Here is a 115,343-nt window from a genome sequence, read left to right as displayed (position 1 = left end):
CGGCTGGACGTGAAGGACTTCATCACGGCCTGTGAGCCCTGGCTGAAGGCCCCGCACGCCAACTGGGAGCCCGCGGACTTCGACGAGGCCGCCTGGCAGGCCATCGCCCCGCACGCCCAGACCCGCCTGACCGTCCTCTCCGACATCACCGCCAATGTCGACTTCCTCTTCCGCAAGGAGCCGGTCGAGGACGAGGCGTCCTGGACGAAGGCGATGAAGGGCGACCCGGTCGCGCTGCTCACCACGGCCCGCGCCAAGCTCGAAGCCGCCGAATGGACGTCCGGCCCCGAGCCCCTGAAGGAGGCCGTCCTGGCCGCCGGCGAGGAGCACGGCCTCAAGCTCGGCAAGGCACAGGCCCCCGTCCGGGTGGCGGTCACCGGCCGCACGGTCGGCCTGCCCCTCTTCGAGTCCCTGGAGATCCTGGGCAAGGAGCGCACCCTCCAGCGCATCGACGCGGCCCTGGCCAAGCTGGCCGGCTGACCCGGCAGCACTGCCCACGGGCCCGGACGCCGCACGGCGTCCGGGCCCGTCGCCTGTCCGCGGCGCTCGGTACATTGCCCCTATGCCCGTGCGCGCTGTCCTCTGGGACCTCGACGACACCCTCTTCGACTACACCGGCTCGGACCGGGCGGGTGCGCTGCGCCACCTCCGGGCCGAAGGGCTCCTCGCCGCCCACGGTGGCGAGGAGGCGGCCCTGGAGCGCTGGCGGACGGTCATGGAGACCGAGTTCGCCCGTTTCCTCGCCGGCGAGGTGGGCTTCCTCGATCACCGCAGGGCCCGCGCCCGGACGTTTCTGGGCACCCCGCTCCTCTCCGACGCCGAGGCCGACGCCTGGTTCGGCCGGTACATCGCCCACTACGAGGCGTCCTGGGTCCTCTTCCCGGACTCCGCGCCCGTACTGGAGGCGCTGACGCCGCTGGTACGGCAGGCGGTGCTGTCCAATGCCGCCACCGCGGGCCAGGAGCGCAAACTGGCCGTCCTCGGGATCCGTGAATCCTTCGAGGCGGTGCTCTGCGCCGATGAGCTGGGGTACGCCAAGCCGGCCGCGGAGGCATTCCACGGCGCCTGTAAGGCGCTTGGCCTAACCCCCGGCGACGTGGTCCACGTGGGCGACAAGCTCGGCATCGACGCGCTCGGTGCCCGGGATGCCGGGCTGAGCGCCGTATGGCTGGACCGTGCGGGCACTGGGGAGGAGGCTGGGGAGGAGCCGCCTCCGGGGGTGCGGCGGATCATGAGTCTGGCGGAGCTCCCCGAGCTGTTGCGCGGAACTATCGGTTTTGGTGCGCCGTCCACGATCAGGTAATGTTCTTCCTGCGCCGCCCGAGAGGGCCGAAAGGCCCGGCCGGAAAGCGCAGATCAAATCAAGCCCCCCACAGGGGGTTGCGCTTTGATGGCCTATGGTGTAATTGGCAGCACGACTGATTCTGGTTCAGTTAGTCTAGGTTCGAGTCCTGGTAGGCCAGCTCGCAGAGCTCATCTGCAAGGCCCCCGTTGTGTAGCGGCCTAGCACGCCGCCCTCTCAAGGCGGTAGCGCCGGTTCGAATCCGGTCGGGGGTACAGATCCTTCCCAGGGGGACAGTCCGGGTCGCACCCACTGTCGTTCATGCAGGATCGCTAGGGCCCCCGTTGTGTAGCGGCCTAGCACGCCGCCCTCTCAAGGCGGTAGCGCCGGTTCGAATCCGGTCGGGGGTACTGGTCTAAACCACCATGGGCTATGGTGTAATTGGCAGCACGAGTGATTCTGGTTCATTTAGTCTAGGTTCGAGTCCTGGTAGCCCAGCGCGGTGTGTCCTCGGGACACGTCAACTGCAGGAAAACTTGCCCCCGTTGTGTAGCGGCCTAGCACGCCGCCCTCTCAAGGCGGTAGCGCCGGTTCGAATCCGGTCGGGGGTACAACACGAAGAAGCCCCCCGCATCATGCGGGGGGCTTCTTCGCGTCAACTGCCGCTGCTGAAGCGCCGGTTGGACTCCTCCGACTCGGCCAGCCGGCGCAGGCTCAGCAGCACCGGCTCGTAGAGCACGGTCAGGGCCACCGCCGCCTCCACCTGCTCCTCCGGCGTCCCGAACTCCTCCAGCAGGTCCAGGTCCGCGACGGCGAGGTGTTCCGCCTGGCGTGCGTACGGCAGCAGATGCGCGGTGTCGCAGACGTAGCCGAGGCGGTGCAGCGCCGTGAGGGCGGTGACGAGCATGCCGAAGGCGGGCGAGGTGGCGAGGCCGGCGCGCCAGTCGAGGCGTTCCAGCAGTTCGGTGGCGGTACTCCGGGCGACGGTCGTCGCGGGGTCCGATTCGTCGGGCTCCGGGCCGCAGCGGTGCGGAGTTGGCTGCTGGTGTTCCGGGCGATGCCGCGCATGATCAAGGAGCTGGCCCGTGACCGGGGCCGCGGCCTGCTGGGCTTCCGCCCGCTCCTCGGGCTCCCCAGGAACCTCGGCGTCATCCAGTACTGGGAGTCGAAGGAGAAGCTGCCGGCGTACGCCGCGGACCAGGACGGCGAGCACCGGCCGGCCTGGGCGGCGTTCAACCGGCGGGTGCGCGAGGGGCACGGCAAGGTGGGCCTCTGCACGAGACCTTCGTCGTCCCGGCGGGCTCGTACGAGAGCGTCTACGTCAATATGCCGCCGTTCGGGCTGGGGGAGGCCCGGGGGACGGTGGCGGTCGGCCGCCGCGGGGAGCGGGCCGCGGACCGGATGGCGGCCTGAGCTTCCGGGGCGGCCCCGCGCGGATGGTCCGCGCGGGGCCGCGGTCGACAGGGGCGCCTGGCCCGGCCCGGCCCGTCGCGGGGTACTCGGTCCGTGGGTGGTTTTGCGGTGTCGTGACCGCAGCCGGCAGCGGCCCCTGCCCCGGCCCACCCCGTCGCGGGGCACTCAGCCGTTGCGCCGCAGGCCCTCGGAGAGGCGGGCTGCCGCGTCGATGACTGCCTGGGCGTGCATCCGGCCGGGGTGGCGGGTGAGCCGTTCGATCGGGCCGGAGACCGAGACGGAGGCCACCACGCGGTTGGAGGGGCCGCGTACGGGGGCGGAGACCGAGGCCACGCCCGGCTCGCGCTCGCCGATCGACTGGGCCCAGCCGCGGCGCCGGACGCCGGAGAGGGCGGTGGCCGTGAAGCGTGCGCCCTGCAGTCCGCGGTGCAGCCGCTCGGGCTCTTCCCAGGCCATCAGGATCTGGGCGGCCGAGCCCGCCTTCATGGGGAGCGTGGAGCCGACCGGGACGGTGTCCCGCAATCCGGACAGCCGTTCCGCCGCCGCCACGCAGATCCGCATATCGCCCTGCCGGCGGTAGAGCTGGGCGCTTTCGCCCGTCACATCGCGCAGATGCGTGAGCACCGGGCCGGCCGTGGCCAGCAGGCGGTCCTCGCCGGCCGCCGCGGCCAGCTCGGACAGGCGGGGGCCCAGGATGAACCGGCCCTGCATGTCCCTCGCCACCATCCGGTGGTGTTCCAGAGCCACGGCCAGCCGGTGGGCCGTGGGTCGTGCGAGCCCTGTCGCCGCGACCAGCCCGGCGAGGGTGGCCGGACCGGACTCCAGAGCGCTCAATACCAGAGCTGCCTTGTCGAGAACGCCGACGCCGCTAGAGTTGTCCATGCAACGATACTCGCGTCTCACACTGTGAAACGCAAGTTCAATTTTCCGGGGAAGTCGTCAATCTGTAGGTGTGGCCCTGGACCAGGGCCCGGCGTAAGGCCCGGCAGGGGGATTTCTGCGGGCATCGCGCACGGACGAGAAAGGCCGGCGATGCGGCCGGCCGGAGGGAAAGCGATGGGACGGACACTCGCGGAGAAGGTCTGGGACGACCATGTCGTCCGGCGCGCGGAAGGCGAGCCCGACCTTCTCTTCATCGATCTGCACCTGCTGCACGAGGTCACCAGCCCGCAGGCGTTCGACGGCCTCCGCAAGGCCGGCCGCCCGGTGCGCCGCACGGACCTGACCATCGCCACCGAAGACCACAACACCCCCACCCTCGACATCGACAAGCCGATCGCCGACCCGGTCTCGCGCACCCAGCTGGAGACGCTGCGCAAGAACTGTGCGGAGTTCGGCGTCCGGCTGCACCCGCTGGGCGATGTCGAGCAGGGCGTTGTCCACGTCGTGGGACCGCAGTTGGGACTGACCCAGCCCGGCACCACGGTGGTCTGCGGTGACAGCCACACCTCCACCCACGGAGCCTTCGGCGCGCTGGCGTTCGGCATCGGCACCAGCCAGGTCGAGCACGTCCTGGCCACCCAGACGCTGCCGCTGGCGCCCTTCAAGACCATGGCGATCACCGTCGACGGTGAGCTGCCCGAGGGCGTGACCGCCAAGGACCTCATCCTGGCGATCATCGCCAGGATCGGCACCGGCGGCGGCCAGGGCTACGTCCTGGAATACCGCGGCCCGGCCATCGAGAAGCTGTCGATGGAAGCCCGGATGACCATCTGCAACATGTCGATCGAGGCGGGCGCGCGGGCGGGCATGATCGCCCCCGACCGGACCACCTTCGACTACCTGCAGGGCCGCGACCACTCGCCCCGGGGTGAGGACTGGGACGCCGCCGTCGCCTACTGGAAGACGCTGCGCACCGACGACGACGCGGTCTTCGACGCCGAGGTGCGCATCGACGCCTCCACGCTGGCCCCGTTCGTCACCTGGGGCACCAACCCCGGCCAGGGCGCACCGCTTTCGGCGAGCGTCCCCGACCCCGCTTCGTACGAGGACGCCTCGGAGCGCTACGCCGCCGAAAAGGCCCTGGAATACATGGGGTTGACGGCGGGTCAGCCGCTGCGGGACATCAAGGTGGACACCGTCTTCGTAGGTTCGTGCACCAACGGCCGTATCGAGGACCTGCGCTCGGCCGCCGCGATCCTGGAGGGGCGCAAGGTCGCCGACGACGTCCGCATGCTGATCGTGCCCGGCTCGGTCCGGGTCTCGCTGGAGGCCGTCGCCGAGGGCCTGGACAAGGTCTTCACCGCGGCGGGCGCCGAATGGCGGCACGCGGGCTGTTCGATGTGCCTGGGCATGAACCCCGACCAGCTGGCGCCCGGCGAGCGCTCCGCGTCGACCTCCAACCGCAACTTCGAGGGCCGGCAGGGCAAGGGCGGGCGCACGCACCTGGTCTCGCCGCAGGTTGCCGCCGCAACGGCGGTTCTCGGCCATCTGGCCTCACCGGCCGACCTGTCCGATGTCGCCGTCGCCACGCCCGCGGGAGTCTGAGAACCATGGAAGCCTTCACCACCCACACCGGCCGGGCCGTCCCGCTGCGCCGCAGCAATGTCGACACCGACCAGATCATCCCTGCTCACTGGCTGAAGAAGGTCACCCGCGACGGCTTCGAGGACGGGCTGTTCGAGGCCTGGCGCAAGGACCCGCAGTTCGTCCTCAACCAGGAGCGGTACCAGGGCGCCACGGTGCTGGTGGCCGGCCCCGACTTCGGTACCGGCTCCTCGCGTGAGCACGCCGTCTGGGCGCTGCAGAACTACGGCTTCAAGGCCGTCATCTCCTCGCGGTTCGCGGACATCTTCCGGGGCAACTCCCTCAAGAACGGGCTGCTGACGGTGGTCCTGCCGCAGGAGACCGTGGACCGGCTGCAGCAGCTGCTGGAGGCCGACCCGGCCGCCGAGGTGACCGTTGACCTGGTCGGCAGGCAGGTACGCGCCGAGGGCATCAGCGCCGACTTCGAGCTGGACGAGAACGCCCGTTGGCGCCTGCTGGAGGGGCTGGACGACATCAGCCTCACCCTTCGGGAGGAGCCGGCCATCGTGGAGTACGAGGCGAACAGGCCGTCGTTCAAGCCGCGTACCCTCGAGGTCTGACCTCGGGGTTTATGGCTCAAAGCTATATTGCGTACGATGCGCCCCCTGTGCAGTTGGCAGGGGGCGCTTCTGCTTGCCGAGGCCGCTGTTGAGGCCCCGTGAAGCGACAACTCGCCGCAGATGGCACAATTAGCGCATGGAACGCGACGACCAACTCGAGCTCTACGGTCTCGTCGCCGACCGGCTCAAGGACGCGCATACAAGAGTGCGCACACTGCAAGTCCCGGAGGGCGTACGGATGGCGCTGACCCGGAAGCTGCTCGTCATCACGGCCGCGGCTAAACACGATCTTGCGGACGCGGCAAGGCGTCTGGAGTGGTTCATGGAAGACCTCGACGAAGGTCGTTATCCCGAAGATGTGCGCGCCGACGGAAGTCCGTGAAGGTCGAGTTCGTTGCGGCACAAGGGTGATTAGCCCGTTTCGTGTTTGATTTGCGGTATATATCTGCCTAACGTGCGAAAAAGCTTGGAAACTTTCGTTCCAGCAATGTCTCCGAAGGGGAAGACGTGAACAAGGCGCAGCTCGTAGAAGCCATTGCCGACAAGCTCGGCGGCCGCCAGAACGCCGCGGACGCGGTGGACGCCGTACTGGACGCAATCGTCCGTTCAGTTGTCTCCGGCGACCGCGTTTCGGTCACCGGATTCGGCTCGTTCGAGAAGGTCGACCGCCCCGCCCGCTACGCCCGCAACCCGCAGACGGGTGAGCGCGTGCGGGTCAAGAAGACCTCCGTGCCGCGCTTCCGCGCCGGTCAGGGCTTCAAGGACCTGGTCAGCGGCTCGAAGAAGCTCCCCAAGGGCGGAGAGGTCTCGGTCAAGAAGGCCCCCAAGGGCAGCCTCACCGGCGGTACGGCCATCAAGAAGGCCGCCGCCAAGAAGGCCACCGCCAAGAAGACCGCCGCGAAGAAGGCGACGGCGAAGAAGACGACGGCGAAGAAGACCACCGCGGCGAAGAAGACCACGGCGAAGAAGACGACGGCGAAGAAGGCCGCCACGAAGGCCACCGCCAAGAAGGCGGCCCCGGCCAAGAAGACCACCGCGAAGAAGGCCACCGCGAAGAAGACCGCCCCCGCCAAGAAGGCGACGGCGAAGAAGGCCCCCGCGAAGAAGGCCACCGCACGCAAGACCACCGCCAAGAAGACCACCGCGCGCAAGCGGTAATGCAGCAGCGGCGACGCCACGCGTCGGGCCGGTCTCCCTTCGGGGAGCCCGGCCCGCGGTGCGTTCGGGGCCCTTCACGGGCGGCCACCTGCCCGGCCCTTTGCGGGTTCTCCCGGTCCACGGGCGGGAGGAGGGGGCCGGGGCCGCTCGTCTAGGCTTTCTCCCATGCAGGCCACCGCGTATACGTACGACTCCCAGACCCGCTCCGGCAGCGTGCTGCTCGACGACGGCACCCCGCTGCCCTTCGACGCGGCGGCCTTCGACGCCGGCGGTCTGTTGCTGCTGCGGCCCGGTCAGCGCGTCCGTATCGACGTCACCGGCGAAGGGGACGACCGGCATATCGCCCTGATCACGCTCCAGACGCTCTGACCGGTCCCGCTGCGGGGGCCTTGACCGATCGACTCCGGACGCGTTGGCCGATCGCACCCCGGACGCGTTGAGCGATCACGCCCCGGACGCTCTGACCTGCGGCGGCAGCAGCCGCGAGGAGCCGTCCGGCGCCTCGGTGACCGTGGCGGACCGGCCCGCCACGCCCGCCAGATGCGGCGCCTGGAGCGCCGTGTGCGGGCCCACGCCCAGTGCCAGCGCGGCCAGCAGATCCTCGCCGGTGTCCACGTCCCGGCGTACCGAGGGCACCGTGGACGTGATGATCTCCCGGGCGCCGGATGCCAGGTGACGGGCCCGGGACGCACCTCCGAATGCCGGTTCCAATTCCACGCCGGAAGTCGCGGTCAGAAGTGTTGTCCCGATATCCGCCGCATCCGCGAGAAATGCACGGGGAAATAGCGAAGCGGAATGGAGCACCTGTTCCAGCTCGGCGGGGCGCAGCGCCGGAAGATCGGCGTTCAGCGCGGCGACCGCCGCGCCCGGGCGACGCGCCCGGACCGCGCCCGCGCCATGGGCCAGCGCCGCGTTGAGCCCGCCGGCCGGTGTGTCGGGCACGATGCGCGCGCCCAGCGCCGCCAGTCGCTCACCGGCCACCCGGTCGTCCGTGACAACCGCCACATCCCGGACGTCCTTGCAGGCCAGCGCCGCTGTCACGGTGTCCAGGGCGAACGCGAGGGCCAGACGTGGCCGAAACTCCTCCCCAGCGGCCCGGGAGAGCCTGCTCTTGGCCCGCAGCAGCGGTTTCAGCGGTACCACCAGGCTCCAGCCCACATCCGCTCCGTCTCGTCGCATCGGCGCCATTGTCACCTGCTGCCGCCGCTCTCCGGGAGCGGCGGGGTTACGGTGTCCTCGACATAGCGGGTACCTGGGGCGACACTTGTGCGGCTGCCGGCCCGCAGCAGCTTTGCAGGTCCCACAAGGAGGGTGTCCCAGTGTCCCGCCGCAGAATCGGCTTCTGGTACCGCTTGGCCGCGGTCATCTGCAAACCGCCGCTCTTGGTTCTGTTCAAGCGGGACTGGCAGGGAATGGAGCACATTCCGGCCGACGGCGGATTTATCACCGCGGTCAACCACAACTCGTATCTTGATCCGCTCTCCTATGCGCACTATCAGTACAACACCGGGCGGGTCCCCCGATTCCTCGCCAAGGCCGGGCTCTTCAAGAGCGGCTTTGTCGGCCTGATGATGCGCGGCACCGGGCAGATCCCCGTCTACCGGGAAACCACCGACGCCGCCACCGCCTTCCGCGCCGCAGTCAGCGCCATCGAGAAGGGCGAATGCGTCGCCTTCTACCCCGAGGGCACCCTCACCCGCGACCCCGAGCTGTGGCCCATGCAGGGCAAGACCGGTGCGGCCCGGGTGGCATTGCTGACCAAGGCGCCGGTCATTCCCGTCGCGCAGTGGGGCGCCAACGACGCGATGCCGCCGTACGCCAAGGAGAAGAAGCTCCGCCTCCTGCCGCGCAAGACGCTGCGGGTGCAGGCCGGGCCGCCGGTCGACCTGAGCGCGTTCTACGACCAGGAGCCGACCGCCGAGGTGCTGCGGGCCGCCACCGAGGTCATCATGGCCGCGATCACCGAGCAGCTGGCCGTCGTGCGCGGCGAGCCCGCGCCGGCCGAACCGTACGACTGGCGCAAGGCGATCGCCCGGGAGCGCCGCGCCGCCCGGGAAGCCGCCAAGGCGGTTCAGGGCGCCGCTGCGGACCGGGCTCCCGCCGAGCGGGCCGCCGCCCCGGAACCGGCCGTCGGCCCGCAGCAGGCCCGAAGCACCCAGCAGGCACAGGAGGATGAAAGCAAGTGACGCGCTGCGCCGTCTACGGCACGGGGTCCTGGGGTACCGCCTTCGCGATGGTGCTCGCCGACGCGGGATGCGAGGTGACCCTGTGGGGACGCCGTACGGCCCTGGTCGACGCCATCAACAACGGCCGTACCAACCCCGACTACCTGCCGGGGGTCGAGCTGCCCGCGTCCGTACGGGCCACCACCGACCCGGCACAGGCGGCGCGCGGCGCGGAGTTCGCGGTGCTGGCGGTGCCCGCCCAGACGCTGCGCGGCAATCTCGCCGAATGGGCGCCGCTGCTGCCCGACGGGACGGTCCTGGTCTCCCTGATGAAGGGCGTCGAACTGGGCACGGCCAAGCGCATGAGCGAGGTCATCGAGGAGGTGGCCAAGGTCCCCGCGGAGCGCGTCGCGGTGCTGACCGGGCCCAACCTCGCCAAGGAGATCGCCGCCCGGCAGCCCGCCGCCGCCGTGGTGGCCTGCGCCGACGAGGCGGTCGCCCGGCGCTTCCAGACCGCCTGCCACACCTCGTACTTCCGCCCGTACACCAACACCGACGTGGTGGGCTGTGAACTGGGCGGCGCGGTCAAGAACGTCATCGCACTCGCCGTCGGCATCGCCACCGGCATGGGCCTGGGCGACAACGCCAAGGCGTCCCTGATCACCCGCGGTCTGGCCGAGACCACCCGGCTCGGCCTGGCCATGGGCGCCGACGCGCACACCTTCGCCGGGCTGGCCGGCATGGGCGACCTCGTCGCCACCTGCTCCTCGCCGCTGTCGCGCAACAACACCTTCGGCACCAACCTCGGCCGCGGGATGACGCTGCAGGAGACCATCGCGGTCACCAAGCAGACCGCCGAGGGTGTCAAGTCCTGCGAATCCGTACGGGATCTGGCCCGCAGGCACGGCGTGGACATGCCGCTCACCGAGACGGTCGTGGAGATCGTCCACGAGGGCAAGCCGCCGATGGTCGCCCTCAAGGAACTGATGTCGCGCAGCGCCAAGTCCGAACGGCACTGAAACCGGAGCCGAAACGTCCGGTCCGGTCCCGTTCCGTCCGGGTGCCCGGCCCCCGGCCCCTGTGGCGGCCGTCGGCGCGACGCCACCAACGGCCGCCACAGCACTGACTCCGCGCCGGTCAGCAGGTACCCTCAACCCGATATGAGCAGCGAGACCTCCCCACACAAGCCCCGCGTCGCCGTCGTGTTCGGCGGCCGCAGCTCCGAGCACGCGATCTCCGTGCTCACGGCCGGCGCCGTGCTGCGCGCCATCGACCGCGAGAAGTACGACGTGCTGCCCATCGGCATCACCACCGACGGCCGCTGGGCGCTGACCGCCGACGACCCCGAGCGGATGGCCATCGCGGACCGGCAGCTGCCCTCGGTGGCCGCGCTCGCCGAGTCCACCGAGGGCGCCGTGGTGCTCCCCGTCGACCCCACCAACCGTGAGGTCGTCTACAGCGAGCCGGGCTCGGTCCCCAAGGCGCTGGGCGAGGTCGACGTCGTCTTCCCCGTGCTGCACGGCCCCTACGGCGAGGACGGCACCCTGCAGGGCCTGCTGGAGCTCTCCGGTGTGCCCTACGTCGGCTCGGGCGTGCTCGCCTCCGCCGTCGGCCAGGACAAGGACTACATGAAGCGGGTGTTCACCTCCTTCGGGCTGCCGGTCGGCCCGTACGAGGTCATCCGCCCCCGCGAGTGGGACAAGGATCCCGCGGCCGCCCGCAGGAAGATCGTGGACTTCGCCGGCGAGCACGGCTGGCCGCTCTTCGTGAAGCCCGCCCGGGCCGGCTCGTCCATGGGCATCACCAAGGTCGACGACCTCGGCGGCCTGGACGAGGCGATCGAGGAGGCCCGCCGGCACGACCCCAAGATCCTCGTGGAGTCGCTGCTGCGCGGCCGCGAGATCGAGTGCGGGGTGCTGGAGTTCGAGGACGGCCCGCGGGCCAGCGTGCCGGCCGAGATTCCGCCGGTCACCGCGCACGACTTCTACGACTTCGAGGCCAAGTACATCGACTCGGCGGACGGGATCGTGCCGGCCCCGCTGAGCGAGGAGCAGACCGCGAAGGTCCAGGAGCTGGCCGTCGCGGCCTTCGAGGCGGCGTCCTGCGAAGGCCTGGTGCGGGCGGACTTCTTCCTGCAGGACAACGGCGAGTTCGTGATCAACGAGATCAACACGCTCCCCGGCTTCACGCCCATCTCGATGTACCCGCGGATGTGGCAGGAGAGCGGTGTGAGCTACCCGGAGCTGATCGACCGGCTCCTGCAGGCCGCACTGCAGCGCTCCACGGGACTGCGCTGAGCCGACTGCCCGTGCCGGGCCGCCGGTCCGCCCTTCCGGGGGAGTGGCCCCAGGGCCCTACACCCCGGTGGGAACCGTCTTCTTCACGGCGCTCCCGAGATCGGTGAGCACATCGACCTCGGGGGCGTACTTCCCGGGAACGGTCACCTCGACGTAGGCCTTGCGCAGCACCGTCGTGAAGCGGTAACCGTCGTCCTGCTTCTCAAAGAGCCATTCGACCCCGTTGACTTCCGCCGCGTCGGCACGGGGGTTGTAATGTTCACTCCCGTACGTCAGGACGTCGGGCTTCGGTACCCCGCAGCGCAGTTTCACGGCAGGATCGCCCCATATGGCAGTGAAGTCGGATACGGGCTCGGGGGTACCCCGCTTCAGCCCGTCCACGGTCGACGGCAACTCCTTGTGCAGCGCCTTGCAGTACCGCGCCGCCGCACCCTTGGGAGAGGGCACGGCCACCTCCTCGGAAGAGGAACAGCTCACCGCGGCGAAGAGCACGGTGAGCACCGGAAGAGCCAGGTACCGGCGGCGCGTAGAGATCACCCGGCCGAGGATACGGGGGTGCTAGAGATGGACGACCGGGCAGGTAAGGGTGCGCGTGATGCCTTCCACTTGCTGGACCTTCGCGACCACCATGCGGCCCAGCTCATCGACCGTGCCGGCCTGAGCGCGCACGATGACGTCGTAGGGACCGGTCACATCCTCGGCCTGCAGCACACCATGGATCGTGGAGATCGTCTCAGCTACCGCCGAGGCCTTGCCGACCTCGGTCTGGATCAGGATGTAGGCCTGTACCACGGAACCTCCAGGGCGGCTACGAGGATCATGTGGGAAGAAGGGACGCCACGGTACCGCGTCACCGGGCGGAGCGGGGAGACCCGCGCGGTGAACACGGCAAGTACGGCACAGTCGTCAGCCACGTACGGACCGTCCGTACACATGGGAAGGGCAACAGCATGAAGGGCACCGTGGGCGAGCTGGGGGAGTTCGGGCTGATCAGGGAGCTCACCTCCCGGCTCACCACCACTCCGGCCGTACGGATCGGGCCGGGTGACGACGCCGCGGTGGTCACCGCGCCGGACCGGAGGGTGGTCGCCAGCACCGACATCCTCCTGGAGGGCCGGCACTTCAGGCGCGACTGGTCCACCGCCTACGACGTCGGCCGCAAGGCCGCCGCGCAGAACCTCGCCGACATCGCGGCGATGGGCGCGGTGCCCACGGCGATCCTCCTCGGCCTGGTGGTGCCCGCGGAACTCCCCGCCACCTGGCCGACCGAGCTGATGGACGGGCTGCGCGACGAGTGCCAGGTGGCCGGCGCCGCGGTCGTCGGCGGGGACGTGGTGCGCGGCGACACCATCACCGTCTCCATCACCGCGCTCGGCGATCTGCGCAACCAGGAGCCGGTCACCCGGGCCGGCGCCCAGCCCGGCGATGTGGTCGCGGTGACCGGCTGGCTCGGCTGGTCCGCCGCCGGGCATGCCGTCCTCTCCCGCGGCTTCCGCTCGCCGCGCGCCTTCGTGGAGGCCCACCGCCGCCCCGAGCCGCCGTACCACGCGGGCCCGGCCGCCGCCGGACTCGGCGCCACCGCCATGACGGACGTCAGCGACGGCCTGGTCGCCGACCTCGGGCACATCGCCGAGGCCAGCAAGGTCCGGATCGACCTGCGGTCCGCCGGTATCGACATCCCCTCGCAGATGTCCGACATCGGCACGGCCGTCGGCGTGGACCCGATGCAGTGGGTGCTCAACGGCGGCGAGGACCACGCGATCGTCGCCACCTTCCCGCCCGACGTGAAGCTGCCCGCCCGGTGGAAGGTCATCGGCGAAGTGCTCCACCCCTCCGCGCTGCCCCAGGTGACGGTGGACGGCGCCCCCTGGGTGAAGGCCGGCTGGGACCACTTCGGCGACAACGGGGATGCCGAATAGGCCGCGTACGGCCACGGGCGGCGATGCCACGGGCGGTGGCACCACGGGCGCCCGCGGGACCGCGGGGCGCCGCCGAGTAGATTCGGCGGTATGCACATACCTCCACGCGTCCTGACCGTCGCCGGGTCCGACTCCGGCGGCGGCGCGGGCATCCAGGCCGACCTCAAGACGATGCTGGCACTCGGCACCCACGGAATGAGCGTGGTCACCGCCGTCACCGCCCAGAACTCCCTGGGCGTACAGGGCGCGTGGGAGCTGCCGGCCGAGGCCGTACGGGCCCAGTTCCGCAGCGTCGTCGACGACATCGGCGTCCAGGCGGTGAAGACCGGGATGCTCTCCTCGGCCGAACTCGTCGAGACCGTCGCCGACCTGCTCGCCGGGCTGCGGGCCCCCGTCGTCATCGACCCGGTGGGGGTCTCCAAGCACGGCGACGCCCTGCTCGCCGCCACAGCCCTGGACGCGGTCCGCGGCGCGCTGCTGCCGACGGCGACCGTCGCCACCCCCAACCTGGACGAGGTCGCCCAGCTGACCGGTATCCGCGTCGAGGAGGAGGCCGATATGCGCCGGGCGGCCGCCGCGATCCTGGACTTCGGTCCGCGCTGGGCGCTCATCAAGGGCGGCCATCTCCCCGCCGGCCGCGGCGAGAGCGCCGTCGACCTGCTCACCGACGGCACCGAGGAGCACTGGCTGCGCGCCCCGCGGCACGACAACCGGCACACCCACGGCACCGGCTGCACCCTCGCCGGCGCGCTCGCCGCGCAGCTCGCCAAGGGGGATACGGTCCCGCAGGCCGCCGCGGCCGCGAAGGACTACGTCACCGGCGCCCTCGCGGCCGGCTTCCGGCTGGGCGCGGGCATCGGCCCCGTGGACCACGGCTGGCGATGGAACCGGCGCGACGCGCACTGAGGGGGCGCACCGCGGCCGGGCGCGGGGCCGCGGTGCCCTGTCCCGGAAAAGGAAGAAGCCGGTCCACCACGAAGGTGGACCGGCTTCCCAAGCAACCGGCTGGGCTGCGCTACGGCTAAGACGTCAGCGCGAGACCTTGCCGGCCTTGATGCACGAGGTGCAAGCGTTCAGCCGCTTCGGCGTGCGCCCGATCACTGCACGCACCGTCTGGATGTTGGGGTTCCAACGACGGTTGGTACGGCGATGCGAGTGCGAGACACTCTTGCCGAAGCCCGGCCCCTTGCCGCAGACGTCGCAGTTGGCAGCCACGGGTCACTCCAAAGACTTCAGATGCACTTACGGTGAAATCCCGACGAGCCGAGTGCATTGCCCGAACGACACCGTCAGGAGAGGAATGGCCCGATTCGCATCGGGCAACCGGAGCAGCATACAACGGCCGCTCCCGTAGAGCGAAACTACCACGCACCCACCGGCCCCCGCCCCGGCCCCGACCCCGCAGCGCGGCTACTGTGCGGTGGCATCCCGCGACTCAGGAGGACGACGTGCCGTACCCGCTCGACGCCGCCGCGGTCCGCTCCTGGTGCGGACTGGCACTGGAGGCGCTGGGACGGGAACGCGAGCGGATCGACGCGATCAACGTCTACCCGGTGGCCGACGGCGACACCGGCACGAACCTCTATCTGACCCTCGAATCGGCGGCCCGCGCGGTCGAGGCCGCCTTCGACGGGCACGCCTCGGCCGGCACCGCCCCCCGTCTCGCCGATGCCATCGGCGCCATGGCGCACGGCGCCCTCATCGGGGCACGCGGCAACTCCGGCACGATCGTGGCGCAGCTGCTGCGCGGGATGACCGAGGTGCTGGCCGCCACCGACGGCTCCGCCGACGCCCTGCGGCGGGCGCTGCGCCGGGCCGCCGCATCGACCTACGAGGCCGTCGCCCACCCCGTGGAGGGCACCGTGCTGACGGTGGCGACCGCCGCCGCCGATGCCGCGGAGCGGGCCGCGGGCAACGATGCCGGGGCCGCCGGGGTCGCCCGCGCCGCCCACGAAGGCGCCCGCAGCGCCCTGCAGCAGACCCCCGGGCAGCTCGCGGTGCTGGGCAGGGCGGGTGTCGTGGACGCCGGCGGCTGCGGACTGGTCGCGCTGCTGGGCGCGCTCGCCGATGTGCTGTCCGGAGAGGTTTCGGCGGTGCCGGTCGCGGTACGCGCCGATGCCCCGCTCCCGGAGCCGGCCGGCTGCGAGGTCGCGGGCCGGGTGGCGGTGGCGGACGGCCGGGGCGACCCGGCGGGGCCCGCCTTCGAGGTGATCTATCTGCTGGAGGCCGACGACGACGCCGTGGCGGGGCTGCGGGCCCGGCTCGACGGGCTCGGCGACTCCCTGGTGGTGGTCGGCGGGGACGGCCTGTGGAACGTCCACGTCCATGTCGACGACGCGGGCGCCGCCGTGGAGGCCGGCATCGAGGCGGGCCGCCCGTACCGGATCCGGATCACGCACTTCGGCGGCGCCCGCACCAAGGAACCGGAGATGACGGCGCGGGCCGTGGTCGCGGTGGTGCCGGGTGCCGGGCTCGCCGGACTGTGCGCCCAGGCCGGCGCGACCCCCGTCCCGGTACGCCCCGGGGAGCCGCCCGCCAGCGGCGAACTGGTGCAGGCGATCCGGCAGGCGCACGCCCGGGAGGTGATGCTGCTGGCGAACGACGCCGAGCTGCGGCACACCGCGGCGGCCGCCGCCGAGGAGGCCCGCGCCGAAGGCGTACGGGTCGCGCTCATCCCCACCCGCTCCGCCGTCCAGGGCCTCGCGGCGCTGGCCGTGCACGAACCGGGCCGCAGCTTCGACGAGGACGTGGTCGCGATGACCGCGGCCGCGGGTGCCACCCGTTACGCCGAGCTGGCCCTCGCCGAGCGGCAGTCGTGGACGATGGCCGGCGTCTGCCAGGCCGGGGACGTCCTCGGCCTGATCGACGGCGATGTCGCGGTGATCGGCTCCGACCTCACCGGCACCGCGATGACGGTGCTCGACCGGATGTTGTCGGCGGGCGGGGAGATGGTGACCCTGGTCCTCGGCGCGAAGGCGCCCGACGGGCTCGCCGGGCGGCTGGAGGAGTACGTCCGCGAGCGTCATCTCGCCGTGGACACGGTCGTCTACGACGGGGGCCAGCACGCCGCGCCGTTGCTCATCGGCGTGGAGTGAGCGCGCGGGCGGGCCGGGGTGAGCGTGCGGCCGGGGTGAGTGCCGGGGCCGCGCGAGCGTGCGGGGCCGGTGGGAGCGCGCCGGGCGGGTGAGCCGGCCGCGATTGTCACAGGCGTGGTGTGCAATAGAGGCGTGGCAGCGCTCGACGAACCTCTCAAGAAAATCCTCGGTGGCACCACCGCAAAGGTGCTGGCCGAGCATCTCGACCTGCATACGGTCGGCGACCTGTTGCACCACTACCCGCGCCGCTATGCCGAGCGCGGCGAACTGACCCGCCTCTCGGACCTCCCGCTGGACGAACACGTCACGGTCGTCGCCCAGGTCGCGGACTCCCGGGTACTGAAGTTCAACGGCGGCAGGGGACAGCGCCTCGAAGTGACGCTCACCGACGGCAGCGGCCGGCTCCGGCTGGTCTTCTTCGGCAAGGGCATCCACAAGCCGCACAAGGATCTGCTGCCCGGACGCCGGGCGATGTTCGCCGGCAAGGTGTCGGTCTTCAACCACAAACTCCAGCTCGCCCACCCCGATTACGAGCTCCTCGACGGCGACGCCGAGGGCGGGGCGGATGCGGTGAGCGCCTTCGCCGGCCAGCTCCTGCCGATCTACCCGGCCTGCCAGCAGATGGCGTCCTGGAAGATCTCCAAAGCGGTCGACGCGGTGCTGCCCAGCGCGCGCGACGCCGTCGACCCGCTGCCCGGAGCGCTCCGGGACGGCCGGGAGCTGGTCCCGCTCACCGAGGCACTGCTCAAGATCCACCGCCCGGCGAGCAAGGCCGATGTCGCCGCCGCGCGGGACCGGCTGAAGTGGGACGAGGCGTTCGTCCTGCAGGTCGCCCTCGCCCGGCGCCGCCTCGCCGAGACCCAACTCCCCGCGGTGGCGAGGACGTCGACCGCCGGCGGCATCCTCGACGCCTTCGACGCGAAGCTGCCCTTCACGCTCACCGACGGCCAGCGGAAGGTCAGCCGGGAGATCTTCGACGACCTGGCGACCGAACACCCCATGCACCGCCTCCTCCAGGGCGAGGTGGGCTCCGGCAAGGCCCAGCCGCTGGACGCGCTGGTGCTGACACCGCGCGGCTTTCGTCCCATGGGCGAGATGACCGTCGGCACCGAAGTGGTGGTGCCCAGCGGTGAGCTCGCCGTGGTGGACGGCGTCTTCCCGCAGGGCGAGCGCGAGGTGTGGCGGCTGGTGCTCTCGGACGGCAGCGCCGTCGAGTGCGACGACGAGCATCTGTGGATCGTCGGGGACGGCGACACCGAGGAGAAGGTGCTGACCACCCACGAGCTGCGCCAGGACCTGAACGGCTCCGACGGCCGCCCCCGGTGGACCGTCGCCGCGGCCGTAGCGGTGGACCTCGACGACGGCGGGGACCGGCCGCTCGACCCGTATCTGCTGGGCCGGGGGCTGGCCGCGGACCGCGACCCGGCGGCCCGGGTGCCGGACGCCTACCGCAATGCGCCGCTCAAGGACCGGCTGGCCGTGCTGCGGGGCCTGCTGGAGGCCGGAAACGGACCCGCCGGTGCCGCCGCGGTGTTCCGTGCCGCGCACCGCCCGCTGGCCGACGACCTCGCATGGCTGGTGCGCTCGCTGGGCGGACGGGCGCTGCTGAGCGCCGTGGGGGAGGGGGCGTACGACGTCGACGTGGCGCTGCCGGAGGAGGGCGGGGCGGGCTTCGGGCGCGCGATCCGGGCCATCGAGTACGTCGGCCGCAAACCCGTCCAGTGCATCAGCGTCCGGCACCCGGACCACGCCTATGTGACCGACCACTTCACCGTCACCCACAACACCATGGTCGCGCTGCGCGCCATGCTCGGTGTGGTCGACAGCGGCGGCCAGGCCGCGATGCTGGCGCCGACCGAGGTCCTTGCCCAGCAGCACCACCGCTCGATCACCGAGATGATGGGGGAGCTGGCCGAGGGCGGGATGCTCGGCGGCGCGGAGCAGGGCACCAAGGTGGTGCTGCTGACCGGGTCCATGGGCGCCGCCGCCCGCCGGCAGGCGCTGCTCGACCTGGTCACCGGCGAGGCCGGCATCGTCGTCGGCACCCATGCCCTGATCGAGGACAAGGTGCAGTTCCACGACCTGGGCCTGGTCGTGGTCGACGAACAGCACCGCTTCGGCGTCGAGCAGCGGGACGCGCTGCGCGGCAAGGGCAAGCAACCGCCGCACCTCCTGGTCATGACGGCGACCCCCATTCCGCGCACGGTCGCCATGACCGTCTTCGGCGATCTGGAGACCTCCGTCCTGGACCAACTCCCCGCCGGACGCTCGCCGATCGCCACCCATGTGGTGCCCGCCAAGGACAAGCCGCACTTCCTCGCCCGCGCCTGGGAGCGGGTCCGCGAAGAGGTGGCGGCCGGACACCAGGGCTATGTGGTGTGCCCCCGGATCGGCGACGAGGAGGACGCGCCCAAGGGGGCGAAGAAGGCGGCCGGCTCCAAGGGGGCCGCGGACCAGGCGGGTTCACCGGAGGACGCGGAGGAGAAGCGGCCTCCGCTCGCGGTGCTCGACATCGCCGGGCAGCTCGCCGAGGGGCCGCTCGCCGGGCTGCGGGTGGCGGTCCTCCACGGCCGGATGGCACCCGACGACAAGGACGACGTGATGCGCCGGTTCGCCGCCGGTGAGCTGGATGTGCTGGTGGCGACGACCGTCATCGAGGTCGGGGTGAACGTCCCGAACGCCACCGCCATGGTGATCATGGACGCCGACCGTTTCGGCGTCTCCCAGCTGCACCAGCTCCGCGGCCGGGTCGGCCGTGGCGCCGCGCCCGGCCTGTGCCTGCTGGTCAGCGAGATGCCCGAGGCCAGCCCGGCCCGCGCCCGGCTCGCCGCGGTGGCCGCCACCCTCGACGGCTTCGAACTCTCCCGTATCGACCTGGAACAGCGACGCGAGGGCGATGTCCTGGGCCAGGCCCAGTCCGGCGTCCGCTCGTCGCTGCGGATGCTCGCCGTCATCGAGGACGAGGAGGTGATCGCGGCCGCCCGCGAGGAGGCCACCGCGCTGGTCACCGCCGACCCCGGGCTGACCGGATATCCGGAGCTGCGGATCGCCCTGTCCGCCCTGCTGGACGAGGACCGGGAGCAGTATCTGGACAAGGGGTGAGCCGGGTCCGCGGCCCGTGCCGGGTGAGATCGATCACCACCGGGTGCGCCTCCGGGAAGCCCCGGCCGGACGCCGGGCCCCGGCCGACGGAATATCGTGGAGGAGCGGAGCCCGCCCGGCTCCTCCTCACCGACCACGCGCAACGTAAGGACGGGCCCATGACCCGCGTGATCGCCGGTACGGCCGGCGGCCGCCGCCTGGCCGTACCCCCGGGAAACGGCACCCGCCCGACGTCCGACCGTGCGCGCGAGGGCATGTTCTCCACCTGGGAATCCCTCGACGGGCCGCTCGGCGGCGCCCGGGTGCTCGACCTGTACGGCGGCTCCGGCGCGGTCGGCCTGGAAGCGCTCTCCCGCGGCGCCGCACACGTCCTGCTGGTCGAGGCCGATGCCCGCGCCGTGCGCACCATCCGGGACAACGTCCGTGCGGTCGGCCTCCCGGGCGCCGACGTCCGGGCCGGCAAGGCCGAGCAGACCGCCGCCGCACCGCCCCCGGGCGAGCCGTACGACATCGTCTTCCTGGACCCGCCTTATGTGGTGACCGACGCGGAACTGTGCGAGATCCTGCTCACACTCCGTGGTCAGGGCTGGCTTGCCGACGACGCACTCGTCACCGTGGAACGCAGTACCCGAGGCGGCGCGTTCCCCTGGCCGGACGGTTTCGCAGCGATCAAGGCCCGTCGTTACGGCGAGGGGACGCTTTGGTACGGTCGCGCCGCTTCGACGTCCGCCGAATCGACGTCAGTAAGCGTGTCATGACCGGATCGGAGAGCGAGGAACCCGAGTTGCGCCGCGCCGTCTGTCCGGGGTCATTCGACCCCATCACCAACGGGCACCTGGACATCATCGCCCGTGCCTCCAAGCTGTACGACGTCGTCCACGTCGCCGTGATGATCAACCAGTCCAAGCAGGGGCTGTTCACGGTCGACGAGCGGATCGACCTGATCCGCCGGGCCACCGCCGAGTACGGCAACGTGGAGGTCGAGTCCTTCCACGGCCTGCTCGTCGACTTCTGCAAGCAGCGCGACATCCCCGCGATCGTCAAGGGGCTGCGCGCCGTCAGCGACTTCGACTACGAGCTGCAGATGGCCCAGATGAACAACGGCCTGTCGGGGGTGGAGACGCTGTTCGTCCCCACCAACCCCACCTACAGCTTCCTCTCCTCCAGCCTCGTCAAGGAGGTCGCCGCCTGGGGCGGTGATGTCTCCCATCTGGTGCCGTCGTTCGTCCTGGAGGCGCTGACCGAGCGCCTGCGGAACAAGGGCTGACGCCCGCCGGGCGCACCGGCCCGAGGCCCGGCTGATGGGGCGTCAGTTGGTGTCGGGGATAGGGGCCGTGGACGTACAGTCGTCCCGTTCCGTCGTTCCAACCCCTTCAGAGAGTGGCGAGTCCAAGGTGGACGTGCAGAAGAAGCTCGACGACATCGTCGCGACCGTCGGCGGTGCCCGGTCCATGCCCATGTCGGCCTCGTGCGTGGTCAACCGCGCCGAGCTGCTCGCCATGCTGGAGGAGGTGCGGGCGGCGCTCCCGGGCTCCCTCGCGCAGGCGCAGGAGCTGCTGGGCGGGCGGGAGCAGATGGTCGAGCAGGCGCGGGCGGAGGCGGAGCGGATCATCGAGACCGCGCACGCCCAGCGCGGATCGCTGATCTCCGACACCGAGGTCGCCCGGCAGTCCCAGGACGAGGCGGACCGGATCCTCGCGGAGGCCCGCCGGGAGGCGGAGGAGATCCGTGCCGAGGCCGACGACTACGTCGACAGCAAGCTCGCCAACTTCGAGGTCGTGCTGACCAAGACCATCGGCTCCGTCGACCGTGGCCGCGAGAAGCTGCTCGGCCGCGACCCGGCGTCGGAGGGGCAGGCCTTCCCGGACGAGGACGGCACCCAGCCCCCGGAGCGCAGCGCCGACCCGGAGACCCTGCGGCAGCGCGCCGACGCCTATGTGGACGCCAAGTTCGGGGCGTTCCAGGCCGTACTGACCAAGACGCTGGAGGCGGTCGGCCGGGGCCGCGACAAGCTCCAGGGGGCCCGTGCGATCGATGAGCTGGGCCTCCACCTGGCCGCGCAGGGCGACCCGCAGGCCGGGCACCAGGCCGACGCCGACTATCTCGCCGGCCTGGCGGGCATCGGCGCCGAGCAGGAGCAGCAGCCGCCCCAGGCACCCCCGATGCCCCAGGCGCCTCCCATGCCCCAGGCACAACCCCAGCCCCAGGAGCACCAGCAGCCCCTCCAGCCCCAGCTCCAGCAGCAGGGCTACTACACCGACCCGGCGGCCTACCCGCAGCAGGACGTCTACGGCTATCAGCAGCCGCAGGAGGTCCCGTACGCCCAGCACCAGGACCCGTACGGCTACGACTGGCAGCAAGCCCAGCAGCAGGCCCAGCAGCAGGGTTACGACCCGAACGCCTACCTCCAGCAGCAGGTGCCCCCGCAGCCCCAGCAGCCCCCGCACGGCCACCCCGCGCAGCCCGGCGCCCTGGACGAGACCAGCCTCTTCGACACCAGCATGATCGACCTGGACCAGCTCAGGGCGTACGAAGAGGGACGCCAGTAGGCGGCCCCGCCCGGGGACCGGGGAGGGGACCGGGAGCGGATTGGGCCTATCGGGGCCCGTCCAGTATCCTGGCTCTTCGGTCGCGCGTATCTCCGCGATCTCTGCTGCCTGGATCCTGTCCCGCAGGAATACGGACGGCACGGAAACCCCACAGAAAGCAGGAAGCCATCAACGCCCGCCTCGACCACCGTTCCCCTCTCGTGTTCGACACACGCGAGCTGGGCCGGCGTCCCGGTGCGCTCAAGAGGGCTTCCCGCTCCGTCGAGGCCCCCCGGGACCTCGGCAATGAGGTCATCGGCGTGCCCGAGGGCGCACCGATCGAGCTCGACCTCCGCCTGGAATCGGTCATGGACGGGGTGCTTGTCACAGGCACCGGCCGTGCAACCGTCAAGGGGGAGTGCGTAAGGTGTCTGGAGCCGCTGGAGCGAGAGCTCGACGCGGATTTCCAGGAGATGTTCGCCTACCCCGACGCCGACGCCAGGGTCCATGAGGACGCCGGCGACGACGCCGAGGACGAGGAGGACACCCTCTTCCTCGAGGACGACCTGTTCGACCTCGAACCCGTGCTGCGTGACGCGGTGGTGCTTGCACTGCCGATGCAGCCGGTGTGCCAGGACGACTGCCCCGGCCTGTGCTCCGAGTGCGGAGTGCGGCTGGCGGACGACCCGGACCACCACCACGACGCCGTCGACATCCGTTGGGCGGCACTGCAGGGACTCGCCGGGACCGTCAAGGACGGCGAGAAGGACAACATGGGCGGCGCCGAAGCGGGCGTCGACGAGAAGCAGGAGAAGTAGCCGTGGCTGTTCCGAAGCGGAAGATGTCGCGCAGCAACACGCGCCACCGCCGGTCGCAGTGGAAGGCTGCGGTCCCCACCCTGGTGGCGTGCGAGCGCTGCCACGAGCCGAAGCAGCAGCACATCGCGTGCCCGAGCTGCGGCACCTACAACAAGCGCCAGGTCCTCGAGGTCTGAGCGGCTGGTGACAGGCTTCATGTCAGACGCCAATTCGACTTCCCGCAAACGCGGGGATGAACCGACTCCGGCGGACACGGCCTCGTCTCACACGCTTCTGGAAGGGCGGCTCGGGTACAAGCTCGAGTCCGCCCTTCTGGTGCGTGCGCTGACGCACCGCTCGTACGCATACGAGAACGGCGGTCTGCCCACCAACGAGCGGCTGGAATTCCTCGGGGATTCGGTGCTCGGCCTGGTGGTCACGGACACGCTGTACCGCATCCACCCCGATCTGCCCGAGGGCCAGCTGGCCAAGCTCCGGGCCGCGGTGGTCAACTCGCGTGCACTCGCCGAGGTGGGCCGCGGCCTCGACCTCGGTGCCTTCATCCGCCTCGGACGGGGCGAAGAGGGCACGGGCGGCCGGGACAAGGCATCCATCCTCGCCGACACCCTGGAAGCGGTGATCGGCGCGGTCTATCTCGACCAGGGCCTCGACGCGGCCGGCGAGCTGGTGCACCGGCTCTTCGACCCGCTCATCGAGAAGTCCTCCAGCCTGGGCGCGGGCCTGGACTGGAAGACCAGCCTCCAGGAGCTCACCGCGACCGAAGGCCTCGGGGTTCCGGAGTACCTGGTCACGGAGACCGGACCGGACCACGAGAAGACCTTTACTGCTGCCGCCCGCGTCGGTGGTGTCTCGTACGGCACCGGCACCGGCCGCAGCAAGAAGGAAGCCGAGCAGCAGGCGGCCGAATCCGCATGGCGCGAGATCCGCGCCGCGGCGGACGAGGCGGCCAAGGTGGCCGAGGCGGCCAAGGCGGCAGAGCCCGCCGAGACCGTCCCGGAGGACACCGCCGGCTAGCCGTACGGCGCACGCCTCCGCGGCGCGGCACCCCACCCCCGTTGCGCTTCGGCGCACCGGGGGTCCTTCTTGTCCCGAGCCCCGTGCGCGCGGTGCCGGGCGGGCGCCTGGGCCCCGGAGGCGAGAGGTACGCTGCGGCTGTCGTCCCCCAGTTGCCCCGAGGAGTCCTGTGCCCGAGCTGCCCGAGGTCGAGGTCGTACGCCGCGGACTGGAGCGCTGGGTCAGCGGCCGCACGATCGACGAGGTCGAGGTGCGGCATCCGCGCGCGATCCGCCGGCACACCGCCGGTGCGGCCGATTTCGCGGCCCGGCTCATGGGGCTGCGGCTCGGCGCGGCACGTCGGCGCGGCAAGTACCTCTGGCTCCCGGTGACCGGTGGGGGCCCGGCCGCACAGACCGCCGCCGAAGGCCTTCCCCCGCGGGTCACGCCGTCCGTCACCCACGGCCTGGCGATCCTCGCCCACCTCGGGATGAGCGGCCAGTTGCTCGTCCAGCCGCAGGACGCCCCGGACGAGAAGCATCTGCGGATCCGGCTCCGCTTCGCCGACGACCTCGGCACCGAACTCCGCTTCGTCGACCAGCGCACCTTCGGCGGCCTCTCGCTGCACGACACCGTCCCCGGCGACGCCGACCACCTCCCCGACGTGATCGCGCACATCGCCCGCGACCCGCTCGACGACGCCTTCGACGACACCGCCTTCCACGACGCGCTGCGCCGCCGCCGCACCACCATCAAACGGGCGCTGCTCGACCAGACACTGATCAGCGGCGTCGGCAACATCTACGCGGACGAGGCGCTGTGGCGCAGCAAGCTCCACTACGAGCGGCCGACCGCGACCTTCACCCGCCCGCGCACCGCCGAACTGCTCGGCCACGTACGGGAGGTGATGGATGCCGCGCTCGCCGTCGGCGGCACCAGCTTCGACAGCCTCTATGTCAACGTCAACGAGGAGGCCGGCTACTTCGACCGCTCCCTGGACGCCTACGGCCGCGAGGACGAACCCTGCCGCCGCTGCGGTACCCCGATCCGCCGCCGTCCCTGGATGAACCGGTCCAGCTATTTCTGCCCCCGCTGCCAGCGGCCGCCGCGCGGCTGAACCCGGCAGGCCGGCGCGGTCGCCGGCTCAGCCCGTGGGGTGCCGGGCGTCATAGCGCTCCCGGGCCTCGATCACCTGCGGCATCCGGTCCTCCACCAGGGCGATCAGCAGCTGCAGCTGGCGGGCGACCTGGTGGCCCAGTGGTGTCAGCGCGTAATCCACCCGGGGCGGGTTGGTCTGCTGCGCCTCGCGGTGGACGAGTCCGTCCCGCTCCAGTGCGTGCAGGGTCTGGGCCAGCATCTTCTCGCTCACCCCTTGCACCCGGCGCCGCAGTTCGTTGAAGCGGAAGGTGCCGTCGAGCAGCGCGCCCAGTGTCAGGCTGCCCCATCGGTCGGTGACGTGCTTGAGCGCGTCACGGGAGGGACAGTCGCGCGCGAAAACGTCATAGGCCAGGTCGTCCGCACAGTCGGTGGGCGGCTCCTCGGCCGTTCCGGCAGGGTTCTCGGTCGCCATACCGACACCTTACCCCCGCACAGCGCTAACCAATGGATTGCGCTTTCTAAAAGTTAGTGCTTTTCTTCTCTCATCACACCCCGACACCCCGGGCGCCGACCGTCCCGGGGTGTCGTTGACCCTGAGGAGAAACCGCCGTGACCAGCTCCGCCCTGCCCGCCCCCGTTGTCTCCGTCGCCTACCACTCCGGCTTCGGCCACACCGCCGTACTGGCCGAGGCCGTCCGCGCCGCTGCCGCCGGGGCGGGGGCCACCGTCCACCTGATCAAGGTCGACGAGATCACCGAGGCCCAGTGGGATCAGCTCGATGCCTCCGACGCGATCGTCTTCGGTTCGCCGACCTACATGGGGACGGCCTCCGGGGCGTTCCACACCTTCGCCGAGGCGACCGCCAAGCGCTGGGCGACCCGCGCCTGGCAGGACAAGTTCGCGGCCGGCTTCACCAACTCCGCCTCCAAGAGCGGGGACAAGCTGCACACCCTGCAGTTCTTCACGGTGCTCGCCGCCCAGCACGGCATGAGCTGGGTCAGCCTCAACCTGCTCCCCGGCTGGAACTCCTCCACCGCCTCGGAGAACGACCTCAACCGGCTCGGGTTCTTCCTGGGAGCGGGCGCGCAGTCCGACAACGACCAGGGCGCGGAGGCGGTCCACAAGGCCGATATCGCCACCGCTGAACACCTCGGACGCCGTATCGCCGAGCAGGCCCGCATCTTCGCCGCGGGCCGCGCCGCCGTCGCCGCCTGACCGGCGCGCGCGGGGACCCAGACCCGCGGTTCCGGTACGCGGGACACCCGCGAGGCCCGCACGCTCGCGGCCCCCGCACAGCGAGACGCCCGCGCCGCCCCGTGATCACGGGGCGGCGCGGGCGTCTCCTGCCGTCGGGGTTGCCTCGCCCCGGCCGGGCGCCGTCCGTCCGGGCCTCAGAAGCCGAAGTCCTGCGTCCACCACGGGCCGCCCGGCCCGGTATGGGCGCCGACGCCGAGGGTCTTGTACTCGCAGTTGAGGATGTTGGCGCGGTGGCCGGGGCTGTTCATCCAGGAGTCCATCACGGCCTGGGCGGTGGCCTGGCCGCGGGCTATGTTCTCGCCGCCCAGATCGTCGATACCCGCGTCACGGGCGCGGTCCCAGGGCGTGTCGCCGTCCGGGTCGGTGTGGTCGAAGAAGCCACGCCGGGCCATGTCGTCACTGAACTGCTGTGCGAGCCCCGCCAGTTCCCTGTCCGCCGTGACGGGGGAGCAGCCGGCCCGGGCGCGCTCCTGGTTGACCAGGGACAGGACCTGGGCCTCGGCGGACGACGGGGTATCGGTGGCCTTCGACGGAGCCGCGCCGCGTGCGGGCGTGGCCGACGACGGCCGCTCGGCGCGCCCGGCGGACCGGCGGGCCCCGGACTTCCCGGGGGAGGTGGCCGTCCGGTGCGGAGAGGGGGACGCCGAGGGGGTGGTGGGGGAGGAGGGACGGCCGGTGCCGGGGGCCGTGGCGCGGGCGCTGCCGCGGCTGGCCTGTTCCGTGGCACGGTCGGACGGGTTCGCCGACCCGCCGCCCAGCGGCCCGGTGGCCTCCGGCAGCGCGCCGGCCCGTACCCGGTCCCCCTGGTCGCCGCCCGTCCCCCCGTCGAACTGGCCGTGGCCCGGGACCAGTCCGGAGGCGACCGCGACGGCTCCCATCGCCATCACCGCACAGGCGCCGAGCAGTCCGGTGCGTACGGGGGCCCGCCCGCGACGCGGGGCCGCGCGACGTCCACTGCGCAGACCCTGGGCCGCCGGGCCCGGGTGTCCGGCCGGCGGTGCGTCAACAGGCCCCGCACCAGGGGCGTCGGAGGCTGCGGGAGCAGAGCGTCGATGGCGGCCCATCCACTGTCTTCCTTCCACCGGTACAAGCACCGGCTCCACTGGAGCGGCTGCCGCCGCAGAGCCTCTTGGGCGTCAAGATGGCTCACCCGTAAGAGTGAGCCTCGCTTGTCGGGGGACTGTACGCCATGACGGAGGGGCAGAAGTGACTGCTGAGCAATTGGCCAGTTAACGTGCACACATGAACGAAGATGTCCGTGTGACCGCCTGGGTGCGTGGTCAGGTCCAAGGCGTCGGGTTCCGTTGGTTCACCCGGGCCAACGCCCTTCGCATCGGCGAACTCTCCGGATTCGCGGTCAATCTCGGTGACGGCCGCGTCCAGGTGGTCGCCGAGGGACCGAAGGATCACTGCGACGCGCTGCTGGACTGGCTCCGCACCGGAGACACGCCCGGGCGGGTCGACGGAGTCACTGAGATATGGGACACGCCCCGCGGCGGTTACGACGGCTTCGAAATCCGCTGAGCGGGTCCGCAGGAACCGTCCCCGCGGCCGTCACAGGCGATCTTGCGCAGGCGTCTTTGTCGCCTGCTCACAGGAGATAAGGCCTGGTGGTTGCCAATCCGGCCGACCCGTGCAAGGCTGCCGCTGTACGGATGATCTCTACGCCCCCGCGGGACCTTTCTGGGGAGTCGGCGCAGCGCCCTCGCGGCCGCGCACTCTCAGGTGCCCGAGGATACGGGGCGTGATCGTGTTGACCGTCAAACCGTTTGGTGAGACTCTGGAATCCCCGCGCACCTTAGCTGTTTGGCATTGAGTACACGCAGAGAATGACAAGCACCGCGGGTGCGAATCCCTCACGACCCACACCGCTTCGGTCGGTCACTCATTGTGGAGGACCATCCATCATGGCAAAGGCGCTTCTCGGTTACGTCGGCGGCTCCGACCCCCGAGTCCTCTCCGAGATGCGACGGCTTCAGCAGCGCGTCCAAGACCTTGAATCCGAACTTATTCGGATGCAGGCCGAAAACGACATGCTGTCCGCTGCCGCACGTCGCGACGACTCGATGCTCGACATCGACGTACCCCAGGCGGAGCCCGCGCTCACCTGACCCCAACCTCAGGGCCGGTAGGGCTGCTCGCCAGCCGCTTGAGGCACCGCTCTCTTCAAGATCTGCAAGGGACGCTTCGGCGTCCCTTCGTCGTTTCCGGCTCTTTCGATTTCCGGCCTATTCGGACCTTCCGGCCACTTCAGCCGTGCCGCCCCTCCCTTACCGCATGATGTGCCCTGCGCTTTCGGCAATGAAACCGAAAATGAACGGTGCGGTATACCCGGGGGCCGTACGGGTGGGTGATCGGCGCCGGAATGTTGGGGGTCGTCCCCTGATGGGCGGCCGGTAGAGTCCCACGGCGTGCATCTCAAGAGTCTGACCCTGCGAGGTTTCAAGTCCTTCGCCTCCGCCACGACGCTCCGGTTCGAACCGGGCATCACCTGCGTCGTGGGCCCGAACGGCTCCGGTAAGTCCAATGTGGTGGACGCGCTGTCCTGGGTCATGGGCGAGCAGGGAGCCAAGTCGCTGCGCGGCGGGAAGATGGAGGACGTCATCTTCGCCGGGACGACCGGGCGGCCGCCGCTCGGCCGTGCCGAGGTCTCGCTCACCATCGACAACGCCGACGGTGCACTGCCGATCGAATACGCCGAAGTCACCCTGACCCGGATCATGTTCCGCAACGGCGGCAGCGAATATCAGATCAACGGCGACACCTGCCGGCTGCTGGACATCCAGGAATTGCTCTCCGATTCCGGCATCGGCCGGGAGATGCACGTCATCGTCGGACAGGGCCAGCTCGACTCCGTCCTGCACGCCGACCCGATGGGGCGCCGGGCCTTCATCGAGGAAGCGGCCGGTGTCCTCAAGCACCGCAAGCGCAAGGAGAAGGCGCTGCGGAAGCTGGACGCGATGAAGGCCAACCTCGCCCGCGTCCAGGACCTGACCGATGAGCTGCGGCGCCAGCTCAAGCCACTGGGGCGGCAGGCCGCGGTCGCCCGGCGCGCCGCCGTCATCCAGGCGGACCTGCGGGACGCCCGGCTGCGGCTGCTCGCCGACGACCTCGTCAGCCTGCGCCGGGCGCTGCGCGCCGAGATCGCGGACGAGGCGGCGCTCAAGGAACGCAAGGAGGCCGCCGAGGCCCGGCTGCGCACCGCCCAGCAGCACGAGGCGGCGCTGGAGGAGGAGGTGCGCACCCTGACCCCTCGGGTGCGGCGCGCCCAGCAGACCTGGCATGAGCTCTCCCAGCTCGCGGAGCGGGTGCGCGGCACGATCTCGCTGGCCGAGGCGCGGGTCAAGAGCGCTTCGGCGGCCCCGCCGGAGGAGCGGCACGGGCGCGACCCCGAGGACATGGAGCGCGAGGCGGCCCGGATCCGCGAGCAGGAGGCGGAGTTGACGGCCGCGCTGGAGGCGGCGAGCCGGGCGCTGGAGGACACCGTCGAACACCGTGCCGAACTGGAGCGGCAATTGGCGGACGAGGAGCGCCGGCTGCGGGACGCCGCCCGGGCCCTCGCCGACCGCCGCGAGGGCCTGGCCCGGCTGAGCGGACAGGTCACCGCCGCCCGTGGCCGGGCCGCCTCGGCGCAGGCGGAGATCGGCCGGCTGGCCGAGGCCAGGGACGACGCCCGGCGCCGGGCGGCCACCGCCCAGGAAGCGTACGAACAGCTCAAGGCCGAGGTCGACGGGCTGGACGCGGACGATCAGGAGATCGCCGAGCGGCACGAGGCGGCCCGCCACGACCTGGCGGAGGCGGAGTCCGCGCTCTCCGCCGCGCGTGAGGCGCTGAGCACGGCCGAGCGCGAACGGGCCGCGACCGCCGCACGGCACGACGCACTGGCGCTGGGACTGCGCCGCAAGGACGGCACCGGTGCGCTGCTGGCCGCCGCCGGCCGGCTCACCGGCCTGCTCGGTCCGGCGGCGGAACTGCTGACCGTCACCCCTGGTTTCGAGATCCCGGTGGCGGCCGCCCTCGGCGTGGCTGCGGACGCCCTCGCCGTCACCGGCCCGGACACCGCCGCCGAGGCCATCCGGCTGCTGCGCGCCCAGGACGCGGGGCGGGCGGCGATGGTGCTGGGGGGAAGCGGGGACCTGCGGGGCGCGGGGCGGGTACCTGCGCCCGCGCGGGCGGCGGAGGACGGGGAGATCACCGGGGCCCCGGAGGCCACCGCGGCCGCCGTTCGGGTGCCGGCGGGGGGCGTGGCCGCGGGACCGGACGCCGCCGAGCCCGCCGAGCCCGCCGGGCACCGCGTTCCCGGGCCCCGTTCCGGGCCCGTACCGGCCGAGGAACTGGTGCGGGGGCCCGCGGAGTTGACGGCCGCCGTGGCCCGGCTGCTGCGGGACGTCGTGGTGGTCGGGACGCTGGAGGACGCCGAGGAGCTGGTGGCCGCGCGGCCGGAGCTGACGGCGGTGACCGGTGAGGGCGATCTGCTCGGGGCGCATTTCGCACACGGCGGCTCCGCCGGTGCGCCGAGCCTGCTGGAGGTGCAGGCCTCCGTCGACGAGGCGGCCGCCGAGCTGGAGGAGCTGGCGGGGCGCTGCGAGGAGCTGGCGCGAGCGCAGCGGGCCGCGGCGGAACGCCGTACGGCGGGTGCCGCGCTGGTGGAGGAGCTGGCCGAGCAGTGGCGGGCGGCGGACCGGGAGAAGTCGAAGGTCGCCGGGGACCTCGGCCGGCTCGGCGGGCAGGCGCGGGCGGCCGCGGGGGAGGCCGAGCGGGCCGGCGCGGCGGCGGCCAAGGCCGAGGAGGCGCTGGCGCGGGCCACCGAGGAGGCCGAGGAGCTGGCCGAGCGCCTTGCGGTGGCCGAGGAGGAGCCGGGCGTCGGCGACGAGGAGCCCGATACGTCCGTGCGGGACCGGCTCGCCGCCGACGGTGCCAATGCGCGGCAGACCGAGATGGAGGCCCGGCTCCAGGCGCGGACGCACGAGGAGCGGGTCAAGGCGCTCGCCGGGCGGGCGGACGCGCTGGACCGGGGGGCGCGCGCCGAACGCGAGGCGCGGCTGCGGGCCGAGCGGCGGCGCGCACGGCTGCGGCACGAGGCGCAGGTGGCCGGGGCGGTAGCCGCCGGTGCCCGGCAGCTGCTGGCCCATGTCGAGGTATCGGCCGTACGGGCCGAGGAGGAGCGGGGCGCGGCGGAGCGGGCCAAGGCCGAGCGGGAGCAGGCACTGGTGGCCGAGCGCAACCAGGGCCGGGAACTGAAGTCCGAGCTGGACAAGCTGACGGACTCGATGCACCGCGGCGAGGTACTGGGCGCGGAGAAGCGGCTGCGGATCGAGCAGCTGGAGACCAAGGCGCTGGAGGAGCTGGGGGTGGAGCCGGCCGGGCTGGTGGCCGAGTACGGCCCCGGGCAGCTGGTTCCGCCGTCGCCGGCCGCCGACGGCGAGGTGCTTCCGGAGGATCCGGAGCATCCCCGCCACCAGCCGGTGCCCTACGTACGGGCCGAGCAGGAAAAACGGCTCAAGGCGGCCGAGCGGGCGTATCAGCAGCTCGGGAAGGTGAATCCGCTGGCACTGGAGGAGTTCGCCGCATTGGAGGAGCGGCACAAGTTCCTCAGCGAGCAGCTTGAAGACTTGAAGAAGACCCGCGCCGATCTGATGCAGGTGGTCAAGGAGGTCGACGAGCGGGTGGAGCAGGTCTTCACCGAGGCCTACCACGACACCGCACGCGAGTTCGAGGGCGTCTTCGCACGGCTCTTCCCGGGTGGCGAGGGGCGGTTGGTGCTGACCGATCCGGACGACATGCTGGCGACCGGGGTGGATGTGGAGGCGCGCCCGCCGGGGAAGAAGGTCAAGCGGCTGTCGCTGCTGTCCGGTGGGGAGCGGTCGCTGACCGCGGTGGCGCTGCTGGTGTCGATCTTCAAGGCGCGGCCCAGCCCGTTCTACGTCATGGATGAGGTGGAGGCCGCCCTGGACGACACCAATCTGCAGCGGCTGATCGGGATCATGGAGGAGTTGCAGGAGAGCTCCCAGCTGATCGTGATCACGCATCAGAAGCGGACGATGGAGGTCGCGGACGCCCTTTACGGGGTATCGATGCAGGGGGACGGCGTCACCAAGGTCATCAGCCAGCGGCTGCACTGAGCGCGGGAGCGGCGGACCGGGCCCGCGTCGGTCAGGGGCGATATCGACCGGAATCGGCGTCTGCCGGGGCTCATCTCGGAGCCGCCTTTGATCGCCCGGAGTGTCCGACACCGCATCAGTTCAGAACTTGAACGAACTGCCTCTCGAGTGGCCGAGAAACAAATTCATCTCGGCCTATTGACTTCGAAACTTGAAGGCATAGTCTCTGCAACGTCGCTTTTACCTTCAAGTGGTGGGTGCCCCCAACCTATGCACCACTTGTAGGGCCAGCCCCCTAACCCGGCAGCGCAGCCGGGCCACTGGAGTTCACGTTGACCAGCACCGCGCAGCCGACGGGTTCGGAAGGCCGCAAGGCCCATCCCGAACATCTCGGCCATGTCATCTTCATCACCGCGGCTGCCGCGATGGGCGGCTTTCTCTTCGGCTATGACAGCTCTGTCATCAATGGTGCCGTCGAGGCGATCCGGGGCCGCTATGAGGTCGGTTCCGCCGTACTTGCCCAGGTGATCGCCATCGCGCTGATCGGCTGTGCCATCGGCGCCGCCACCGCGGGCCGGATCGCGGACCGCATAGGCCGTATCCGCGTGATGCAGATCGCCTCGGTGCTGTTCACCATCAGCGCCGTCGGCTCCGCTCTTCCGTTCGCCCTCTGGGACCTCGCCTTCTGGCGGATCATCGGCGGCTTCGCCATCGGTATGGCCTCGGTCATCGGCCCGGCCTATATCGCCGAGGTCTCGCCGTCCGCCTACCGCGGCCGACTCGGCTCGTTCCAGCAGGCCGCGATCGTCATCGGCATCGCCGTCTCCCAGCTCGTCAACTGGGGCATCCTCAACCTCGCCGACGGCAAGCAGCGCGGCGTCATCGCCGGCCTGGAGGCCTGGCAGTGGATGCTCGGTGTGATGGTCATCCCGGCCGTGCTCTACGGTCTGCTCTCCTTCGCGATCCCCGAGTCGCCGCGGTACCTGATCTCCGTCGAGAAGGTCTCCAAGGCCAAGGAGGTGCTTGCCGAGGTCGAGGGCAAGACCGTGGACCTCGACAAGCGGGTCGCGGAGATCAAGGAGGCGATGCGCCGCGAGCACAAGGCGTCGTTCAAGGACCTGCTCGGCAGCAAGTTCGGCTTCCTGCCGATCGTCTGGGTCGGCATCGGACTGTCGGTCTTCCAGCAGCTGGTCGGCATCAACGTCGCGTTCTACTACTCCTCGGCGCTGTGGCAGTCCGTCGGCATCGACCCGAGTGCGTCGTTCTTCTACAGCTTCACGACGTCGATCATCAACATCATCGGCACCGTGATCGCGATGATCTTCGTCGACAGGATCGGCCGCCGCCCGCTGGCGCTGGTCGGCTCGGCCGGTATGGCCCTCGCGCTCGGCCTGGAGGCCTGGGCCTTCTCCGCCAAGACCGCGGCCGGCACCCTGCCGACCACCGAAGGCACCGTGGCCCTGATCGCCGCCCATGTCTTCGTGCTCTTCTTCGCCCTCTCCTGGGGCGTCGTGGTCTGGGTCTTCCTCGGCGAGATGTTCCCGAACAAGATCCGCGCCGCCGCGCTGGGCGTCGCCGCCTCCGCGCAGTGGATCGCCAACTGGGCCATCACGGCCAGCTTCCCGAGCCTTTCGGACTGGAACCTCTCGGGTACGTACGTCATCTACATGGTCTTCGCTCTGCTCTCGATCCCCTTCGTGCTGAAGTACGTCAAGGAGACGAAGGGCAAGGCGTTGGAGGAGATGGGCTAACCCCCCCCGCCAGTCCTTCTCCTCAGTACTGGGTACTGCCCCGGGTCAACAGGGACCCCGGGCAGTACCCGTTTTTTGTGCCGGCCGCGCCGCTTCTCCGTGCCGGTGCTCTGCTTGTTCGTTCCGGTGCGCCGCGGCGCCTCAGGCGTCCTCGCCGGCCCGGAGCGCGCCGCCCGCCGCGCGCAACGCCCGCCGGTACGCGGACGGCGTGGTGTGCAGCGCGCGCTGGAAGCGCCGACGGAAGTTGACCGCCGACGACAGGCCGACGCGCAGCGCGACCGCTTCGACGGGCAGATCGCTCTGAACCCGCCCCCGGCCGTCAGTCCTTGAGGTGCGGCTGCACCTCCTCGGCGAACAGGTGCAGCGAGCGCCACCCCTCGTCGACAGGCATCCCGCCGCACAGCGGATGCAGGATCAGTGAGCCCTGGGCGCCCGCCTGCCGGGCGAGCCGCAGGCACTCGTCCGGGGTGACGATGCGGTAGACCCCCTCCTCGCGCAGCGCCGCCACGTCCCGGGCCGACGAGCGCACCGCGGAGCGGGTGCCGGCCGACTGCCAGGACGCGTACATCCGGGCCTCGTGCAGCAGATGGCTCCCGTAATCGGCCCAGGTGCGGTCCGGGTCCTCGGAGAGGTGGAGGAGCGAGGTGTGTGCGGGCGGCTGCATCACCCAGCCTTCGGTGCCGAAGGCGGTGCGCTGCTCGTGGTAGTAGGCCTCCAGCTCCGGGAGGTGGGCACTGGGGAAGAGGGGGAGCCCCAGGCGGGCCGCGCGCCGGGCGGCGGCCCGGGAGCTGCCGCCGATCAGCAGCAGGGGGTGTGGCCGGGTGTACGGGCGGGGGGTCACCTGGACCGTGCGCCCCCGGTAGGCGAACGGTTCGCCGGTCCAGGCGGACAGCACGGTCTCCAGCACCTCGTCCTGGAGCGCGCCACGGCCCTGCCAGTCCTTCCCGTGCGCCGCGTACTCCTCGGGCCGGTAGCCGAGGCCGGCGACGGTGACCAGCCGGCCGCCGCTGAGGAGGTCGAGCGAGGCGAGGTCTTCGGCCAGCCGCAGCGGGTCGTGCAGCGGGGTGATCAGCGCGGAGACGGTGACGCCGATGCGGCGGGTGGCGCCGAAGACGGCGCCCGCGAAGGTGAGCGGGGAGGGCATCCACCCGTTGGTGGTGGCGTGGTGCTCCTCGGTCTGGACCATGGTCAGGCCGCGGTCGTCGGCGAACGCGGCCATCTCGACGGCGGCCCGGTAGCGGGCGGACAGTGCGTCGGGTGTGGGCGCGGGGTCGACGAGGTTGACGCGCAGGACCGTGACCGGCCGGGCAGGCAGGGCGGGCTGGTCAGGCAGGGAGGGCAGGGCAGACATGGCAAACGTCCCCTTCGCCAGGGCGGTTGGCGAGGGGGACGCTAGCTGACGTTGCGTCAGATCACTAGGGGCGGTTCCGGTCCGCGGCGGCCGGGTCAGCCCACCTCGGCCGGCTGCCGGGCCCCGGCCGCGTCGCCGGCCCCGGCCGCCGGGACGGACTCCCGTGGCGTTGGCAGTACGGCGAAGACGAGCGCGGCGAGCGCGATCGTGGCCGCCCAGCCCAGGCCGTTCTCGCCGATCCAGGTGGTGGCCAGCGGGCCGGTGAACCACTGGACCTTGGTGAAGCACAGGCCCGCGCCGAGCGCGACCGCCCAGGCCGTCATGGCCTGCCAGCAGAAGCCGCCGGTGTACCAGTAGCGGCTGGTGCGGCCGGTGTTCATCAGGCTGTCGGCGTCATAGCGCACCGCCAGCTTGCGCCGCCGGGCCATGTCGACGCCGTAGACGCCGATCCAGGCGGAGAAGGAGACCGCGAGCAGCGTCAGGAAGGCGATGAACTGGCCGATGAAGTCCTTGGCCACCAGCATCATGAACAGGCCGCCGACCAGGCTGATGACGGCGTTGATGCTGACCGCGAGGGCCCGCGGCAGCTTGACGCCCATGGTCTGGGCGGTGAAGCCCGCGGAGTACATCGACAGGCTGTTGATCAGCACCATGCCGACCAGCGCGGTGACCAGGTAGGGCACCGCGAGCCAGGACGGCAGGATGGTGCCGAGGAAGGACATCGGGTCGGTGTTCTGGCCGGCCAGCTTCGGGTTGGAGACGGCCATCACGCCGCCCATCAGCACCATCGGCAGCAGCACCAGGGCCGCGCCGGAGACGGTGGTGCCGACGATCTTCTTGCCGGACGTGGAGTGCGGGAGGTAGCGCGCGAAGTCGGGACCGGTGGGCACCCAGCTGATCCCGCCGGCCGCGATGGTGCCGATGCCCGCGATCACCATGGCGGTGGTGCCGGCCTTCTTGGCGAAGATGGCGTCCCAGTTCATCGTGGCGACCAGGTAGACCAGCACCATGATGCTGAACAGGCCGAACAGGTACGTCGAGTACGTGTTGCAGATGTTGAGCGCCTTGCGGCCCAGGCCGCTCACCAGGTAGGTGACGGCCACGAACGCGAGCAGGGTGACGACGACGAGGACGTTGTTGCTCTCGATCCCCAGCAGCAGATGCAGCACGGTCAGCACCGCGTAGGCGCCGGTGACCGCGTTGATCGTTTCCCAGCCGAAGCGGGCGACCCACAGGATCGCACCGGGGAAGTAGTTGCCGCGGACGCCGAACGCGGCCCGGGAGAGCATCGCACCGGGGGCACCGCCCCACTTGCCCGAGACCGACAGCACGCCCACCATGCCGAACGCGACGGCGGCGGCGATCGCGGCCACCAGCAGGACCTGCCAGAAGTTCAGCCCGTTGCTGACCACGAGCGAGGCGCCCATGGTGAGCAACAACACGCTGATGTTGGCGGCGACCCAGGTCGGGAAGAGCTCGCGGACGCGGCCCTGGCGTTCGTGGTCGGGGACGGGCTCGATGCCGCGGGTCTCGACGGCGCCTTCGGATGCGGGAGCGGAAGCGGACGTGGTGGTGCCCATTGGTGCAGGTATCTCCGTGCGGGGATCTGGAGGCACCCCCGGGGGGAGGAGGTGCAGGCAGCGGCTGTGGTGCCTTGGCCAGAATTGGTTGCCAGGACTCTACGCGCGTTGCGCGGCCGCTCACCATCGTACTTTGATCCAACTTCTGCCGATTGGTTCCGTTGGACCCCACGACGAGAACGAGTGTCGCCCACCTTCGTCGAACGGTCCAGTCGAGCGCTTGTGAGCAGGGCGGAGGCGGCACGGGCCGTCGCCGGACCGGTACGTTCCGTCGCCCCGCCCGCCGGGTCGCCCACCCGTCGCGGCAGCTCCTGCGGGGCATCGGCCGGCGAGGAGATCCGCATCTCACCACTGGCTCGAACCGAGCCCCTGGGCGCCTCTTTCCGGCCCCTTTGCCGTGTCCGGTTCCCGCCCGCGGGGGCTTCGGCGCGTGCGGTCCCCACGGGCGGGGCGTGGCTGATACTGGAGGGGTTATGGAAACCGTCATCCTTGCCGTCATCATCGCCGTGGTCGTGCTCGGCGCGATCAGCGGGCTCGTCGTCAGCGGCCGCAAGAAGAAGCAGCTGCCGCCGTCCCCGCCGGCCGCCCCGAAGCCCTCCGTCACCGCGCCCCCCGCCGAACCGCAGGTCGGCGAGGAGGCCGAGACCCCCAGCGACGAAGAACGTCGCACCATCGAAGAAGTCACGCTGCCCACCGCCGAGGCCCCCGTGGCCGAGGCGCCGGCCGCCGAGCCCGAGGCGCCCGCCGCGCCCGCGATCGAGGTCCCCGAGCCCACCGCGGGACGGCTGGTCCGGCTGCGCGCCCGGCTCTCCCGCTCCCAGAACACCCTGGGCAAGGGCCTGCTGACCCTGCTGTCCCGGGAACACCTCGACGACGAGACCTGGGAGGAGATCGAGGACACCCTGCTGACCGCCGACGTCGGCGTCGCTCCCACCCAGGAGCTCGTCGAGCGGCTGCGCGAGCGGGTCAAGGTCCTCGGCACCCGTACCCCCGAGGGGCTGCGCGCCCTGCTGCGAGAGGAACTGCTCACCCTCATCGGCACGGACGCCGACCGCACCGTGCACACCGCCAACGGCATCGGCAACGGCGGGGACGAGATCCCCGGCGTCGTCATGGTCGTCGGCGTCAACGGCACCGGCAAGACCACCACCACCGGCAAGCTCGCCCGAGTCCTGGTCGCCGACGGCAAGTCCGTGGTCCTCGGCGCCGCCGACACCTTCCGCGCCGCGGCCGCCGACCAGCTGCAGACGTGGGGCGAGCGGGTCGGTGCTCGTACGGTCCGCGGACCCGAGGGCGGCGACCCCGCCTCGATCGCCTTCGACGCGGTGAAGGAAGGCATCACCGAGGCCGCCGATGTCGTACTGATCGACACCGCGGGCCGGCTGCACACCAAGACCGGGCTGATGGACGAGCTCGGCAAGGTCAAGCGGGTCGTCGAGAAGCACGGCCCGGTCGGCGAGGTACTGCTCGTCCTGGACGCCACCACCGGCCAGAACGGCCTGGTCCAGGCCCGGGTGTTCGCCGAGGTCGTGGACATCACCGGGGTGGTGCTCACCAAGCTCGACGGCACCGCCAAGGGCGGCATCATCGTCGCTGTCCAGCGCGAGCTCGGCGTCCCCGTCAAGCTCGTCGGCCTGGGCGAGGGCGCGGACGACCTGGCGCCGTTCGAGCCGGAGGCCTTCGTCGACGCCCTGATCGACTGACGCCGCCGGACACCACGCCCCGGACAGTCATCGGCCCCCGGACCCGCACACGGCGGGTACCGGGGGCCGGCGTCGTGTGCTCCGGACCCCGGCTCACACCGCCGCGCGGTGGCACACGTACGCCAGGGTGCCCAGCACCAGCCGCGCCTGCGGCGGCCGGTCCGTGGTGGCCGGCGTCGGCGGGCGCAGCCAGCGCACCGGGCCGTGGCCGCCGAGGTCGGAGGGCGGCGCGGTGATGTGGTCGCCGGGGCCCAGGGAGCGCAGATCGAGCGTGGCGTCGTCCCAGCCCATCCGGTAGAGCAGGTCGGGGAGTTCCTTGGCCGCGCCGGGGGCGACGAAGAACAGCGCCCGGCCGGTCGGGGTCACCGCGGCCGGGCCGAGCGGCAGTCCCATCCGCTCCAGGCGCGCCAGGGCGTTGCGCCCCGCGGCCTCCGGCACGTCGAGGATGTCGAACGTCCGGCCCACCGGGAGTAAGAGCGCGGCGCCCGGTGTCTCCGCCCAGGCCGCGGCGGCCGTCTCCCAGCTCGCCCCGGCCGTCAGCTCCGCGGCGAAGGCCAGCGGATGGGCGCCGGGAGCGGGGCAGTCCGCGGCGCCGCACGAGCAGTCCGTGCCGCCGCTGCCCGTGCGCACCGCCCGGGCGCCGGGGACGACGTCCCAGCCCCACAGCCCGGTGTACTCCGCCGCCGCCGTGATGTCGGTCGAGCGGGCGCGGCGCCGGGAGCTGGAACGCATCTCTCGGATGCCGCCGATCGTGAAGCCCATGCCCCCTCCAACGGGTGGTGCGTGCCAGTGGTTACGAGTCGGCGGGTTGACGGCGTCGCGCCCTTCACGCTCCGTCGCCGGCCCGTGGTGCCGGTGGTGTGCCGTGGTGTGCCGGGTGGTGCGGTGTGCCGTGCGAGCCCTGGCGCGCTTCGCTCCGCCCGGCCTTGCTCGACCTGTGTCAAGTCAATCGCGAGAGCTTGTCGGGGAGTTCATACGAAGGGGTGGCGAATGGTGGCGTTTCCGCAATCGCCCTCGCGTGAGGGGTGATCGTAGGATTACTTTCGGTGCACGAACCCCGGAGAGGCATCATTCGCACGGGTATGCCGGTGGCAACGACCGGTGGGGCACAGGCCAAAAGGTGTGGCCGGAATCCGTGGTCGGGTAGATGTACCCCGGACAGGCGTCGCAACAGGCGGCAGGCTGTGGCGGGTTCGCGGCACGCACCGGGCACCGGGCACAGACATCAAGGCAGCAATCGGGATGGGGGCTTCCAGTGGGAGGCAACGGCGGCAGTGGCGGCACCGACGCCGCCAAACAACCCAACGCACAGCTGGGTTCGTGGTTCATGCGCAGCGGCTGGTCCAAGGGGGAGCTGGCACGGCAGGTCAACCGCCGGGCACGCCAGATGGGCGCGCACCACATCAGCACGGACACCTCCCGGGTCCGCCGCTGGCTCGACGGCGAGCAGCCGCGCGAGCCCATCCCGCGGATCCTGTCCGAGCTGTTCTCCGAGCGCTTCGGCTGTGTGGTCGGCATCGAGGAGCTGGGGCTGCGCTCCGCGCACCAGTCCCCGTCCGTCTCCGGCGTGGACCTGCCCTGGGCCGGAGCCCAAACGGTCAGCCTCATCAGTGAGTTCTCGCGCAGCGACCTGATGCTGGCCCGCCGCGGCTTCCTCGGCACCTCCCTCGCCCTCGCCGCGGGACCCAGCCTCATCGAGCCGATGCAGCGCTGGCTGGTCCCGGTGCCCGCGGGCCAGGGCGAGGTGGCGGAGCCCGACCGCGGCCGGCGGCACGCGCGGCTGTCCAAGCCGGAGCTGGACCTCCTGGAGTCGACGACCGCGATGTTCCGGCAGTGGGACGCGCAGTGCGGCGGCGGGCTGCGGCGCAAGGCCGTGGTCGGCCAGCTTCACGAGGTCACCGACCTCCTCCAGGAGCCCCAGCCCGCGGCGGTGTCCCGGCGGCTGTTCAAGGTCGCCGCCGAACTCGCCGAACTCGCCGGCTGGATGAGTTACGACATCGGGCTGCAGCCCACCGCCCAGAAATACTTCGTGCTGGCCCTGCACGCGTCCAAGGAGGCCGGCGACCGGCCCCTGGGCTCGTACATCCTCTCCAGCATGAGCCGGCAGATGATCCACCTCGGCCGGCCCGACGACGCACTGGAGCTCATCCATCTGGCCCAGTACGGCAGCCGCGAAACGGCCACCCCGCGCACCCAGGCCATGTTGTATGCGATGGAGGCCCGCGCCTACGCCGGAATGGGCCAGCCCAGCAAGGTCAAGCGGGCCGTCCGGATGGCCGAGGACACCTTCTCCGACGTGCTGCCCGGCGAACCCGACCCGGACTGGATCCGCTTCTTCTCCGAGGCCGAGCTGAACGCCGAGAACGCCCACTCCTACCGCGATCTCGCCTATGTCGCCGGTCGCAGCCCCACCTACGCCTCGCTCGCCGAGCCCGTCATGCAGCGCGCCGTGGAGCTGTTCGGCCAGGACCCCGAGCACCAGCGGTCGTATGCGCTCAACCTGATCGGGATGGCCACCGTGCATCTGCTGCAGAAGGAGCCGGAAGCCTGCGCGGCGATGGCGCAGCAGGCGATCCCGTTCGCCCGGCAGGTCCGCTCGGAGCGCGTCAACACCCGGCTGCGCAAGACCGTGGACACCGCGGCGCGGGAATTCGGCGGTGTCGCCGAGGTGATCCGGCTCAGCGACGAGCTCACCCGCCAGCTTCCCGAATCAGCGGCGGCCGTCTGACGGCACGCCCTCCCCACTCCGGCCGCGGCCGCCGCCCCGTACAGCCCGACTCGGCTCCCCCATGCCAGGTCACGCGGGCGGCAGCCGCGGCCGGGCTGTTTCTTGCGCCTAAGCCGGCGCCGCTTTCGCGGAGGTGGTTGCTCGCCGTGGGGGTTGCTCAAGCGGTGGTTTCGGTGGGGTGGACGGGGGATGTGCGGGCTGATCTGCGGGTGGTCCGGGCCGGGGTCGGGGCTGATCTGGGAGTTCACCGGGGTGTAACACGGGGGCCTTCTTCGTCACTGCGGTGAAACACCGGCAAGGTTTGGCCGAAACCGTGCTGCGACAACCTCATCGCGAAGTCGGCCCACCAGAAACACGCCCGCACGGGCCGCATCGACGACGAGGAGACGCCGATGCCCCCAGGCATCCTGACGCTTGCAGCAGACAAGGTGACGCTCAGCCCGGCGAACACCGGGTTCATGCTGATCTGCTCCGCCCTGGTGATGATCATGACCCCCGGGCTCGCCTTCTTCTACGGCGGCATGGTCCGGGTCAAGAGCGTGCTCAACATGCTGATGATGAGCTTCATCAGCCTGGGCATCGTCACGATCCTGTGGGTCCTGTACGGCTTCGGGCTCGCGTTCGGCACCGACAAGGGCGGCTTCATCGGCTGGAACGGCGACTTCGCCGGCCTCGCCCACATCGGCCTGACCGAGCTGTGGGGGACCAGCACCATCCCGGTCTATGTCTTCGCGGTCTTCCAGCTGATGTTCGCGGTCATCACGCCCGCGCTGATCAGCGGTGCGCTCGCCGACCGGGTGAAGTTCACCGCCTGGGCGCTGTTCATCGCCCTGTGGGTCACCGTGGTCTACTTCCCCGTCGCCCACTGGGTCTGGGGCGACGGCGGCTGGCTCTTCGAGCTGAAGGTCATCGACTTCGCGGGCGGCACCGCGGTGCACATCAACGCCGGCGCCGCGGCGCTCGGCGTGCTCCTCGTCGTCGGCAAGCGCATCGGCTTCAAGAAGGACCCGATGCGGCCGCACAGCCTGCCCCTGGTGATGCTCGGCGCCGGACTGCTGTGGTTCGGCTGGTTCGGCTTCAACGCCGGCTCCTGGCTCGGCAACGACGACGGCATCGGCGCGGTCGCCTTCGTCAACACCCAGGTCGCCACCGCCGCCGCGATGCTCGGCTGGCTGGCGTACGAAAAGCTCCGGCACGGCTCGTTCACCACGCTCGGCGCGGCCTCCGGCGCGGTCGCCGGACTCGTCGCGATCACCCCGGCCTGCGGCGCGGTCAGCCCGCTGGGCGCCATCGCGGTCGGTGCGATCGCCGGTGTGCTGTGCGCCATGGCGGTCAACCTCAAGTACAAGTTCGGCTACGACGACTCCCTGGACGTCATCGGCGTCCACCTCGTCGGCGGTGTCGTCGGCTCGCTGCTGATCGGCTTCTTCGCCACCGGCGGGGTGCAGAGCAAGGCCAAGGGCCTCTTCTACGGCGGCGGCCTCGACCAGCTCGGCCGGCAGACCGTCGGTGTGGTCTGCGTCCTGCTGTACTCCCTGGTCGTCTCCTACGTCCTTGCCAAGGCCATCGACCTGGTGATGGGCTTCCGGGTCGGCGAGGACGAGGAGGTCGCCGGCATCGACCAGGCCGCACACGCGGAAACCGCGTACGACTTCGCCGGCGCGGGCGGCGGCACGGTCGGCCGCAAGGGACCGGCACTCGGCGAGGCTCTGACGAAGAAGGTGGACGCGTGAAGCTCATCACGGCAGTAATCAAGCCGCACCGGCTGGACGAGGTGAAGGACGCCCTGCAGGCCTTCGGCGTGCACGGTCTGACGCTCACCGAGGCCAGCGGCTACGGCAGGCAGCGCGGGCACACGGAGGTGTACCGCGGCGCCGAGTACACCGTCGACCTGGTGCCCAAGATCCGCGTCGAGGTGCTGGTCGAGGACGCCGACGCCGAGGAGCTGATGGACGTCGTCGTCAAGGCGGCGCGCACCGGCAAGATCGGCGACGGGAAGGTCTGGAGCATCCCGGTGGACGACGCGGTACGGGTGCGGACCGGGGAGCGGGGGCCGGACGCGCTGTGACGCTCCTGTGCCGCCGTGGCGCGGCTCCGGCACCGGCGGCACCCGCCGCCGTGCCGGAGCGGACGCCAGGGCGGCGGATGGCAGCCCGCCCCGCGGCGCCCCAGACTGGAGGTGCCCCGGGGCCGTACGGGGAAGACGTGACCGCGGGGGACCGGACGACCGAGGAGCGCGCGAGGTGACGGAGAGCATCGAGGAGACGGCAGGACCGGACGGAACACCGGGACCCGCGCGCGAGCCCGCGCCCGCCCCGGACGGCGGCTACCCGGCGGCCCGGCTGCGGCTCCTCCAGGACGAGGCGGCCATCGGACCCGACCGCCGCGCCACCCTGGCCCGGCTGACCGACGACTGGCTGGCCGGCCTGCTGCACCGGCACGCCACCGAAGCCGGCCTGTCCGGGACCGCCCTGGTCGCCGTCGGCGGCTACGGCCGCGGCGAACTCTCCCCGCGCAGCGATCTCGACCTGCTCCTGCTGCACGACGGCCGCGCCGACCGCAGCGACCTCGCCGCGCTCGCCGACCGCCTCTGGTACCCCGTCTGGGACCTCGGCCTGGCACTCGACCACTCCGTACGCACCCCCGCCGAGGCCCGTAAAGCGGCCCGCGACGACCTGAAGGTGCAGCTGGGCCTGCTCGACGCCCGCCACCTGGCCGGCGACGCGGAACTGACCGGCGCGCTGCGCACCACCGCCTACGCCGACTGGCGGGAGAGCGCCCCCAAGCGGCTGCCGGAACTCCACGACCTGTGCCAGGAGCGGGCCGAGCGGCAGGGCGAACTGCAGTACCTGCTCGAACCCGACCTCAAGGAGGCCAGGGGCGGGCTGCGGGACGCCACCGCGCTGCGTGCGGTCGCCGCCTCCTGGCTCGCCGACGCCCCGCGCGGCGGTCTGGAAGCCGCCCGCACCCGCCTGCTGGACACCCGCGACGCGCTCCACCTGACGACCGGCCGCGCCACCGACCGGCTCTCCCTCCAGGAACAGGACCAGGTCGCCGGCGCCCTCGGCATGCTCGACGCGGACGCCCTGCTGCGGCAGACCTACGAATCCGCCCGCACCATCTCCTACGCCGCCGATGTCACCTGGCGCGAGGTCGGCCGGGTCCTGCGCGCCCGCTCCGTCAAGCCCATGCTGCGCGGCCTGCTGCACGGCCGTACCGCGGGCAAGGGCGAGCGCTCACCGCTCGCCGAAGGCGTCGTCGAACTCGACGGCGAGGCGGTGCTGGCCCGTACCGCACGCCCCGAGCGGGACCCGGTGCTGGTCCTGCGAGCCGCGGCCGCCGCCGCCCAGGCCGGGCTGCCGCTGGCCACCCACTCCATCCGCCGGTGCAGCGCGGCCACCGCCACCCGGCCGCTGCCCGTGCCCTGGCCCGCCGAGGCCCGCGAACAACTGGTGACGCTGCTGGGCGCCGGCAGCCACACCGTCCCCGTATGGGAGGCACTGGAGGCCGAGGGCATCATCACCCGGCTGCTGCCCGACTGGGAACGCGTCCGCTGCCGCCCCCAGCGCAACCCCGTCCACACCTGGACCGTGGACCGCCACCTCATCGAGACCGCGGTACGCGCCAGTGCCCTGACCCGCCGGGTGCACCGCCCCGACCTGCTGCTGATCGCCGCCCTGCTGCACGACATCGGCAAGGGCTGGCCCGGTGACCACTCGGTGGCCGGTGAGACCATCGCCCGCGACGTGGCGGCCCGGCTCGGCTTCGGTGCCCGCGACACCGAGGTGATCGCCACCCTCGTACGGCACCATCTGCTGCTCGTCGAGACCGCCACCCGGCGCGATCTGGACGATCCGGCGACCGTGGGCGCGGTCGCCGAGGCGGTCGGCGGCACCGGCACCCTGGAGCTGCTGCACGCCCTGACCGAGGCCGACGCCCTGGCCACCGGGCCCGCCGCCTGGAGCGCCTGGCGCGGTGGACTCGTCGCCGACCTGGTCAAACGGGTCACCGCGCGGCTCGCGGGGGAGCGCCGTACGGAGGTACGCGACGCCGACGAGCCGACCGCGGAGCAGGAGCGGCTGGCGGCCGAGGCCCGGCGCACCGGCGGCCCGGCCCTGGCGCTGCACGCCCGCTCCGAACCCGCCGCCGGAACCGGGGACGGGTCCGCGCCGCCCGACCGCGAGCCGGTCGGTGTGGAACTGCTCATCGCCGTGCCCGCCCACCGGTCACCCGGCCGCCGCCCCTCGACGAGCCCGGCCGGCACACCGGGCGTCCTGCCCGCCGCAGCAGGCGTGCTGGCCCTGCACCGGCTCACCGTCCGCGCCGCCGACCTGCTGCTGCTCGACCCCGTCGACGACGGCCCGGTCCTGCTGCTGCGCTGGCGGGTGGCCGCCGAATACGGCTCGCTGCCGCGCGCTGACCGGCTGCGCGCCGACCTGGCCCGCGCCCTCGACGGCTCGCTCGACATCCCCGCCCGCCTCGCCGAGCGCGAACGCGCCTACGCCCGCCGGGCCCGTGCCGTGCTCGCCCCGCCGCCCCGGGTCACCGTGGTCTCCGGCAGCTCCCGCACCGCGACCGTCATCGAGGTCCGCGCCCAGGACGCACACGGCCTGCTGCACCGCATCGGCCGCGCCCTGGAGCAGGCCGGCGTCGCCGTCCGCAGCGCCCACATCAGCACCCTGGGCGCGAACGCGGTGGATGCGTTCTATGTCACGGGGGCGGACGGGGAGCCGCTGTCCGACGGCGCGGCCCATGAGGTGGCGGCGGCCGTGGAGCGCGCTCTGCAGTAGTGACCGGGGCGCGGGGACGGACCGGCGGGGAGCGGGGCAGGACCGGTTCGCTTGCGCAGCCCGATACCCTGGAACCCGACTGAACCCCGCCCCCGACCCCGAGGATCGACGACCGCCGTGTTCGATACGCTTTCCGACCGCTTGGCGAGTACTTTCAAAAACCTCCGGGGCAAGGGCCGCCTGAGCGAGGCGGACATCGACGCCACGGCGCGCGAGATCCGTATCGCGCTGCTCGAAGCCGATGTCGCCCTCCCGGTCGTCCGCGCCTTCATCAAGCAGGTCAAGGAGCGTGCCACCGGCTCCGAGGTCTCCCAGGCGCTGAACCCCGCCCAGCAGGTCATCAAGATCGTCAACGAGGAGCTCATCGGCATCCTCGGCGGCGAGACCCGCCGGCTGCGGTTCGCCAAGACGCCCCCGACCGTGATCATGCTGGCCGGTCTGCAGGGTGCCGGTAAGACCACCCTCGCCGGAAAGCTCGGCCGCTGGCTCAAGGCGCAGGGCCACGCCCCGCTGCTGGTCGCCTGTGACCTCCAGCGCCCCAACGCCGTCAACCAGCTCCAGGTCGTCTCGGAGCGCGCCGAGGTCGCCTTCTACGGCCCCCAGCCGGGTAACGGCGTCGGCGACCCGGTCCAGGTGGCCAAGGACTCGATCGAGTACGCGCGCACCAAGCAGCACGACGTCGTCATCGTCGACACCGCCGGCCGTCTGGGCATCGACCAGGAGCTGATGCAGCAGGCCGCGGACATCCGCGACGCGGTCAGCCCCGACGAGGTCCTGTTCGTCGTCGACGCGATGATCGGTCAGGACGCGGTCAACACCGCCGAGGCGTTCCGCGACGGCGTCGGCTTCGACGGCGTGGTGCTCTCCAAGCTCGACGGTGACGCCCGCGGTGGTGCCGCGCTGTCCGTCGCGCACGTCACCGGCAAGCAGATCATGTTCGCCTCCAACGGCGAGAAGCTGGACGACTTCGACGCGTTCCACCCGGATCGCATGGCGTCCCGCATCCTCGGCATGGGCGACATGCTCAGCCTGATCGAGAAGGCCGAGCAGACCTTCAGCCAGGCCGAGGCCGAGAAGATGGCGGCCAAGCTGGCGAAGGGCCCCAAGGAGTTCACCCTCGACGACTTCCTGGCCCAGATGGAGCAGGTCCGCAAGATGGGCTCCATCTCCAAGCTGCTCGGCATGCTGCCCGGCATGGGGCAGATGAAGGACCAGATCAACAACCTCGACGAGCGCGAGGTCGACCGCACGGCCGCCATCATCAAGTCGATGACCCCGGCCGAGCGCCAGGAGCCGACGATCATCAACGGCTCGCGCCGGGCCCGTATCGCCAAGGGCTCCGGTGTCGACGTCAGCGCGGTCAAGGGCCTGGTCGAGCGGTTCTTCGAGGCCCGCAAGATGATGTCCAAGATGGCCCAGGGCGGCGGCATGCCCGGGATGCCCGGCATGCCGGGGATGCCTGGCATGGGTGGTGGAGCCCGCAAGAAGAAGCAGGTCAAGCAGGCCAAGGGCAAGCGCAAGAGCGGTAACCCGATGAAGCGCAAGGCCGAGGAAGAGGCCGCGGCGGCGCGCCGGGAGGCCGCCCAGGCCGGGAACCCGCTGGGCCTGCCGCAGGGCGGCCAGGACCCGCAGAACTTCGAACTCCCCGAGGAGTTCAAGAAGTTCATGGGCTGAGCCCGTCCGCGCCTTCCCGCGCCCTCCCGCGGCTCCGGCTGACGAGCCCCCGGCCCCCATGGGTGGTCGGGGGCTCTGCCGTGCCGGGCGGATACGGGGCGGGAACGCGGCACGGGGCACGGGGTGGGCGTCGGCCCCCGCCTCATCGCCCCCGGACCGGCCCGCCGCCGTCCGCCGGGCCCTCGTCCGCCCCGTCCCGCCCCGTGAGAAACCGCAGCGGATTGCGCCGCGTCAGCCGGTCGACCAGCTCCTCGTCCACGCCCGCCGCCCGCAGCCGCGGCAGGAAGGACCGGAACAGGTGCCCGTAGCCCGTCCCGCCCTCGCTGAGCAGGTAGCCGTGGCGGGAGACATCGCAGCTCAGCAGCACCCGGTCGGCGTATCCGGACTCCAGGAGAGCCAGCAGCAGGCGCAGTCGCACCCCGTCGCTCCGGTAGCTCTCCTTGCCGACGGTGTCGAACGCGAGGTACGCACCGGCCGCCGCCAGCTCCCGGTGCACCGCCGGCTCGTCGAGCAGGTCCTGATGGCCGATGCTGACCCGGTGCGGCGGCAGCCCGGCCGCCGTCAGCAGCTCCAGCTGGGCGAGGCCGCCCCGGCCGAACCGGGCATGGGTGGCCACCGACAGCCCGGTCGCCGCGGCGGCGAGCGCCGCCGCGGTCAGCGTCCGCGCCTCCGGCTCGCTCGGCGCATCGCCGTGGCTGCCGACCTCGCCGATCACCCCCGGACGGATCCCGGAGCCACCGCAGCCGCGCTCGATCTCCCCGACCAGCGTGCCGGCCAGCCGCTCGGCGCTGGTGCGGATCGGCTCTCCGGGACGGAACGGCTCGTAGTACCAGCCGGTCGCCGCGATGACCGCCACCCCCGAATCCGCGGCGATCCGGGCCATCGAGACCACATCGCGCCCCATGCCCCGGCAGGTGAGCTCGACGAGCAGACCGAGCCCGAACTCGGTGCGCAGCGACGCCAGTTCCTCGGTGATCGCGGCACGGTGCCCGGGGGTCAGGGTCGCCGCGCTGTCGGCGCCCCGGGTCGGATCGAGCGCCAGATGCTCATGGGCGAGCACCGGCCCGCGCACGGCGGAAGCGGGCAAGGGGCCCGAGACCGTTTGCAGCAGATCGCTCATCAGTGCCTTCCCGGCCGCCCGGCGCGGCCGAACCCCGCGGGAGCGGACGCCGGCCGGAGACCTGGATACCGCCAACCGCCGCCAACCGTCCGCCGAGAGCCCGTCCGCAACGCCCGTCGCGGCACGGCCGCAGGGCCCGCGTTACCTCGTCCGCGCGATCAGATAGCGGAAGACATTCGGCATCCACACCGTCCCGTCGGCCCGCTGATGCGGATGCAGCGCCTCCGCCAGCTCCTTCTCCACCTGACGCTGCTCGGCCGCCTCCAGCGCCGTGTCGAACAGCCCCGTCGACAGCAGCCCCCGCACCGCACTCGCCAGATCCGCGTACCCGAACGGGCAGGCCACCCGGCCCGAACCATCGGGCCGCAGCCCGGCCCGCTCCGCCAGCTCCTCCAGATCGTCCCGTCCGCTGGGCCACCACCCGGCCGAGCCGGTGGCGTCCTCGCCCGCCGGGCCGGCCGGCGGCTGCGCCACCCGCAGCACCCCGGCCGTGGCACACCGCTCCACCGGGCCCCAGCCGCCCAGCACCACCGCACTGCCGCGCTCCGCCAGCCCCGCCGCCGCGGTGAGCGACGCCGTCAGCCCCTCGACCGTGCTCACACAGCCCACGGGATGGAACGCCGTGACCACGTTGAAGGCGGCGTCCCCGGGCGCCGCGTCCTCCAGGCCGCCGCTGACCAGCCGGGTGTGCTCCGGCATACCGTCCGGCGTGAGCCGTTCACGCGCCAGCTCCAGCCGGGACTCGTCCGCATCCACCCCGCTGACCTGCGCGCCCCGCGCCGCCGCCAGCAGCAGCGCCAGCCCGGAGCCACACCCCAGCCCCAGCAGACGGGTGCCGGGCCCGACCCCCAGACGGTCGTACGCGGCCTCGTAGAGCGGCACCAGCATCCGCTCCTGGATCTCGGCCCAGTCACGGGTGCGCGCCCGTGACCCGGCCGGAACGGGAGGGCCGTCGCAGCGCATGGATCCGGAGTGCGGAAGCTGGTGCCGCACGAGCGTCGGTGACATCGATAGCGCCCCTATTCGCCGAGAACCCGAAGCTGTTCCGTACCGATCGCCCCCGTGTTCGCGCGTCGTGCGCCCCCGCGATCCAGACAACTGCGCATTCGTCCGGGCGTCCAGGGGGTGCGCCGGGGTTGTCTCCCGCGCGCCCCCGTGTGCGCCGGGCCCGCTCCCTGGAGCGCCGTTCCAGGGTGCCCCGGCCGGCGCCGTTCCGCCACGGCAGCCGCCGCCGCCCGGACGCTCCCCGCGCCCCGGGGTGCCGTCCGGGCACCCGCCCCACCGGCGCCCCTAGGGTGGGTACGAGCCGGTACCGACCGGGCGCAGGTGCCCGCCGTACCATCGCCGCGGTGATCGTTGCCCCGGGATACGACCGGCTACGCCATGCGGCGTACGCGGGGATACGTACCGGCTTGAGGTCCCCTGGGCGTCTTCTGCGCAGATCTGCGCACCCCGCCCTCGGCACGCCTCATGACCGTAAACTGACTGGTACGTGCAAATTATTTGAGATGCCCCGGAATCGGAACACCGGGCGTCCCCGGCTCGTTGTCACGACGTGAGCACGACACCGCCTGTCCTCGCCGCCGAACTGGCGCTCGCCTGGGCCGATATTCAACGGCACCACCCCGAGCTGCCGGACCTGGCCGCGCCCGAGTCCCTGATCGGAGAGTCCTCGTCCGCCTGCGGCGCCGAACTCTCTTTCGAACGGCTGCTCCATGAGGCAGTCCACGGCATCGCCGCCACCCGCGGCATCCGCGACACCTCCCGCGCAGGCCGCTACCACAACCGCCGCTTCCTGGCGATCGCCGAGGAGCTGGGCCTGGACCATGCCGACGAGCCGCACCCCAGCAGCGGCTTCTCCCTGGTCACGCTCAACCCCGAAGCCAGAAGGCGCTACCGCTCCACCATCGAACGACTGGCCAGAGCCCTCAAGGCGCACACCGCCGCCACCGCCACCGACACCTCCCGCAGCTTCCGGGGGCCGGCCGCCCGGCACGGCTCCTCCGGAGGGGGCGTCCGTGTCAAGGCCGTCTGCGACTGCGGGCGCAACGTCCGCGTGGTGCCCTCCGTGCTGGCCCAGGCGCCGATCGTCTGCGGCGGCTGCGGCAAGCCCTTCCGGATCCCCGAGGTGGCCGCGGTCGGCTGACCCACGGGCGTGTGGCACAATGGCTAGCTGTACTCGACAGTCGCACAGGACCCCTCTCTCCTCCGGCTGACGCGTCCATCGGGCACCCCGAGTACCGCAACCCCACGTGGCATCCCGTTGTGCCCCACCACGTCAAGACCAGGAGACACCACTCCCGTGGCAGTCAAGATCAAGCTGAAGCGTCTGGGCAAGATCCGCGCGCCTCACTACCGCATCGTCATCGCCGACTCCCGTACCCGCCGTGACGGCCGGGCCATCGAGGAGATCGGTCTGTACCACCCGGTGCAGAACCCCTCGCGCATCGAGGTCGACTCCGAGCGTGTCCAGTACTGGCTGGGTGTCGGCGCGCAGCCGACCGAGCCCGTCATGGCCATCCTCAAGGTCACCGGCGACTGGCAGAAGTTCAAGGGCCTGCCGGCCCCGGCGCCGATGAAGGTCGCCGAGCCGAAGGCCGACAAGCGCGCCCTCTTCGAGGCCGCGGCCAAGGACTCCGGCAACGAGCCCAAGGGTGAGGCCATCACCCCGAAGGCGAAGAAGGCTGACAAGAAGGCGGACGAGGCTGCGGCCGAGTCCACCTCCGAGTCGACCGAGGCCTGAGCATGCTCGAGGAAGCCCTCGAGCACCTCGTCAAGGGCATCGTCGACAACCCCGATGACGTGCAGGTAGCCTCGCGCACCCTGCGCCGCGGGCGCGTGCTGGAGGTCCGGGTCCACCCCGACGACCTCGGCAAGGTGATCGGCCGCAACGGCCGTACCGCCCGCGCCCTGCGGACCGTCGTGGGCGCCATCGGCGGTCGTGGCATCCGCGTCGACCTCGTCGACGTGGACCAGGTCCGCTGACAAGTTGAACACCGGCTCGGGCCGGGGAGGGCCCTCGGGCCGTCCCCGGCCCGAGTTCGTTGGTGCGGGTGCAGCCACCCGCACCGCCCTCCATGGAGAACCGCGACGGTCCTCGGCCGCCTCCGCGAGAGCGGCGGTGGCTCAGCCGCAAGAAAACGGGAGAGAACAGCGTGCAGTTGGTAGTGGCACGGATCGGCCGCGCCCACGGCATCAAGGGCGAGGTCACGGTAGAGGTGCGCACCGACGAGCCCGAACTGCGGCTCGCCCCGGGCGCCGTCCTCGCCACCGAACCGTCCTCCGTCGGACCGCTGACCATCACGGCCGGCCGGGTGCACAGCGGCCGGCTGCTGCTGCGCTTCGAGGGCGTCGCGGACCGCACGGCCGCCGAGGCGCTGCGCAACACCCTGCTGATCGCGGAGGTCGACCCCGAGGAAGTCCCCGAGGACCCCGAGGAGTTCTACGACCACCAGCTGATGGACCTCGATGTCGTCACCCGCGACGGCACCGTCGTCGGCCGGATCTCCGAGATCTCCCATCTGCCCTACCAGGACCTGCTGGTCGTCCAGCGGCCCGACGGCAGTGAGGTGCTGGTCCCGTTCGTCTCCGAGATCGTGCCGGAGATCGACCTGGAGGAGCAGCGCGCGGTCATCGACCCGCCGCCCGGCCTCCTCGACGACAGCCAGGCGGAGATCGCCACCGGCCGCGCCGGCACCGACGAGGACCGCTGATGCGGCTCGACGTCGTCACGATCTTCCCGGAGTACCTCGAGCCGCTGAACGTCTCCCTCGTCGGCAAGGCCCGCGCCCGCGGACAGCTCGACGTGCGCATCCACGACCTGCGCGCATGGGCCCACGACAAGCACAACACCGTCGACGACACCCCCTACGGCGGCGGGCCCGGCATGGTCATGAAGCCCGAGCCGTGGGGCGAGGCGCTGGATGAGATCCTCGCGTCCGGTGAGGGCGAACCGGTGATCGTCGTCCCCACCCCGAGCGGCGCCCCCTTCACCCAGCAGCTCGCCGTCGAGCTCTCGGCCAAGCCCTGGCTGGTGTTCACCCCGGCCCGCTACGAAGGCATCGACCGCCGTGTCATCGAGGAGTACGGCGACCGCGTCGACGTCCGTGAGGTCTCCATCGGCGACTACGTCCTGGCCGGCGGAGAGGCGCCGGTGCTGGTCATGGTCGAGGCGGTGGCCCGGCTGCTGCCCGGCGTCCTCGGCAACGCCGCCTCCCACCAGGACGACTCCTTCGCCCCCGGCGCGATGGCCGACCTCCTGGAGGGTCCCGTCTACACCAAGCCTCCCGAGTGGCGCGGCCGCGGAATTCCCGAGGTGCTGCTCAGCGGACACCACGGCAAGATCGCCCGCTGGCGCCGTGACGAGGCTTTCCGCCGCACCGACCTCAACCGCCCCGATCTGATCGAGCGCGCCGACCCCGCCGCGTTCGACAAACACGACCGCGCGATCCTGGCCGCTCTGGGCTGGTCGGCGGGCGAGGACGGCCGATTTGGGCGGACGAGCGGGGCCGTGGAAGAATAGGCCGCTGCCGTGTGCGTCCGCCGCGCGCCCCTGCCACAGGGGGAACGACGCCCGTCCGACACAGCGGCATCCGACACATCATTTCCGATATCCCGTTGATGACCTGTGGCATCAGCGAAGAAAGCAGTAGGTCATGCACCTTCTCGACTCCGTCGACGCCGCGTCGAAGCGCAGCGACATCCCGGCCTTCCGCCCGGGTGACACCGTCAACGTTCACGTCCGCGTCATCGAGGGCAACCGCTCCCGTGTGCAGCAGTTCAAGGGCGTTGTCATCCGCCGTCAGGGCGCCGGCGTGCGCGAGACCTTCACGGTCCGCAAGGTCAGCTTCTCCGTCGGCGTCGAGCGCACCTTCCCGGTGCACACCCCGATCGTCGAGAAGATCGAGGTCGTGACCCGCGGTGACGTCCGTCGCGCCAAGCTGTACTTCCTGCGCGAGCTCCGCGGCAAGGCCGCGAAGATCAAGGAGAAGCGCGACAACTGAGCCGGGCCGTCCCGGAGCACGATTTTTTGCGCCGGGGCAACGCAAACCCACGCTCGCGTACGGGGTTTGGATCCGGCCGGATAGGCTCAGGGCCCGATGGACACCGACGCACAGCTCACGGAGCGCGACCCCTCTCCCACCCCCGAACAGGGGCCGGAGCAGGGGTCGCGCTCCGCGCGTTTGCTCGCCCGTGCGGCCGGTCTGCGCCACCGGCCGGCCACCCTGTTCGTGCTCTGCCTGGCCTTCGTCCTGCTGCTCAGCGCGTGTGTGGCGCAGCCTTTTCTGATTCCCAGTTCCTCCATGGAGAACACCCTGCGGATCGGGGACCGGGTGCTGGTCAACAAGCTGGCGTACCGTTTCGGCAGCGAGCCGGCGCGGGGCGACGTGGTGGTGTTCGACGGCACCGGCTCCTTCGTTCACAGGGAGCAGGAGGAGAATCCCGTCACGGGGCTGCTGCGCGGAGCCGGCGCGGCGCTGGGCGTGGCCCCTCCCGCCGAGACCGACTACGTCAAGCGCGTGATCGGCGTCGGCGGTGACCACGTGACCTGCTGCGACGAACGGGGGCGGATCGAAGTGAACGGTGAGTCCGTGAATGAGGCGTATCTCCACCCCGGGGACGCGCCGTCCTCGGTGGATTTCGACATCGTGGTGCCGGAGGGCAGGTTGTGGGTCATGGGGGACCACCGCGCCAGATCAAGCGACTCCCGCGACCACCTCGGTGACCCCGGAGGCGGCACGGTCCCGGTGGAGAAGGTCATCGGCCGCGCGGACCTGATCACCTGGCCGGCGAGCCGCTGGCGCACCTTCGAGCACCCACGGTCCTTCGACCGGATACCCGCAGCGGCAGGCCCCCATGGGTAACCGCGGACGCCCCCGCCACGGGGGCAAGGGCACACCTCGGCCCGGAAGGGGCGCCGACAGGCCCCGGCGCGGCCGCGGCGCCGACGCCCCGTACAGCGGCAGCGGCGCGTACGGCGACTACCAGGAGACCGGGGGGAACGACGGCTCCGGGGCGGGCGGGGCCGCGACCGGCAGGCGGGCGGGGCGGACCGGGACCGGTGGCCGGGCCGAGCGGCGGCGCATGGCGCGGCGCATCAAACGCCGCAGACAACGCTCCTACCTCAAGGAAATCCCCATCCTCGTCGGTGTGGCGCTGGCCATCGCCCTCGTCCTGAAGACGTTCCTCGTCCAGGCCTTCGTCATCCCGTCCGGCTCCATGGAGCAGACGATCAAGATCGGCGACCGGGTGCTGGTCGACAAGCTGACGCCGTGGTTCGGCTCCAAGCCGCAGCGCGGCGATGTGGTGGTCTTCAAGGACCCCGGAGGCTGGCTCAAGGGCGAACAGACCAAGCCCCCCGCCGACGGCGGCGCCTTCCAGCCGGTCAAGGACGCCATGACCTTCATCGGGCTGCTGCCGTCGGCCGACGAGCAGGACCTGATCAAGCGCGTCGTGGCGGTCGGCGGCGACACCGTCAAATGCTGCGACGAACAGGGCAAGGTCACGGTCAACGGCACCCCGCTGACCGAGCCGTACATCCATCCGGGCAACCCGCCCTCCACGCTGAAATTCACGGTGACCGTCCCCACCGGCCGGATCTTCGTGATGGGCGACCACCGTTCCAACTCCGCGGATTCGCGCTTCCACCTGGACGAGCCGTACCGTGGCACGGTCTCGGAGGACGGTGTCGTGGGCCGGGCGGTGGTGATCGGCTGGCCGTTCAGCCACTGGCGGCGCCTGGAAGAGCCGGACACCTTCACGACCGTGCACGACGCGCCGGGCGCCAAGGCGTCGGCGGCAGGCGCTCCGCATAGGCTGTCCCCCGACAGTTTGACCGTACTCCCGACCCCTGCGGAACTCCCGCTCGTTATGGGAGTGGTGGGCCTGCGCCGGTTGACGGGCAGGCGAGTGCGTGGAGTGAGGAGCAGATGTGGGGGACTTGGCGGTCGGCGCGCGGTCCGGAACCGAAGAGCCCGAAGAGCCGGCAGGACGTGGTGAGCCCACGCGGCCGGCGGCGAGTTCCGTGCATCAGTCACCAGCTCGGTCAGGGGCGCAGGCCCAGAGTTCACCTTCGGCGGACTCGCCGGACAGGTCCGATACGTTGGACATGTCCGCGGGCAAGGAGGTGAGCGGTGGCATGAAGAAGGCCAAGAAGCCGCGTGCCTTCTGGAAGGAGCTGCCGATCCTCATCGGGATCGCGCTGCTCCTCGCGCTGCTGATCAAGACGTTCCTGGTGCAGGCGTTCTCGATCCCGTCCGATTCGATGCAGGACACCCTGCAGCGCGGGGACCGGGTCCTGGTCGACAAGCTGACGCCGTGGTTCGGCTCCAAGCCGCAGCGCGGCGAAGTCGTCGTCTTCCACGACCCGGGCGGCTGGCTGAACGAGACGCCGACCCCTGAGCCCAACCCCGTCCAGAAGGTCCTCAGCTTCATCGGCCTGATGCCCTCGGCCGAGGAGAAGGACCTGATCAAGCGGGTGATCGCGGTCGGCGGCGACACCGTCGAGTGCCATGGCACCGGCCCCGTCAAGGTCAACGGCAAGCCGCTCGACGAAGACTCCTACGTCTTCCCCGGGGCCACGCCCTGCGGCGACCGGGCGTTCGGCCCGATCCACGTCCCCAAGGGCCGGATCTGGGTGATGGGCGACCACCGCGACGACTCCCTGGACTCCCGCTACCACCAGAACCTCAAGGGCAACGGCACGGTCTCGGAGAACGAGGTCGTCGGCCGGGCGTTCACCATTGCCTGGCCCGTCAACCGCTGGGCGACGCTGCCCGTGCCGGGCACCTTCGACCAGCCCGGTATCAACAAGGCCATGGCGGCGACGCCGGCGGCCCTCGGCCTCGCCGGTGCGGTGCCGATCGTGATCTGGCGCCGCCGAAGGCTGACCGGAACACGTAACCCCAGGTAAGGTGCCGTCCCGGATCTTCGACGCGGGCGCGGTCCGCGGGGTGGGAGCGCTGGGATGAGCAGCAGTACGGAACGCGGGACCGACGGCCGCGGCCGGACGACGGGCAGCGTGCTGTCCGGTCTGGCCGTGGCCCTCGGCTGTGTGCTGTTCCTGGGCGGCTTCGTATGGGCGGCGCTGATCTACCGCCCCTATACGGTGCCGACCGACTCGATGACGCCGACGATCGCGGTCGGGGCGCGGGTCCTGGCGGAGAAGGTCGACGGCTCCGAGATACGCCGCGGCGACATCGTCGTCTTCAAGGACTCCACCTGGGGCGACCTGCCGATGGTCAAGCGCGTCGTCGGCGTCGGCGGTGACAAGATCGCCTGCTGCACGAAGCAGGGCCGGCTGACCATCAACGGAACCCCCGTCGAGGAACCGTATCTGCAGGGCAGCGGCCCCGCCTCACCCATCGGCTTCAAGGCAAAGGTCCCCACCGGCCAGCTCTTCCTGCTCGGTGACCACCGCAGCGATTCCATGGACTCCCGCGTCCACCTCACCGACGGCGACCACGGCTCCGTACCGCGCAGCGCCGTCAATGCCCGGGTCGACGCGCGCGCCTGGCCGCTCGGCAGCGTCGGCGTGATGCAGCGCCCGGCGGCCTTCTCCGCCTTGCCCGGCGGCACCTCGCAGCCCGGTCCGGTGCGGCCCATCACCCTCGCGGTGGTCGCCGGCGCGGTCCTCATCCTCGCCGGTGCGGCCTACGGGCCCCTGGCCCGGCGCAAGGCGCGCAAGGGTGCCTGAGGGGCCACGACGGGGCGCGGAGGGCCCGGCCGCGGCCCAGGGGACGGCGGCCGGTGACACACCTGGCGCGCCCCTGGTGCGCCAGGTCTCCCGCATCGTGCTGCTCGACCCCGACGACCGGATCCTGCTGCTCCACGGCTTCGAACCGGCCCGCCCCGCCGAGAAGTGGTGGTTCACCCCCGGTGGCGGCCTGGAAGGCACGGAGACCCGTGAAGAGGCGGCCCGCCGCGAGCTCGCCGAGGAGACCGGCATCACCGACGCGGTCCTCGGCCCCGTCCTGTGGAAGCGCCGCTGTGCCTTCCCCTTCGACGGGCGGCGCTGGGAGCAGGACGAGTGGTATTACCTGGGAAGGACCGACCGGACTGTCACCGACACCGGCGGGCAGACTGACCTGGAACGACGCAGCGTCTCGGGACTGAGGTGGTGGACTTCGGAGGAACTGTCCGCCTCGCATGAGACGGTGTATCCAAGCAGACTCGCCGAGCTGCTGCGCACGCTGCTCGACGAAGGGCCCCCCGAGGCGCCGGTGCTCCTGGAGACCGAGCGGGTCTGACGCACAATGGGGGGACGCACGGCTGAAGGGGATCTGCCATGAGCGCCGAGGACCTCGAGAAGTACGAGACCGAGATGGAGCTGAAGCTCTACCGGGAGTACCGCGACGTCGTCGGACTGTTCAAATATGTGATCGAGACCGAGCGGCGTTTCTACCTCACCAATGATTACGAGATGCAGGTGCATTCGGTCCAGGGAGAGGTGTTCTTCGAGGTGTCGATGGCCGACGCCTGGGTCTGGGACATGTACCGCCCGGCCCGCTTCGTCAAGCAGGTACGCGTCCTCACCTTCAAGGACGTGAACATCGAAGAGCTCAACAAGAGCGACCTGGACCTTCCGGGGAGCTGAGGCGGCCGGAAGCGGCGGAGGGAACGGGCCCCGGGCGCGTCCCGGACCCGCCCGGCACCACCCGGACGGGTGAGCGGGTTATCCACAACCGGCTCACTGTCCACCAAGATCCAACAAATCGGGGCGGGAGCGTCACAGTCGGTGCCGGAGGTGGTACCGCATGAACGCCATGCAGGCCGGCCGCAGGGCCGGGGACGACGCACAGACCGCGGAGCCCGCGCGGAGCGCACACGCAGAAGCACCGCCCACGCCACACAAGCCACCCGCGGGCAGGCGGCCGGCCATCCAGCCGCCCGCCCCCGGGCCAGCGGTCGCCGAACGGGCAGCAGCCATGCCACCGGCGGCCGAACGGGGCGCCGCCACACCGCCGGCGCCCGGTCCGGGGAATGCCACATCGACGAAGCCCGGCCCGACGGCGGCCAAGCCGGCCGACACCCGGCGGCGCGCCCTCGGCCGCTACGGCGAAGACCTGGCCGCCCGGCGGCTCGTCGAAGCCGGCATGCGCATCCTGGACCGCAACTGGCGCTGCCGCGACGGAGAGATCGACATCGTCGCCGCCGACGGTGACGCCCTGGTGGTCTGCGAGGTCAAGACCCGCCGCGCCGGCTGGTACGAGCACCCCATGGCAGCCGTACGCCCCGGGAAGACCGCCCGCCTGCGGCTGCTGGCGGAATGCTGGCTGGAGCGGCACGGCGGCCCGCCACCCGGAGGCGTACGCATCGATGTGATCGGCGTCCTCCTGCCGGCCCGCGGTGCCCCGGTCGTCCAGCACGCCCGCGGGGTGGCCTGATGGGATTCGCCCGGACCTGCTCCGTCGCGCTGGTGGGCGTCGAAGGGGTCGTCGTCGAGGTTCAGGCCGACCTGGAACCCGGCGTCGCGGCCTTCACCCTCGTCGGCCTGCCCGACAAGAGCCTCATCGAGTCCCGCGAGCGGGTGCGGGCGGCGGTCGTGAACTCCGGCACCGAGTGGCCGCAGAGGAAGCTCACCGTCGGCCTCAGCCCGGCCTCCGTACCCAAAGGCGGCAGCGGCTTCGACCTGGCCGTGGCCTGCGCGGTCCTCGGCGCCGCCGAACGCCTCGACCCCCGCGGACTCACCGACCTGATGATGATCGGCGAACTGGGCCTCGACGGCCGGGTCCGGCCCGTACGCGGCGTGCTGCCCGCCGTATTGGCCGCCGCCGACGCCGGATACCGCCAGGTCGTCGTCCCGGAACAGACCGCGGCCGAGGCCTCGCTGGTCCCCGGCATCTCCGTCCTCGGCGTCCGCAGCCTGCGCCAGCTCATCGCCGTCCTCGCCGACGAACCGGTACCCGACGAGGAGGACCCCCGCGACGAAGGCCGCCCCGACCCGCTGCTCGCCGGCCTGGTGATGCCCGGCACCGGCGTCGGCGCGGGCCTGCCGGCCGGCGACCACGCGCCCGATCTCGCGGACGTCGCCGGCCAGCACAGCGCCCGCCGCGCCCTGGAGGTGGCCGCCGCCGGACGCCACCACATCTTCTTCAAAGGCCCGCCCGGCGCCGGCAAAACCATGCTCGCCGAACGCCTCCCCGGGCTGCTGCCACGACTGTCCCCCAAGGAATCCCTGGAGGTCACCGCCGTCCACTCGGTGGCCGGCACCCTCCCACCGGGACAGCCGCTCCTCCACCGGCCGCCCTACTGCGCCCCGCACCACTCCGCGACGATGGCATCCCTCGTGGGCGGCGGCACCGGACTGCCGCGCCCCGGAGCGGTATCCCTGGCCCATCACGGCGTGCTGTTCGTGGACGAGGCCGCCGAATGCAGCCCACGCGTCCTGGACGCGCTGCGCCAGCCACTGGAATCCGGCCAGGTCGTCGTCGCCCGAGCGGCAGGCATGATGCGCATGCCCGCCCGCTTCCTCCTCGCCCTGGCCGCCAACCCCTGCCCGTGCGGACGGCACGGCACCCCCGGCGGCGGCTGCGAATGCCGGCCGTCATCCATCCGCCGCTACCGAGCCCGGCTCTCCGGGCCCCTGATGGACCGGATGGACCTCCGGATCGCCGTTCAACCGGTCGCCCGCTCCGAACTGGTCGCCCTCGGCCGCGGCGCCGAATCCACCGCGGCCGTGGCCGAACGCGTCCGAGTCGCCCGCGAGCGCGCCGCGGCCCGTCTCGCCGGCACCCCGTGGCGGACCAACAGTGAGGTACCAGGCCATGAACTGCGCACCCGCTGGCAGGTCGAACCGGGCGCCCTGGCCCCGGCCGAACGTGACCTTGAATGCGGTCTGCTCACGGCCCGCGGACTCGACCGAGTCCTCCGCGTCGCCTGGACCGCCGCCGACCTGTCCGGCCGCGACCGCCCCACCGGCGAAGACGTCAACTGGGCCCTGGAACTCCGCACGGGGGTACGCCGCGGCGCGCCGACAGCAGCGAGCGGACGCGGGGACAAGCGCACGACCACGAAGACCGCCGCGCAGCCACAGGGACAGGTGTGAGCGATGACCAGCACCGACGCATGGGGCTTCGCCACCGGTGAACCCGTCACGACCACACCGGGCCGGAGCCAGGTACCCGCGCCGGCCGCCGAGCCGGGCCCCGCTCCGGCCGCCGAGCAGGGTCCCGCCCCGCACACGACGACCGGGCCGCCTCCTGCACGGCCGGTGGCCGCCGGCCGGCGGCCCGCCCGCCGCGAGGGACCCGATCCGCAGCGCACCGCCCGCGCCGCCCTCACCCGCATCCTCGAACCGGGTGACGAAACCGCCGGCCGCTGGCTGCGCGAGATGGGCCCGGTGGCTCTCTGGCGCGCCCTCAACGACGACGCGGCGGACCCGCCCACGGGTGCCACCCCGGCCAAGATCGCGGGCCTGCGGTTACGCGCCGCCCGGGCTCGCCCCACCGCGGACCTCGATGCCATGACCGCGCTCGGCGGCCGGTTCCTCTGCCCCGGGGACGACGAATGGCCCGGCCAGCTCGACGACCTCAAAGACGCCCGCCCCATCGGCCTGTGGGTGCGCGGGACGGCCAACCTCAGGCTGTGGGCGCTGCGCTCCGTCGCCGTCGTCGGTGCCCGGGCCTGTACCGACTACGGCGCGCACCTCGCCGCCACCCTCAGCGCCGGACTCGCCGACCGCGGCTGGGCCGTGGTCTCCGGAGCCGCATACGGGGTCGACGGCGCGGCTCACCGCGGCGCGCTGGCCGCGGACGGCGCGACCATCGCCGTCCTGGCCTGCGGCGTCGACCACGCCTACCCCCGGGGCCACACCGAGTTGATCGGCCGGATCGCCGAACAGGGCTTGGTGGTGGCCGAGTTACCCCCCGGCGATCACCCCACCCGCAGCCGCTTCATCCAGCGCAACCGCGTCATCGCCGCACTCACCCGAGGCACCGTCGTCGTGGAGGCCGAGCTGCGCAGCGGCTCACTTGTCACCGCCCGGCAAGCGCTGGCCCTCGGACGCTTCACGATGGGCGTGCCGGGCCCGGTCACCAGCAGCCTGTCCGCCGGGGTGCACCAACTGCTGCGCGGCGAGGCCACGGTGGTCACCGGCGCCGACGAGGTCATCGAACTCGTCGGCAGCATCGGCGACCTCGCTCCCGAGCAACAGGGCCCGACCCGCATCCGCGACCTCCTCGACCCCGTCGCGACCCGCGTACTGGAGGCGCTGCCCGCGCGCGGCGGCACGGACACCGGCCGTCTGGCGGAGGAAGCCGCCACGCCCCGAGAGGTCACGCAGCGCAAACTCTTCGAGCTGTTGTCCCTCGGATTCGTGCAAAGGTGCGGTGATCGCTGGGAGTTGGCGCGACGCGCCGAGAGGACTGAGGGTTCCCGGCGAGGCGGTACTTGACCTGGGGCGAACGGGTGAAAGGGTGAGGGGAATGACCGCAGAATCCAGGTTTGCCGTGCTTCGGGGCGCGGGTCCGATCCGTGGGGAGACGGCAATGTGGCGCAGGGGATGGACGGGGTCGTGTACACCGTGTCACCGCGTCCGCCCGCACGGCCCTCCGGAGGCCCGCGTCCGGCCCCCTGTCCGGGTGTCGCCACGCCGTACGAGGTAACCCTGAGGTGCGGGCAGCGGAACGTATCTGCGCACGCCCGAACCTGCCGTCATCGCGCACCGCGACGCTTCGGTCACGCTACGCTCACAGGCAATTCAACCCTCATACATCCATCCACCCGCGTCTCGGCAGAACGGCTCAAGGCGACGAATGCCCCAGCACACCTCCGGGTCTGATCGTGCGGCTGTACCACCCGCCGCGCGCGGCAGCGTGCGCCCCGCCCCGCCCACCTCGCTCGACGAGCTGTGGCGCTCCTACAAGGCATCGGGCGACGGGCGGCTGCGAGAACAGCTGATCCTGCACTACTCGCCGCTGGTCAAGTACGTCGCCGGCCGCGTCAGCGTCGGCCTGCCCCCCAACGTCGAGCAGGCCGACTTTGTCTCCTCCGGAGTCTTCGGACTGATCGACGCCATCGAGAAGTTCGAACCCGAACGCGCCATCAAGTTCGAGACCTACGCCATCACCCGCATCCGCGGCGCAATGATCGACGAGCTGCGTGCTCTGGACTGGATTCCGCGCTCCGTACGGCAGAAGGCCCGTGCCGTCGAACGGGCCTACGCCACCCTCGAAGCGCAGCTGCGCCGCACCCCGTCCGAGGCGGAGGTCGCCGAGGAGATGGGCATTGCGCTGGAGGAACTCCACGGTGTGTTCAGCCAGCTGTCCCTGGCGAACGTCGTCGCCCTGGAAGAGCTCCTGCACGTCGGCGGCGAAGGGGGCGAACGGCTGAGCCTGATGGACACCCTGGAGGACACGGCCGCCGAGAACCCCGTCGAGATCGCTGAGGACCGCGAGCTGCGGCGGCTGCTCGCGCGCGCCATCAACACCCTCCCCGAGCGCGAGAAGACCGTGGTCACGCTCTACTACTACGAAGGGCTCACGCTCGCCGAGATCGGCAACGTCCTCGGCGTCACGGAGAGCAGGGTCAGTCAGATCCACACCAAGTCCGTACTCCAGCTCAGAGCTAAGCTCGCTGACGTCGGACACTGAGTCACCCTCCGGGCGCCCGGGCATTCCGCGCGCCGTGTCGCCATGCGGAGTGCCACGCGGGGCGTGCCATCCGTAGAGTGGTGACGTGCCCAGGATTCGAGCGGCCTCCGTGGCCGAGCACCGGACGATGCAGCGCGGCGCCCTCTTGGACGCTGCCCGCACCCTGCTGTCCGAAGGCGGAACGGAAGCACTGACCTTCCCTGCCCTCGCCGAGCGCACGGGCCTCGCGCGCTCTTCCGTGTATGAGTACTTCCGTTCGCGCGCCGCTGTCGTGGAAGAGCTGTGCGCCGTCGACTTCCCCGTCTGGGCCGCTGAGGTGGAAGCGGCGATGGAGCGCGTCGACACACCCGAGGGGAAGATCGAGGCATATGTGCGACGGCAGCTCGCGCTGGTCGGTGACCGGCGCCACCGCGCCGTCGTCGCCATTTCGGCCGGTGAGCTGGACGCCGGCGCACGGGAGAAGATCCGCGCGGCCCACGGCGGACTGATCGCCATGATCGTCGAGGCGCTGGCCGCCCTCGGCCATGCACAGCCCCGACTCGCGGCCATGCTCCTCCAAGGAGTCGTCGACGCCGCGGTCCGCCGCATCGAACTCGGTGCCGCAGAAGACCCGGACGAGATCACGGAGGCGGCGGTGGCGATGGCGCTCCGGGGGGTTCGCGGTTGACTTGGGGGGCTTCTCCCCTTTCCCCCCGGGCCCCCGGCCCACCCACCCACCTCCACCACCTCCACGCTCGTTGGCCCCGCAGCCCGCAGCCCGCAGCCCGCAGCCCGCAGCCCGCAGCCCGCAGCCCGCAGCCCGCAGCCCGCAGCCCGCAGCCCGCAGCCCGCAGCCCGCAGCGGCCGGTCGGTCCGTCGTCGGCCTCCACGTGCAGCGATGGGCGCCCCGCTGTACGGGGGGTGCCTCTGCGGCAGACCGGCGCTATGGCCGAAGCGTCACCGCTCCCGATGCTCTGCCTCTTCGGCTCCCGCTCCCGGTTGTCAGGGATGCCCCGTGATCACCCACCGTCCTGCCGAAGAGCGTGCCACTCGCCATCCGGCTGCCTCGGCATAGCCTTCTCGGCCTCAGCCGGCCCAGCCCCCCGATGGAGCCGGCCCAGAGCCCAGACGGCCGCTGCCACGAGCCCGGCTGCTTCCATGAGGGCAGCTCCTGTCGGCACCGGCGTTCGCTGCTGAGCTGCTGGCTTCGCCGGTACTGCTGAACGCGCCGGCCCTGCTGCTCCCGGATGCCGGGGGGCCGTGCCGTCGCCCGCGGGTACCGGAATCCCGAAGATCGGCAGCAGTCGCGAGGGGCCGCCGCGGAGCATGCTGTCGGGCAGCAGGGACAACGGATCAAGGTAGCTCTTGCCGCGGCGCAGGCCCCAGTGGAGGCAGGGTGCCCGACAGTGGAATGGGCCGTGCTGTACGACGGCGACCGGCTGACCTGCGGTGACGCGTTGCCCCTTGCGGACCGTGGGCCGCACGGGCTCGAAGGTGGTGCGTAGCGGGGGACGGCCCGAGCGGGATACCTCGATCGTCAGGACGCCACGGCCTGCGACGGTTCCGGCATACGCGACCCGGCCCGGTGCCGCTGCCCGTACCGGTGCGCCGGCGGGCGCGGCCAGGTCCACACCCCGGTGCCCGGCCGCCCAGGGGACAGGAGGCGGCTCCCATCCGCGTACCACCGTGGGTCCTACGCCTCCTCCGGTCTCTCCCACCGGCCACGCTCTGTCTCCACCAGAGGGGTCGGCCCGCGCCACTGCCTCGCGGCGTGCCGTTGCTCCGCGGCGTCTCACCGGCATGTCACGGCGCATTTCCGGTACTTCCTGGGCGCGTGCTCCGCTCTCCGGAGCCCTTGCCCCGTTGTCACGTGCCGCAGCGCCCGCAGGCCCATCCGCCCCCCTCTGCACCCTGTGCTCCATCCCGTGCTCCGCCCTCACTGCCAAGGACGGAGCGGCGGCGGCGCTCGCCGGTACGGGCAACAGAGCGGTGAGCACCGCAGCCGCGGCGGGGGCCAGGAGCGCACCCAGAGCACGGGCCGGAAAGAAGCAGCTCGGCCCGTATCCGGCCGGTTCTGCGCGCGGCGTCGGCGGTAAGGGCGGCGACGGCCGGAAGGGCGGCCGGGGAGGGAGAGCCAGGGGAGGGAGAGGAGAGCGCGGCGGAGAAGGTGAAAGAGGAAGGAAAGGCGGAAGAGGAGAGGGAGGAGACAGGGGCGGGGAGACGGGCAAGGACTGGGACCGGAACGGGGATACGGACGGTGGGCACGGGACGAGACCCGCCCGGCGCTGCAGTCGGCCGCGGCCCGGCTCGTGCCACCTGCTGCGGCCCGGCTTGTTCCACCTGCCGCGGCCCGGCTCGTGCCGCCCGCCGCGGTCCCGCTCGTGCCACCTGTCGTGAACCCGCTCCTGCCGCCCGTTGCGGGCCCGCCCGAGCCAGTGGCCGCGGGCCGTGCCGCGCCGCCGGCCGTAGGCCGGTCCGGGCCGGTGCCCGCGGAAGCGGCTGACGGCGTGGCGGATCGTGGTCGAGCCGGAGTGTGGTCCAGGGCTTCGCCGAGTGTCCGGTCGTGGGGTGCGTTGCGGTTTCGGCTGTGTGTTCCGTCGCATGTCCCGACCGTGGCGCAGTCCGCGGCGGCGTGGGGATCTTGGTCTGAAGCTGTGGATGAGCGGGTGGCTGTGGACAACGGTGTCACCCGCGCGGGGATCGAAATGGTGTGTGTCGCCCGGTGCATCGGCCGTCCCGTACACTTCTGATGGCGATCCGGGTCACCGGGTCGACTTCGCACGCCCCGCCGTCAGTGCACCAGTCCCTTTCGGGCAGCACGACGGCCGCGCTCCTCGGTCCTCGGACGGCCCCGCAAGGTGCTTTCCCCGGCAGGCGCGTCGGGGCGTCAGGCACCGCGGCCGACCGGCCGCAGTGGAACCGAGTACAACAAGGAGTACGGCCATGGCCGTCGTCACGATGCGGGAGCTGCTGGAGAGCGGCGTCCACTTCGGGCACCAGACCCGCCGCTGGAACCCGAAGATGAAGCGCTTCATCTTCACCGAGCGCAACGGCATCTACATCATCGACCTGCTCCAGTCGCTGTCGTACATCGACCGCGCCTACGAGTTCGTCAAGGAGACCGTCGCCCACGGCGGCTCGGTCATGTTCGTCGGCACGAAGAAGCAGGCCCAGGAGGCCATTGCCGAGCAGGCCACCCGCGTGGGCATGCCCTACGTGAACCAGCGCTGGCTCGGCGGCATGCTGACCAACTTCTCGACCGTCTACAAGCGCCTGCAGCGCCTGAAGGAGCTCGAGCAGATCGACTTCGAGGATGTGGCCGCCTCCGGCCTCACCAAGAAGGAGCTCCTGGTCCTCTCCCGCGAGAAGGCCAAGCTGGAGAAGACCCTCGGCGGTATCCGCGAGATGCAGAAGGTGCCCAGCGCCGTCTGGATCGTGGACACCAAGAAGGAGCACATTGCCGTCGGTGAGGCGCGCAAGCTCAACATCCCGGTCGTCGCGATCCTCGACACCAACTGCGACCCGGACGAGGTCGACTACAAGATCCCGGGCAACGACGACGCGATCCGCTCCGTCACCCTGCTCACCCGCGTGATCGCCGACGCCGTCGCCGAGGGCCTCATCGCCCGTTCCGGTGCCGCCACCGGCGACCAGAAGCCCGGCGAGAAGGCCGCTGCCGCCGAGCCGCTGGCCGAGTGGGAGCGCGACCTGCTCGAGGGCGAGAAGAAGGCTGACGACGAGGCCCCCAAGGCCGAGGAGAAGCCCGCCGAGGCCCCCGCCGCCGAGGCCCCTGCCGCCGAGGCCGAGAAGCCGGCCGCGGACGCCGAGCAGGCCTGACCCGCAGCATCCGGCTGATGACGGCGGGGGAGGGCGCCACAAGCGCCGCCCCCGCCGTCCACCCGTAGATCTTTCGACTTCGAGATTTCGAGAAGAGATTCACAGACCATGGCGAACTACACCGCCGCTGACGTCAAGAAGCTCCGCGAGCTCACCGGCGCCGGCATGATGGACTGCAAGAAGGCCCTGGACGAGGCCGAGGGCAACGTCGACAAGGCCGTCGAGGCGCTGCGCATCAAGGGCCAGAAGGGCGTCGCCAAGCGCGAGGGCCGCTCCGCCGAGAACGGCGCCGTGGTCTCCCTGGTCGGCGACGACAACGCCTCCGGTGTCATCGTCGAGCTGAAGTGCGAGACGGACTTCGTCGCCAAGGGCGAGAAGTTCCAGGCCGTCGCCAACGAGATCGCCGCGCACATCGCGAAGACCTCTCCGGCCGACATCGAGGCCCTGCTCGCCTCCGAGATCGAGGCCGGCAAGACCGTCCAGGCGTTCGTCGACGAGGCCAACGCCACCCTGGGCGAGAAGATCGTCCTGGACCGCTTCGCGCAGTTCTCCGACGGCTTCGTGTCGGTCTACATGCACCGCACCATGCCTGACCTGCCGCCGCAGATCGGTGTCCTCGTCGAGCTCGACAAGGAGAACGCCGAGGTCGCCAAGGGCGTCGCGCAGCACATCGCCGCCTTCGCCCCGAAGTACCTCTCCAAGGACGACGTCCCGGCCGAGGTCGTCGAGGCCGAGCGCCGCGTCGCCGAGGAGACCACGCGTGCGGAGGGCAAGCCCGAGGCTGCCCTGCCGAAGATCGTCGAGGGTCGCCTCAACGGCTTCTTCAAGGACGCGACGCTGCTCGGCCAGCCGTACGCGCTCGACAACAAGAAGTCCGTCGAGAAGGTCCTGCAGGAGGCCGGTGTCACCCTGAAGCGCTTCGCGCGCATCAAGGTCGGCATCTGAGCCTGTCGCGAAGACAGCGAATGACCTACGACCCCGCTAGGGTCGTAGGCAGTCGGCCGCTCAACGGCCGGCCGCAGATGTGACGAGGAGGCCATTGCCGCACCGGGATCTCAACCAGACCCACGGCAATGGCCTTCTTCGTATGTGCACGAGGAGAGCTCAATGATTCACGGTGCCGACGGCGCGCACGCAGACCATGCCGGCCACGGCGGCAGGCGACGCTTCCTGCTGAAGCTGTCGGGCGAAGCATTCGCCGGCGGCGGCGGACTGGGTGTCGACCCCGACGTCGTGCACGCGATGGCCCGCGAGATCGCCGCCGTGGTGCGCGACGGCTACGAGATCGCCATCGTGATCGGCGGCGGCAACTTCTTCCGTGGCGCGGAGCTCCAGCAGCGCGGCATGGACCGCGCCCGCTCCGACTACATGGGCATGCTGGGCACGGTCATGAACTGTCTGGCCCTCCAGGACTTCCTGGAGAAGGAGGGCATCGACTCCCGCGTCCAGACGGCGATCACCATGGGCCAGGTCGCGGAGCCGTACATTCCGCTGCGCGCGGTGCGCCATCTGGAGAAGGGCCGGGTCGTGATCTTCGGCGCCGGCATGGGCATGCCGTACTTCTCCACCGACACCACCGCCGCACAGCGTGCCCTGGAGATCGACGCCGAGGCCATGCTGATGGGCAAGAACGGGGTGGACGGGGTCTACGACTCCGACCCCAAGAAGAACCCCGACGCGGTGAAGTTCGACGCCCTCGAATACGGCGAGGTCATCACCCGGGACCTGAAGGTCGCCGATGCCACCGCCATCACGCTCTGCCGGGACAACAAGCTCCCGATCCTCGTCTTCGAGCTGCTCGCCGAGGGCAACATCGCGCGCGCGGTGAAGGGTGAGAAGATCGGCACGCTCGTCAGCGATCAGGGCACCCGGGCCTGACGGCCCCAACTGCCGTGGTTCCGTACGGGCATCGGCCGGTACGGGCGGCAGCTCCCGGCCGGGGGAAGACCCCGGTACGGGGATGGACAACGGCCTGCCGGTCGGACACCGTGCAGGAGAAGACGCGCGGCAGGGGCGAGGCTCTGCTTCTTACCGAAAAGACCAGGAGCAAGTGGTGATCGAAGAGATCCTCCTCGAGGCCGAGGAGAAGATGGAGAAGGCCGTCGTGGTCGCCAAGGAGGACTTCGCCGCGATTCGCACCGGGCGTGCGCACCCGGCGATGTTCAACAAGATCGTGGCGGACTACTACGGTGCGATGACGCCGATCAACCAGCTGGCGTCGTTCTCGGTTCCCGAACCGCGGATGGCCGTGGTGACCCCGTTCGACAAGAGCGCCCTGCGCAACATCGAGCAGGCCATCCGCGACTCCGACCTCGGCGTCAACCCGAGCAACGACGGCAACATCATCCGGGTGACGTTCCCCGAGCTGACCGAGGAGCGCCGCAAGGAGTTCATCAAGGTCGCGAAGAACAAGGGCGAGGACGCCAAGATCTCGATCCGCAGCGTCCGCCGCAAGGCCAAGGAAACGCTCGACAAGCTCGTCAAGGACAAGGAAACCGGCGAGGACGAGGTCCGCCGTGCCGAGAAGGAGCTCGACGACACCACCGCGAAGTACGTCGCGCAGGTGGACGAGCTCCTCAAGCACAAGGAATCCGAGCTCCTCGAGGTCTGATGAACGAGTCTTCCTGGGGGGCCGCCCCGCCCGGCGCCGGACACCGGGCACCGTCCGATCACGGACCGGCCTCCTCGCTTCGCGGGGTGGCGCCCCCCGCCCCGGCGGGTCCCGGGCACGACTGGGGCGACCCGGACCGGACTCGGCCCCTGCCCTTCGTGCCCGGGCCGGGCGGACACCAGGACGACGACCGGGAATATCGGGACATCCGGGATAGCCGGGATCACCTGGACGACCGGGGGGCTGCTCGACCGAGCGGCCCCCTGTTCCGCGACGAAAAGCCGCAGGAGCCCATGCCCACCTCTCTTTCCGGGTCCGACAGCTCGCCGGACTCAGAGAAGCCGAAGAAGAAGAGCGCGGGCCGCAATCTGCGCGCCGCGATAGGGGTCGGTATCGGCCTCGGCGCGATCATCGTTGCGTCGCTCTTCGTCTACAAGCCTGTCTTCATCGGCGTGATAGCGATCGCCGTCGTGGTGGGCCTGTGGGAGCTGACCTCGCGGCTGGCGGAGCGCAAGGACATCAAGGTGCCGCTGGTGCCGCTGGCGGTCGGCGGGACCGCCATGGTGGCCGCCGGGTACGTCCGCGGTGCCGAGGGCGCCTGGGTGGCGATGGCGCTCACCGCGCTGGCCGTCCTCGTCTGGCGGATGACCGAGGCCCCCGAGAACTATCTGCGGGACGTCACCGCCGGTGTCTTCGCGGCGTTCTACGTGCCCTTCCTCGCAACGTTCGTGGCGCTGATGCTCGCGGCGGAGCCCGACGGGCCGGACCGGGTGCTGACCTTCCTGATGCTCACGGTCGTCAGCGACACCGGCGCGTACGCGGTCGGCTGGCGGTTCGGCAGGCACAAGCTCGCACCGCGCATCAGCCCCGGAAAGACCCGCGAAGGCCTCATCGGCGCGGTGCTCTTCGCGATGGTGGCCGGCGCCCTGTGCATGGAATTCCTGATCGTGCACGGTGCCTGGTGGCAGGGCCTGCTGCTCGGCCTCGCGGTCGCGGCCAGCGCCACCCTCGGCGACCTGGGCGAATCCATGATCAAGCGCGATCTCGGCATCAAGGACATGGGCACCCTGCTCCCCGGCCACGGCGGAATCATGGACCGCCTCGACTCCCTGCTGCCGACGGCGCCGGTCGTCTGGCTGCTGTTCGTGGTCTTCGTGGGGTCCGGCTGAACCCAGGGACCGTAGGGGGAGAGGGACTGCGGGCGGAAGTGAGTCCTCCGGTTCGTCCTCTTCCCGCTTCCTTGCGCGGGACGGTCTCCCGACGCCTGCAAGGGGCCTGCCGCACCAAGCGGCGGGCCCCTTTCGCATGAGGTGCCGGCGCGTCCGCCCCAGCCCGGTGCCCGCGGCTCCTGGCGTGTACGTGGCTTCCATACACCCGCCTCACCCAACGCCGCGCCCAAGCGCGTCGGGCCGGCGCTTCCGGCCGGTTCGCAGGGCGCGTGGGGCCGGCCCGTGCAGGCCGATCGAGCCGTCAGTGTCCGTGCCCGTGGCCGCCGCCCTGTTCGGTGCCGTGGTGGTCGTCGTGGGCGACGATTGTCCAGGGGCGCATCAGGCCGTCGTCCTCGTGTTCGAGGATGTGGCAGTGGTGGACGTACGTCGCCGGGAGTTTTGTGCCGCTGTCCGGATCGACGCGATCGTATCCGTCGGCGGAGTGAATTCCTGAACGATGATTCCGGTCACCGTCTCCGGATAGGACTTGAAGGTGTCCTTGTCGGACCGTGCTTCGTCCGGGTCCGGGGGGCTCGGTGGGCCGGTGAGATAGTTCGCCAGCACCGGTCGGTCTTCCGGCCTGCGGCCGCCGTCAAGCCACTTTTCGTAATCCGCCTGGTAGGCGGCCGCGTCGATCGGCTGTCTTCCGAAATCACCGGCCCCATGCCGGGCATGCCGGGGTAGTGGACCGGCGCGTGGTAGTTCGACAACGTGATGTTCGTGCCCCTGAGCATCTGGCTGAAGTCGACGATCAGGTCGTACCGTTCGGCGGGCGAAATCAGGAAGTTCAGCATCTGCAACGGAGCACGGAAGCCGCCGTCGGTGCCGATCAGCCAGAACGGCAGCGTGGGCTGGGGCAGTACGTCCCTGGGAACGTCGAACCTCAGCCGCCAGAAACGCTCGTTCGAAGCGTTGAGAATGCGCAGCCGGTAGCGTCGCGGCTCGACCGCCAGAAAGGGGTACGCCTTTCCGTTGACCACCGGGGTGTCCTCGCCCTCCCTCTGGGCCATGGTGTAGGCGAGTGAGCCGTCCCGGTGGAAGGTCCGGTCCTGCAGGATGAGGGGGACCTCGAATTCGCCTCGCGGCAGCCCGAGCCGTTCGTCGGCGGGGTCACGGATGAGGTAGAGACCGGCGAGGCCCGCATAGACGTTGACGCTGGTCATCCCCATGGCGTGATCGTGATACCAGAGCATGCACGAGCGGTCGTGATTGGTGTAGGCGCAGATCGCTTCGTTGGGCTTGACCCGGCCCGGGTCCAGGGTGGTGTAGGACTCGGCGTGGAAGCCGTCCGGGCTGAAGGAATGCAGCGGCATGCCGTCGGATTGCGGTGCCGTGAAACCGCCGTGCTGGTGCACGACGTTCCACACGTTGATAGGCGGCGGAAAAGGCGGTGCGCTCTTGTAGGGAGGCGGAGGGCTCGGGGCGAGCTGAGGGTCCCCGCTGCGAATACTGTCGATCACGGATGGGAACAGGTGGGTGGTCGGCAGCTCGTTGCGGTATTTGACGACCGTCGGGTGGTCTCGGGTCACGCTGAGGGTCGGCCCCAGATAGCCCATGCCGATCGGCTTGCGGGGATCGTGCGGGTTCGTGGCCCAGTAGCCCCATACGGTGGCCGGCGCGAGATCCCGGTGGAAGCGCCATGAGCCCTGCCGCATCGTGATCTCGTAGTAGTCGGCGCCCGGATACACGGAAGGATCCGAAATGGCCGTCACCGGCCTGGGCAGCGGATCGACGTACCTCTCCAGTGGAGGGGTCTGCGGCACCGCGCTGTCCGCGGACCCTGTCCCGTGAACCGGCGACGCATCGTCCTGAGCTCCCAGGACGCCCCGTGAGAGCAGCATGCCCGCGCCCCCCAAAGCGCCGGCCGTGGCGCCGGCCATGAGGAATTTCCTTCGCCCGAACATCGTCTCCAGCCTTCTGTCGCCACCCGTGACGCCCAAAGGGGTACAGGGCTGGTTCGGAACGTTGCTGGAGCACGCCGGTCCGGTCCGCGAACGCCACTCATTGAGCCGATCTCAGGAGAAATTCGGCACGGCCGACGGAAAGAGCTCTTCAGCCTGTCAGTCCCACGTTGCCCGTACGGCCCGACGCCCACATGGTGTGCTCTCGTGAGATGGCGGCTTCCGCCTGGTCGACGAATTTGCCCCAGGACTCCGCGTCCGCGGATTCATCCGTGAGAGAGAGAATGTGCCTGATCTCCCGCGCGGTCAGGCTGTATGCGGAGGCTTCTGTCTCCAGCCGCTGTGCCTGGAACCATGCGGTGACTCCGGCAACTCCCGCACTGACCACACCGAGCAAATCGATGGAAACCACGCCGTATGCCTTCACCGCACCGGCGACGACGCCGATCATTTCCCCGGCAAGAGCAACACTCCGCCAGGTACGGGACTGCCTGTCGCGCAGTTTGGCCATCCTCGCGTACCACTCGACTTGTTCCATCAGGCGATTGCTTTTGTAGGTCGCGATGCGCTCGTCTCTGCCGGCGGCCCGGCAGCGTTCCATCGCCTCGTTGACGTCGAGTCCGGCAGACACGTCGACGATATCGAGACCGAGGCTGATCTCCCGGAGTCTGTTGATGAAGAGACGCCGGGCCTCGACCGCCGGCATGGATTCAGGGAAGGGGTCTCCGCACACCGCGTAGCGCCAGGCTAGCGTCTTGCATGATTCGGCGGCGGCCCGGCACTCGTACCAGCGCCGCTCATCTCGTTGCTCCACGATGTAGAGCCGGACCAGGATGGAGGAAATGAAAGCCAAGGAGGCGACAAGACCCGCCCAGTCGATCCCGTTACCGCGGAATTTGAGCGTCGTGGTGCCGACGGCTGCCGCCAGGAATAACAGAAGGAGTGTCAGGCGGAGTTGACCGAAATAGCGGCGCTTCGAGCGAATGGAGCCTGTGTCAGCATCTCGGAAAAAGGGCGGAAGCTGATGCCAGGTGAAGCTGTCGCTGCCGGGACCGGTCATCAGGCTTCCTTGAGTAGGTAGGACAGTCAACATGCCATGCTAGCCGACCAGTTGATGCTGCCGCGGCAGGAATCCTGCTCGTCCTCGTGGGAGGCCGGCCCGCCCGTCTCGCTCCGGAAGCGGCGCGGACAGCAGGGGCCGGGTCGTCAGGACATCAACAGCAGTGAACGGCAGCAGGAATGCGCGTGACGGCAAAGAAGCGCCGGCGTCATTTGTTCGCTCCCGGCCCCGTGACCATGCCGACAATGCGGCCGCGTGGGATTGCCGATCTTGGTGGCTTCCCGGCGGCTCTTGGCGTGTGGATCGATGACGCGGTCGGTCGTCCATGACAGAGGACAACAGCGGGTGACCGCCCGTTCACCGCTCCGACCTGGGCTCCCGTAAACGATCTGCCACACTGGACGCACCATGCCTGCACCCGGAGAACTCACTTTCGTCGCGCCGCGCGGGGCCAAGAAGCCTCCGCGGCACCTTGCCGATCTCAGTCCCGTCGAGCGTCGCGAAGCGGTGGCCGCGATCGGGGAGAAGCCGTTTCGCGCCAAGCAGCTGTCGCAGCACTACTTCGCCCGCTATGCGCACGACCCGGCGCAGTGGACCGACATCCCGGCGGCGGCGCGCGAGAAGCTGGCGGCCGAGCTGCTGCCGGACCTGATGAAGGTCGTCCGGCACATCTCGTGTGACGACGACACCACGCGCAAGACGCTGTGGAAGATGCACGACGGCACGCTCGTCGAGTCCGTGCTGATGCGCTACCCGGACCGGGTCACCATGTGCATCTCCTCGCAGGCCGGGTGCGGAATGAACTGCCCGTTCTGCGCGACGGGGCAGGCGGGCCTGGACCGTAACCTGTCGACCGCCGAGATCGTGCACCAGATCGTCGACGGGATGCGTGCGCTGCGCGACGGCGAGGTGCCGGGCGGGCCCGCGCGGCTGTCGAACATCGTCTTCATGGGGATGGGCGAGCCGCTCGCCAACTACAAGCGGGTGGTCGGGGCGATCCGGCGGCTGACCGACCCCGAGCCCGACGGGCTGGGGCTGTCCCAGCGGGGGATCACCGTCTCGACGGTCGGGCTGGTGCCGGCGATGCTGCGGTTCGCCGATGAAGGATTCAAGTGCCGGCTGGCGGTGTCGCTGCATGCGCCCGATGACGAGCTGCGCGACACCCTGGTGCCCGTCAACACGCGCTGGAAGGTGCGTGAGGTGCTGGACGCCGCCTGGGAGTACGCGGAGAAGTCCGGGCGGCGGATCTCGATCGAGTATGCGCTGATCCGGGACATCAACGACCAGGCGTGGCGTGGTGACCTGCTGGGACGGCTGCTGAAGGGCAAGCGCGTCCATGTGAACCTCATTCCGCTGAATCCGACGCCCGGATCGAAGTGGACCGCCTCGCGCCCCGAGGACGAGCGGGCGTTCGTCCAGGCCATCGAGGCACACGGCGTACCGGTGACCGTCCGCGACACCCGCGGCCAGGAGATCGACGGCGCCTGCGGCCAGCTCGCGGCCTCGGAACGCTGACCGCCCGCTGGTACTGTGTGATCGAACAAATGCACCACATCCGACAGGGGAGCGCCACAGCGCTGAGAGTGCGGAAGCGTCGTAGACCTCTACGGTGCCCGCAGACCCTTGAACCTCGCCCGGGTCATTCCGGGTAGGAAGTTCGGTCGTCACTCATGCTGTTGCGCCCCGCCCGGGGTCCGCGCCCTGCGTCCTCGGACGCAGAGAGCCGTGGGCACCGGGCGGGGCCGCGTCTCTTCCTGGCCAGCCAGGAGGAAATCAGTGAGCACCACGAGCAGAATCACCGCCACGGCGGTCGTCGCCGCGGTCGGCATGTCGGCGCTGGCCGCCTGCGGCGGCCCGGACGGGGGCGCGGACGCCAAGACCGTCACGCTCGTCAGCCATGACTCGTTCAACGTCTCCAAATCGGTCCTGAGCGCCTTCGAGAAGGAGAGCGGCTACAAGGTCAGGATCCTCAAGGGCGGGGATGCCGGGAAGGCCGTCAACCAGGCGATCCTGTCCAAGGGCAATCCACAGGGCGATGTGTTCTTCGGTATCGACAACACGCTGCTCTCGCGCGGGCTGCACGAAGGGCTCTTCAGCCCGTACCGGGCCAAGGGGCTGGCGGACGTGCCGGCCGGGCTGCAGCTCGACAAGGGCGAGCACCGCGTCACCCCGCTCGACTACGGCGACATCTGCGTCAACTACGACCGCGGCTACTTCGCCCGGCACAAGACCCCGCCGCCCAAGACCTTCGACGATCTGCTCAAGCCCCGGTACAAGGGGCTGCTCGTGACGGAGAACTCCGCCACCTCCTCCCCGGGGCTCGCCTTCCAGCTCGGCACCATCGCGAAGTACGGGCCGGCCGGCTGGCAGAACTACTGGAAGAAGCTCAAGGCCAATGGCGTCGAGGTCGTCGACGGCTGGGAACAGGCGTACTACGAGCGGTTCACGGGATCCGCGGCCGGCAAGCGCAAGGGCGACAAGCCGCTGGTGGTCTCCTACGCCTCCAGCCCGCCGGCCGAGGTGCTGGGCAAGAAGCCCGCGCCCAAGGAGGCGCCGACCGGGATCGCGACGGGCACCTGCTTCCGCCAGATCGAATTCGGCGGCCTGCTCAAGGGAGCGGAGAACGAGAAGGGCGGCAAGGCGCTGCTGGACTTCTTGCTGACCAAGAAGTTCCAGGAGGACGTACCGCTGCAGATGTTCGTCAACCCGGCACGTGAGGACGCCACGGTGCCGCAGCTGTTCACCAAGTACGGCACGAAGATCGACAAGCCCACGACGCTGCCGCCCGGGACGATCACCAAGAACCGCGAACAGTGGATCAAGCAGTGGTCCTCGCTCGTTCTGAAGTAGTCCGCGGCCGGCGCCCGCGGCCCGTACGGGGAACGGCGGCGCGGCTCGGCCTGATGGCGGTGCCGCTCGCCTTCTTCGCGCTGTTCTTCGCCTATCCGGTGGTGGCGATCGTCGGACGCGGGCTCAAGGACGGCGGGCGGTGGCAGCTCGGCCGGTTCGGTGCTGTGCTGAGCGACCCGGACATCGTCCATGTGCTGTGGTTCACCGTCTGGCAGGCGGCGGCCTCCACGGGGCTGACCCTGCTGATCGCGCTGCCCGGTGCCTATGTCTTCGCGCGGTTCGACTTCCCCGGCAAGCAAGTGCTGCGGGCCGTGGTGGCGGTGCCGTTCGTGCTGCCGACCGTCGTCGTCGGCTCGGCCTTCCTGGCGCTGGCGGGACGGGGCGGGCTGCTGGACGACCTCTGGGGCCTGCGCCTGGACACCTCGGTGTGGGCGATCCTGCTCGCGCATGTGTTCTTCAACTACGCCGTGGTCGTCCGGACCGTCGGCGGGCTCTGGGCCCAGCTCGACCCGCGTCAGGAAGAGGCGGCGCGGATGCTGGGGGCCGGACGGTTCGCGGCCTGGCGGAGGGTGACCCTGCCCGCCCTGGGGCCCGCCGTCGCGGCCGCCGCGCTCATGGTCTTCCTCTTCACCTTCACCTCCTTCGGGGTGGTGCAGATTCTCGGCGGGCCCACCTTCGCGACGCTGGAGGTGGAGATCTACCGGCAGACCGCGGAGTTCCTGGACCTGCCGGCGGCCGCCGTCCTCACCATGGTCCAGTTCGCGGCGGTGCTGGGCGTGCTGGCGCTGCACGCCTGGACGGTGCGCCGCCGGGAAAGTGCCCTGCGGCTCGTGCCGGCCTCGCAGACCGCCCACCGGCCGCGCGGCCGCGCCCAGTGGACGCTGCTGTGGGGGACGCTCGCCGTCATCACCGTCCTGCTCATCGTGCCGCTCCTCGTCCTCGTGGAGCGGTCGTTCGCCGGGCCGGACGGCTACGGAGCGGTGTTCTACACCTCGCTGCGGTCGGCCGCGAACGCCGACAGCACCTTCGCTGTCGCGCCCCTGGACGCCCTGTGGAACTCCCTCGCCTACGGGGCTGCCGCCACGGCGATCGCGCTGGTGGTGGGCGGACTGGCGGCCGCCGCGCTGACCCTCCCCCGGCTGGGCAGGGGCCCGTCCGGGCGGACGGCCCTGGTCAGCCGGTTCGTCCGGGGCTTCGACGCCCTGCTGATGCTGCCCCTGGGGGTGTCCGCGGTGACCGTCGGGTTCGGATTCCTGATCAGTCTCGACACGCCGCCGCTCGACCTGCGCGCGTCGTGGTGGCTGGTGCCGCTCGCCCAGGCGCTGGTGGGGGTGCCGTTCGTGGTCCGGACGATGCTGCCGGTCCTGCGAGCGGTCGACGGACGGCTGCGGGAGGCGGCCGCCGTGCTCGGTGCCTCGCCGTGGCGGGTGTGGCGCGAGGTCGACCTGCCGATGGTGCGGCGGGCCCTGCTGATCGCCGCAGGCTTCGCCTTCGCCGTCTCCCTCGGCGAGTTCGGCGCGACGGTCTTCATCGCGCGGCCGGACCAGCCGACGCTGCCGGTCGCCGTGGCACGTCTGCTGGGACGTGCGGGAGAGCTCAACTACGGGCAGGCGATGGCCCTGTCGACCCTCTTGATGGTGGTGTGCGCCGGTGCCCTGCTGGTACTTGAGCGCCTGCGCCCCGTCGACCACTCCGGGGAGTTCTAGATGACGGCACGGGCCGGGACCACGGCGCAGGAACTGCTGCGGCTGGGCGGGGTGACCGTCCGCTTCGGTACGGCGGGACGCCCCGCGCTGGACGCGGTGGATCTGGACGTCGCCGCGCACGAAATCGTGTGCGTCCTGGGGCCGAGCGGCAGTGGCAAGTCCACCCTGCTGAGGGTGGTCGCCGGGCTCCAACAGGCCGACGCGGGAGCGGTGTTGCTGGAGGGGCGGGAGCAGTCCGGGGTGCCGGCCCACCGGCGCGGGGTCGGCCTGATGTTCCAGGACCACCAGCTCTTCCCGCAGCACGACGTCGAGGGCAATGTCGCCTTCGGGCTGCGGATGCGGCGTTCCGCACGCGCCGAGCGGGAGCGCACGGTCGCCGGACTGCTGGACCTCGTCGGCCTGCCGGGCGCCCAGCGGCGCGCCGTGGCCTCGCTGTCCGGCGGCGAACAGCAGCGGGTCGCGCTGGCCCGCGCGCTGGCCCCCCGCCCCCGCCTGCTGATGCTGGACGAACCCCTCGGCCAGCTCGACCGCGGGCTGCGCGAACGGCTGGTCGTCGAACTCCGCCGCCTCTTTCGTGAATTGGGCACCACCGTACTGGCGGTCACCCACGACCAGGGAGAGGCCTTTGCGCTCGCCGACCGGGTCGTGGTGATGCAGGACGGCCGGATCGCACAGACCGGCACCCCGTTGGAGGTCTGGCAGCAGCCCGCCACCGAATTCGTCGCCCGCTTCCTCGGCTTCGACAACGTGGTCGCGGCGACGGTGCAGGGCGAGGCCGCTGCCACCCCCTGGGGCAAGGTGCCGGTCCCGGACGGTACGGCGGACGGGTCGTGCCGCCTGCTCGTCCGCCCGGCCGGGGTACGGCTGACCGCCGCCCCCGAGGGGCTGCCCTGTAAGGTCACGGCCCGTACCTTCCGTGGCACCCATGTCGCGCTGCTGCTCCAGCCGGCCGCCGGGCCCCAGGTGGAGGCGGCCTGCGCACTGCGGGACGCGCCGGAGGCGGGGGAGCGGGTGGGCATCTCGTTCGCGGCACAGGACGTGGTGGTGCTGGGCGCGCCGGATGCGGCGGGCTGATCACCTCGGATACGACGCGCTGACCGTGATCACATCGGAGCCGAGGGGCTGATCCTGCCGGAGCCGGCGGGCTGATCACGCCGGATGCCGCGGGCCGGTCACGTGGAGCGGGTCCCTGGGCTCCCCGGGGCACGGAGCCGGGGCCCGGGGCGTGAGGCGCGGGGGCTCAGCGCGCCGCCATTTCCGTCCGCGCCCCCTCCGCCGTCGGCGCGCCGGGCCCGTCCCCCGGCTCCGGCTCACCGAACCAGGCGACGGCGACGGCGCCCGCCACGGCCACCACGAACCCGAGGGCGGCGACCCAGGCGAAGCCGGGACGTGAGGAGTCGCCCAGCCACAGCACCCCGAGAATGCCCGGGACCACCGTCTCGCCCACCACCAGCGCGGCCGTGGCGCCGTTCACCGAGCCGATCTGCAGGGCGACGGTGTGCAGGTACATGCCCCCGATTCCGGCCACCAGAATGGCGTACAGGGCGGGGTCGCCGAGCAGCGACGGCAGGTGGAAGGGGCCCACGCCGTTCAGCACGCGTACGCCGACCCCGAGCGCACCGAAGCCCAGGCCGGAGAGCAGGCCTGCGAGGATCGCGGCCCGTCCCCCGAGCAGCCGCACGATCAGAGTGCCGCCGAGCATGAGCACGACGGAAACGGCGAGCAGCCACCAGTGGGCGGCGATCGGGGTGTGGCCGCTGCCTTCCGGCCCGGCGGCCGTGGCCAGCAGCACCAACGCCCCGCACACCACGCCGATGGAGCTCCACTCGGCCCGGGAGAGCCGGACCCCGAGGAGCTTGATGCTCAGCACCGCCGTGATCACGAGGTTGGCGCTGATCACGGTCTGGGAGAGGAACAGCGGCAGCAGCCTGGCGGCCAGCGCACCGAGCCCGAACCCCAGGAAATCCAGCACCGTGCCGACCATGAACTCCCAGGTCACGGCCGCCTTCGCGGTCGACGACAGGCTGGGGCCGCCGTGCTGGGTGACACCGGTGGTGGAGGCCTTGGCCGCCTCCCGGCGGGCGGATTTGCGGGAGCCCACCGCCTGCAGGACCGATCCCGTGCCGTAGCAGGCCGACGCCGCCACGGCCGTCAGAAGACCGATGATCACCAAGAGCTCCGTTCGCCCGCTGTCTCAATCCATCTGTTACGTGCACCATCTGTTACGTGCCCGGCCTGCCAGACGCGCATTTCGGGACGGGAGTTGCCTCGCCGGTCGAACCCGCCGTCCGGCCGGCCGGGGGAGGCCGTGCCGGGGCGCGATCCCCCGGTACGGCACGGCGCGGGCGAAGGACCGCCGGTGGGTCAGGAAACGACCTCGGACCGGAGGCGGGACAGTGCCTCGGGAGCTTCGTCCACCGAGTCGACCAGGGCGATCCTGGCCGCCATGGGACGGTCCGCCGCGAGTGCCTGGAGCAGTGGCCAGGTGGGAAGCGTCTCGGTCCAGTGCTCGCGGTTCACCAGCACCATCGGGGTCGGCTCGCCCCGTGACCCGTAGTAGTTGGGCGTCGCGTTGTCGAAGATCTCCTGTACGGTCCCGGCCGCGCCCGGGAGGAAGACCACGCCCGCGTTGGAGCGCGCCAGCAGGCCGTCCTCGCGTACCGCGTTGACGAAGTACTTCGCTATGTGGGTCGCGAAGACGTTCGGCGGCTCATGGCCGTAGAACCAGGTGGGAATGCCGACCGAGACCCCGCCGCCCGGCCGGTCGTGCCGGATGCCGAAGGCGGCCCGCGCCCACTCGGTGATCGACTCGGTGAAGTGCGGTGCCTTGGCGAGACGTTCCAGCGCCGCGTCGAGCATGCCGTCCTCGAAGGGCGCGGTGTACGCCCCGAGGTTCGCCGCCTCCATCGCGCCGGGGCCGCCGCCCGTCGCGACGGTCAGGCCGTCCCGGGTGAGCCGGCGGCCGAGCCGGGCCGCGCCCGCGTAGTCCGCTCCATCGCGCCGCAGGGCGTGGCCGCCCATGATGCCCACCACCTGTGCGCCGGCGAGGTGTTCGTCGAGGGCGTCCGAGACGGCGTCGTCGTGGATGCTGCGCAGCATCGAGGCGAAGATGTCGCCGTCCGACTTGGTCTCCTGGTACCAGTGGTACGCGCGGGCGTCCGGGGTGGCGTCGTAGCCGGCCTCGGCCAGCCGCGCGAAGAGTTCGTCCGGGCCGTACAGGCTGCCACGGTAGGGGTCGAACGGCAGGTCCGGTACGGGCGGGAAGACCAGGGAGCCCCCGGCCCGTATCTTGGCGGCGGCGTCCGGCTCCATGACGCAGCCGAGGAACACCGACTCCGTGGTGTCCGTGCTGAGCAGCGCGAACGTACGGTCCGTCAGGTCGACCGACTGGACGCGGTGTCCGGCGAGACTGCCGGCGGTGACCACCCGGTCGAACTCGGCGAGGGATTCGATTTCGTGGTCGCGGTTGTCGTCGTGGGCCGGGAAGCGGCGGGACGCTGAAGACTCTGCATTCGACACGCCCGTCATGTTAGGACCGCAGCGACGCCACCAGAGGACCGAGGTGCCCGTCCGCGGCCGCCGCGTCGAGCGCGGCGCGCAGTGCGCCGTCGTAGGTCGGACGCGCCTGCGCGTGGACGTCCCGGCCCTCATCCGTGATCACGCTGTATACCCCGCGCCGGTCGTCGGGGCACAGGTCGCGGCGGGTCAGGCCGGACGACTCCAGGCGGGAGGCCAGGCGGCTCACGGAGCTCTGGTTGAGGCCGATGAGGTCGGCGAGCTCCTGCATGCGCAGCTCGCCGTCGTCCGCGTGGGCCAGCCTGGCGAGGGCGCGGTACTCGGACAGCCCGATGCCGTGGTGCTGCTGCAGGGCCTTCGCCAACTCCTGCTCGACGCGTGTGTGCAGTGCTCCGAGCCGGTCCCAGTGCTCCGCGTCCATCGCTCTCCGCCTTCTTCTGCCGTGTGCCGACGGGCCCTTGACAGCAGGGTACATGCAGCGGAAACTAATGCATGCGCATGCAAGTGATGCAGGTGCATGGAACTGAGGGGGAGAGCCATGACGACGACGATGCCGGAGCCGGCGGAGGGCGCGGCCGGGGCACCGGACCGGCCGGAGATCGAACGGATCGCCACGACACCGGACTGGTACGCGCCGTACCGCATCTCACAGGCCATCAGGGCGGGCGGACTGATCCATGTGTCGGGACAGGCCGGCATCGACGCGCAGGGGCGGACGGTGTCCGGGGATTTCCTGGCCCAGGGCCGGCAGGCGTTCGCGAACGTCGAGCGCGTGCTCGCGGCGGCGGGCTCCTCGCTCGCGGACGTGGTGAAAGTGGGCATCTTCGTGACGGACATGGCTGCCGGCCTCGGCCATGTCATCGCCCTGCGCCAGGAGTTCCTGACCGAGCCTTACCCCGCGGACACCCTCCTGGAAGTGTCGTCCCTGGCCCGGCCGGACTGGCGGATAGAAGTCGAGGCCACGGCCCTTGCCCGCTGAGGGCGAGCGTCACCTTCCGGCGCGGGGCAGCGGCACGGCCGGCGGGTCCGGGCCGGGCCGGGCCGGGTGAGAGGGGGGGCGCGGGCGGAGGCGGGGCGGGAGCCGTCGCGCCGTCGGCGCGCCGGCCTTCCCCGGTCCGCCCGCCTCCTCAGTGCACGAGCGGAAGCGTGGCCATCTCCGCGACGGTCCAGGTCAGCGGAGCCAGGACGATCACAAGTGCCAGGGCGCGCAGGGCCGCTGCCCGGTAGAGGACGGAGGCGGAGGCACCCAGGCGGCGGAGGGCCGCCGTGGTGTGGGCGCGGGCCGAGCGGGATTCCACCGCGGCGGTGAGCGCGCTGGCGGTGACACAGGCGAGCACGACCGCTGCGCCCACGGCGGTGAGCGGCCCGAAAGGATGGGAGGACGAGGCTTCGTACACCTTCACCGCGGCGTACGCGGCGGAGCCGGCCGCGCACAGGACGCCGAGCGGACGCCCGAGGCGGTGCGACTCCTCCTGCAGGACCCGCCCGGACAGCAGGCGCAGGGCGCCGGGCCGGCCGGCGCAGAGGAGCCGGCCGCACAGATGCACCAGCCCGGGTCCTGCCAGCACCAGGCCGAAGGCCGACAGTGCCCAGCCGGCCAGGACGCCCGGCGGGCTGCCGATCAGCCGGCCGGGGAGGGGCAGCAGCCCGCTGTGGGCGCCGGGAGTGCGGCTGGTGTACGCCTCGATCGCCAGGCCGGCCGCGGCCAGGGCGATGCCCCACGGGAGACCGGAGGGCGGGGCGATCGTGGGGCGGCTCTCGTCCCCGGAGGCGCCGGCCTCGTGGCGGGGGCGCAGGGCGACGGCGGTGGCCGCCGCGGCGGTCAGCGGCACGGTGGCCAGCAGCATGAGGGCGCCGAGGAGCGGTACCGGATGGCCGGCGCCGAGCAGGTCGGCGCCGAAGAGAGGGACGGCGGTCGGGCCACCGAGGTCGCCGCGGAGACGGAGGAAGGCGAGCAGCGCGGCGAGGACACCGAGCACACAGGTCAGCGCGGTGGAGACCGTGGCGAGCAGGGTGAGGCGGAGCGGGCCCAGGCCGGCGGCGGTCATACCGCGCTGGAGGCGGGCGGCGGGATCCGTGCGGGCCGTGGACACGGCGAACTGGGCGGTGGCGGCGAGCGGGGCCGTGCACCACAGCAGGCGTACCAGTGACTCGTCGGCCGCGGACGGATGGCCGGCGGCGTGGCCGACGGTGGAGAGCAGCAGGAAGCCGGTGCCGGCCGCCGCGGCGGCGACGCAGAGGCGGCGCAGCAGGACGAGGGGGTGAGAGCCGCGGGCTAGACGGAGAGCGAGCACGCTGCCCTGCTTTCCTCATCGGAGGAACCGGCGGCCTCGGCCGCGGCGCCGGACTGGCGGCCGTCGAGGAGCGCCAGCGACCGGTCGGCGAGCGTGGCGACCTCGGGGTCGTGGGTCGCCAGGACGACGGTGATCTGGTGCGAGCGGGCCGCGGTGGTCAGGGTGCGCAGCACCTGGGTGCCGTCGGAGCGGTGCAGGGGGGCGGTCGGCTCGTCGGCGAACAGCACCTGGGGGGTGGTGGCCAGTGCCCGGGCGATGGCGATGCGCTGGCGCTGGGACTGGTCGAGCCGCGCCGGACGGCGGTTCGCGCACATGCCGACATCGAGGCGGTCCAGCCATTCGACGGCGGTGTGCTTGGCGGAGCGGGTGCCGGTGCCGCGGAGAAGGAGGGGGAGGGCGGCGTTCTCCCAGGCGGTGAGTTCGGGTACGAGATGCGGTTCGGTGTCGATCCAGCCGAACCGGTCCAGACGCAGCCGTTCGCGGCTGGGGGAGGAGAGGGTGTGCACGGAGGCGCCGTTGAACCAGACCTCGCCCTCGGACGGGACGAGTTGACCGGAGAGACATTTCAGAAGGGTGGTCTTGCCACTGCCGCGCGGGCCGGTGACGGCGAGGATCTCGCCTTCGCGGACGCCGACGGAGACTCCGGCGAGGGCCGAGGTGCCGCCGTGCGCGTGGTGCAGGCCGCGGGCCCAGAGAACGTCGTTGTCAGGCGGGGCCACCATCTGCGCACCTCTTGTTGTAGGCGTCGAATCGTTCCCCCGACCGGGTGAACGACCATGGAGGGTATCGGTCACTAGCACGGTAAAGACTGGTGACCCCCGGTATTCGTGGCTTGGCAGCACAACGGCCCAGATTCACTCGTATGGCTTGAAGTGAGTGAATCTGAGCCGCTGGATGTTCAGTTGTGGCTGAGCGCCCCAGGAGGTGACGCGAGGGTCAGAGCTTGGCCCAGGCCTCGGTGAGGACGGTGCGCAGGATCTGCTCGATCTCGTCGAAGACCGGCTGGTCCGCGATCAGCGGCGGGGCGAGCTGGATGACCGGGTCGCCACGGTCGTCGGCGCGGCAGTAGAGACCGTTGTCGTACAGCGCCTTGGAGAGGAAGCCGTACAGGACGCGCTCGGTCTCCTCCTCGTTGAAGGACTCCTTGGTGACCTTGTCCTTGACGAGCTCGATGCCGTAGAAGAAGCCGTTGCCGCGGACGTCGCCGACGATCGGCAGGTCGTGCAGCTTCTGCAGGGTGCTCAGGAAGTTGCCCTCGTTGTCGAGGACGTGCTGGTTGAGGCCCTCGCGCTCGAAGATGTCGAGGTTGGCGACGCCGACGGCCGCGGAGACCGGGTGGCCGCCGAAGGTGTAGCCGTGCAGGAAGGTGTTGTCGCCCTTGTAGAACGGCTCGGCCAGGCGGTCGGAGATGATGCAGGCGCCGATCGGGGAGTAGCCCGAGGTCATGCCCTTGGCGCAGGTGATCATGTCCGGGACGTAGCCGAACTTGTCACAGGCGAACGTCGTGCCGAGGCGGCCGAAGGCGCAGATGACCTCGTCGGAGACGAGCAGGACGTCGTACTGGTCGCAGATCTCGCGGACCCGCTGGAAGTAGCCGGGGGGCGGCGGGAAGCAGCCGCCGGCGTTCTGCACCGGCTCCAGGAAGACCGCGGCGACGGTCTCGGGGCCCTCGAAAAGGATCTGCTGCTCGATCTGGTCGGCGGCCCAGCGGCCGAAGGCCTCGGGGTCGTCGCCGTGGATCGGGGCGCGGTAGATGTTGGTGTTCGGCACCTTGTGCGCGCCGGGGACCAGCGGCTCGAAGGGGGCCTTCAGGCCGGGCAGACCGGTGATGGACAGGGCGCCCTGCGGGGTGCCGTGGTAGGCCACCGCGCGGGATATGACCTTGTGCTTCATCGGCTTGCCGGTGAGCTTGAAGTACTGCTTGGCCAGCTTCCAGGCGGTCTCGACGGCCTCGCCGCCACCGGTGGTGAAGAAGACCTTGTTGAGGTCGCCCGGGGCGTGGTGGGCAAGGCGCTCGGCAAGCTCCACGGCCTTGGGGTGGGCGTAGGACCACACGGGGAAGAAGGCCAGCTCCTGGGCCTGCTTGTAGGCGGTCTCGGCGAGCTCGACCCGGCCGTGCCCGGCGTTGACCACGAAGAGGCCGGCCAGACCGTCGATGTAGCGCTTGCCCTTGTCGTCGTAGATGTTGGTGCCCTCACCGCGCACGATCGTGGGCACGGGGGCATTCTCGTACGACGACATGCGGGTGAAGTGCATCCACAGGTGGTCGTAGGCCGTCTTGGAGAGGTCGCCGCTCATCGTTATCTCGTTCCCCAGGTGTAGGTCTGCTTCCGGAGCTTGAGGTACACGAAGCTCTCGGTGGATCGGACGCCGGGAAGCGTGCGGATCCGCTTGTTGATCATTTCCAGAAGGTGGTCGTCGTCCTCGCAGACGATCTCGATGAGGAGATCGAAGGAGCCTGCCGTCATGACGACGTACTCGACCTCTTCCATGGTCGTCAGGGCGTCGGCCACGGGGTCGAGGTCACCTTCGACGTTGATACCGACCATTGCCTGCCGGCGGAAACCGACCGTGAGGGGGTCGGTGACCGCGACGATCTGCATCACGCCTTGGTCGAGCAGTTTCTGTACGCGCTGGCGTACCGCCGCTTCGGACAGGCCGACGGCCTTGCCGATCGCCGCGTACGGCCGGCGCCCGTCCTCCTGGAGCTGCTCGATGATCGCCAGGGAGACGGAGTCGATCGACGGGGTTCCGGTTCTGTCAGGACTGTTTCGGGAGGGCGCCACGTCGTTCACTGTGCACGAGCCTCGTCTGTCGTGCAACCCCCGGACGATGAAATTAGTCGTGTCGCGATCTAAATTTCACTGATTCCGTTGTTACCGAGTGGCGGGTGTGTCGAAAACGTGGGTTCCATGGCTAGGGTGGAGCCACATCACCGGATATCTGACTGAAGGGGGCGCACAGTGACCACCGCACTGCGTCGTCTGCGCAACTACATCGACGGGGAGTTCCGGGACGCCGCCGACGGGCGGACCACGGAGGTGGTCAATCCCGCCACGGGTGAGGCGTACGCCACCGCCCCTCTCTCGGCCGCCGCCGACGTGGACGCGGCCATGGCCGCCGCCGAGGCTGCCTTCCCCGCCTGGCGCGACCTGATCCCCGCCGAGCGCCAGAAGGTCCTGCTCAAGATCGCCGACCGCTTCGAGGAGCGGGCGGAGGAGCTGATCGCCGCCGAGTCCGAGAACTGCGGCAAGCCGATCGCGCTCGTACGGTCCGAGGAAATCCCGCCGATGGTGGACCAGATCCGCTTCTTCGCGGGTGCCGCCCGGATGCTGGAGGGCCGCGCGTCCGGCGAGTACATGGACGGCTTCACCTCCATCATCCGCCGCGAGCCGGTCGGCGTCTGCGCCCAGGTCGCGCCGTGGAACTACCCGATGATGATGGCCGTGTGGAAGTTCGCCCCGGCGCTGGCCGCGGGCAACACCGTCGTTATCAAGCCGTCGGACACCACCCCGGCCTCCACGGTGCTGATCGCCGACATCATCGGCAGCGTGCTGGACGAACTGGGCCACTCCCGCGGCGTGTTCAACGTCATCTGCGGTGACCGCGAGACCGGCCGCCTGATGGTCGAGCACAAGGTCCCCGCGATGGCCTCGATCACCGGCTCCGTGCGCGCCGGTATGCAGGTCGCCGAGTCCGCCTCCAAGGACCTCAAGCGGGTCCACCTGGAGCTGGGCGGCAAGGCGCCGGTCGTCGTCTTCGAGGACACCGACATCCCCAAGGCCGTCGAGGACATCTCGGTGGCCGGGTACTTCAACGCCGGCCAGGACTGTACGGCCGCCACCCGGGTCCTCGTCCACGAGTCCATCCACGACGAGTTCGTCGCCGCGCTGGCCAAGGCCGCCGCGGAGACCAAGACCGGCGCGGTCGACGACGAGGACGTGCTCTACGGCCCGCTGAACAACGCCAACCAGCTGAAGCAGGTCAAGGGCTTCATCGAGCGGCTGCCCGCGCACGCCAAGATCGAGGCGGGCGGCGAACAGGTCGGCGACAAGGGTTACTTCTTCGCCCCGACCGTCATCTCGGGCCTCAAGCAGGACGACGAGATCGTCCAGCACGAGGTCTTCGGCCCGGTCATCACCGTCCAGTCCTTCTCCGACGAGAAGCAGGCGGTCCAGTGGGCCAACGGCGTCGAGTACGCGCTCGCGTCCTCGGTGTGGACCAAGGACCACGCCCGTGCCATGCGGATGTCCAAGACCCTCGACTTCGGCTGTGTGTGGATCAACACCCACATCCCGCTGGTCGCCGAGATGCCGCACGGCGGATTCAAGAAGTCCGGCTACGGCAAGGACCTCTCGGCCTACGGCTTCGACGACTACACCCGCATCAAGCACGTGATGACCTCGCTGGACGGCTGATCCGGCAGGTCCGGCAGGTCCGGCTGAACCGGCCGGCCGGTCCGGCCGGCTGATCCGGGGGCCCGCACCGTCGGGCGGCCCGGAACGCTCGACACACCGTCGCGGGCGGAGGCTTGGCAATGGACGCTCTGTCTCTTGCCGCCTCCGCCCGCGGCACGTGAGAGTGCACGCCATGGCTGATCTTTCGCGGCGTGCGCTGCTCCGGGGTATGGGCGGAACGGGTGTGACGGGGGCGCTGGCCGCCATGACGGGCTGCGGGGTGCCGCCCGCATACGTCAAGGAGGCGGACCGCCGGGGAGCGGACCGGTCGGCACGCGACCGCAAGCTCGTCTTCGCGAACTGGCCCCTCTACATCGACGTCGACGACCGGCACAAGCAGCGCCGGCCCACCCTTGACGCCTTCGAGCGGCACACCGGGATCTCCGTGACGTACACCGAGGAGATCAACGACAACGACGAGTTCTTCGGCAAGATCAGCCCCGCGCTGATGAACCACCAGAGCACCGGCCGGGACCTGATCGTCATCAGCGACTGGATGTGCGCCCGGTTCGTACGGCTGGGGTGGGTCCAGAAGATGGACCGGGCGGCCCAGCCGCAGGTCGCCGCGCACCTCGATCCGCTGCTGCGCGCCCCGCACTTCGACCCGGGCCGTACGCACTCCGTGCCCTGGCAGTCCGGGATCACCGGCATCGCCTACAACCGCAAGAAGCTCGGCCGGGAGATCAAGCACACCGCCGACCTGTGGAAGGACGATCTGCGCGGCCGGGTCACCCTGCTCTCCGGGCTCGACGAGTCGTTCGCGCTGCTGATGCAGGGCGACGGGGTGGACATCACCCGCTGGAAGGCCGATGACTTCTACCGGATGACCGACCGCCTGCGGCGCCTGGTGAGCAAGGGCCACATCAGGCGGTTCACCGGCAACGACTACATCAAGGACCTGGACTCCGGCGATGTGCTCGCCGCCCAGGCCTACTCGGGCGATGTGATCCAGCTCCAGGCGGACAACCCGGACATCGAGTTCGTGGTGCCGCAGGAGGGCGCCGAGCTCTGGGCGGAGAGCCTGCTGATCCCCAACCTCGCGGAGCACAAGCGCAATGCCGAGCGGCTGATCGACTACTACTACCGGCCGGAGGTCGCCGCGGAGCTGGCCGCCTGGGTCAACTACGTCTGTCCCGTACCGGCCGCACGCGAGGTGCTGGCCTCGTCCAAGGACAAGGAGCGCGCCGCGCTCGCCGAGGATCCGCTGATCTTCCCCGATGACGCGATGCGCCGGCGGCTGGCCATCGCCCGCGACATCACGTCCAAGGAGCGGCCCGCCTTCGCCAAGGAGTGGAACGGGATCGTGGGGTTGTAGGGGGTGCAGGGGGTGCAGGCGTTGTCGGGAGTACCCGGCACAGGGGCGGCCCTGTGCCGGGTACCCGCATGCCGTGTCCCCCCGTGCCGTCCCGTCCCCCGCCGTTGTGGCTAGCCGCGCCACGCCGCCGTGTAGCTGTCGATCTCGGCCGTCAGCCGCGTCTTGGCGGCGGTGTCCATGAAGGAGGCGGTGACGGCGTTCCGGGCGAGGCCGGCCACGCCCTCGGCGTCCAGGCCCAGCAGCCGGGCGGCTACGCCGTATTCGGTGTTGAGGTCCGTACCGAACATCGGCGGGTCGTCGCTGTTGATCGTGACCAGCAGGCCCGCGTCGACCATCTCCTTGAGCGGGTGCTCCTCCAGGGTGCGCACCGCGCGGGTGGCGACGTTGGAGGTGGGGCAGACCTCCAGCGGGATGCGGTGCTCGGCGAGATGGGCGAGCAGCGCCGGGTCCTGGGGGGCGCTGGTGCCGTGGCCGATGCGCTCGGCGCGGAGGTCGGTGAGCGCGTCCCAGATCGTGCCGGGGCCCGTGGTCTCCCCGGCGTGCGGTACGGAGTGCAGACCGGCGGCGATGGCGCGGTCGAAGTACGGCTTGAACTGCGGGCGGGCGACGCCGATCTCGGGGCCGCCGAGCCCGAACGAGACCAGGCCCTCGGGCTGCAGGTCGCAGGCGATACGGGCGGTCTCCTCGGCGGACTCCAGCCCCGCCTCACCGGGGATGTCGAAGCACCAGCGCAGCACCACGCCCAGCTCCGACTCCGCCGCCTTGCGGGCGTCCTCGATGGCCTCGACGAAGGCGGCGTCCGGGATGCCGCGGCTGGTCGAGCTGAAGGGGGTGACGGTCAGTTCGGCGTAGCGGATGTGCTGGCGGGCCATGTCCCGGGCGACCTCGTAGGTCAGCAGCCGGACGTCCTCGGCGTCGCGGATCAGGTCCACGACGGAGAGGTAGACCTCGATGAAGTGCGCGAAGTCGCGGAAGGTGAAGAAGTCGACCAGCGCTTCGGGGTCGGTGGGGACGGCGGAGTCGGGGTGCCGCGCCGCCAGCTCGGCGACGATGCGCGGTGACGCCGATCCGACGTGGTGGACGTGCAGCTCCGCCTTGGGCAGGCCCGCGATGAAGGCATCGAGATCGGACAACGGTTCCTCCTGGTCAAGGGATGCGCGCGGTGCGCGGAGAGGCCCCCGTCATGCTAAGCGGGGCGCGGGCGGCCGCGGGGTGCAGGTTGCGGACGGGCCTCGCGCCCGGCCGCCGGGAAACCCTGCCCCCGGGAGGACCGGCCCCTGCGAGGCCCTGACCCCCGCGGACCCCGGCCCCCCAAGCCCGGCTCACGGCTTCGCGACGGAAGCCCTGCCTACGGCTGCGGCCCGTCCCGCTCCCGCACCGTCTGCCGCGCCTCCATCAGCGCGAAGCCCAGCAGATTCAGCCCCCGCCAGCGGGCCGGGTCCGCGGCCCGTTCGTCGTCGGCGGCGAGGCCGATGCCCCAGACGCGGTCCATGGGGCTGGCCTCCACCAGCACCCGGGAGTTCGTGCCCAGCAGGAAATCCCGCAGCGCGGCGTCCTGGCCGAATTTATGGACACTGCCCTCGACGACCAGGCCGAAGCGGTGGTGCCGCCAGGTCTCCTCGTCGAAGCCGCGGACCCGGCGCCCGGCGTCCTTGGCCTGCTTGGGGTGCCCCGCCGCGAGCACGCGCCGCTCCGCCTCCGCGTCGTCGAACAGCCGGGCCTTGCCGGCCATCATCCAGTGCTCGGCGGTGGCGTACCGGACCCCGTCGACGGTGAAGGGGGAGGGCCACCACTGGCTGAAGCAGCTCGCGCCGAGGCTGCCGTCGCGCCGGGGGCTGTGCCCCCAGAAGTGGACGTACTTGACGCGCTCGCCGGCGGCGGTGGCGCGGCACAGTTCCTCGACCGAGCGCGGCCCGTCCGCGACGCGTCCGGCAGCCTTCCCCGTGGTGATCCCCGTGTCGTCGTGCATCATGCCGGGATTCTGTCAGCGGGCACTGACAACGTGTCGGGCTTGTACGGCAAGAATCGCAGAATTCGTCGCGTAACCAAAAGGCAACAACGGAATCCCTTGTTGAGACCCTTCTGCTCTGTCAAGATCGGCCATCGATTCCGGAAATAGCTACGCCAGGCATGCCGCTGAGCGGCCTCGGTGCCCGGCGGAGGAGAACACCATGGATCACCGATTCGATGCCACCGAGCGGTTCGCCGCGGGCGCCCAATTCATCGCAGGAAGTCTCCGGAGCGGCAGTTCCGGCACTACCCAGGCCGTCGTGGACCCGGCGACAGGCGAGACGGTGTACTCCTATGAACTCGCAGGTACGACGGATGTCGACGCCGCCGTGCAGGCCGCGCGGCAGGCGTTCGCCGAGTGGGGCGGTGCCACGCCGGGCGAGCGCTCCGACGCGCTGCACCGCTTCGCGGCCGCGCTCGCCGAGGACGCCGCCGACCTCGCCTGCGCCGAATCGCTGAACTGCGGAAAGCCGCTCAAGCTCAGCAAGGAGTTCGACGTACCGGGTTCGGTCGACAACGCCGCGTTCTTCGCGGGCGCCGCCCGTCATCTGGAAGGCAAGGCGGCCGGCGAATACAGCGCCGATCACACCTCCGTCATCCGCCGCGAACCCATCGGCGTCGTCGGCTCCATCGCCCCGTGGAACTATCCGCTGCAGATGGCCGCCTGGAAGGTGCTGCCGGCCATCGCCGCGGGCAACACCATCGTCCTCAAGCCCGCCGAGATCACCCCCTTCACCTCGCTGCTGTTCGCCCAGGCCGCCCAGCGCGCGGGGCTGCCGGACGGCGTCATCAACATCGTCTCCGGGGCGGGCAGGGACGCCGGTGAGCACCTGGTGGGCCACCGCTCCGTGGCGATGACCTCCTTCACCGGCTCGACCGGCGTCGGCAAGCGGGTCGCCGAGATCGCCACCGGCACCGTCAAGCGGCTGCATCTCGAACTCGGCGGCAAGGCCCCCTTCGTCGTCTTCGACGACGCGGACCTGGAGGCCGCCGTCCACGGAGCGGTCGCCGGCGCGCTGATCAACACCGGCCAGGACTGCACCGCCGCCACCCGCGCCTACGTCCAGCGCCCGCTCTACGACGCCTTCGTCAGCGGCGTCGCGGATCTGATGGCGACCGTACGGCTCGGCGACCCCTTCGACCCGGCCACCGACCTGGGCCCGCTGATCTCGCACGCCCAGCGCGACCGGGTGGCCGGCTTCGTCCAGCGGGCGCGCGGGTACGCCACCGTCGTCACCGGCGGCGAGGCGCCCCAGGGGGAGCTGGCCAAGGGTGCGTACTACCGGCCCACTCTGATCGCCGGGGCCGCCCAGGACAGCGAGATCGTGCAGTCCGAGATCTTCGGTCCGGTGCTGGTCGTGCTGCCCTTCGACAGCGACGACGAGGGCATCGCGCTGGCCAACGACACCCCCTACGGGCTGGCCGCCTCCGCCTGGAGCCGGGACGTCTACCGCACCGGACGGGCCACCCGTGAGATCAACGCGGGCTGTGTCTGGGTCAACGACCACATCCCGATCATCAGCGAGATGCCGCACGGCGGGGCCAAGGCCTCCGGCTTCGGCAAGGACATGTCGGCCTACTCCTTCGAGGAGTACACGCAGGTCAAGCACGTCATGTACGACAACACCGCGGTGGCGCGCAAGGACTGGCACCGCACGGTCTTCGGGGACCGTCCGTAAGGGACGCTCCGCCCCGGGCCCCTGTGGCCCTTTTTCCTGCGGCCGGCGCCGCGGGCCTCGTCACCACCGGCCGAGCGCCGGGCTCATCCCCTGAAAGGGCACCGCGCATGGAGCACCACGAGCAGCCCGAACCCCTGTCCGCGGCCGAACTCACCGCCATGCACCGCAGTGCGACCGACGGCCGGCTCGCCATGACCCGCCGCTCCCTGCTGCGCGCGGGCGGCGCCATGGCGGCCGCGGTCGGCGGCCTCGGCGCCCTGGCGTCCTGCGGAATCCCGCCCGCGGGCCGTACGGACGCCGGCCGCTCCGAGGACCACTCCAGGGCGGAGAAGCGCCTCAACTTCTCCAACTGGACCGAGTACATGGACGTCAGCGAGGACGGCAAGCACCGGCCGACGCTGGACCGCTTCACCCGGCGCACCGGCATCGCCGTCAAGTACACCGAGGACATCAACGACAACGACGAATTCTTCGGCAAGATCCAGGCCCAGCTCGCGGCCGGCCAGGACACCGGCCGCGATCTGATCGTGCTCACCGACTGGATGTGCGCACGCATGATCTCCCTCGGCTGGATCCAGCAGCTCGACCCGGCCAACCTGCCGCACGCCTACGCCAACCTCTCGGCGCAGTACCGCGACCCCGCCTGGGACCCGGGCCGCGCGCACTCCTACGTCTGGCAGGGCATCCCGGCGATCATCGCGTACAACAAGAAGGCCACCGGCGGGAAGAAGGTCGACTCCATCAGCCAGCTGCTGGAGGACCCGAAGCTCAAGGGCCGGGTCGGCTTCCTCTCCGAGATGCGCGACAGCATCGGCCTGACCCTGCTGGACATGGGCAAGCGGCCCGAGGACGTCACCGCGGACGACTACGACGCGGCCCTCGCCCGGCTCCAGAAAGGCGTCGACTCCAAGCAGATCCGCCGCTTCACCGGCAACGACTACACCAACGACCTGGACAAGGGCGACCTGGCCGCCTGTGTGGCCTGGGCGGGCGACATCGTCCAGCTCCAGAACGACAACCCGGACATCGCCTACGCCGTCCCCAAGACCGGCTACATGGTGTCCACCGACAACCTCATGGTGCCGAACAAGGCCCGCCACAAGCAGAACGCCGAACGGCTCATCGACTACTTCTACGAGCCGAAGGCGGCGGCCCGGCTCGCGGCGTACATCAACTACGCCTGCCCCGTCGACGGTGTGCGCGACGAACTCGCCAAGATCGACAAGAAGGCGGCGGACAACCCGCTGATCCTTCCGGACAAGGAGATGGCGGCCCGCTCCCACTCCTTCCGTGCCCTGAGCGCCAAGGAGAACAAGGAGTTCGCCCAGAAGTTCTCCGACCTCACCGGCGCCTGACACCCCCCACTTGCCGGGCCCGCCCGAGCCGTTTCGCCCTCCGACCCACGGGACGACCGACATGACCCACACCGCGACCCCCCAGAGCAGCGGCGGCGACGTCCGCCTCCACGGGATAAGCAAAACCTACGGCTCCTTCACCGCCGTCCACCCCCTCGACCTGACCGTCCCCGCGGGCTCCTTCTTCGCGCTGCTGGGCGCCTCGGGCTGCGGCAAGACCACCACCCTGCGCATGATCGCCGGACTGGAGGAGCCGACCACCGGGACCGTCGAGATCTCCGGCGAGGACGTCACCGCCCTGCCGCCCTACAAGCGCCAGGTCAACACCGTCTTCCAGAACTACGCCCTCTTCCCGCACCTGGACATCTACGAGAACGTCGCCTTCGGCCTGCGCCGCCGCGGCATCAAGTCCGTCAAGAAGCAGGTCGAGGAGATGCTCGACCTCGTCCAGCTCGGCCCGATGGCGCGCCGCAAGCCGCAGCAGCTCTCCGGCGGCCAGCAGCAGCGGGTCGCGGTCGCCCGCGCGCTGATCAACCACCCGCAGGTGCTGCTGCTCGACGAGCCGCTGGGCGCCCTCGACCTCAAGCTGCGCCGCCAGATGCAGCTGGAGCTCAAGCGCATCCAGACCGAGGTCGGCATCACCTTCGTACACGTCACCCACGACCAGGAGGAGGCCATGACGATGGCCGACACCGTGGCCGTGATGAACGGCGGCCGGGTCGAACAGCTCGGCGCCCCCGCCGACCTCTACGAGAACCCCGCCACCACCTTCGTCGCCAACTTCCTGGGCACCTCGAACCTCATCGAGGCCGAGGTCGTCGAGGCCGGCGGCGAGGAACTGCTCCTCAAGGCCGGTGACGCCACGCTGCGGCTGCCCGCGCAGCGGTGCAGCGCCACGGCCCGCACCGGCGAGAAGGTGCTCGCCGGATTCCGGCCCGAGAAGGTCACCCTGGCGCACGCCGACGACGCCGGGTCCCTCGCCGAAGGCCGCAACCGGCTGCCCGCGCGGATCAAGGACGCCAGCTTCATCGGGGTCTCCACGCAGTATGTGATCGAGGCTCCGGGGGTGGGTGAACTCGCCGTCTACGAGCAGAACATCGAGCGCGACGGGCGTCTGGTCCCCGGCGCCGAGGTCGTCCTGCACTGGAGCCCGGCACACACCTTCGGACTGGACGCCACCCAGGACATCCAGGCCGGCGCGGACCTCGACGAGGAGGCCGCGTGACCACCACCGAAGCGCCCGCGCCACCGGACGGGCAGGCCGGGGCCGCCCCCCTGGAGGTGCGCAAGACCCCCGTCCGCAAGCGCCTCGTCCCCTACTGGCTGCTGCTGCCCGGCATCCTGTGGCTGATCGTGTTCTTCGCCGCCCCGCTCGTCTACCAGGCGTCGACCTCGGTCCAGACCGGCTCCCTCGAAGAGGGCTTCAAGGTCACCTGGCACTTCGCCACCTACTGGGACGCGCTGGGCGAATACTGGCCGCAGTTCGTCCGCTCGGTGGGCTACGCCGCCGTGGCCACCGCGCTCTGCCTGCTGCTGGGCTACCCGCTGGCCTACCTCATCGCCTTCAAGGCCGGCCGCTGGCGCAACGTGGTGATGATCCTGGTCATCGCCCCGTTCTTCACCAGCTTCCTGATCCGTACGCTCGCCTGGAAGACCATCCTGGCCGACGGCGGACCGGTCGTCGGCCTCCTGAACGCGCTGCACGTCCTGGACGTCACCAGCTGGCTCGGCCTCACCGAAGGACAGCGGGTGCTGGCCACCCCGCTCGCGGTGGTCTGCGGACTGACCTACAACTTCCTGCCGTTCATGGTCCTGCCGCTCTACAGCTCACTGGAGCGCATCGACCCGCGCCTCCACGAGGCCGCCGGCGACCTCTACGCCCGCCCGTCCACCACCTTCCGCCGGGTGACCTTCCCGCTGTCCATGCCCGGTGTGGTCGCCGGCACCCTGCTCACCTTCATCCCGGCCGCCGGTGACTACATCAACGCCGAACTGCTGGGCTCCACCGACCAGAAGATGATCGGCAACGTCATCCAGTCGCAGTTCCTGCGGGTCCTGGACTACCCGACCGCCGCCGCCCTCTCCTTCCTCCTCATGGCGGCCATCCTCGCCATGGTCACCCTCTACATCCGCAAGTCCGGGACGGAGGACCTGGTCTGATGGCCGTCCACGAGACCACCCGAGCCGCCGCCCGCACCCCGAACCGGGGCCTGCGCTGGCTGCGCCGCAACATCATCGTCATCGCGGGCCTGTGCACGCTGGGCTATCTGATCCTGCCCAACATCGTGGTGATGGTCTTCTCCTTCAACAAGCCCAACGGCCGCTTCAACTACCAGTGGCAGCGCTTCTCCACGGACGCCTGGAGCGATCCGTGCGGCGTCGCCGACCTGTGCGGTTCGCTCGGCCTGAGCCTGCAGATCGCGCTCTGGGCCACCGTCGGCGCGACCGTCCTCGGCACCATGATCGCGTTCGCGCTGGCCCGCTACCGCTTCCGCGCCCGCTCCGGCGTCAACACCCTGATCTTCCTGCCGATGGCGATGCCCGAGGTCGTCATGGCCGCCTCGCTGGCGACCCTCTTCCTCAACATGGGCATCCAGTTCGGCTTCTGGACGATCCTCATCGCGCACATCATGTTCTGCCTGAGCTTCGTGGTCACCGCCGTCAAGGCCCGGGTGATGAGCATGGACCCGCGCCTGGAGCAGGCCGCCCAGGACCTCTACGCCTCACCCGTCCAGACCTTCCTGCGGGTGACGCTGCCGATCGCCGCACCCGGCATCGCGGCCGGTGCCCTGCTGTCCTTCGCCCTGTCCTTCGACGACTTCATCATCACCAACTTCAACGCCGGCTCCACCGTGACCTTCCCCATGTTCGTCTGGGGATCGGCACAGCGGGGCACTCCTGTTCAGATCAATGTCATCGGCACCGCGATGTTCCTGGTCGCCGTGTTGTGCGTAGTCATGGGCCAGCTGGCCGGGGCCCGCCGCAAGAGGAGCAAAAGGAGCTGAGAACCATGGCACGAGCTGCCATGACCCCGTCCGCCGCGCATGCGCTCGCGGACGCCGAACCCACCCCCTTCTGGCTGGCCGACAAGGACCGCCCGGCCGCCCGGCCCGCCCTCGTCGGCGACGAGACCTGCGATCTGCTCGTCGTCGGCGGCGGCTACTCGGGGCTGTGGACCGCACTGATCGCCAAGGAGCGCGACCCCGAGCGCGATGTCGTCCTCATCGAAGGCGCCGAGATCGGCTGGGCGGCCTCCGGGCGCAACGGCGGCTTCTGCGCCGCCTCCCTCACCCACGGCCTCGGCAACGGCCTGGCCCGCTGGCCGGACGAACTGGCCACCCTCGAAGAGCTCGGCATCCGCAACCTCGACGCCATCGGGGAGGCCGTCGCCCGCTATGACATCGACTGCGCCTTCGAGCGCACCGGCGAGATCGACATCGCCACCGAGCCCCACCAGATCGCCGAACTGGAGGAGTTCGCCGAGGACGCCGCGAGGCTCGGGCCGGGCCGGCACACTTTCCTCGACCAGGACGCCCTGCGCGCCCAGGTCGACTCGCCGACCTTCCTCGCCGGCCTGTGGGACCGCGACGGCGTCGCCATGCTCAACCCGGCCCGCCTCGCCTGGGGCCTGAAGCAGGCCTGCCTGGGGCTCGGCGTCCGCATCTACGAGCGCACCCGGGCCACCGACCTCGCCTCCGAAGGCCTGGGCATGGCCGTCCGTACGCCCTACGGCCGGGTTTTCGCCCGCCATGTGGCGCTGGGCACCAACGCCTTCCCGTCGCTGGTCAAGCGGGTCCGCCCGTACGTCGTCCCGGTCTACGACCACGCCCTGATGACCGAGCCGCTGACCGACGAACAGCTCGCCGCCATCGGCTGGAAGAACCGCCAGGGCCTCTCGGACTCCAACAACCACTTCCACTACTTCCGTATCACCGAGGACCACCGCATCCTGTGGGGCGGTTACGACATCGTCTACCGCTACGGCGGCGGCGTCCGTGCCGAATTCGACCACCACCCGGCCACGTACGAGAAGCTCGCCCGGCACTTCTTCCGCTGCTTCCCGCAGCTGGAGGGGCTGCGCTTCACCCACAGCTGGGGCGGCGCCATCGACACCTGCTCCCGCTTCTCGGCCTTCTTCGGCACCGCACACGCCGGCCGGGTCGCCTACGCCGCCGGCTACACGGGCCTCGGTGTGGGCGCCACCCGCTTCGGCGCCGAGGTGATGCTCGACCTGCTCTCCGGTGAGCGCACCGAGCGTACGGAGCTGGAGATGGTCCGCAGCAAGCCGCTGCCCTTCCCGCCCGAGCCGCTGCGCTGGGCCGGCATCGGGATCACCCAGTGGTCGATGACCCGGGCCGACACCCATGGCGGACGCCGCAACCTGTGGCTGAAGGCCATGGACAAGGTGGGGCTGGGCTTCGACAGCTGACGGGCAACGGGGCGGCGGGCGGGCGACGACGGGACCCGAGCTGACGCCCCACGAGGGGCGGGTGACGAGGCGTTGCCCGCCCCTTCCGCGTCCCTCGCACGCCCTTGCTGCGGCCCTTGTACGGACGTGGTGCGCCCCTTGTGCGGACGGCCGGACGGCACGCCACGGCCGGGGTCAGGGCCCGTCCGGCCCCGCCCCGTCGGACGCCTCCCGGCGCACCGCCCGGCCCCCGCCACCGTCCCACCGGTCACACACCGCACACCAGCCGGCGAGCAGCACGCCGGCCAGACACCAGCTGCCGAGGACGTCCAGCGGCCAGTGATAGCCCCGCCGCACCAGGCCGATGCCGACGCCCACGGTGAGCAGGGGGACGAGCACGGTGACGACGGTGGCCGTGACCGAGGGCGTGGCCGTTGCCGTTGCCGTTGCCGCAGGAGGGTGCGGACGGGCGGCGGCCGCACCGTCGCAGGCCCGCACCCCCCGCCGGCCGCGGAGCAGCAACAGCCCGGCCACGCCGTACGCCACGGCCGCCGTGGCGCCATGGCCCGACGGATAGAAGGCGGGCGCAGCGCCGGCCATTTCCGGCGGGCCGGGCCGGGCGATCCACAGCTTGAGCGGGATGACCAGCGCGGGCACCGCGGCCAGTGCGAGGCCGGCGGCGAGCGGCGGCAGCCACCAGCGCACCGGAGCACGCCCCCGGACCGCGCCCGCGCTGCCCGCCATGCCCTTGACGCCCGCCGTGCTCCTGACGCCCCGTCCGCCCAGCCACCCCGCCCACACCATGACCACCGACAACACCGGCAGTGCCACGGCCGTATTGCCGAGATCGGCGAAGAACTCGGCGAGCCCGGCGGGGATGCCCCCGGCGGCAACGACGCGGCCGAGCCGTTCATCGAGGAGGCGCAGCGGGCCGTGCCCGGCCACCTGCCAGGTGAGCACGGCGAAGAGGACGGTGCTGAGCAGACCGGCCGTCAGGGGCGGGAAACGCGGGAAGCCGCGGCCCGGGGCCGCGGACGGAAAAAGGGCCGGCCGCCTCAGAACAGGGGGGGTGGTTCCGAGGCGGCCGCGCTGACCGGTGTCCCGCGCGCCCCGGGGGGTATGGGGCGGGCGGACATCCGATCGGTGAGGATTCCCGGAACCCCCTTTGCCAGGGGCACCGGTGTCGTGCGCGAGGGCACGGCCTGATCGGAACCGGGGAAGTGCCGACCGGGCGTCGCCCGCAGTCCCCTGCGAGCGGGGTGTTTCTCTCATCTGCAGAAACCGTACGGCACCGCGAGCGCCCCCGACAGTCGCATTACCCGGCCGCCATCGGCCCCGCACATCTTCTTCACGCCATGCCTCCAGTTACGCGCGTCCGCACGGAAATGAGCAGAGAAATGGGCACAGAACGGGGTGCGCGAGGGGTGCATGCACGGGTGCGCGTACATGGATGGGTACCTGCACCGGCTGCGCGTACATCGGCACCGACACCGGCGCGAAGCGGGCACGGCCCGGGACACGGAAGAAGCCGTGTCCCGGGCCGTGCCGGGTTTCCTGCCGCCCCGTGGTGTCCGCGGGCGTCCGTGCGCGTTGCTTCAGAGCGAGGCGAAGGCGCCTTCGAGGATGTCCAGGCCCTCGCCCAGCAGGTCCTCGCCGATGACCAGCGGCGGCAGGAAGCGCAGCACATTGCCGTACGTACCGGTCGTCAGGACCAGCAGGCCCTCCTGGTGGCAGGCCTTGGCCAGCGCGGCGGTGGCCTCCGGGTTCGGCTCCTTGGAGCCGGACTTGACCAGCTCGATCGCGATCATCGCGCCGCGGCCGCGGACCTCGCCGACGATGTCGTACTTCTCCGCGATCGCGTGGAGCCGGGCCTTCATGATCTCGCCGATCCGGCGGGCCTTGGCGTTGAGGTCCTGCTCGCGCATGGTCTCGATCGAGCCCAGCGCCGCGGCGCAGGCCACCGGGTTGCCGCCGTAGGTGCCGCCCAGGCCGCCCGCGTGCGCGGCGTCCATGATCTCGGCGCGGCCGGTGACCGCGGCCAGCGGCAGGCCGCCCGCGATGCCCTTGGCGGTGGTGATCAGGTCCGGGACGACGTTCTCGTCCTCACAGGCGAACCACTGGCCCGTACGGCAGAAGCCGGACTGGATCTCGTCCGCGACGAAGACGATGCCGTTCTCCTTCGCGAAGTCGGCGATCGCGGGCAGGAAGCCCTTGGCCGGCTCGATGAAGCCGCCCTCGCCGAGCACCGGCTCGATGATGATCGCCGCGACGTTCTCCGCGCCGATCTGCTTGGTGATCTGCGAGATGGCCTGGTCGGCGGCCTCCTGGGCGCAGTTCTCCGGGCCGGTCAGCCAGCGGTAGGGGTAGGCCAGCGGGACGCGGTAGACCTCGGGCGCGAACGGGCCGAAGCCGTGCTTGTACGGCATGTTCTTGGCGGTGAGCGCCATCGTCAGGTTCGTCCGGCCGTGGTAGCCGTGGTCGAAGACGACGACCGCCTGGCGCTTGGTGTACGCACGGGCGATCTTGACGGCGTTCTCGACCGCCTCCGCGCCGGAGTTGAACAGCGCCGACTTCTTCGCGTGGTCGCCCGGCGTCAGTTCGGCCAGCAGCTCACAGACCTCGATGTACGGCTCGTACGGCGCCACCATGGCGCAGGTGTGGGTGAAGGCGGCCAGCTGCGCGGTGGCCCGGCGGACGACCGCCTCCGCGCTGTTGCCCACCGAGGTCACCGCGATGCCGGAGCCGAAGTCGATCAGCGAGTTCCCGTCCACGTCCTCCAGGACGCCGCCGCCCGCGCGCTTGACGAAGACGGGCAGCACGGCGCCGACGCCGGCGGCCACCGTGGCCTGCTTACGGGCCCACAGCTCCTGCGACTTCGGGCCGGGGATCGCGGTGACGACGCGACGCTCCTGGGGGAGGGCCGGGCCTCCGGACAGTTCGGTCATGGCAGTCTCCTGGAGTGGAACGGGGGACGTACAGAGGTGTTGTTCTCGCAGGCTAGGGGCGGCCGGGCGGGTCTGGCATGTTCCGTTCGGGAGAAGTGCGCGTGTTGCGTTGTCCGCACCGGACATAGCGGCGGGCCACGGCCAGTAGATTGTGCGGCGGCGCGCCCGGCAGCGGCGGACACCAGCGCGGGCATGACAATGACACCGCGGCCGTACGACGCGGCCGGCGGCGCCACGACGCAGCAGGCCACGGCTCAAGGGGGACAAGGGGCACCGGATGGACACCGAGGGCACGCACGACGCACAGCACACCGCTCCCCAGCGGTCGGACGGAGCGCACCGACCCGAACCCGCGGTGCCGCGCCCCGCGGCACCACCCACCCCGCCGGCCGCCGGCCCGCGCACTCCGCCACCGCCCGCCGCTCCGCCGACCGTGCCGACCATGCCCGCCGCCCCGCCGGACGCCGCGCCCCGAGGCTCCGCGGCCTTCGAACCGGCGCTGCTGGGCTGGCTGCGCACCCCGCGCCCGGCCGCCGCTCCCGGCATCTGGACCTACGGTCACCGGCCCCGTCCCGCGCAGGAGTCCGACCGGGTCCCCGGACGCCAGCTGGTCAGCGGCGCGGTGATCTCGTTCCTGTGCGGCTGGCTGCTGTGGTCGTTGCTGTGGAACGGGTACCTCGGCGGTTACTGGCTCTGGCCGCTGCTGCTGCTCACCCCGGACTCCTGGCGGTCGGCCGGCGGCGACAAGATGGTCTACGTCTGGGCCACCTATCTCTACTACGGGCTGGTGCTGGCGCTTCTGGTCGTCGTCTTCGGCCGTATGGGCCGCTGGCCGGAGCTCGTCCGCCGCTCCCTGGGGCCGGTCCTCGGCCGCTTCCGCAACCGTGGCCCCGCCGTCCCCAGGCCCCAGCCCGCCGCCGACCGCGCGCACTGGCCCGACCTGCGGGCACACGGTGCCGCGGACGCCGCCGACAAGCTCAGCGCCGAGGCACGGGCCGGCCGGATGAACGATGTGGATGTGGCCAGGATCGAGCGCGCCTGGCACTCGGTGCGGTCCGGCAAGAACTCCCTGGCCTCCTTCACCGACACCGTGCTCCGGCACGGGGCGGCGGCCTGTGCGCATCCGTCCGGGCGGCGCGACCTGCCGCGGCGGACCGCCCACCACGATCTGCTCGCCCACCAGGTCCGTATCGGCACCGCCGCCGACCACCACCGCAACCCGTATCAGCACCGCGGCGCCGGATGCGCGCTGGATCCGGCGGTGCTGGGCACCTCGCTGCTGGCGGTCGGGCCCGCCGGCAGCGGCAAGACCACCCGGGTCGTGAGGCCGGTGGTGGAGGCGATGTGCCTGCAGGCGCTGGCCGGGCAGGCCGCGGTGATCGCCGTCGGACCGGCCGGTTGTGACCTCGGTCCTGACGAGGCGTTCGACGTGGTGGTCAGGGTCGGCCGCCCGGATCCGGACTGCGACCTCGATCTGTACGGCGGCACCACGGACCCCGACGAGGCGGCCGGGATCCTGGCGGAGGCACTGGTCGGCGATCTCGCCGAGCAGCTGCCGGGCGGCGACAGCCGACGCGCGGCGACCGCGCTGGCCCAGTTGCTCGGCCCCTTCCGGGCCGCCCACGACCGCTTCCCCACCGTTCCCGAGCTGCGCGAACTGCTGGACGGCGCCCCCGCGGCGATGTCCGCGCTGCGCACCGCCCTGCAGGACGGGGACGCCCGCACCCTGCTGCGCGAACTGGACGCCCGGGCACGCCAGTCGGAGCGCCCCGGCGATCCCGGCGTGCTCCTCGCCGACCGCCTCGCCCTGCTGGACCGGCCCGCCTTCGCCCCGTTCTTCGACCCCACGGGAGGCACCCGCCAGGTCTCCCTGCGCGCCCTCGACCACCCGCTGCGGGTCCGTATCGAACTGCCCGAGCGCGGCCACGCGGAAGCGTCACGGATCCTCGCCCGGCTGGTCCTGGCGCAGTTCACCGAGTGCGCGGTGGGCCGGGGCGACCGCTCGGTGTTCGCCTGTCTGGTGCTCGACGAGGCCGCCCACACGATCACGGCGGAGGCGCTGCGCGGTCTGCAGCGGCTGCGCTCGGCGAACGCCGGCGCGGTGCTGACGCTGCGCTCCTTGGACGACATCCCCGATGCGCTGCGCGGCACGCTGCTGGGCACCGTCGGCTGCCGGATGGCGTTCGCGGGCGTGACGACGTGGGACGGCGCCCGGTTCGCCGAAGTGTGGGGCAAGGAGTGGGTGGAGACCCGCGATGTCACGGACCGTCAGATCATCGCGGAGGGTGCCGCGATGAAGGCGTTCCACCTCTTCCGTCACCTGGTCACCGGCAAGGCGGTCACCGCCAAGGCCGTCACCGTGCGCACCGTGGAGCGCGAGCGCTGGTCCGCGTCCGATCTCGCCAATGCCGTTCCGCCCGGCCATGCGGTCCTCTCCGTGACCTCGGTGGCGGGGGAGCACGCGCCGCCGGTGTTGGTGGATCTGCGGTCCTGAGGGCGGTGGGCGCTTGCGGCCCGGGGGCGACGGGGGATGAGGGCCCCCGTCGCCCCTTCGTCGTGGGGCCGTGCGCGCAGGGCCCGAGCGGATTTGGCCGGAGCGGAGCTCCCCCGGATTCCTCCGCTGAGGCAGAATCGGCAGTGGCCGTTCATACGAGGCGGCGTAAAGAATCGGCCGGTGACCGGTCAGCGGGCGGTCAACGAGCGACCGGCCGGTGACCGGCTGCCGTCCGGTCGTCCCTCGCAGTCGTCGACGCCATGAAGGTTCCATGCCGCACACCCTCGCTTCCCTGGTCAACCACACCGCGCTCAAGCTGACCGTGCTCGCGGGCGAGGGGCGGCTGGAGGTGCCGGTGCGCTGGGCGCACGCCAGTGAGCTGATCGATCCGGTGCCCTACATGGAGGGCGGGGAGCTGCTGCTGATCACCGCGCTCAAGCTGGACGCACAGGACGCGGAGGCGACCCGCAGGTATGTGCGGCGGATCGCGGAGGCCGGGGTCGTCGGGCTGGGATTCGCGGTCGGGGTCAATTACGAGGGCGTTCCGCAGGCGCTGGTCGAGGCGGCTGCGGAGCAGGGGCTGCCGCTGCTCGGGGTGCCCCGCAGGACCCCGTTCATCGCGATCAGCAAGGCGGTCTCGGCCGCCGTCGCCGCCGACCAGTACCGCGCGGTGACCGCCGGGTTCGAGGCACAGCGGGAGCTGACCCGGGCGGCGCTCAGCGCCGAGGGGCCGGCCGAGCTGCTGGCCCGGCTCGCGGCGCACCTGGACGGCTGGGCCGCGCTCTACGACGCGTCGGGCGCGGTGGTGGCCGCCGCCCCCGACTGGGCCGCACGCCGCGCGGCCCGGCTCGCCGACGACGTCGGGCGGCTGCGCGAGCGGCCCGCACCCGCCAGCTCGGTCGTCAGCGACACCGACGGCGACGACCGGGTCGAACTGCAGTCACTGGGCACCGGGCGCCGGGCCCGCGGTGTGCTCGCGGTCGGGACCGGTGCGTCCCTCGGCACGGCCGAACGCTATGCCGTGCACTCCGCGGTCGCGCTGCTCACCCTGACCACCGAGCGGTCCCGGGCGCTGCAGGACGCCGAGCAGCGGCTCGGTGCCGCGGTGCTCAAGATGCTGCTCGCGGGGGAGCCGGACCATGCGCGGGCGGTGGCGGGCCGGCTCTACGGCGGGCTGCTGGACGCACCGTTCCGGATGGTGGTCGCGGAGGCGGTGGCCGGCGACGAGCAGGCGTCGGGCGCGGGCGGCGGGGCGTCGGGCGTCCTCGACGGGCTGGCCGATGTGATGGACTCCGCGGCCGCGCGGACCGGTGAGGCGGTGCTCGCGGTGCCGGACGGCGGCCGGCTGATCGTGCTGGTGGCGGACGGCGGGGCGGCCGCGGACGCCTGCGCGGCGTACGCCGCCGCTGCCGAGGCCCGCACCGCCGCGCGGCCGCGGTCGCACGGCCGGACCGCGCGGGCCGGGGCGGGCCACGCGGAGGGGGTGGCCGTCGGGCTGTCGGCGCCGACCGGGCCGATGGCCGCCGCGAACGCCTACCGCCAGGCCGAGCAGGCGTTGTCGGTGGCCCGCCGGCGCGGCCGTGCGCTGGTCGAGCACGAGGACGTGGCGGCCGGTTCCGTACTCCCGCTGCTCGCCGACGACGCGGTCCGCGCCTTCGCGGACGGGCTGCTGCGGGCACTGCGCGAGCACGACGCCCGCGGCCGCGGCGATCTGGTGGCCTCGCTGCGCGCCTGGCTCGCCCGGCACGGCCAGTGGGACGCGGCCGCCGCCGACCTGGGCGTGCACCGCCACACCCTGCGCTACCGGATGCGGCGGGTGGAGGAGATCCTGGGCCGCTCGCTGGACGACGCGGACGTCCGGATGGAGCTGTGGCTGGCGCTCAAGGCGACATCGGGTGCGCCGGGGGAGTAGCGCGTCCGGGAGGAGCGGTCCGTCCAGAGGCCGGCCTCCCCCGAGAGAGGTGCCCCGTACGCTCCCTCCACCGCACCCCGTACGCTCACGCGGCCCCCTCCACCGCACCCCATACGCTCCCGCCGCCCCCCTCCACCGCACCCCGTACGCCCCCTCCACCACGGAGAGGCGGCCCCACCGATTTCTACGCTTCGGACAAACGCCACGGCGCCGCCGCACCCCTACCGTGGATCCCGAGTCAAAACCGCAGAGCCGCTCGCTGAGCCATGCGCATCACCCACCACTTCTGAAGGGCCGGGTTCCACTGTGCCGATCCCCACTGATGCAGCCCCCACCGCCTTCTGGCTCGCCGGCCGCGAGGCCACCGGCGAGGCCACCTTCGACGTCACCTCTCCCTGGGACGGACGCCTCGTCGGCACGGTGAGCGTCCCCACCGAGGCCCAGGTCGAGGAGGCCATCGCCGCCTCCGTCGCGGTGCAGGACGAGCTGGCCGCCACCCCCGCGCACGTGCGGGCCGCCGCGCTGGACCATGTGCACCGCCGGCTGGTGGAGCGTACGGAGGAGATCGCCCGGCTGATCTCCGCGGAGAACGGCAAGCCCATGAAGTGGGCGCGCGGCGAGGTCGGCCGGGCCGTCTCCGTGTTCCGGTTCGCCGCCGAGGAGGCCCGCCGCTTCAACGGCGGCGAGGCCCAGCGCCTGGACACCGACGCGGGCGGCGCCGGCCGGCTCGCCCTGACCCGCCGCTTCCCGCGTGGCACGGTCCTGGGCATCGCCCCGTTCAACTTCCCGCTGAACCTCTGCGCCCACAAGATCGCCCCGGCCATCGCGGCCGGCGCCCCGATCCTCCTCAAGCCGGCGCCCGCCACCCCGCTCTCCGGCCTGATCCTCGGTGAGCTGCTGGCCGAGACCGAGCTGCCGGCCGGCTCCTGGTCGATCCTCCCGGTGCTCAACGACCGGATGCCGGCGCTGGTCCAGGACGAGCGGCTGCCGGTCGTCTCCTTCACCGGCTCCGAGAAGGTCGGTTACGCGATCCTCGACTCGGTGCCGCGCAAGCACTGCACCCTGGAGCTCGGCGGCAACGGCGCGGCCGTCGTCCTGCCCGACTACTCCTCCGAGGCGGACCTGGACTGGGCGGCGCAGCGCATCGCCACCTTCTCCAACTACCAGGGCGGCCAGTCCTGCATCTCGGTGCAGCGGGTGATCGCCGACGCCTCCGTCTACGACCGTCTGGTGCCCAAGATCGTGGCCGCCGTCGAGGCGCAGGTCACCGGCGACCCGTCGGACGACGCGACCGAGGTCGGCCCGCTGGTCGACGAGAACGCCGCCAAGCGCGTCGAGTCCTGGGTCGACGAGGCCGTGGAGCGCGGCGCGAAGCTGCTCGCGGGCGGCAAGCGCGACGGCGCCTCCTACGCGCCGACGGTGCTGGCGGAGGTGCCCGCCGACGCCACCCTCGCCTGCGAGGAGGTCTTCGGCCCGGTGCTCACCCTCACGAAGGTCGACGGAGAGGCGGAGGCCTTCGCGGCCGTCAACGACTCCAAGTTCGGCCTCCAGGCGGGGGTGTTCACGCACGACGTCCAGACCGCCTTCCGCGCCCACCGCGCGCTGGAGGTCGGCGGCGTGATCGTCGGCGATGTGCCCTCCTACCGCGCCGACCAGATGCCGTACGGCGGCGTCAAGCAGTCCGGTGTGGGCCGCGAGGGCGTGCGGTTCGCGATGGACGACTACACCTACGAGCGGGTGCTGGTCCTCACCGGCCTCGCGCTGTAACCACCGCCCGATCCGATCTGGTCCACAGCGACCTGACCCGACCCGGTCCGGACCGGTGGACAGCGGCGGCCGTCCCTTGGGCCGTCACACCAACCGGACCCGGCCGGCGCCTCCCCGGCGCCGGCCCCCGGCGCGGCGCGCTCCGGCACCCTGTTTCCGGAGCGCGCCGCGTCCCCCGTTTCCGGCATCACCTCTCCCGTCATGCCGGATCTTGACGGTAAGCGGCACAGTCCCCTCCCTTCCTCCTGTCTGAGAGGGAGCCGCGGCGCTCCCCCGGGGGAGGTACCGGGGCCCCGCGTACAACCAGCGCGGTATGCCGTACCCCCCGAACGGCGGAGGGCCGCGAGCGGCCTTGGAGCGGCGCCAGGGGGGTATGTCCCACTTGGTGGGGAGTGGTCTTCCGTGCGGCCCTCTCCCGCCGCCTCCCGTGGTGCAACCCGCGCGGATCGGGTAACTCTCACAAGTAGCGCTGTCCAGCGGCCGACCGGCCCGCCGGCGCTGAACTGCTGATCCCGCGGCGAGGTGAGCTCCTGATGACCGCTCCATCCATCCGCAACGTTTCCGAGCGCGAAGCACGCCAGGTCGCCGAGGCGGCCCGCGAGCAGGACTGGCGCAAGCCCAGCTTCGCCAAGGAACTGTTCCTGGGGCGCTTCCGGCTCGACCTCATCCATCCGCACCCCACCCCCGCGGTCGACGACGTACGCCGCGGCGAGAAGTTCCTCGCCACGCTGCGCGACTTCTGCGAGCGCGAGATCGACGGCGCCCGGATCGAGCGCGAGGGAAAGATTCCGGACGAGACCGTGCACGGGCTCAAGGAACTCGGCGCGTTCGGCATGAAGATCGACGCGAAGTACGGCGGCCTCGGACTCACCCAGGTCTACTACAACCGCGCCCTGTCCCTGGTCGGCACCGCCAGCCCCGCCATCGGCGCGCTGCTCTCCGCGCACCAGTCGATCGGCGTACCGCAGCCGCTGAAGCTGTTCGGCACCAAGGAGCAGAAGGAGACCTTCCTGCCGCGCTGTGCCCGTACGGACATCTCGGCGTTCTTGCTGACCGAGCCGGATGTCGGCTCGGACCCGGCCCGGCTGGCGACCCTGGCGGTCCCGGACGGCACGGACTACCTCCTCGACGGGGTCAAGCTGTGGACCACCAACGGCGTGGTCGCCGACCTGCTGGTGGTGATGGCGCGGGTGCCCGCCTCCGAGGGGAGCAAGGGAGGCATCACGGCCTTCGTCGTCGAGGCCGACTCGCCCGGCATCACGGTCGAGAACCGCAACGCCTTCATGGGCCTGCGCGGCCTGGAGAACGGTGTGACCCGCTTCCACCAGGTGCGTGTCCCCGCCGCCAACCGCATCGGACCCGAGGGCGCCGGTCTGAAGATCGCCCTCACCACCCTCAACACCGGCCGGCTCTCGCTGCCCGCGATGTGCGTCGGCTCCGGCAAGTGGTGCCTGAAGATCGCCCGTGAGTGGTCCGCGGCCCGTGAGCAGTGGGGCCGGCCGGTCGCCAGGCACGAGGCCGTCGGCGCCAAGATCTCCTTCATCGCCGCCACCACCTTCGCCCTCGAAGCGGTCGTCGACCTCTCCTCCCAGATGGCCGACGAGAACCGCAACGACATCCGCATCGAAGCCGCCCTCGCCAAGCTCTACGGCTCGGAGATGGGCTGGCTGATGGCCGACGAACTGGTCCAGATCCGCGGCGGCCGCGGCTACGAGACCGCCCCCTCGCTCGCCGCCCGCGGCGAACGCGCCGTCCCCGCCGAGCAGATGCTCCGCGACATGCGCATCAACCGGATCTTCGAGGGCTCCACGGAGATCATGCACCTGCTGATCGCCCGCGAGGCGGTGGACGCCCACCTGTCGGTCGCCGGCGACCTCATCGACCCCGACAAGTCGCTCGCCGACAAGGGCCGGGCGGCGGCCAAGGCCGGCGGGTTCTACGCCCGCTGGCTGCCCAAGCTCGTCGCCGGACCCGGTCAGCTCCCGCGCACCTACCAGGAGTTCGGACAGCTGGCCGGTCATCTGCGCTATGTCGAGCGGACCTCCCGCAAGCTCGCCCGCTCCACCTTCTACGCGATGTCCCGCTGGCAGGGCCGGATGGAGACCAAGCAGGGCTTCCTCGGCCGGATCGTGGACATCGGCGCCGAACTCTTCGCGATGAGCGCCGCCTGTGTACGGGCCGAGTACCTGACCGAGACCGGTGACCACGGCCGCGAGGCACAGCAGCTGGCCGATGTGTTCTGCCGGCAGGCGCGGATCCGCGTCGAGGAGCTGTTCGGCCGGCTGTGGACCAACACCGACGAGCTCGACCGCAAGGTCGTCGACGGGGTCCTCGACGGCAGCTACACCTGGCTGGAGGAGGGCATGATCGACCCCAGCGGCGACGGCCCCTGGATCGCCGACGCCACCCCGGGCCCGAGCCGGACGGACAACGTCCGGCGGCCCGTTCGCTGAGCGGCCCGCGGCTGCCCGCGCCCCGGGGCCGGTCCGGAAGGCCGGACCGGCCCCGGGGCGTGCGGCCCACAGCGGTGCGCGGCGTGCATGATCGGCATGACCCGCCCTGGGTGTCCGCGGCCCGCCGGCGACCGGCCACAATGGACCACATGACGGACTCCCTCGCCCACCCGCATCTGCGCTTCGAGCCGGCCGCCGCCGATCCCGGCGGCCCGAGCGGCCCCCGTTCCCTCGTCATCCTCGGCTCGACCGGGTCGATCGGCACCCAGGCGATCGACATCGTGCTGCGCAACCCCGACCGCTTCCGGGTGACCGCGCTCTCCGCGGCCGGCGGCCGGGTCGGGCTGCTCGCCGACCAGGCGCACCAGCTGCGGGTGAGCGCCGTGGCCGTGGCGCGCGAGGACGCGGTGCCCGCGCTGCGCACCGCGCTGGCCGACCGCTACGGCGCCGGCGAGCCGCTGCCCGAGATCCTGGCCGGCCCCGACGCGGCCACCGACCTGGCCGCCTCCCCCTGCCACACCGTCCTCAACGGCATCACCGGCTCCATCGGTCTCGCCCCCACCCTGGCCGCCCTGAAGGCGGGCCGGGTGCTGGCCCTCGCCAACAAGGAGTCGCTGATCGTCGGCGGCCCGCTGGTCAAGGCCGTCGCCGCGCCCGGCCAGATCATCCCCGTCGACTCCGAGCACTCCGCGCTCTTCCAGGCACTGGCCGGCGGCGAGCGCGCCGAGGTCCGCAAGCTCGTGGTCACCGCCTCCGGCGGTCCGTTCCGCGGCCGTACGAAGCAGGAGCTGGCCGCGGTCACCCCCGAGCAGGCGCTGGCCCACCCCACCTGGTCGATGGGCCCGGTCGTCACCATCAACTCCGCGACCCTGGTCAACAAGGGCCTGGAGGTCATCGAGGCGCATCTGCTCTTCGACGTCCCCTTCGACCGCATCGAGGTCGCCGTCCACCCGCAGTCCTACATCCACTCGATGGTGGAGTTCACCGACGGCTCCACCCTCGCCCAGGCCAGCCCGCCCGACATGCGGATGCCGATCGCGCTGGGCATCGGCTGGCCCGAGCGGGTCCCGGACGCCGCACCCGGCGTGGACTGGACGAAGGCGCAGACCTGGGAGTTCTTCCCGCTGGACGAGGAGGCCTTCCCGTCCGTCCCGCTGGCCCGCCACGTCGGTGATCTCGGCGGCACCGCCCCCGCCGTCTTCAACGCCGCGAACGAGGAATGCGTGGACGCGTTCCTCCAGGGCGGGCTGCCCTTCACAGGGATTGTGGATACCGTCGCCGCAGTGGTTTCCGAGCACGGGACGCCGGCCGGGGGAACTTCCCTGACGGTCGCGGACGTCCTGGAGGCGGAGACCTGGGCGCGCGCCCGCGCCCGCGAACTGGCCGCCCGTGCGGCACGGACACCTTCGGAGGCTCGCGCATGACGACCTGGATGACCATCCTCGGCATAGTCGTCTTCGTCGTCGGTCTGCTGTTCTCCATTGCCTGGCACGAGCTCGGCCACCTCTCCACGGCCAAGCTGTTCGGTATCCGCGTGCCGCAGTACATGGTGGGCTTCGGGCCGACGATCTTCTCCCGTAAGAAGGGCGACACCGAGTACGGCATCAAGGCCGTTCCGCTCGGCGGCTACATCCGCATGATCGGGATGTTCCCGCCCGGCGACGACGGAAAGCTGCAGGCCCGGTCCACCTCGCCGTTCCGCGGCATGATCGAGGACGCCCGTTCGGCGGCCTTCGAGGAGCTGCAGCCCGGCGACGAGAAGCGGCTCTTCTACACCCGCAAGCCCTGGAAGCGCGTCATCGTGATGTTCGCCGGGCCGTTCATGAATCTGATCCTGGCGGTCGTGATCTTCATGAGCGTGCTGATGGGCTTCGGCATCAACACCCAGACGACCTCGGTCGGCTCCGTCTCGGACTGCGTCATCTCGGCGGCCGCCAAGAGCGACAAGTGCCCGCACGGCGCCAAGGACTCCCCGGCCAAGGCCGCGGGCCTGCGGGCCGGCGACAAGATCGTCTCCTTCAACGGCCGCGCCGTCCCCGACTGGGGCGCCCTGCAGCAGCAGATCCGCGACACCACGGGCCCCGCCACCCTCGTCGTCGAGCGGCACGGCGCACGGCAGACGCTGCACGCCGACCTGATCGAGAACAAGGTCGCCAAGACCGACGGCCACGGCGGCTACGTCCCCGGACAGTTCGTCACCGCCGGATTCCTCGGGTTCACGCCCGCCAGCGGCGTCGTCCAGCAGTCCTTCGGCCAGTCCGTCGACCGCATGGGCAACATGGTCGAGCAGGGCGTCTCCTCGCTGATAAACCTGCCCGCGAAGGTCCCGGACCTGTGGGACGCGGCCTTCAACGGCGGCGAGCGCAAGCAGGACTCCCCGATGGGCGTGGTCGGCGCGGCCCGGGTCGGCGGCGAGGTCTTCTCCCTGCACATCCCGCCGGAGCAGCGGGTGGCGACCATGCTCTTCCTGGTCGCCGGCTTCAACCTCTCGCTCTTCCTGTTCAACATGCTGCCGCTGCTGCCGCTGGACGGCGGGCACATCGCCGGCGCCCTGTGGGAGTCCGTCCGGCGGGCCTTCGCCAAGATCGTCCGGCGCCCCGACCCCGGCCCCTTCGACGTGGCCAAGCTGATGCCCGTCGCCTACGTCGTCGCCGGGATCTTCATCTGCTTCACGCTGCTGGTGCTCGTCGCCGACGTGGTGAATCCGGTGAAGCTGACCTAGAAAGCACGTTTGGCGGCTGCCGGACACCTCCGTGGCGTTTGGAGGTGTCCGGCCGTCTCCTTTCGTGGCGCCACAGGGGCGCGATGTGCTCATAGCAACCACCGTGCCGTAATCTCGGAGACCGGAGCCCGCCGCTGCGGGGCCTAGATCCACACCTTGGGGTTGCTCGCCAGATGACTGCCATTTCACTGGGAATGCCGGACGTACCGACCAAGCTTGCCGACCGCCGGGTCAGCCGCAAGATCCAGGTCGGCCCGGTCGCCGTGGGCGGAGACGCACCGGTCTCGGTGCAGTCGATGACGACCACGCGCACGTCCGACATCGGTGCCACGCTGCAGCAGATCGCCGAGCTGACGGCCTCCGGCTGCCAGATCGTCCGGGTCGCCTGCCCGACGCAGGACGACGCCGACGCGCTGCCGGTGATCGCCCGGAAGTCGCAGATTCCGGTCATCGCGGACATCCATTTCCAGCCGAAGTACGTCTTCGCCGCGATCGACGCCGGCTGCGCCGCGGTCCGCGTGAACCCCGGCAACATCAAGCAGTTCGACGACAAGGTCAAGGAGATCGCCAAGGCGGCCTCCGACGCCGGCACCCCGATCCGGATCGGCGTCAACGCCGGCTCCCTGGACCGCCGCCTGCTGCAGAAGTACGGCAAGGCCACCCCCGAGGCGCTGGTCGAGTCCGCGCTGTGGGAGGCGTCCCTCTTCGAGGAGCACGGCTTCCGCGACATCAAGATCTCGGTCAAGCACAACGACCCGGTCGTGATGGTCAACGCCTACCGCCAGCTCGCCGCCCAGTCGGACTACCCCCTCCACCTCGGTGTCACGGAGGCGGGCCCCGCCTTCCAGGGCACCATCAAGTCCGCCGTCGCCTTCGGCGCCCTGCTCAGCGAGGGCATCGGCGACACCATCCGCGTCTCGCTCTCCGCGCCGCCCGCCGAAGAAGTCAAGGTCGGCATCTCCATCCTGGAATCGCTCAACCTGCGCCAGCGCCGGCTGGAGATCGTCTCCTGCCCCTCCTGCGGCCGCGCCCAGGTCGACGTCTACAAGCTCGCCGACGAGGTCACCGCGGGCCTGGACGGCATGGAGGTGCCGCTGCGCGTCGCCGTCATGGGCTGTGTCGTCAACGGCCCCGGCGAGGCCCGCGAGGCCGACCTCGGCGTCGCCTCCGGCAACGGCAAGGGCCAGATCTTCGTCAAGGGCGAGGTCATCAAGACCGTCCCCGAGTCGAAGATCGTGGAGACCCTCATCGAAGAGGCCATGAA

101 protein-coding genes, 5 tRNA genes, 4 pseudogenes and 1 riboswitch (2 of these 111 cut by a window edge) are annotated in these 115,343 nt (G+C 71.3%); of the genes and pseudogenes, 82 read left to right on the top strand and 28 right to left on the bottom strand.

What is annotated here, in order from left to right; genetic code table 11:
- The 7 genes from gltX to ABZ851_RS18785 form a co-directional block, all read left to right on the top strand.
- On the top strand, positions 1-480 hold the 3' portion of the coding sequence (gene gltX / locus ABZ851_RS18815) for a glutamate--tRNA ligase (protein WP_361128569.1). The gene continues 1,011 nt to the left of window position 1, outside the view; only the last 480 of its 1,491 coding nucleotides appear in the window; the start codon falls outside the window, past its left edge; the stop codon is at positions 478-480.
- A gap of 82 nt (positions 481-562) precedes the next feature.
- Positions 563-1,303: an HAD family hydrolase gene (locus ABZ851_RS18810; RefSeq protein WP_361128566.1), complete on the top strand. Its 741-nt coding sequence runs from the start codon at positions 563-565 to the stop codon at positions 1,301-1,303.
- Between the two features lie 88 nt (positions 1,304-1,391).
- A tRNA-Gln gene (locus tag ABZ851_RS18805) sits at positions 1,392-1,463 on the top strand.
- Between the two features lie 21 nt (positions 1,464-1,484).
- Positions 1,485-1,557, top strand: a tRNA-Glu gene (locus tag ABZ851_RS18800).
- 62 nt (positions 1,558-1,619) lie between these two features.
- Positions 1,620-1,692 (top strand) — tRNA-Glu (locus ABZ851_RS18795).
- Between the two features lie 16 nt (positions 1,693-1,708).
- Positions 1,709-1,780: transfer RNA gene (locus ABZ851_RS18790), tRNA-Gln, on the top strand.
- A gap of 40 nt (positions 1,781-1,820) precedes the next feature.
- Positions 1,821-1,893 (top strand) — tRNA-Glu (locus ABZ851_RS18785).
- A gap of 44 nt (positions 1,894-1,937) precedes the next feature.
- On the opposite strand, the pseudogene ABZ851_RS18780 reads toward ABZ851_RS18785, so the two are convergent.
- A pseudogene (locus ABZ851_RS18780) lies at positions 1,938-2,315 on the bottom strand (transcriptional regulator); the annotation flags it as partial.
- Between the two features lie 24 nt (positions 2,316-2,339).
- Between ABZ851_RS18780 and ABZ851_RS18775 the strand changes: the two are divergent.
- Both ABZ851_RS18775 and ABZ851_RS18770 read left to right on the top strand, forming a co-directional pair.
- Positions 2,340-2,492 (top strand): annotated as a pseudogene (locus tag ABZ851_RS18775) (DUF4188 domain-containing protein); the annotation flags it as partial.
- Positions 2,441-2,695: a DUF4188 domain-containing protein gene (locus ABZ851_RS18770; protein WP_361128922.1), complete on the top strand. Its 255-nt coding sequence runs from the start codon at positions 2,441-2,443 to the stop codon at positions 2,693-2,695. The pseudogene ABZ851_RS18775 and the gene ABZ851_RS18770, both read left to right, overlap by 52 nt.
- A 165-nt stretch (positions 2,696-2,860) precedes the next feature.
- On the opposite strand, the gene ndgR is transcribed toward ABZ851_RS18770, so the two are convergent.
- Positions 2,861-3,577, bottom strand: a complete 717-nt coding sequence (ndgR, locus tag ABZ851_RS18765; RefSeq protein ID WP_088800245.1) for an IclR family transcriptional regulator NdgR — start codon at positions 3,575-3,577, stop codon at positions 2,861-2,863.
- A gap of 174 nt (positions 3,578-3,751) precedes the next feature.
- On the opposite strand from ndgR, the gene leuC reads away from it, so the two are divergent.
- From leuC to ABZ851_RS18740, 5 genes are all read left to right on the top strand, one after another.
- The gene (gene leuC / locus ABZ851_RS18760) at positions 3,752-5,182 is read left to right on the top strand and encodes a 3-isopropylmalate dehydratase large subunit (RefSeq protein ID WP_336050046.1); all 1,431 of its coding nucleotides are present in this window, start codon (positions 3,752-3,754) and stop codon (positions 5,180-5,182) included.
- Positions 5,183-5,187: 5 nt separating this feature from the next.
- Positions 5,188-5,781 carry a 3-isopropylmalate dehydratase small subunit gene (leuD, locus tag ABZ851_RS18755; RefSeq protein WP_336050044.1) on the top strand — a complete coding sequence of 198 codons (594 nt, stop codon included), beginning with the start codon at positions 5,188-5,190 and terminating at the stop codon, positions 5,779-5,781.
- Positions 5,782-5,917: 136 nt separating this feature from the next.
- Positions 5,918-6,163 (top strand): hypothetical protein, encoded by a 246-nt coding sequence (locus ABZ851_RS18750; RefSeq protein WP_088800248.1) that lies wholly within the window; start codon positions 5,918-5,920, stop codon positions 6,161-6,163.
- A 125-nt stretch (positions 6,164-6,288) separates the two neighbouring features.
- Positions 6,289-6,939, top strand: a complete 651-nt coding sequence (locus ABZ851_RS18745) for an HU family DNA-binding protein (RefSeq protein WP_088800249.1) — start codon at positions 6,289-6,291, stop codon at positions 6,937-6,939.
- Positions 6,940-7,104: 165 nt separating this feature from the next.
- Positions 7,105-7,308, top strand: coding sequence for a hypothetical protein (locus ABZ851_RS18740; RefSeq protein WP_088800250.1), 204 nt, complete (start codon positions 7,105-7,107; stop codon positions 7,306-7,308).
- Positions 7,309-7,383: 75 nt separating this feature from the next.
- On the opposite strand, the gene cofC is transcribed toward ABZ851_RS18740, so the two are convergent.
- The gene (gene cofC / locus ABZ851_RS18735) at positions 7,384-8,118 is read right to left on the bottom strand and encodes a 2-phospho-L-lactate guanylyltransferase (RefSeq protein ID WP_361128559.1); all 735 of its coding nucleotides are present in this window, start codon (positions 8,116-8,118) and stop codon (positions 7,384-7,386) included.
- Positions 8,119-8,258: 140 nt separating this feature from the next.
- On the opposite strand from cofC, the gene ABZ851_RS18730 reads away from it, so the two are divergent.
- From ABZ851_RS18730 to ABZ851_RS18720, 3 genes are all read left to right on the top strand, one after another.
- A complete protein-coding gene (locus ABZ851_RS18730) occupies positions 8,259-9,125 on the top strand; it encodes a lysophospholipid acyltransferase family protein (protein ID WP_088800252.1) in 867 nt (288 codons plus the stop codon).
- The gene (locus tag ABZ851_RS18725; protein WP_336050041.1) at positions 9,122-10,123 is read left to right on the top strand and encodes an NAD(P)H-dependent glycerol-3-phosphate dehydrogenase; all 1,002 of its coding nucleotides are present in this window, start codon (positions 9,122-9,124) and stop codon (positions 10,121-10,123) included. Before ABZ851_RS18730 ends, ABZ851_RS18725 begins: the two co-directional genes overlap by 4 nt.
- A 141-nt stretch (positions 10,124-10,264) precedes the next feature.
- Positions 10,265-11,401 carry a D-alanine--D-alanine ligase family protein gene (locus ABZ851_RS18720; protein WP_361128555.1) on the top strand — a complete coding sequence of 379 codons (1,137 nt, stop codon included), beginning with the start codon at positions 10,265-10,267 and terminating at the stop codon, positions 11,399-11,401.
- A gap of 57 nt (positions 11,402-11,458) precedes the next feature.
- Here the strand turns inward: ABZ851_RS18720 and ABZ851_RS18715 are convergent, their stop codons facing one another.
- Together ABZ851_RS18715 and ABZ851_RS18710 are read right to left on the bottom strand one after the other, a co-directional pair.
- Positions 11,459-11,938, bottom strand: a complete 480-nt coding sequence (locus ABZ851_RS18715; protein WP_361128552.1) for a DUF3515 domain-containing protein — start codon at positions 11,936-11,938, stop codon at positions 11,459-11,461.
- A gap of 21 nt (positions 11,939-11,959) precedes the next feature.
- Positions 11,960-12,193, bottom strand: a complete 234-nt coding sequence (locus ABZ851_RS18710; protein ID WP_088800256.1) for an Lrp/AsnC ligand binding domain-containing protein — start codon at positions 12,191-12,193, stop codon at positions 11,960-11,962.
- A 158-nt stretch (positions 12,194-12,351) separates the two neighbouring features.
- Between ABZ851_RS18710 and ABZ851_RS18705 the strand changes: the two genes are divergently transcribed.
- Together ABZ851_RS18705 and thiD are read left to right on the top strand one after the other, a co-directional pair.
- Positions 12,352-13,320, top strand: a complete 969-nt coding sequence (locus ABZ851_RS18705) for a thiamine-phosphate kinase (protein ID WP_086720456.1) — start codon at positions 12,352-12,354, stop codon at positions 13,318-13,320.
- A gap of 90 nt (positions 13,321-13,410) precedes the next feature.
- On the top strand, positions 13,411-14,226 hold the full coding sequence (gene thiD / locus ABZ851_RS18700; RefSeq protein WP_361128548.1) for a bifunctional hydroxymethylpyrimidine kinase/phosphomethylpyrimidine kinase: 816 nt from the start codon (positions 13,411-13,413) through the stop codon (positions 14,224-14,226).
- Between the two features lie 123 nt (positions 14,227-14,349).
- On the opposite strand, the gene rpmB is transcribed toward thiD, so the two are convergent.
- Positions 14,350-14,535, bottom strand: coding sequence for a 50S ribosomal protein L28 (rpmB, locus tag ABZ851_RS18695; protein ID WP_018087178.1), 186 nt, complete (start codon positions 14,533-14,535; stop codon positions 14,350-14,352).
- A gap of 233 nt (positions 14,536-14,768) precedes the next feature.
- On the opposite strand from rpmB, the gene ABZ851_RS18690 reads away from it, so the two are divergent.
- The 9 genes from ABZ851_RS18690 (at position 14,769) to mutM (ending at position 24,973) form a co-directional block, all read left to right on the top strand.
- Positions 14,769-16,415 (top strand): DAK2 domain-containing protein, encoded by a 1,647-nt coding sequence (locus ABZ851_RS18690; RefSeq protein WP_361128544.1) that lies wholly within the window; start codon positions 14,769-14,771, stop codon positions 16,413-16,415.
- Between the two features lie 132 nt (positions 16,416-16,547).
- On the top strand, positions 16,548-19,517 hold the full coding sequence (locus ABZ851_RS18685) for a helicase-related protein (RefSeq protein ID WP_361128541.1): 2,970 nt from the start codon (positions 16,548-16,550) through the stop codon (positions 19,515-19,517).
- 158 nt (positions 19,518-19,675) lie between these two features.
- On the top strand, positions 19,676-20,275 hold the full coding sequence (gene rsmD / locus ABZ851_RS18680) for a 16S rRNA (guanine(966)-N(2))-methyltransferase RsmD (protein ID WP_336050033.1): 600 nt from the start codon (positions 19,676-19,678) through the stop codon (positions 20,273-20,275).
- Positions 20,272-20,784 carry a pantetheine-phosphate adenylyltransferase gene (gene coaD / locus ABZ851_RS18675; RefSeq protein WP_088800261.1) on the top strand — a complete coding sequence of 171 codons (513 nt, stop codon included), beginning with the start codon at positions 20,272-20,274 and terminating at the stop codon, positions 20,782-20,784. Before rsmD ends, coaD begins: the two co-directional genes overlap by 4 nt.
- Before the next feature lie 127 nt (positions 20,785-20,911).
- Positions 20,912-22,066, top strand: a complete 1,155-nt coding sequence (locus ABZ851_RS18670) for a cell division initiation protein (RefSeq protein WP_361128537.1) — start codon at positions 20,912-20,914, stop codon at positions 22,064-22,066.
- A 167-nt stretch (positions 22,067-22,233) separates the two neighbouring features.
- On the top strand, positions 22,234-22,863 hold the full coding sequence (locus tag ABZ851_RS18665) for a YceD family protein (protein ID WP_336050130.1): 630 nt from the start codon (positions 22,234-22,236) through the stop codon (positions 22,861-22,863).
- Positions 22,864-22,865: 2 nt separating this feature from the next.
- A complete protein-coding gene (rpmF, locus tag ABZ851_RS18660; RefSeq protein ID WP_003951102.1) occupies positions 22,866-23,039 on the top strand; it encodes a 50S ribosomal protein L32 in 174 nt (57 codons plus the stop codon).
- Between the two features lie 19 nt (positions 23,040-23,058).
- Positions 23,059-23,877, top strand: coding sequence for a ribonuclease III (gene rnc / locus ABZ851_RS18655; protein ID WP_336050029.1), 819 nt, complete (start codon positions 23,059-23,061; stop codon positions 23,875-23,877).
- A gap of 169 nt (positions 23,878-24,046) precedes the next feature.
- The gene (gene mutM, locus ABZ851_RS18650) at positions 24,047-24,973 is read left to right on the top strand and encodes a bifunctional DNA-formamidopyrimidine glycosylase/DNA-(apurinic or apyrimidinic site) lyase (RefSeq protein WP_361128533.1); all 927 of its coding nucleotides are present in this window, start codon (positions 24,047-24,049) and stop codon (positions 24,971-24,973) included.
- Between the two features lie 27 nt (positions 24,974-25,000).
- On the opposite strand, the gene ABZ851_RS18645 is transcribed toward mutM, so the two are convergent.
- Positions 25,001-25,426, bottom strand: coding sequence for a helix-turn-helix domain-containing protein (locus ABZ851_RS18645; RefSeq protein ID WP_361128530.1), 426 nt, complete (start codon positions 25,424-25,426; stop codon positions 25,001-25,003).
- A 137-nt stretch (positions 25,427-25,563) separates the two neighbouring features.
- On the opposite strand from ABZ851_RS18645, the gene ABZ851_RS18640 reads away from it, so the two are divergent.
- On the top strand, positions 25,564-26,169 hold the full coding sequence (locus ABZ851_RS18640; RefSeq protein ID WP_361128527.1) for a flavodoxin family protein: 606 nt from the start codon (positions 25,564-25,566) through the stop codon (positions 26,167-26,169).
- Between the two features lie 176 nt (positions 26,170-26,345).
- Here ABZ851_RS18640 and ABZ851_RS18635 read toward each other — a convergent pair whose 3' ends face one another.
- Positions 26,346-27,089 carry a CAP domain-containing protein gene (locus tag ABZ851_RS18635; protein WP_361128524.1) on the bottom strand — a complete coding sequence of 248 codons (744 nt, stop codon included), beginning with the start codon at positions 27,087-27,089 and terminating at the stop codon, positions 26,346-26,348.
- Between the two features lie 364 nt (positions 27,090-27,453).
- Between ABZ851_RS18635 and ABZ851_RS18630 the strand changes: the two genes are divergently transcribed.
- The 4 genes from ABZ851_RS18630 (at position 27,454) to ABZ851_RS18615 (ending at position 34,063) form a co-directional block, all read left to right on the top strand.
- Entirely contained in the window at positions 27,454-27,735 is a 282-nt protein-coding gene (locus ABZ851_RS18630; protein WP_088800269.1) for an acylphosphatase, read from the top strand.
- 383 nt (positions 27,736-28,118) lie between these two features.
- Positions 28,119-28,322 carry a hypothetical protein gene (locus ABZ851_RS18625; RefSeq protein ID WP_006602857.1) on the top strand — a complete coding sequence of 68 codons (204 nt, stop codon included), beginning with the start codon at positions 28,119-28,121 and terminating at the stop codon, positions 28,320-28,322.
- Between the two features lie 300 nt (positions 28,323-28,622).
- A complete protein-coding gene (locus ABZ851_RS18620) occupies positions 28,623-32,333 on the top strand; it encodes an AAA family ATPase (RefSeq protein WP_361128520.1) in 3,711 nt (1,236 codons plus the stop codon).
- A gap of 311 nt (positions 32,334-32,644) precedes the next feature.
- Entirely contained in the window at positions 32,645-34,063 is a 1,419-nt protein-coding gene (locus ABZ851_RS18615; protein ID WP_361128517.1) for a sugar porter family MFS transporter, read from the top strand.
- Between the two features lie 141 nt (positions 34,064-34,204).
- Here the strand turns inward: ABZ851_RS18615 and ABZ851_RS18610 are convergent.
- From ABZ851_RS18610 to ABZ851_RS18600, 3 genes and pseudogenes are all read right to left on the bottom strand, one after another.
- Positions 34,205-34,366: pseudogene (locus ABZ851_RS18610) on the bottom strand (helix-turn-helix transcriptional regulator); the annotation flags it as partial.
- Between the two features lie 16 nt (positions 34,367-34,382).
- The gene (locus tag ABZ851_RS18605) at positions 34,383-35,414 is read right to left on the bottom strand and encodes an LLM class flavin-dependent oxidoreductase (RefSeq protein WP_361128514.1); all 1,032 of its coding nucleotides are present in this window, start codon (positions 35,412-35,414) and stop codon (positions 34,383-34,385) included.
- A gap of 95 nt (positions 35,415-35,509) precedes the next feature.
- On the bottom strand, positions 35,510-36,994 hold the full coding sequence (locus tag ABZ851_RS18600; RefSeq protein WP_361128511.1) for a cytosine permease: 1,485 nt from the start codon (positions 36,992-36,994) through the stop codon (positions 35,510-35,512).
- A 473-nt stretch (positions 36,995-37,467) separates the two neighbouring features.
- Between ABZ851_RS18600 and ftsY the strand changes: the two genes are divergently transcribed.
- Positions 37,468-38,697: a signal recognition particle-docking protein FtsY gene (gene ftsY, locus ABZ851_RS18595; RefSeq protein WP_361128508.1), complete on the top strand. Its 1,230-nt coding sequence runs from the start codon at positions 37,468-37,470 to the stop codon at positions 38,695-38,697.
- A 93-nt stretch (positions 38,698-38,790) separates the two neighbouring features.
- Here ftsY and ABZ851_RS18590 read toward each other — a convergent pair whose 3' ends face one another.
- Entirely contained in the window at positions 38,791-39,459 is a 669-nt protein-coding gene (locus ABZ851_RS18590; protein WP_361128505.1) for a bifunctional DNA primase/polymerase, read from the bottom strand.
- A 493-nt stretch (positions 39,460-39,952) separates the two neighbouring features.
- Here ABZ851_RS18590 and ABZ851_RS18585 point away from each other — a divergent pair, with 493 nt between their 5' ends.
- From ABZ851_RS18585 to ffh, 5 genes are all read left to right on the top strand, one after another.
- A complete protein-coding gene (locus tag ABZ851_RS18585; protein ID WP_361128502.1) occupies positions 39,953-41,425 on the top strand; it encodes a hypothetical protein in 1,473 nt (490 codons plus the stop codon).
- A 392-nt stretch (positions 41,426-41,817) separates the two neighbouring features.
- Entirely contained in the window at positions 41,818-43,158 is a 1,341-nt protein-coding gene (locus ABZ851_RS18580) for an ammonium transporter (RefSeq protein ID WP_336050014.1), read from the top strand.
- Positions 43,155-43,493, top strand: a complete 339-nt coding sequence (locus tag ABZ851_RS18575) for a P-II family nitrogen regulator (protein WP_088800278.1) — start codon at positions 43,155-43,157, stop codon at positions 43,491-43,493. The genes ABZ851_RS18580 and ABZ851_RS18575 overlap by 4 nt, the downstream gene beginning before the upstream one ends.
- Before the next feature lie 175 nt (positions 43,494-43,668).
- Positions 43,669-46,215, top strand: coding sequence for a [protein-PII] uridylyltransferase (locus tag ABZ851_RS18570; RefSeq protein WP_361128498.1), 2,547 nt, complete (start codon positions 43,669-43,671; stop codon positions 46,213-46,215).
- A 117-nt stretch (positions 46,216-46,332) separates the two neighbouring features.
- Positions 46,333-47,889 (top strand): signal recognition particle protein, encoded by a 1,557-nt coding sequence (gene ffh, locus ABZ851_RS18565; protein ID WP_361128495.1) that lies wholly within the window; start codon positions 46,333-46,335, stop codon positions 47,887-47,889.
- A gap of 142 nt (positions 47,890-48,031) precedes the next feature.
- On the opposite strand, the gene ABZ851_RS18560 is transcribed toward ffh, so the two are convergent.
- Together ABZ851_RS18560 and ABZ851_RS18555 are read right to left on the bottom strand one after the other, a co-directional pair.
- Positions 48,032-49,009: a phosphotriesterase gene (locus ABZ851_RS18560; RefSeq protein WP_361128492.1), complete on the bottom strand. Its 978-nt coding sequence runs from the start codon at positions 49,007-49,009 to the stop codon at positions 48,032-48,034.
- Positions 49,010-49,150: 141 nt separating this feature from the next.
- The gene (locus ABZ851_RS18555; RefSeq protein WP_361128489.1) at positions 49,151-50,017 is read right to left on the bottom strand and encodes a class I SAM-dependent methyltransferase; all 867 of its coding nucleotides are present in this window, start codon (positions 50,015-50,017) and stop codon (positions 49,151-49,153) included.
- A 547-nt stretch (positions 50,018-50,564) separates the two neighbouring features.
- Here ABZ851_RS18555 and ABZ851_RS18550 point away from each other — a divergent pair.
- The 17 genes and pseudogenes from ABZ851_RS18550 (at position 50,565) to ABZ851_RS18470 (ending at position 64,267) form a co-directional block, all read left to right on the top strand.
- Positions 50,565-51,155, top strand: coding sequence for a hypothetical protein (locus tag ABZ851_RS18550; protein WP_088800283.1), 591 nt, complete (start codon positions 50,565-50,567; stop codon positions 51,153-51,155).
- A gap of 156 nt (positions 51,156-51,311) precedes the next feature.
- Entirely contained in the window at positions 51,312-51,752 is a 441-nt protein-coding gene (gene rpsP / locus ABZ851_RS18545) for a 30S ribosomal protein S16 (protein WP_030080385.1), read from the top strand.
- A gap of 2 nt (positions 51,753-51,754) precedes the next feature.
- Positions 51,755-51,994, top strand: a complete 240-nt coding sequence (locus ABZ851_RS18540) for an RNA-binding protein (RefSeq protein ID WP_003980229.1) — start codon at positions 51,755-51,757, stop codon at positions 51,992-51,994.
- 170 nt (positions 51,995-52,164) lie between these two features.
- On the top strand, positions 52,165-52,722 hold the full coding sequence (rimM, locus tag ABZ851_RS18535) for a ribosome maturation factor RimM (protein WP_311622733.1): 558 nt from the start codon (positions 52,165-52,167) through the stop codon (positions 52,720-52,722).
- Positions 52,722-53,531, top strand: coding sequence for a tRNA (guanosine(37)-N1)-methyltransferase TrmD (gene trmD / locus ABZ851_RS18530; protein ID WP_361128484.1), 810 nt, complete (start codon positions 52,722-52,724; stop codon positions 53,529-53,531). Before rimM ends, trmD begins: the two co-directional genes overlap by 1 nt.
- Positions 53,532-53,664: 133 nt before the next feature.
- A complete protein-coding gene (gene rplS, locus ABZ851_RS18525; RefSeq protein WP_018087148.1) occupies positions 53,665-54,012 on the top strand; it encodes a 50S ribosomal protein L19 in 348 nt (115 codons plus the stop codon).
- A 96-nt stretch (positions 54,013-54,108) separates the two neighbouring features.
- Entirely contained in the window at positions 54,109-54,873 is a 765-nt protein-coding gene (gene lepB, locus ABZ851_RS18520) for a signal peptidase I (protein ID WP_361128481.1), read from the top strand.
- A complete protein-coding gene (gene lepB / locus ABZ851_RS18515) occupies positions 54,866-56,008 on the top strand; it encodes a signal peptidase I (protein WP_361128478.1) in 1,143 nt (380 codons plus the stop codon). Before lepB (ABZ851_RS18520) ends, lepB (ABZ851_RS18515) begins: the two co-directional genes overlap by 8 nt.
- Complete coding sequence (gene lepB, locus ABZ851_RS18510) at positions 55,950-56,921, top strand: signal peptidase I (RefSeq protein WP_361128919.1); 972 nt, start codon at positions 55,950-55,952, stop codon at positions 56,919-56,921. The genes lepB (ABZ851_RS18515) and lepB (ABZ851_RS18510) overlap by 59 nt, the downstream gene beginning before the upstream one ends.
- Before the next feature lie 54 nt (positions 56,922-56,975).
- Positions 56,976-57,704 carry a signal peptidase I gene (gene lepB, locus ABZ851_RS18505; protein WP_361128475.1) on the top strand — a complete coding sequence of 243 codons (729 nt, stop codon included), beginning with the start codon at positions 56,976-56,978 and terminating at the stop codon, positions 57,702-57,704.
- A 73-nt stretch (positions 57,705-57,777) separates the two neighbouring features.
- Positions 57,778-58,257 (top strand): NUDIX hydrolase, encoded by a 480-nt coding sequence (locus tag ABZ851_RS18500; protein ID WP_361128916.1) that lies wholly within the window; start codon positions 57,778-57,780, stop codon positions 58,255-58,257.
- 38 nt (positions 58,258-58,295) lie between these two features.
- Positions 58,296-58,604: a DUF2469 domain-containing protein gene (locus tag ABZ851_RS18495; RefSeq protein WP_003980220.1), complete on the top strand. Its 309-nt coding sequence runs from the start codon at positions 58,296-58,298 to the stop codon at positions 58,602-58,604.
- A gap of 439 nt (positions 58,605-59,043) precedes the next feature.
- Positions 59,044-59,394, top strand: a pseudogene (locus tag ABZ851_RS18490) (YraN family protein); the annotation flags it as partial.
- A complete protein-coding gene (locus ABZ851_RS18485) occupies positions 59,394-61,055 on the top strand; it encodes a YifB family Mg chelatase-like AAA ATPase (protein WP_361128471.1) in 1,662 nt (553 codons plus the stop codon). The pseudogene ABZ851_RS18490 and the gene ABZ851_RS18485, both read left to right, overlap by 1 nt.
- Positions 61,056-61,058: 3 nt before the next feature.
- Entirely contained in the window at positions 61,059-62,402 is a 1,344-nt protein-coding gene (gene dprA, locus ABZ851_RS18480; RefSeq protein ID WP_361128468.1) for a DNA-processing protein DprA, read from the top strand.
- A 361-nt stretch (positions 62,403-62,763) separates the two neighbouring features.
- A complete protein-coding gene (gene whiG / locus ABZ851_RS18475; protein ID WP_336049994.1) occupies positions 62,764-63,600 on the top strand; it encodes an RNA polymerase sigma factor WhiG in 837 nt (278 codons plus the stop codon).
- A gap of 127 nt (positions 63,601-63,727) precedes the next feature.
- Entirely contained in the window at positions 63,728-64,267 is a 540-nt protein-coding gene (locus ABZ851_RS18470) for a TetR/AcrR family transcriptional regulator (protein ID WP_152104866.1), read from the top strand.
- A 331-nt stretch (positions 64,268-64,598) separates the two neighbouring features.
- Here ABZ851_RS18470 and ABZ851_RS18465 read toward each other — a convergent pair whose 3' ends face one another.
- Positions 64,599-65,501 (bottom strand): M23 family metallopeptidase, encoded by a 903-nt coding sequence (locus ABZ851_RS18465; protein WP_361128464.1) that lies wholly within the window; start codon positions 65,499-65,501, stop codon positions 64,599-64,601.
- 1,021 nt (positions 65,502-66,522) lie between these two features.
- Here ABZ851_RS18465 and rpsB point away from each other — a divergent pair.
- The 6 genes from rpsB to ABZ851_RS18435 all read left to right on the top strand — a co-directional run bounded on the left by rpsB (position 66,523) and on the right by ABZ851_RS18435 (position 71,689).
- Positions 66,523-67,416, top strand: coding sequence for a 30S ribosomal protein S2 (gene rpsB, locus ABZ851_RS18460; protein ID WP_093491678.1), 894 nt, complete (start codon positions 66,523-66,525; stop codon positions 67,414-67,416).
- A 108-nt stretch (positions 67,417-67,524) separates the two neighbouring features.
- The gene (gene tsf / locus ABZ851_RS18455) at positions 67,525-68,361 is read left to right on the top strand and encodes a translation elongation factor Ts (protein WP_311625289.1); all 837 of its coding nucleotides are present in this window, start codon (positions 67,525-67,527) and stop codon (positions 68,359-68,361) included.
- A 162-nt stretch (positions 68,362-68,523) separates the two neighbouring features.
- Complete coding sequence (gene pyrH / locus ABZ851_RS18450; RefSeq protein WP_088800294.1) at positions 68,524-69,294, top strand: UMP kinase; 771 nt, start codon at positions 68,524-68,526, stop codon at positions 69,292-69,294.
- 175 nt (positions 69,295-69,469) lie between these two features.
- Entirely contained in the window at positions 69,470-70,027 is a 558-nt protein-coding gene (gene frr, locus ABZ851_RS18445; RefSeq protein WP_030087489.1) for a ribosome recycling factor, read from the top strand.
- Entirely contained in the window at positions 70,027-71,196 is a 1,170-nt protein-coding gene (locus tag ABZ851_RS18440) for a phosphatidate cytidylyltransferase (RefSeq protein ID WP_361128458.1), read from the top strand. Before frr ends, ABZ851_RS18440 begins: the two co-directional genes overlap by 1 nt.
- A gap of 316 nt (positions 71,197-71,512) precedes the next feature.
- Positions 71,513-71,689, top strand: coding sequence for a hypothetical protein (locus ABZ851_RS18435; protein WP_361128455.1), 177 nt, complete (start codon positions 71,513-71,515; stop codon positions 71,687-71,689).
- A 13-nt stretch (positions 71,690-71,702) separates the two neighbouring features.
- On the opposite strand, the gene ABZ851_RS18430 is transcribed toward ABZ851_RS18435, so the two are convergent.
- A complete protein-coding gene (locus tag ABZ851_RS18430) occupies positions 71,703-73,115 on the bottom strand; it encodes a copper oxidase (protein ID WP_361128452.1) in 1,413 nt (470 codons plus the stop codon).
- 172 nt (positions 73,116-73,287) lie between these two features.
- Positions 73,288-74,196, bottom strand: coding sequence for a DUF4231 domain-containing protein (locus ABZ851_RS18425; RefSeq protein WP_361128449.1), 909 nt, complete (start codon positions 74,194-74,196; stop codon positions 73,288-73,290).
- Positions 74,197-74,604: 408 nt separating this feature from the next.
- Here ABZ851_RS18425 and rlmN point away from each other — a divergent pair, with 408 nt between their 5' ends.
- The 4 genes from rlmN to ABZ851_RS18405 all read left to right on the top strand — a co-directional run bounded on the left by rlmN (position 74,605) and on the right by ABZ851_RS18405 (position 79,826).
- Complete coding sequence (gene rlmN / locus ABZ851_RS18420; protein ID WP_129293962.1) at positions 74,605-75,711, top strand: 23S rRNA (adenine(2503)-C(2))-methyltransferase RlmN; 1,107 nt, start codon at positions 74,605-74,607, stop codon at positions 75,709-75,711.
- A gap of 35 nt (positions 75,712-75,746) precedes the next feature.
- A riboswitch (TPP riboswitch) is annotated at positions 75,747-75,869 on the top strand.
- A gap of 103 nt (positions 75,870-75,972) precedes the next feature.
- Positions 75,973-77,046 carry a thiamine ABC transporter substrate-binding protein gene (locus ABZ851_RS18415; RefSeq protein WP_361128445.1) on the top strand — a complete coding sequence of 358 codons (1,074 nt, stop codon included), beginning with the start codon at positions 75,973-75,975 and terminating at the stop codon, positions 77,044-77,046.
- A gap of 53 nt (positions 77,047-77,099) precedes the next feature.
- The gene (locus tag ABZ851_RS18410; RefSeq protein ID WP_361128913.1) at positions 77,100-78,752 is read left to right on the top strand and encodes an iron ABC transporter permease; all 1,653 of its coding nucleotides are present in this window, start codon (positions 77,100-77,102) and stop codon (positions 78,750-78,752) included.
- A complete protein-coding gene (locus ABZ851_RS18405) occupies positions 78,753-79,826 on the top strand; it encodes an ABC transporter ATP-binding protein (RefSeq protein WP_361128442.1) in 1,074 nt (357 codons plus the stop codon).
- A gap of 166 nt (positions 79,827-79,992) precedes the next feature.
- Here the strand turns inward: ABZ851_RS18405 and ABZ851_RS18400 are convergent, their stop codons facing one another.
- From ABZ851_RS18400 to ABZ851_RS18390, 3 genes are all read right to left on the bottom strand, one after another.
- Positions 79,993-80,922 (bottom strand): hypothetical protein, encoded by a 930-nt coding sequence (locus ABZ851_RS18400; protein ID WP_361128439.1) that lies wholly within the window; start codon positions 80,920-80,922, stop codon positions 79,993-79,995.
- 194 nt (positions 80,923-81,116) lie between these two features.
- Positions 81,117-82,271, bottom strand: coding sequence for a Rossmann fold nucleotide-binding protein (locus ABZ851_RS18395; RefSeq protein ID WP_361128436.1), 1,155 nt, complete (start codon positions 82,269-82,271; stop codon positions 81,117-81,119).
- Positions 82,272-82,281: 10 nt separating this feature from the next.
- Positions 82,282-82,689 carry a MarR family transcriptional regulator gene (locus ABZ851_RS18390; RefSeq protein ID WP_361128433.1) on the bottom strand — a complete coding sequence of 136 codons (408 nt, stop codon included), beginning with the start codon at positions 82,687-82,689 and terminating at the stop codon, positions 82,282-82,284.
- A gap of 117 nt (positions 82,690-82,806) precedes the next feature.
- On the opposite strand from ABZ851_RS18390, the gene ABZ851_RS18385 reads away from it, so the two are divergent.
- Positions 82,807-83,247 (top strand): RidA family protein, encoded by a 441-nt coding sequence (locus ABZ851_RS18385; protein WP_361128430.1) that lies wholly within the window; start codon positions 82,807-82,809, stop codon positions 83,245-83,247.
- A gap of 148 nt (positions 83,248-83,395) precedes the next feature.
- Here the strand turns inward: ABZ851_RS18385 and ABZ851_RS18380 are convergent, their stop codons facing one another.
- The 4 genes from ABZ851_RS18380 to ABZ851_RS18365 all read right to left on the bottom strand — a co-directional run bounded on the left by ABZ851_RS18380 (position 83,396) and on the right by ABZ851_RS18365 (position 87,348).
- Positions 83,396-84,562: a hypothetical protein gene (locus tag ABZ851_RS18380; protein WP_361128427.1), complete on the bottom strand. Its 1,167-nt coding sequence runs from the start codon at positions 84,560-84,562 to the stop codon at positions 83,396-83,398.
- Positions 84,544-85,284 (bottom strand): ATP-binding cassette domain-containing protein, encoded by a 741-nt coding sequence (locus ABZ851_RS18375; RefSeq protein ID WP_361128424.1) that lies wholly within the window; start codon positions 85,282-85,284, stop codon positions 84,544-84,546. Before ABZ851_RS18375 ends, ABZ851_RS18380 begins: the two co-directional genes overlap by 19 nt.
- 214 nt (positions 85,285-85,498) lie before the next feature.
- A complete protein-coding gene (locus ABZ851_RS18370; RefSeq protein ID WP_311625302.1) occupies positions 85,499-86,860 on the bottom strand; it encodes an aspartate aminotransferase family protein in 1,362 nt (453 codons plus the stop codon).
- Positions 86,861-86,862: 2 nt separating this feature from the next.
- Positions 86,863-87,348 carry an Lrp/AsnC family transcriptional regulator gene (locus ABZ851_RS18365; RefSeq protein WP_336051795.1) on the bottom strand — a complete coding sequence of 162 codons (486 nt, stop codon included), beginning with the start codon at positions 87,346-87,348 and terminating at the stop codon, positions 86,863-86,865.
- A gap of 177 nt (positions 87,349-87,525) precedes the next feature.
- On the opposite strand from ABZ851_RS18365, the gene ABZ851_RS18360 reads away from it, so the two are divergent.
- Both ABZ851_RS18360 and ABZ851_RS18355 read left to right on the top strand, forming a co-directional pair.
- The gene (locus tag ABZ851_RS18360; RefSeq protein WP_350254357.1) at positions 87,526-88,980 is read left to right on the top strand and encodes a gamma-aminobutyraldehyde dehydrogenase; all 1,455 of its coding nucleotides are present in this window, start codon (positions 87,526-87,528) and stop codon (positions 88,978-88,980) included.
- A gap of 172 nt (positions 88,981-89,152) precedes the next feature.
- Positions 89,153-90,334, top strand: a complete 1,182-nt coding sequence (locus ABZ851_RS18355) for a spermidine/putrescine ABC transporter substrate-binding protein (RefSeq protein ID WP_361128419.1) — start codon at positions 89,153-89,155, stop codon at positions 90,332-90,334.
- A 110-nt stretch (positions 90,335-90,444) separates the two neighbouring features.
- On the opposite strand, the gene ABZ851_RS18350 is transcribed toward ABZ851_RS18355, so the two are convergent.
- Positions 90,445-91,467, bottom strand: coding sequence for an adenosine deaminase (locus tag ABZ851_RS18350; RefSeq protein WP_336051793.1), 1,023 nt, complete (start codon positions 91,465-91,467; stop codon positions 90,445-90,447).
- 215 nt (positions 91,468-91,682) lie between these two features.
- Positions 91,683-92,306, bottom strand: a complete 624-nt coding sequence (locus ABZ851_RS18345; RefSeq protein ID WP_361128415.1) for an NADAR family protein — start codon at positions 92,304-92,306, stop codon at positions 91,683-91,685.
- A 199-nt stretch (positions 92,307-92,505) separates the two neighbouring features.
- On the opposite strand from ABZ851_RS18345, the gene ABZ851_RS18340 reads away from it, so the two are divergent.
- The 6 genes from ABZ851_RS18340 (at position 92,506) to ABZ851_RS18315 (ending at position 99,807) form a co-directional block, all read left to right on the top strand.
- Entirely contained in the window at positions 92,506-94,023 is a 1,518-nt protein-coding gene (locus ABZ851_RS18340; protein WP_361128412.1) for a gamma-aminobutyraldehyde dehydrogenase, read from the top strand.
- 107 nt (positions 94,024-94,130) lie between these two features.
- The gene (locus ABZ851_RS18335) at positions 94,131-95,378 is read left to right on the top strand and encodes a spermidine/putrescine ABC transporter substrate-binding protein (protein ID WP_361128409.1); all 1,248 of its coding nucleotides are present in this window, start codon (positions 94,131-94,133) and stop codon (positions 95,376-95,378) included.
- Between the two features lie 61 nt (positions 95,379-95,439).
- Positions 95,440-96,603, top strand: a complete 1,164-nt coding sequence (locus ABZ851_RS18330; protein WP_336051786.1) for an ABC transporter ATP-binding protein — start codon at positions 95,440-95,442, stop codon at positions 96,601-96,603.
- Positions 96,600-97,538: an ABC transporter permease gene (locus tag ABZ851_RS18325; protein ID WP_361128405.1), complete on the top strand. Its 939-nt coding sequence runs from the start codon at positions 96,600-96,602 to the stop codon at positions 97,536-97,538. Before ABZ851_RS18330 ends, ABZ851_RS18325 begins: the two co-directional genes overlap by 4 nt.
- Positions 97,538-98,383, top strand: coding sequence for an ABC transporter permease (locus ABZ851_RS18320; RefSeq protein WP_361128402.1), 846 nt, complete (start codon positions 97,538-97,540; stop codon positions 98,381-98,383). Before ABZ851_RS18325 ends, ABZ851_RS18320 begins: the two co-directional genes overlap by 1 nt.
- Positions 98,384-98,403: 20 nt before the next feature.
- Positions 98,404-99,807, top strand: a complete 1,404-nt coding sequence (locus tag ABZ851_RS18315; protein WP_361128910.1) for an FAD-dependent oxidoreductase — start codon at positions 98,404-98,406, stop codon at positions 99,805-99,807.
- 174 nt (positions 99,808-99,981) lie between these two features.
- On the opposite strand, the gene ABZ851_RS18310 is transcribed toward ABZ851_RS18315, so the two are convergent.
- Both ABZ851_RS18310 and gabT read right to left on the bottom strand, forming a co-directional pair.
- Complete coding sequence (locus ABZ851_RS18310) at positions 99,982-100,746, bottom strand: phosphatase PAP2 family protein (RefSeq protein WP_361128398.1); 765 nt, start codon at positions 100,744-100,746, stop codon at positions 99,982-99,984.
- Between the two features lie 635 nt (positions 100,747-101,381).
- Positions 101,382-102,731, bottom strand: coding sequence for a 4-aminobutyrate--2-oxoglutarate transaminase (gene gabT / locus ABZ851_RS18305; RefSeq protein ID WP_336051781.1), 1,350 nt, complete (start codon positions 102,729-102,731; stop codon positions 101,382-101,384).
- 277 nt (positions 102,732-103,008) lie between these two features.
- Here gabT and ABZ851_RS18300 point away from each other — a divergent pair, with 277 nt between their 5' ends.
- From ABZ851_RS18300 to ispG, 7 genes are all read left to right on the top strand, one after another.
- Entirely contained in the window at positions 103,009-105,225 is a 2,217-nt protein-coding gene (locus ABZ851_RS18300; protein ID WP_361128393.1) for an ATP-binding protein, read from the top strand.
- A gap of 271 nt (positions 105,226-105,496) precedes the next feature.
- Positions 105,497-107,137: a PucR family transcriptional regulator gene (locus ABZ851_RS18295; RefSeq protein WP_361128390.1), complete on the top strand. Its 1,641-nt coding sequence runs from the start codon at positions 105,497-105,499 to the stop codon at positions 107,135-107,137.
- A 306-nt stretch (positions 107,138-107,443) separates the two neighbouring features.
- On the top strand, positions 107,444-108,904 hold the full coding sequence (locus ABZ851_RS18290; RefSeq protein ID WP_361128387.1) for an aldehyde dehydrogenase family protein: 1,461 nt from the start codon (positions 107,444-107,446) through the stop codon (positions 108,902-108,904).
- A gap of 533 nt (positions 108,905-109,437) precedes the next feature.
- Positions 109,438-111,357, top strand: coding sequence for an acyl-CoA dehydrogenase family protein (locus ABZ851_RS18285; RefSeq protein ID WP_336051776.1), 1,920 nt, complete (start codon positions 109,438-109,440; stop codon positions 111,355-111,357).
- Positions 111,358-111,506: 149 nt separating this feature from the next.
- On the top strand, positions 111,507-112,781 hold the full coding sequence (gene dxr, locus ABZ851_RS18280) for a 1-deoxy-D-xylulose-5-phosphate reductoisomerase (protein ID WP_311625320.1): 1,275 nt from the start codon (positions 111,507-111,509) through the stop codon (positions 112,779-112,781).
- On the top strand, positions 112,778-114,079 hold the full coding sequence (locus tag ABZ851_RS18275) for a site-2 protease family protein (protein WP_361128382.1): 1,302 nt from the start codon (positions 112,778-112,780) through the stop codon (positions 114,077-114,079). The genes dxr and ABZ851_RS18275 overlap by 4 nt, the downstream gene beginning before the upstream one ends.
- A 173-nt stretch (positions 114,080-114,252) precedes the next feature.
- Positions 114,253-115,343, top strand: partial view of a flavodoxin-dependent (E)-4-hydroxy-3-methylbut-2-enyl-diphosphate synthase gene (gene ispG, locus ABZ851_RS18270; RefSeq protein WP_336051772.1) — the 5' portion only. The gene runs 67 nt beyond the window's last position; the window shows 1,091 of its 1,158 coding nt (coding positions 1-1,091); the start codon lies at positions 114,253-114,255; its stop codon lies beyond the right edge, outside the window.

Origin of the sequence: Streptomyces sp. NPDC047049 (genome assembly GCF_040643995.1) — a bacterium.
Classification (GTDB): domain Bacteria; phylum Actinomycetota; class Actinomycetes; order Streptomycetales; family Streptomycetaceae; genus Streptomyces; species Streptomyces mooreae.
This window is presented reverse-complemented; position numbering and strand designations above follow the sequence as displayed.

Coding starts and splice junctions, on each gene's coding strand:
- ABZ851_RS18810 (WP_361128566.1), top strand. CDS start 563: ATGCCCGTGCGCGCTGTCCTCTGGGACCTCGACGACACCCTCTTCGAC.
- ndgR (WP_088800245.1), bottom strand. CDS start 3,577: ATGGACAACTCTAGCGGCGTCGGCGTTCTCGACAAGGCAGCTCTGGTA.
- leuC (WP_336050046.1), top strand. CDS start 3,752: ATGGGACGGACACTCGCGGAGAAGGTCTGGGACGACCATGTCGTCCGG.
- leuD (WP_336050044.1), top strand. CDS start 5,188: ATGGAAGCCTTCACCACCCACACCGGCCGGGCCGTCCCGCTGCGCCGC.
- ABZ851_RS18750 (WP_088800248.1), top strand. CDS start 5,918: ATGGAACGCGACGACCAACTCGAGCTCTACGGTCTCGTCGCCGACCGG.
- ABZ851_RS18740 (WP_088800250.1), top strand. CDS start 7,105: ATGCAGGCCACCGCGTATACGTACGACTCCCAGACCCGCTCCGGCAGC.
- cofC (WP_361128559.1), bottom strand. CDS start 8,118: ATGCGACGAGACGGAGCGGATGTGGGCTGGAGCCTGGTGGTACCGCTG.
- ABZ851_RS18720 (WP_361128555.1), top strand. CDS start 10,265: ATGAGCAGCGAGACCTCCCCACACAAGCCCCGCGTCGCCGTCGTGTTC.
- ABZ851_RS18705 (WP_086720456.1), top strand. CDS start 12,352: ATGAAGGGCACCGTGGGCGAGCTGGGGGAGTTCGGGCTGATCAGGGAG.
- thiD (WP_361128548.1), top strand. CDS start 13,411: ATGCACATACCTCCACGCGTCCTGACCGTCGCCGGGTCCGACTCCGGC.
- rsmD (WP_336050033.1), top strand. CDS start 19,676: ATGACCCGCGTGATCGCCGGTACGGCCGGCGGCCGCCGCCTGGCCGTA.
- coaD (WP_088800261.1), top strand. CDS start 20,272: ATGACCGGATCGGAGAGCGAGGAACCCGAGTTGCGCCGCGCCGTCTGT.
- rnc (WP_336050029.1), top strand. CDS start 23,059: ATGTCAGACGCCAATTCGACTTCCCGCAAACGCGGGGATGAACCGACT.
- ABZ851_RS18645 (WP_361128530.1), bottom strand. CDS start 25,426: ATGGCGACCGAGAACCCTGCCGGAACGGCCGAGGAGCCGCCCACCGAC.
- ABZ851_RS18635 (WP_361128524.1), bottom strand. CDS start 27,089: ATGGGAGCCGTCGCGGTCGCCTCCGGACTGGTCCCGGGCCACGGCCAG.
- ABZ851_RS18630 (WP_088800269.1), top strand. CDS start 27,454: ATGAACGAAGATGTCCGTGTGACCGCCTGGGTGCGTGGTCAGGTCCAA.
- ABZ851_RS18625 (WP_006602857.1), top strand. CDS start 28,119: ATGGCAAAGGCGCTTCTCGGTTACGTCGGCGGCTCCGACCCCCGAGTC.
- ABZ851_RS18605 (WP_361128514.1), bottom strand. CDS start 35,414: ATGTCTGCCCTGCCCTCCCTGCCTGACCAGCCCGCCCTGCCTGCCCGG.
- ABZ851_RS18600 (WP_361128511.1), bottom strand. CDS start 36,994: ATGGGCACCACCACGTCCGCTTCCGCTCCCGCATCCGAAGGCGCCGTC.
- ftsY (WP_361128508.1), top strand. CDS start 37,468: ATGGAAACCGTCATCCTTGCCGTCATCATCGCCGTGGTCGTGCTCGGC.
- ABZ851_RS18590 (WP_361128505.1), bottom strand. CDS start 39,459: ATGGGCTTCACGATCGGCGGCATCCGAGAGATGCGTTCCAGCTCCCGG.
- ABZ851_RS18580 (WP_336050014.1), top strand. CDS start 41,818: ATGCCCCCAGGCATCCTGACGCTTGCAGCAGACAAGGTGACGCTCAGC.
- ABZ851_RS18560 (WP_361128492.1), bottom strand. CDS start 49,009: ATGAGCGATCTGCTGCAAACGGTCTCGGGCCCCTTGCCCGCTTCCGCC.
- ABZ851_RS18555 (WP_361128489.1), bottom strand. CDS start 50,017: ATGTCACCGACGCTCGTGCGGCACCAGCTTCCGCACTCCGGATCCATG.
- ABZ851_RS18540 (WP_003980229.1), top strand. CDS start 51,755: ATGCTCGAGGAAGCCCTCGAGCACCTCGTCAAGGGCATCGTCGACAAC.
- trmD (WP_361128484.1), top strand. CDS start 52,722: ATGCGGCTCGACGTCGTCACGATCTTCCCGGAGTACCTCGAGCCGCTG.
- rplS (WP_018087148.1), top strand. CDS start 53,665: ATGCACCTTCTCGACTCCGTCGACGCCGCGTCGAAGCGCAGCGACATC.
- lepB (WP_361128481.1), top strand. CDS start 54,109: ATGGACACCGACGCACAGCTCACGGAGCGCGACCCCTCTCCCACCCCC.
- lepB (WP_361128478.1), top strand. CDS start 54,866: ATGGGTAACCGCGGACGCCCCCGCCACGGGGGCAAGGGCACACCTCGG.
- lepB (WP_361128475.1), top strand. CDS start 56,976: ATGAGCAGCAGTACGGAACGCGGGACCGACGGCCGCGGCCGGACGACG.
- ABZ851_RS18495 (WP_003980220.1), top strand. CDS start 58,296: ATGAGCGCCGAGGACCTCGAGAAGTACGAGACCGAGATGGAGCTGAAG.
- ABZ851_RS18485 (WP_361128471.1), top strand. CDS start 59,394: ATGGGATTCGCCCGGACCTGCTCCGTCGCGCTGGTGGGCGTCGAAGGG.
- dprA (WP_361128468.1), top strand. CDS start 61,059: ATGACCAGCACCGACGCATGGGGCTTCGCCACCGGTGAACCCGTCACG.
- whiG (WP_336049994.1), top strand. CDS start 62,764: ATGCCCCAGCACACCTCCGGGTCTGATCGTGCGGCTGTACCACCCGCC.
- ABZ851_RS18470 (WP_152104866.1), top strand. CDS start 63,728: ATGCAGCGCGGCGCCCTCTTGGACGCTGCCCGCACCCTGCTGTCCGAA.
- ABZ851_RS18465 (WP_361128464.1), bottom strand. CDS start 65,501: ATGGAGCACAGGGTGCAGAGGGGGGCGGATGGGCCTGCGGGCGCTGCG.
- rpsB (WP_093491678.1), top strand. CDS start 66,523: ATGGCCGTCGTCACGATGCGGGAGCTGCTGGAGAGCGGCGTCCACTTC.
- tsf (WP_311625289.1), top strand. CDS start 67,525: ATGGCGAACTACACCGCCGCTGACGTCAAGAAGCTCCGCGAGCTCACC.
- pyrH (WP_088800294.1), top strand. CDS start 68,524: ATGATTCACGGTGCCGACGGCGCGCACGCAGACCATGCCGGCCACGGC.
- ABZ851_RS18440 (WP_361128458.1), top strand. CDS start 70,027: ATGAACGAGTCTTCCTGGGGGGCCGCCCCGCCCGGCGCCGGACACCGG.
- ABZ851_RS18430 (WP_361128452.1), bottom strand. CDS start 73,115: ATGGCCGGCGCCACGGCCGGCGCTTTGGGGGGCGCGGGCATGCTGCTC.
- ABZ851_RS18425 (WP_361128449.1), bottom strand. CDS start 74,196: ATGACCGGTCCCGGCAGCGACAGCTTCACCTGGCATCAGCTTCCGCCC.
- rlmN (WP_129293962.1), top strand. CDS start 74,605: ATGCCTGCACCCGGAGAACTCACTTTCGTCGCGCCGCGCGGGGCCAAG.
- ABZ851_RS18410 (WP_361128913.1), top strand. CDS start 77,100: ATGGCGGTGCCGCTCGCCTTCTTCGCGCTGTTCTTCGCCTATCCGGTG.
- ABZ851_RS18405 (WP_361128442.1), top strand. CDS start 78,753: ATGACGGCACGGGCCGGGACCACGGCGCAGGAACTGCTGCGGCTGGGC.
- ABZ851_RS18390 (WP_361128433.1), bottom strand. CDS start 82,689: ATGGACGCGGAGCACTGGGACCGGCTCGGAGCACTGCACACACGCGTC.
- ABZ851_RS18385 (WP_361128430.1), top strand. CDS start 82,807: ATGACGACGACGATGCCGGAGCCGGCGGAGGGCGCGGCCGGGGCACCG.
- ABZ851_RS18375 (WP_361128424.1), bottom strand. CDS start 85,284: ATGGTGGCCCCGCCTGACAACGACGTTCTCTGGGCCCGCGGCCTGCAC.
- ABZ851_RS18370 (WP_311625302.1), bottom strand. CDS start 86,860: ATGAGCGGCGACCTCTCCAAGACGGCCTACGACCACCTGTGGATGCAC.
- ABZ851_RS18355 (WP_361128419.1), top strand. CDS start 89,153: ATGGCTGATCTTTCGCGGCGTGCGCTGCTCCGGGGTATGGGCGGAACG.
- ABZ851_RS18345 (WP_361128415.1), bottom strand. CDS start 92,306: ATGATGCACGACGACACGGGGATCACCACGGGGAAGGCTGCCGGACGC.
- ABZ851_RS18340 (WP_361128412.1), top strand. CDS start 92,506: ATGGATCACCGATTCGATGCCACCGAGCGGTTCGCCGCGGGCGCCCAA.
- ABZ851_RS18335 (WP_361128409.1), top strand. CDS start 94,131: ATGGAGCACCACGAGCAGCCCGAACCCCTGTCCGCGGCCGAACTCACC.
- ABZ851_RS18330 (WP_336051786.1), top strand. CDS start 95,440: ATGACCCACACCGCGACCCCCCAGAGCAGCGGCGGCGACGTCCGCCTC.
- ABZ851_RS18320 (WP_361128402.1), top strand. CDS start 97,538: ATGGCCGTCCACGAGACCACCCGAGCCGCCGCCCGCACCCCGAACCGG.
- ABZ851_RS18315 (WP_361128910.1), top strand. CDS start 98,404: ATGACCCCGTCCGCCGCGCATGCGCTCGCGGACGCCGAACCCACCCCC.
- gabT (WP_336051781.1), bottom strand. CDS start 102,731: ATGACCGAACTGTCCGGAGGCCCGGCCCTCCCCCAGGAGCGTCGCGTC.
- ABZ851_RS18300 (WP_361128393.1), top strand. CDS start 103,009: ATGGACACCGAGGGCACGCACGACGCACAGCACACCGCTCCCCAGCGG.
- ABZ851_RS18295 (WP_361128390.1), top strand. CDS start 105,497: ATGCCGCACACCCTCGCTTCCCTGGTCAACCACACCGCGCTCAAGCTG.
- ABZ851_RS18285 (WP_336051776.1), top strand. CDS start 109,438: ATGACCGCTCCATCCATCCGCAACGTTTCCGAGCGCGAAGCACGCCAG.
- dxr (WP_311625320.1), top strand. CDS start 111,507: ATGACGGACTCCCTCGCCCACCCGCATCTGCGCTTCGAGCCGGCCGCC.
- ABZ851_RS18275 (WP_361128382.1), top strand. CDS start 112,778: ATGACGACCTGGATGACCATCCTCGGCATAGTCGTCTTCGTCGTCGGT.